The organism is Imperialibacter sp., from assembly GCF_048007035.1.
Classification (GTDB): domain Bacteria; phylum Bacteroidota; class Bacteroidia; order Cytophagales; family Cyclobacteriaceae; genus Imperialibacter.
In genome coordinates this window covers 1,700,687-1,816,029 of sequence record NZ_CP180355.1, presented here as the reverse complement: position 1 = coordinate 1,816,029, position 115,343 = coordinate 1,700,687, and the positions used below count along the sequence as shown (strand labels likewise).

At 46.5% G+C, this 115,343-nt stretch carries 85 protein-coding genes, 1 tRNA gene and 1 other RNA gene (2 of these 87 running past the window's edge); 45 read left to right on the top strand and 42 right to left on the bottom strand.

The annotated features are described in order from the left end of the window. The 5 genes from ACMVP2_RS08035 to ACMVP2_RS08015 form a co-directional block, all read right to left on the bottom strand. Positions 1 to 285, bottom strand: the 5' portion of a protein-coding gene (locus ACMVP2_RS08035; protein ID WP_416867330.1) for a mobile mystery protein A. Its footprint begins 174 nt before the window's first position; only the first 285 of its 459 coding nucleotides appear in the window; it begins with the start codon at positions 283 to 285; its stop codon lies beyond the left edge, outside the window. Positions 286 to 460: 175 nt separating this feature from the next. Further along, the gene (locus tag ACMVP2_RS08030; protein WP_416867329.1) at positions 461 to 1,210 is read right to left on the bottom strand and encodes a Type 1 glutamine amidotransferase-like domain-containing protein; all 750 of its coding nucleotides are present in this window, start codon (positions 1,208 to 1,210) and stop codon (positions 461 to 463) included. A 92-nt stretch (positions 1,211 to 1,302) separates the two neighbouring features. Beyond that, positions 1,303 to 1,638 carry a type II toxin-antitoxin system PemK/MazF family toxin gene (locus ACMVP2_RS08025; protein WP_416867328.1) on the bottom strand — a complete coding sequence of 112 codons (336 nt, stop codon included), beginning with the start codon at positions 1,636 to 1,638 and terminating at the stop codon, positions 1,303 to 1,305. Further along, positions 1,631 to 1,861, bottom strand: coding sequence for a hypothetical protein (locus ACMVP2_RS08020; protein ID WP_416867327.1), 231 nt, complete (start codon positions 1,859 to 1,861; stop codon positions 1,631 to 1,633). Before ACMVP2_RS08020 ends, ACMVP2_RS08025 begins: the two co-directional genes overlap by 8 nt. A 137-nt stretch (positions 1,862 to 1,998) precedes the next feature. Further along, positions 1,999 to 3,591 carry an amidohydrolase gene (locus tag ACMVP2_RS08015; protein ID WP_416867326.1) on the bottom strand — a complete coding sequence of 531 codons (1,593 nt, stop codon included), beginning with the start codon at positions 3,589 to 3,591 and terminating at the stop codon, positions 1,999 to 2,001. Positions 3,592 to 3,791: 200 nt separating this feature from the next. Here ACMVP2_RS08015 and ACMVP2_RS08010 point away from each other — a divergent pair, with 200 nt between their 5' ends. Continuing rightward, positions 3,792 to 4,721, top strand: coding sequence for a glutamate--tRNA ligase family protein (locus ACMVP2_RS08010; RefSeq protein ID WP_416867325.1), 930 nt, complete (start codon positions 3,792 to 3,794; stop codon positions 4,719 to 4,721). A 473-nt stretch (positions 4,722 to 5,194) separates the two neighbouring features. Further along, the gene (locus ACMVP2_RS08005; protein ID WP_416867324.1) at positions 5,195 to 7,579 is read left to right on the top strand and encodes an ABC transporter permease; all 2,385 of its coding nucleotides are present in this window, start codon (positions 5,195 to 5,197) and stop codon (positions 7,577 to 7,579) included. Positions 7,580 to 7,803: 224 nt separating this feature from the next. Here ACMVP2_RS08005 and ACMVP2_RS08000 read toward each other — a convergent pair whose 3' ends face one another. The 6 genes from ACMVP2_RS08000 to ACMVP2_RS07975 form a co-directional block, all read right to left on the bottom strand. Then, positions 7,804 to 8,181 carry a GxxExxY protein gene (locus ACMVP2_RS08000; RefSeq protein ID WP_350076204.1) on the bottom strand — a complete coding sequence of 126 codons (378 nt, stop codon included), beginning with the start codon at positions 8,179 to 8,181 and terminating at the stop codon, positions 7,804 to 7,806. Positions 8,182 to 8,434: 253 nt separating this feature from the next. Further along, complete coding sequence (locus ACMVP2_RS07995) at positions 8,435 to 9,028, bottom strand: precorrin-2 dehydrogenase/sirohydrochlorin ferrochelatase family protein (protein WP_416867323.1); 594 nt, start codon at positions 9,026 to 9,028, stop codon at positions 8,435 to 8,437. Further along, positions 9,025 to 9,807 carry a uroporphyrinogen-III C-methyltransferase gene (gene cobA / locus ACMVP2_RS07990; RefSeq protein WP_416867322.1) on the bottom strand — a complete coding sequence of 261 codons (783 nt, stop codon included), beginning with the start codon at positions 9,805 to 9,807 and terminating at the stop codon, positions 9,025 to 9,027. The genes ACMVP2_RS07995 and cobA overlap by 4 nt, the downstream gene beginning before the upstream one ends. A 21-nt stretch (positions 9,808 to 9,828) precedes the next feature. Continuing rightward, entirely contained in the window at positions 9,829 to 11,952 is a 2,124-nt protein-coding gene (locus ACMVP2_RS07985; protein ID WP_416867321.1) for a nitrite reductase, read from the bottom strand. A gap of 393 nt (positions 11,953 to 12,345) precedes the next feature. Next, positions 12,346 to 14,733 (bottom strand): ABC transporter permease, encoded by a 2,388-nt coding sequence (locus ACMVP2_RS07980; protein WP_416867320.1) that lies wholly within the window; start codon positions 14,731 to 14,733, stop codon positions 12,346 to 12,348. A 121-nt stretch (positions 14,734 to 14,854) separates the two neighbouring features. Next, positions 14,855 to 15,385: a helix-turn-helix transcriptional regulator gene (locus ACMVP2_RS07975; protein WP_151998212.1), complete on the bottom strand. Its 531-nt coding sequence runs from the start codon at positions 15,383 to 15,385 to the stop codon at positions 14,855 to 14,857. Positions 15,386 to 15,678: 293 nt separating this feature from the next. On the opposite strand from ACMVP2_RS07975, the gene ACMVP2_RS07970 reads away from it, so the two are divergent. From ACMVP2_RS07970 to ACMVP2_RS07945, 6 genes are all read left to right on the top strand, one after another. Then, positions 15,679 to 16,209, top strand: coding sequence for a DNA starvation/stationary phase protection protein (locus tag ACMVP2_RS07970; RefSeq protein ID WP_339787767.1), 531 nt, complete (start codon positions 15,679 to 15,681; stop codon positions 16,207 to 16,209). Further along, a complete protein-coding gene (locus ACMVP2_RS07965; RefSeq protein WP_339787764.1) occupies positions 16,206 to 16,598 on the top strand; it encodes a hypothetical protein in 393 nt (130 codons plus the stop codon). Before ACMVP2_RS07970 ends, ACMVP2_RS07965 begins: the two co-directional genes overlap by 4 nt. Positions 16,599 to 16,608: 10 nt before the next feature. Continuing rightward, complete coding sequence (locus ACMVP2_RS07960) at positions 16,609 to 17,469, top strand: universal stress protein (RefSeq protein ID WP_339787761.1); 861 nt, start codon at positions 16,609 to 16,611, stop codon at positions 17,467 to 17,469. 22 nt (positions 17,470 to 17,491) lie between these two features. After that, positions 17,492 to 18,943, top strand: a complete 1,452-nt coding sequence (locus ACMVP2_RS07955; RefSeq protein WP_339787759.1) for a sodium:solute symporter family protein — start codon at positions 17,492 to 17,494, stop codon at positions 18,941 to 18,943. Further along, positions 18,930 to 19,379 carry a GNAT family N-acetyltransferase gene (locus ACMVP2_RS07950; protein WP_416867319.1) on the top strand — a complete coding sequence of 150 codons (450 nt, stop codon included), beginning with the start codon at positions 18,930 to 18,932 and terminating at the stop codon, positions 19,377 to 19,379. Before ACMVP2_RS07955 ends, ACMVP2_RS07950 begins: the two co-directional genes overlap by 14 nt. A gap of 76 nt (positions 19,380 to 19,455) precedes the next feature. Next, complete coding sequence (locus tag ACMVP2_RS07945) at positions 19,456 to 20,529, top strand: alanine racemase (protein WP_416867318.1); 1,074 nt, start codon at positions 19,456 to 19,458, stop codon at positions 20,527 to 20,529. A gap of 5 nt (positions 20,530 to 20,534) precedes the next feature. Here ACMVP2_RS07945 and ACMVP2_RS07940 read toward each other — a convergent pair whose 3' ends face one another. Beyond that, entirely contained in the window at positions 20,535 to 21,281 is a 747-nt protein-coding gene (locus tag ACMVP2_RS07940) for a TIGR00730 family Rossman fold protein (RefSeq protein ID WP_339787754.1), read from the bottom strand. Positions 21,282 to 21,367: 86 nt separating this feature from the next. Between ACMVP2_RS07940 and ACMVP2_RS07935 the strand changes: the two genes are divergently transcribed. Continuing rightward, positions 21,368 to 22,753 (top strand): M20/M25/M40 family metallo-hydrolase, encoded by a 1,386-nt coding sequence (locus ACMVP2_RS07935; protein ID WP_416867317.1) that lies wholly within the window; start codon positions 21,368 to 21,370, stop codon positions 22,751 to 22,753. Here the strand turns inward: ACMVP2_RS07935 and nspC are convergent. The 3 genes from nspC to ACMVP2_RS07920 form a co-directional block, all read right to left on the bottom strand. Further along, complete coding sequence (gene nspC / locus ACMVP2_RS07930) at positions 22,745 to 23,884, bottom strand: carboxynorspermidine decarboxylase (RefSeq protein WP_416867316.1); 1,140 nt, start codon at positions 23,882 to 23,884, stop codon at positions 22,745 to 22,747. The two genes, ACMVP2_RS07935 and nspC, sit on opposite strands and share 9 nt — an antisense overlap. A gap of 75 nt (positions 23,885 to 23,959) precedes the next feature. Then, positions 23,960 to 25,165, bottom strand: coding sequence for a saccharopine dehydrogenase family protein (locus tag ACMVP2_RS07925; RefSeq protein WP_416867315.1), 1,206 nt, complete (start codon positions 25,163 to 25,165; stop codon positions 23,960 to 23,962). Between the two features lie 195 nt (positions 25,166 to 25,360). Next, entirely contained in the window at positions 25,361 to 25,819 is a 459-nt protein-coding gene (locus tag ACMVP2_RS07920; RefSeq protein WP_416867314.1) for a hypothetical protein, read from the bottom strand. Positions 25,820 to 26,273: 454 nt separating this feature from the next. On the opposite strand from ACMVP2_RS07920, the gene ACMVP2_RS07915 reads away from it, so the two are divergent. Beyond that, complete coding sequence (locus tag ACMVP2_RS07915) at positions 26,274 to 26,912, top strand: 2OG-Fe(II) oxygenase (RefSeq protein ID WP_339787742.1); 639 nt, start codon at positions 26,274 to 26,276, stop codon at positions 26,910 to 26,912. Here ACMVP2_RS07915 and ACMVP2_RS07910 read toward each other — a convergent pair. Further along, positions 26,909 to 27,391, bottom strand: coding sequence for a hypothetical protein (locus ACMVP2_RS07910; protein WP_416867313.1), 483 nt, complete (start codon positions 27,389 to 27,391; stop codon positions 26,909 to 26,911). The two genes, ACMVP2_RS07915 and ACMVP2_RS07910, sit on opposite strands and share 4 nt — an antisense overlap. A 321-nt stretch (positions 27,392 to 27,712) precedes the next feature. Between ACMVP2_RS07910 and ACMVP2_RS07905 the strand changes: the two genes are divergently transcribed. Together ACMVP2_RS07905 and ACMVP2_RS07900 are read left to right on the top strand one after the other, a co-directional pair. Then, the gene (locus ACMVP2_RS07905) at positions 27,713 to 29,029 is read left to right on the top strand and encodes a cytochrome ubiquinol oxidase subunit I (protein WP_416867312.1); all 1,317 of its coding nucleotides are present in this window, start codon (positions 27,713 to 27,715) and stop codon (positions 29,027 to 29,029) included. Next, positions 29,022 to 30,032, top strand: coding sequence for a cytochrome d ubiquinol oxidase subunit II (locus ACMVP2_RS07900; protein WP_416867311.1), 1,011 nt, complete (start codon positions 29,022 to 29,024; stop codon positions 30,030 to 30,032). The genes ACMVP2_RS07905 and ACMVP2_RS07900 overlap by 8 nt, the downstream gene beginning before the upstream one ends. 497 nt (positions 30,033 to 30,529) lie before the next feature. Here the strand turns inward: ACMVP2_RS07900 and ACMVP2_RS07895 are convergent, their stop codons facing one another. Next, complete coding sequence (locus ACMVP2_RS07895) at positions 30,530 to 34,039, bottom strand: DUF2341 domain-containing protein (RefSeq protein ID WP_416867310.1); 3,510 nt, start codon at positions 34,037 to 34,039, stop codon at positions 30,530 to 30,532. A 359-nt stretch (positions 34,040 to 34,398) separates the two neighbouring features. On the opposite strand from ACMVP2_RS07895, the gene ACMVP2_RS07890 reads away from it, so the two are divergent. The 7 genes from ACMVP2_RS07890 (at position 34,399) to ACMVP2_RS07860 (ending at position 47,941) form a co-directional block, all read left to right on the top strand. Continuing rightward, the gene (locus tag ACMVP2_RS07890) at positions 34,399 to 34,737 is read left to right on the top strand and encodes a PadR family transcriptional regulator (RefSeq protein ID WP_339787729.1); all 339 of its coding nucleotides are present in this window, start codon (positions 34,399 to 34,401) and stop codon (positions 34,735 to 34,737) included. Further along, on the top strand, positions 34,734 to 37,361 hold the full coding sequence (locus ACMVP2_RS07885) for an ABC transporter permease (protein ID WP_416867309.1): 2,628 nt from the start codon (positions 34,734 to 34,736) through the stop codon (positions 37,359 to 37,361). The genes ACMVP2_RS07890 and ACMVP2_RS07885 overlap by 4 nt, the downstream gene beginning before the upstream one ends. Before the next feature lie 197 nt (positions 37,362 to 37,558). Continuing rightward, a complete protein-coding gene (locus tag ACMVP2_RS07880) occupies positions 37,559 to 38,809 on the top strand; it encodes an ATP-binding protein (RefSeq protein ID WP_416867308.1) in 1,251 nt (416 codons plus the stop codon). A 109-nt stretch (positions 38,810 to 38,918) separates the two neighbouring features. Beyond that, a complete protein-coding gene (locus tag ACMVP2_RS07875) occupies positions 38,919 to 40,577 on the top strand; it encodes a M14 family metallopeptidase (RefSeq protein WP_416867307.1) in 1,659 nt (552 codons plus the stop codon). Between the two features lie 8 nt (positions 40,578 to 40,585). Continuing rightward, positions 40,586 to 42,322, top strand: a complete 1,737-nt coding sequence (locus ACMVP2_RS07870) for a M14 family metallopeptidase (protein ID WP_416867306.1) — start codon at positions 40,586 to 40,588, stop codon at positions 42,320 to 42,322. 282 nt (positions 42,323 to 42,604) lie between these two features. Beyond that, the gene (locus ACMVP2_RS07865; protein ID WP_416867305.1) at positions 42,605 to 47,101 is read left to right on the top strand and encodes a T9SS type A sorting domain-containing protein; all 4,497 of its coding nucleotides are present in this window, start codon (positions 42,605 to 42,607) and stop codon (positions 47,099 to 47,101) included. A gap of 117 nt (positions 47,102 to 47,218) precedes the next feature. After that, positions 47,219 to 47,941 carry a hypothetical protein gene (locus tag ACMVP2_RS07860; RefSeq protein WP_416867304.1) on the top strand — a complete coding sequence of 241 codons (723 nt, stop codon included), beginning with the start codon at positions 47,219 to 47,221 and terminating at the stop codon, positions 47,939 to 47,941. Positions 47,942 to 48,004: 63 nt separating this feature from the next. On the opposite strand, the gene ACMVP2_RS07855 is transcribed toward ACMVP2_RS07860, so the two are convergent. Beyond that, entirely contained in the window at positions 48,005 to 50,812 is a 2,808-nt protein-coding gene (locus ACMVP2_RS07855) for a carboxypeptidase-like regulatory domain-containing protein (RefSeq protein WP_416867303.1), read from the bottom strand. A 49-nt stretch (positions 50,813 to 50,861) separates the two neighbouring features. Beyond that, entirely contained in the window at positions 50,862 to 53,699 is a 2,838-nt protein-coding gene (locus ACMVP2_RS07850; RefSeq protein ID WP_416867302.1) for a carboxypeptidase-like regulatory domain-containing protein, read from the bottom strand. Positions 53,700 to 53,920: 221 nt separating this feature from the next. Here ACMVP2_RS07850 and ssrA point away from each other — a divergent pair. After that, positions 53,921 to 54,329: a transfer-messenger RNA gene (gene ssrA / locus ACMVP2_RS07845) on the top strand. Positions 54,330 to 54,683: 354 nt separating this feature from the next. Here ssrA and ACMVP2_RS07840 read toward each other — a convergent pair. Then, on the bottom strand, positions 54,684 to 55,694 hold the full coding sequence (locus tag ACMVP2_RS07840) for an alpha/beta hydrolase (protein WP_416867301.1): 1,011 nt from the start codon (positions 55,692 to 55,694) through the stop codon (positions 54,684 to 54,686). 98 nt (positions 55,695 to 55,792) lie between these two features. Between ACMVP2_RS07840 and ACMVP2_RS07835 the strand changes: the two genes are divergently transcribed. The 3 genes from ACMVP2_RS07835 (at position 55,793) to ACMVP2_RS07825 (ending at position 58,426) form a co-directional block, all read left to right on the top strand. Further along, entirely contained in the window at positions 55,793 to 56,518 is a 726-nt protein-coding gene (locus ACMVP2_RS07835; protein WP_416867300.1) for an NUDIX hydrolase, read from the top strand. Positions 56,519 to 56,741: 223 nt separating this feature from the next. Further along, on the top strand, positions 56,742 to 57,860 hold the full coding sequence (gene dnaX / locus ACMVP2_RS07830) for a DNA polymerase III subunit gamma/tau (protein ID WP_339788121.1): 1,119 nt from the start codon (positions 56,742 to 56,744) through the stop codon (positions 57,858 to 57,860). 137 nt (positions 57,861 to 57,997) lie between these two features. Then, positions 57,998 to 58,426: a hypothetical protein gene (locus ACMVP2_RS07825; protein ID WP_416867299.1), complete on the top strand. Its 429-nt coding sequence runs from the start codon at positions 57,998 to 58,000 to the stop codon at positions 58,424 to 58,426. On the opposite strand, the gene ACMVP2_RS07820 is transcribed toward ACMVP2_RS07825, so the two are convergent. From ACMVP2_RS07820 to ACMVP2_RS07805, 4 genes are all read right to left on the bottom strand, one after another. Beyond that, on the bottom strand, positions 58,423 to 58,848 hold the full coding sequence (locus ACMVP2_RS07820) for a response regulator (protein WP_416867298.1): 426 nt from the start codon (positions 58,846 to 58,848) through the stop codon (positions 58,423 to 58,425). The genes ACMVP2_RS07825 and ACMVP2_RS07820 overlap by 4 nt on opposite strands. Before the next feature lie 122 nt (positions 58,849 to 58,970). After that, positions 58,971 to 60,353, bottom strand: coding sequence for a LysM peptidoglycan-binding domain-containing protein (locus tag ACMVP2_RS07815; RefSeq protein WP_416867297.1), 1,383 nt, complete (start codon positions 60,351 to 60,353; stop codon positions 58,971 to 58,973). Between the two features lie 68 nt (positions 60,354 to 60,421). Beyond that, the gene (locus ACMVP2_RS07810) at positions 60,422 to 60,916 is read right to left on the bottom strand and encodes a transglycosylase SLT domain-containing protein (protein ID WP_416867296.1); all 495 of its coding nucleotides are present in this window, start codon (positions 60,914 to 60,916) and stop codon (positions 60,422 to 60,424) included. A gap of 155 nt (positions 60,917 to 61,071) precedes the next feature. Then, positions 61,072 to 61,716: an O-methyltransferase gene (locus ACMVP2_RS07805; RefSeq protein WP_339788111.1), complete on the bottom strand. Its 645-nt coding sequence runs from the start codon at positions 61,714 to 61,716 to the stop codon at positions 61,072 to 61,074. A gap of 627 nt (positions 61,717 to 62,343) precedes the next feature. Between ACMVP2_RS07805 and ACMVP2_RS07800 the strand changes: the two genes are divergently transcribed. From ACMVP2_RS07800 to ACMVP2_RS07785, 4 genes are all read left to right on the top strand, one after another. Next, positions 62,344 to 65,586, top strand: coding sequence for a SusC/RagA family TonB-linked outer membrane protein (locus ACMVP2_RS07800; RefSeq protein WP_416867295.1), 3,243 nt, complete (start codon positions 62,344 to 62,346; stop codon positions 65,584 to 65,586). Positions 65,587 to 65,652: 66 nt separating this feature from the next. Beyond that, entirely contained in the window at positions 65,653 to 67,398 is a 1,746-nt protein-coding gene (locus tag ACMVP2_RS07795; protein ID WP_339788105.1) for a RagB/SusD family nutrient uptake outer membrane protein, read from the top strand. Between the two features lie 187 nt (positions 67,399 to 67,585). Further along, positions 67,586 to 71,134 carry a VCBS repeat-containing protein gene (locus ACMVP2_RS07790; protein WP_416867294.1) on the top strand — a complete coding sequence of 1,183 codons (3,549 nt, stop codon included), beginning with the start codon at positions 67,586 to 67,588 and terminating at the stop codon, positions 71,132 to 71,134. A 60-nt stretch (positions 71,135 to 71,194) separates the two neighbouring features. Further along, positions 71,195 to 71,668: a hypothetical protein gene (locus tag ACMVP2_RS07785; RefSeq protein WP_416867293.1), complete on the top strand. Its 474-nt coding sequence runs from the start codon at positions 71,195 to 71,197 to the stop codon at positions 71,666 to 71,668. Between the two features lie 11 nt (positions 71,669 to 71,679). Here the strand turns inward: ACMVP2_RS07785 and ACMVP2_RS07780 are convergent, their stop codons facing one another. Both ACMVP2_RS07780 and ACMVP2_RS07775 read right to left on the bottom strand, forming a co-directional pair. Further along, positions 71,680 to 72,930: a M16 family metallopeptidase gene (locus tag ACMVP2_RS07780; RefSeq protein WP_416867292.1), complete on the bottom strand. Its 1,251-nt coding sequence runs from the start codon at positions 72,928 to 72,930 to the stop codon at positions 71,680 to 71,682. Positions 72,931 to 73,476: 546 nt separating this feature from the next. Next, entirely contained in the window at positions 73,477 to 74,352 is an 876-nt protein-coding gene (locus tag ACMVP2_RS07775; RefSeq protein ID WP_416867291.1) for a cytochrome c, read from the bottom strand. A gap of 91 nt (positions 74,353 to 74,443) precedes the next feature. On the opposite strand from ACMVP2_RS07775, the gene ACMVP2_RS07770 reads away from it, so the two are divergent. From ACMVP2_RS07770 to ACMVP2_RS07745, 6 genes are all read left to right on the top strand, one after another. Continuing rightward, entirely contained in the window at positions 74,444 to 75,421 is a 978-nt protein-coding gene (locus ACMVP2_RS07770) for a helix-turn-helix domain-containing protein (RefSeq protein ID WP_416867290.1), read from the top strand. 58 nt (positions 75,422 to 75,479) lie between these two features. Next, positions 75,480 to 76,298 (top strand): glycosyltransferase family 2 protein, encoded by an 819-nt coding sequence (locus ACMVP2_RS07765; protein WP_416867289.1) that lies wholly within the window; start codon positions 75,480 to 75,482, stop codon positions 76,296 to 76,298. Between the two features lie 56 nt (positions 76,299 to 76,354). Then, complete coding sequence (locus ACMVP2_RS07760; RefSeq protein ID WP_416867288.1) at positions 76,355 to 77,482, top strand: glycosyltransferase; 1,128 nt, start codon at positions 76,355 to 76,357, stop codon at positions 77,480 to 77,482. A gap of 130 nt (positions 77,483 to 77,612) precedes the next feature. Next, a complete protein-coding gene (locus ACMVP2_RS07755; RefSeq protein WP_416867287.1) occupies positions 77,613 to 78,179 on the top strand; it encodes a hypothetical protein in 567 nt (188 codons plus the stop codon). Next, complete coding sequence (locus tag ACMVP2_RS07750) at positions 78,176 to 78,991, top strand: glycosyltransferase (protein ID WP_416867286.1); 816 nt, start codon at positions 78,176 to 78,178, stop codon at positions 78,989 to 78,991. The genes ACMVP2_RS07755 and ACMVP2_RS07750 overlap by 4 nt, the downstream gene beginning before the upstream one ends. Positions 78,992 to 79,141: 150 nt before the next feature. Next, the gene (locus ACMVP2_RS07745; RefSeq protein WP_416867285.1) at positions 79,142 to 79,834 is read left to right on the top strand and encodes a class I SAM-dependent methyltransferase; all 693 of its coding nucleotides are present in this window, start codon (positions 79,142 to 79,144) and stop codon (positions 79,832 to 79,834) included. Between the two features lies 1 nt (position 79,835). On the opposite strand, the gene ACMVP2_RS07740 is transcribed toward ACMVP2_RS07745, so the two are convergent. After that, positions 79,836 to 81,314, bottom strand: a complete 1,479-nt coding sequence (locus ACMVP2_RS07740; RefSeq protein ID WP_416867284.1) for a S8 family serine peptidase — start codon at positions 81,312 to 81,314, stop codon at positions 79,836 to 79,838. A gap of 32 nt (positions 81,315 to 81,346) precedes the next feature. Between ACMVP2_RS07740 and ACMVP2_RS07735 the strand changes: the two genes are divergently transcribed. Together ACMVP2_RS07735 and ACMVP2_RS07730 are read left to right on the top strand one after the other, a co-directional pair. After that, the gene (locus tag ACMVP2_RS07735) at positions 81,347 to 82,639 is read left to right on the top strand and encodes an aminopeptidase P N-terminal domain-containing protein (RefSeq protein ID WP_416867283.1); all 1,293 of its coding nucleotides are present in this window, start codon (positions 81,347 to 81,349) and stop codon (positions 82,637 to 82,639) included. Continuing rightward, complete coding sequence (locus ACMVP2_RS07730) at positions 82,636 to 83,052, top strand: RidA family protein (protein ID WP_339788069.1); 417 nt, start codon at positions 82,636 to 82,638, stop codon at positions 83,050 to 83,052. Before ACMVP2_RS07735 ends, ACMVP2_RS07730 begins: the two co-directional genes overlap by 4 nt. 29 nt (positions 83,053 to 83,081) lie before the next feature. On the opposite strand, the gene ACMVP2_RS07725 is transcribed toward ACMVP2_RS07730, so the two are convergent. Together ACMVP2_RS07725 and ACMVP2_RS07720 are read right to left on the bottom strand one after the other, a co-directional pair. Beyond that, positions 83,082 to 83,156, bottom strand: a tRNA-Pro gene (locus tag ACMVP2_RS07725). Positions 83,157 to 83,163: 7 nt separating this feature from the next. Next, entirely contained in the window at positions 83,164 to 83,538 is a 375-nt protein-coding gene (locus tag ACMVP2_RS07720; RefSeq protein WP_416867282.1) for a GIY-YIG nuclease family protein, read from the bottom strand. Between the two features lie 180 nt (positions 83,539 to 83,718). Here ACMVP2_RS07720 and ACMVP2_RS07715 point away from each other — a divergent pair, with 180 nt between their 5' ends. From ACMVP2_RS07715 to ACMVP2_RS07705, 3 genes are read left to right on the top strand one after another with little or no spacing between them, the layout of a single operon-like run. Continuing rightward, complete coding sequence (locus ACMVP2_RS07715; protein WP_226940593.1) at positions 83,719 to 84,276, top strand: RNA polymerase sigma factor; 558 nt, start codon at positions 83,719 to 83,721, stop codon at positions 84,274 to 84,276. Beyond that, positions 84,269 to 85,654: a hypothetical protein gene (locus ACMVP2_RS07710; protein WP_416867281.1), complete on the top strand. Its 1,386-nt coding sequence runs from the start codon at positions 84,269 to 84,271 to the stop codon at positions 85,652 to 85,654. The genes ACMVP2_RS07715 and ACMVP2_RS07710 overlap by 8 nt, the downstream gene beginning before the upstream one ends. Positions 85,655 to 85,663: 9 nt before the next feature. After that, positions 85,664 to 86,449, top strand: a complete 786-nt coding sequence (locus ACMVP2_RS07705) for a hypothetical protein (protein ID WP_416867280.1) — start codon at positions 85,664 to 85,666, stop codon at positions 86,447 to 86,449. 100 nt (positions 86,450 to 86,549) lie between these two features. Here the strand turns inward: ACMVP2_RS07705 and ACMVP2_RS07700 are convergent, their stop codons facing one another. The 3 genes from ACMVP2_RS07700 to hemA form a co-directional block, all read right to left on the bottom strand. Beyond that, on the bottom strand, positions 86,550 to 87,560 hold the full coding sequence (locus tag ACMVP2_RS07700) for an SRPBCC family protein (protein WP_416867279.1): 1,011 nt from the start codon (positions 87,558 to 87,560) through the stop codon (positions 86,550 to 86,552). A 108-nt stretch (positions 87,561 to 87,668) separates the two neighbouring features. Further along, on the bottom strand, positions 87,669 to 89,915 hold the full coding sequence (locus ACMVP2_RS07695; RefSeq protein ID WP_416867278.1) for a WG repeat-containing protein: 2,247 nt from the start codon (positions 89,913 to 89,915) through the stop codon (positions 87,669 to 87,671). A gap of 66 nt (positions 89,916 to 89,981) precedes the next feature. Next, positions 89,982 to 91,256 (bottom strand): glutamyl-tRNA reductase, encoded by a 1,275-nt coding sequence (hemA, locus tag ACMVP2_RS07690; protein WP_416867277.1) that lies wholly within the window; start codon positions 91,254 to 91,256, stop codon positions 89,982 to 89,984. A 200-nt stretch (positions 91,257 to 91,456) separates the two neighbouring features. On the opposite strand from hemA, the gene ACMVP2_RS07685 reads away from it, so the two are divergent. Continuing rightward, positions 91,457 to 92,377, top strand: a complete 921-nt coding sequence (locus ACMVP2_RS07685) for a helix-hairpin-helix domain-containing protein (RefSeq protein ID WP_416867276.1) — start codon at positions 91,457 to 91,459, stop codon at positions 92,375 to 92,377. Between the two features lie 63 nt (positions 92,378 to 92,440). Then, the gene (locus ACMVP2_RS07680; protein WP_416867275.1) at positions 92,441 to 96,463 is read left to right on the top strand and encodes an AAA domain-containing protein; all 4,023 of its coding nucleotides are present in this window, start codon (positions 92,441 to 92,443) and stop codon (positions 96,461 to 96,463) included. Positions 96,464 to 96,467: 4 nt separating this feature from the next. Here the strand turns inward: ACMVP2_RS07680 and ACMVP2_RS07675 are convergent, their stop codons facing one another. The 4 genes from ACMVP2_RS07675 to recQ all read right to left on the bottom strand — a co-directional run bounded on the left by ACMVP2_RS07675 (position 96,468) and on the right by recQ (position 101,735). Then, positions 96,468 to 96,971 carry a gliding motility lipoprotein GldH gene (locus ACMVP2_RS07675; RefSeq protein WP_416867274.1) on the bottom strand — a complete coding sequence of 168 codons (504 nt, stop codon included), beginning with the start codon at positions 96,969 to 96,971 and terminating at the stop codon, positions 96,468 to 96,470. Further along, the gene (locus ACMVP2_RS07670; RefSeq protein WP_317488358.1) at positions 96,972 to 98,138 is read right to left on the bottom strand and encodes a regulatory iron-sulfur-containing complex subunit RicT; all 1,167 of its coding nucleotides are present in this window, start codon (positions 98,136 to 98,138) and stop codon (positions 96,972 to 96,974) included. It lies immediately after the preceding gene. Between the two features lie 74 nt (positions 98,139 to 98,212). Continuing rightward, positions 98,213 to 99,499, bottom strand: coding sequence for a phosphoribosylamine--glycine ligase (gene purD / locus ACMVP2_RS07665; protein ID WP_416867273.1), 1,287 nt, complete (start codon positions 99,497 to 99,499; stop codon positions 98,213 to 98,215). Positions 99,500 to 99,551: 52 nt separating this feature from the next. Beyond that, entirely contained in the window at positions 99,552 to 101,735 is a 2,184-nt protein-coding gene (recQ, locus tag ACMVP2_RS07660; protein WP_416867272.1) for a DNA helicase RecQ, read from the bottom strand. Positions 101,736 to 101,964: 229 nt separating this feature from the next. On the opposite strand from recQ, the gene ACMVP2_RS07655 reads away from it, so the two are divergent. Beyond that, positions 101,965 to 103,053 carry a mannose-1-phosphate guanylyltransferase gene (locus tag ACMVP2_RS07655; RefSeq protein ID WP_416867271.1) on the top strand — a complete coding sequence of 363 codons (1,089 nt, stop codon included), beginning with the start codon at positions 101,965 to 101,967 and terminating at the stop codon, positions 103,051 to 103,053. Between the two features lie 45 nt (positions 103,054 to 103,098). Here ACMVP2_RS07655 and rlmB read toward each other — a convergent pair whose 3' ends face one another. Continuing rightward, the gene (rlmB, locus tag ACMVP2_RS07650; RefSeq protein ID WP_339788036.1) at positions 103,099 to 103,875 is read right to left on the bottom strand and encodes a 23S rRNA (guanosine(2251)-2'-O)-methyltransferase RlmB; all 777 of its coding nucleotides are present in this window, start codon (positions 103,873 to 103,875) and stop codon (positions 103,099 to 103,101) included. A 43-nt stretch (positions 103,876 to 103,918) separates the two neighbouring features. Then, complete coding sequence (locus ACMVP2_RS07645) at positions 103,919 to 105,133, bottom strand: GWxTD domain-containing protein (protein WP_416867270.1); 1,215 nt, start codon at positions 105,131 to 105,133, stop codon at positions 103,919 to 103,921. A gap of 113 nt (positions 105,134 to 105,246) precedes the next feature. Between ACMVP2_RS07645 and ACMVP2_RS07640 the strand changes: the two genes are divergently transcribed. Continuing rightward, positions 105,247 to 106,020 (top strand): class I SAM-dependent methyltransferase, encoded by a 774-nt coding sequence (locus ACMVP2_RS07640; protein ID WP_339788030.1) that lies wholly within the window; start codon positions 105,247 to 105,249, stop codon positions 106,018 to 106,020. A 28-nt stretch (positions 106,021 to 106,048) separates the two neighbouring features. On the opposite strand, the gene ACMVP2_RS07635 is transcribed toward ACMVP2_RS07640, so the two are convergent. Both ACMVP2_RS07635 and ACMVP2_RS07630 read right to left on the bottom strand, forming a co-directional pair. Further along, a complete protein-coding gene (locus ACMVP2_RS07635) occupies positions 106,049 to 109,003 on the bottom strand; it encodes a DUF2723 domain-containing protein (RefSeq protein WP_416867269.1) in 2,955 nt (984 codons plus the stop codon). A gap of 141 nt (positions 109,004 to 109,144) precedes the next feature. Then, positions 109,145 to 112,096: a protein O-mannosyl-transferase family gene (locus ACMVP2_RS07630; RefSeq protein ID WP_416867268.1), complete on the bottom strand. Its 2,952-nt coding sequence runs from the start codon at positions 112,094 to 112,096 to the stop codon at positions 109,145 to 109,147. Between the two features lie 220 nt (positions 112,097 to 112,316). On the opposite strand from ACMVP2_RS07630, the gene ACMVP2_RS07625 reads away from it, so the two are divergent. Beyond that, on the top strand, positions 112,317 to 112,670 hold the full coding sequence (locus ACMVP2_RS07625) for a DUF4260 domain-containing protein (protein ID WP_416867267.1): 354 nt from the start codon (positions 112,317 to 112,319) through the stop codon (positions 112,668 to 112,670). Between the two features lie 6 nt (positions 112,671 to 112,676). Here the strand turns inward: ACMVP2_RS07625 and ACMVP2_RS07620 are convergent, their stop codons facing one another. Then, positions 112,677 to 113,324: a hypothetical protein gene (locus ACMVP2_RS07620; protein ID WP_416867266.1), complete on the bottom strand. Its 648-nt coding sequence runs from the start codon at positions 113,322 to 113,324 to the stop codon at positions 112,677 to 112,679. Between the two features lie 105 nt (positions 113,325 to 113,429). Here ACMVP2_RS07620 and ACMVP2_RS07615 point away from each other — a divergent pair, with 105 nt between their 5' ends. Together ACMVP2_RS07615 and ACMVP2_RS07610 are read left to right on the top strand one after the other, a co-directional pair. After that, positions 113,430 to 114,626: a tetratricopeptide repeat protein gene (locus ACMVP2_RS07615; RefSeq protein ID WP_416867265.1), complete on the top strand. Its 1,197-nt coding sequence runs from the start codon at positions 113,430 to 113,432 to the stop codon at positions 114,624 to 114,626. A gap of 25 nt (positions 114,627 to 114,651) precedes the next feature. Then, positions 114,652 to 115,230 carry a Uma2 family endonuclease gene (locus ACMVP2_RS07610; protein ID WP_416867264.1) on the top strand — a complete coding sequence of 193 codons (579 nt, stop codon included), beginning with the start codon at positions 114,652 to 114,654 and terminating at the stop codon, positions 115,228 to 115,230. Here the strand turns inward: ACMVP2_RS07610 and ACMVP2_RS07605 are convergent. Then, positions 115,216 to 115,343: the 3' end of a glycosyltransferase family 4 protein gene (locus ACMVP2_RS07605; protein WP_416867263.1), read on the bottom strand. 946 nt of this gene lie beyond the right edge of the window; 128 of the gene's 1,074 nt are visible here — the last part of the coding sequence; the start codon falls outside the window, past its right edge; the stop codon is at positions 115,216 to 115,218. The genes ACMVP2_RS07610 and ACMVP2_RS07605 overlap by 15 nt on opposite strands.

The window sequence follows — 115,343 nt, the reverse complement described above, 5'->3', positions numbered from 1 at the left end:
TGAGCCATCCTTTGGCACAAAACCATAAACCAAGTCCATATCCAGGGCATTAGCCGCTTCACGCAATGACTTGATGGTGATGCTCCCGTTTTTCTCCCTATTCTCTATTTCAAGGACGCTCTGCCTGGTTATGGAGAGTTTGGTAGCCAATTGCTGTAGCGAAATACCTAAGGCTAGTCGAACCGCTTTTATCCAACCTGTTGGGGGAATAGGTGTGCTTTTGATGCTCGAATATACCTTTAGTTTTCTTTCAAGTTGATCTAACTGTAGACTTCTAGCTCTCATTGTGTAAGGGTATAGACTGACTTTTATAATGTAAAAGTAAGGCTATACTTTTACAAAATCAAAAAAATTGTCAGCTAATAACCTGACAAAAAGATTGCGCCTGGTTATATCAAAGTACTAAGCGTGGGAATAGCTTGACTAACCACGAGATTTTTTGGAGCGAGATATGACTGGCTCACTCCAAAATCACCTTTTCCAGCTTTTCCTCCACTACTTTGCCATCTTTCATCGACACGAAGTAGCAATTGGCTTCGGGTTTCGTGGCCACCACTTTGAATGGTTTACCGTTTTTGAAAATAATGCCTGAGTAGTTGTCCATGGCATAGCCAGCTTTGAAGATGCCATCTTCGATATTTTTCATGTACAGCGGGCGGCGAAATTCTTCGGCGTCATAATGCGGGCTATGGCTATAAGGAAGGAATCCAAGACCTTCCACAACCGTCAGCTCGATGGGGCGGGAGTCGGTGGTGCCATTGTCGAACCAGCAGAGGGAGCCAGCACTGCCGCCAGCCAGGATAATGCCTTTCTCCAGCGCCTTTTTGAGGACAACGTCGATGCCTTGTGCCTTCCAGATAGCCATCATGTTGAGGGTATTCCCGCCGCCAACATAGATGGCATCTACATTGAGCAGCACCTCTTCAAAAGTCTGCTTCTGGTTGTAAGAGCTGATCCACACCTTTTGCACGGACGGCGCTACCGACAGGTCATGCACCAACTCGTAAAAGCGGATAATTCCTTGTTCGCTATCGCCAGAGGCAGTAGGCAGGTAGCAAATCTTCGGGCGCTCCTTGCCGGTGAGCTTGATAATTTCTTTGATGAACAATTTGTTTTGGCCTCCGCCAAATGGGAAGATGTACTGGTCTTGGGCAAGAGAGATGCCTGTTGCAGATAGAATGACGAGGCTGAGGAGGATTAGTTTTTTCATAGGTTGGTTTTGGTTTGGCATAAAAGACAATGTAACCAGCCTGTGGAATTTGAACAAGTGCTTTTCCATGACCTGCCCAAGTGATCACTTTTCTAGTGACCGTTACTCTCCGACAACTTACCGATTAGCTCTCTTGCCTTGTCTTTGTCCCTCCTATGAATTTCCCCCATTTTCAATTCGACCATGTCTTTGGTCAGCGTAGCTATTTTATGGATCCGTGCTATAGACGGGAGTTTTAGACCTGCATTTTCCCAGTTGGTTAAGACAATATCGAAAGAGCTTTGGTATAACCTGCTGGTGATTCGGCAAACGATAATGTCGCCGTCTTCAAAATCGTTGATGACTAGCGCAGGCCTTCTTTTTGATGCAGAATTATCGGTGAAGGGAAATTTCAGGAGGACAACGTCACCAAAACTTAGCCTACTCATCTATTTTGTAGGTATCGTAAATGGCATCAGCCTCATCGTAACCCTGAAGAAACTTTTCAACCACAATTTGCCCTAACACACCTTCATCACGAATGGGCGACTCTTCCAGTAAGATAATTACTCTCGCAGCTCCATCTTCGGACTGAGCAATTTCTTCTTGAAGCTTCGAGGGAATATCGATCTTATTCTTTTTAATCTTGGTTGTGAATTCAAATGCCTTCATACACCATGGTTTTCTCAAATATAACGAATAATGTGTTTTTTAGTGAGGGTGGTGGGCCAGGAGAAAGGGATTTTACTCTTAAAGCAAAAAAAAGGCCACTTCTCAGCAGCCCTTTTTCATTTTATAGTTGTTAGTTCTTACTGCTCACCCTTCACAGTCGGGTATTTGATGCCCAATTGCTCCAGGTAGGTGCCATACTTGCTTTCGTCGTAGTAAAACGGCTTTAGCTGAGGGCGGAACTCATCCTGAATTTCGGTATTCAAATGAGTGGCCGGCTTCTCATCGTCAGCAATCATGGGCTTGTACTCGGTGTCCATCATTTGCACATTGCGGTAGTAGTCCCACGCCTGTGTTACCAGCTCTGGCTTCAGCAGAAAATCCACTAACGTCATGGCTTCGGCTTTGGCACCCGCCACTACTCCTTTGTGGGCGATCGGCGTCGCCATGGCTACGGCATTGGCCCAATGGTGACCGGGCAGCCCGGGGATGTTGGAAGGAAAGCGCATAGTAACTGTTGGCAACTTCCAGCTGATGTCGCCAATATCATCAGAGCCACCGCTCACGAAATTACGTGTCGGTGGTTTCAACGTGTCAAGTGCCGTTGGTAGCCCCTCTTGCTTGGGATTGCCGAGCTCCTTTTGCAGTGCCTTAGCCAAAGTCTGGTCGTCATCACTCCAGGTAGGCAGACCAACCTTTTTGATGTTTTCGTACATGGTTTCTGCGATCACTTTGTTGAAATGGCGGGGCCAGGCACTGCCCAGCACCCTGCGGGTGACTGTGGTGCCTGTCATCATAGCGGCGCCATCGGCAATACGGTTGCCCTTTTCATACATCTCCATGATTTTGGGGTAGGTCACGTTGCGGTAGTAAAACCAGATGGAAGCCTTGGAAGGCACCACATTGGGCTGGTCACCTCCGTCTTTGATTACGTGGTGAGAACGCTGTAGCGGATCGAGGTGCTCCCGCTGGTACTGCCAGCCGATGGAAGTAAGCTCTACGGCATCCAAGGCACTTTTGCCTCTCCAGGGGGCTCCGGCTGCATGGGCGGCCTCTCCCTCAAAAGAGTATTCTACCGAGATCAGGCCGGTGCCTGAAGCCTGTCCGTAGGAGACGCCAAAGTTGTTGCCCACATGAGTAAAGATCGAAATGTCGACATCGTCAAAATAGCCATCACGGGTGTAGAACGCTTTGGTGCCTACCAGCTCTTCAGCCACACCAGGCCAAACGATCAGCGTGCCCGACATCTTTTCCCGCTCCATGATTTCCTTCACTGCCAACACGGCAGCAATGTTGAGCGGTGTGCCTGAGTTATGCCCTTCACCGTGGCCGGGAGCACCTTCCACAATCGGGTCGTGGTAGGCTACGCCGGGTTTTTGCGATGCCTTTGGGATACAGTCAAGGTCGGAGCCGATAGCAATGACTGGCTTGCCATTGCCCCATTTGGCAAACCACGCTGTAGGAATGCCTGAAATGCCTTGCTCGATGGTGAACCCATTTTCCTCAAGAATACCGGTGAGGTATTTCGACGTTTCCACTTCCTGGAAGCCGAGCTCCGAAAAGCTGAACACTTTGTCGACCATTACCTGGGCCAGTTTGGCGTTGGCCTCTACCTTGGCGGCCGCCTCTTTTTTCAGTGCTTCAATTTGTTTGGCACTGTACTTTTTGGCCTGGCCCATCAACAGTGCGGGGGCACACGCCAGCATAAAACAAACAGTAAGAATCCTTTTCATAGTAAACGGTTTAGTGTGAGAAGTCCTAGGAGGGAAGTCTACCCGTGGAGATCAGAGTCACCTTGAGGAGACTTCTCCCGCCTGGTGGCGGTTCGAAGTGACGTTCATTTATTAGATTTTGATTGTCAAATATTCATTGAAGTAATCTGGCTTTTTCGTTTTTACCAGCCGAACTTAGACGAACGGAAAAAACAACGTTTGTGAACCGTTTGCAAAAGTTACAGCTACCAGCGCCCATTACCCGATTTGCACCCACTCCCAGTGGTTTTTTACACGTCGGCAATGTCTATTCCTTTCTGATCACCTGGTTATTGGCTCGAAAAAACAATGGACAAATTTTACTCCGGATCGACGACCTGGATCAGGAAAGGGTGAGGCCGGAGTATGTGGAGAACATTTTTCGCACGCTGGAATGGCTGGGGCTGGATTGGGATTTAGGGCCTTTTTCTGTTGAGCAGTTTGAGAAAGAATACTCGCAGCTGCGGCGGATGGAGGTGTATGAGGCCGCTTTGCAAAAGCTGGAGGAGGCGGGGGCTGTTTTTGGTTGCGACTGCTCCCGAAAGCTGGTGAAAAAACTCATTGAAGAGCATAACTACGAGGGAATATGCCAGCATAAGGGCATTAACCTACATGCCCATAACATTAGTTGGCGATTAAAGACCGACGGCATGGATGAGGTAAAGATGAAGCATTATAGGAAATCATTGACTGCGGAGCAATTGCCCTACTCACAGTCTCACTTTGTAGTGAGAAGGAGGGACGGCATCCCGGCCTATCACCTGGCTTCTGTGATTGACGATGCACACTTTGGGGTGGATACTATTGTGAGAGGAGAAGACCTTTTTGAGAGCTCTGTAGCGCAACTGTATTTGGCTGAAAAGCTGGGGCTGAGCGCTTTTTCTCAGGCTGAATTTTTTCACCACCCTCTGATCCTGGACGGGGGAGTGAAGCTTTCCAAGTCTCAGCGGTCGTCGGCAGTGTTGGATGAGTTTTCGCAGGACAAACCACACCTGCTTAGAAAGCTTGGGGGCTGGTTGGGATTGCCACCGGAAGTGTGCGGGAGTTTGGAGGAGATGCTGAAGCAATTTTCTCACAGGAAGCTGCCTTTTAGCAACGAAACCTTTACCTGACCGTCTTTGCGAGACCTAACATTTTGGCAACCGCACAAATTGAGATGACGTGATTCGAAATGTTAAAAGAATGTGTCAGATTGAGCCTGTCGAAATCCACCCATTCTTTGGAAAGCTTAGTAACACGTCATCGGTAGGAGTAAACTACTGATCATCCATGCCACTAATTTCAATGCGACTAAGCAATCTGTTTATCGGCATTCAACTCGTTTTCTGGCAGACTGCCATGCTCGCATGATGCATTCTGTCAACTCCCCTAGCATGCTTGAAGCAAAAATCCCGACTTTTTTCACCCCAACCAACAGCCGAATTCTCCGTAACCATTCCGTGATTTACCGATCCACAACTTTTAGCAACCCATGCGTTAAAAATCGTTAAATTCCTTACTGCAACAACCAATACTGTTATATTGAAAGACTGAACCTTCTAAAATTCAGTAGATTACAAAAGGACAACTCAAAAAAGGACTAATTATGCTTATTGGAAACTACCTCAAACTTGCTTTCAGGCATCTCCTGAAAAGCAGGGAAACCTCTGTCATTAACCTGGGAGGCCTCATAGTGGGTTTCACCTGTGCATTGCTCATTTTTCTTTTTGCAAAAAACCAGCTCAGCTTCGACGACTGGAACACCCAAAAGGACAACATCTACCGTATGCTGACCATCGATGAAGCGCTGGGCGTCAGCAGCAACCTGGTAGGGATTACCATGCCTGCTATTGGCCCAGCCATGAAGACCGAGCTCAGTCAGGTGAAAGAAACTACCCGCATTAGCTACAGTGGTCGCAACCTGGTAGAGTACAACGATGTGCCGCTTTACACGGAGAACTGCGCCTATGTCGAAAACTCTATTTTCAATGTGTTTGACCTGGAGCTGCTGGCGGGTAACAAAGAAACGGTGCTACTCAATCCTAACACAGCGGTTTTGACAGAAAGCTTTGCCAAAAAGGTGTTTGGGGTAGAAGATCCCATGGGAAAGACCTTCGAGATCGACAATTCAACTAATATGCAGGTGGTGGGCATTGTAAAAGACCTGCCAAGAAACACACACCTGAGGTTCGATGTGTTGGCATCGCTGGTGCCTACTGAGGCGGACAGCTCTACCAGGCAGTTTCTGAGTACCTGGCGGTCGATTGCTATTACCACTTATGCGGTACTTGAGCCTGGTGCCAGCGAGGAAGCTACGGAAGCAGATATGGAAGCGCTGATTCGAAAGAATGATGTGGGTGAGAACTTTTCGGTCACGTTGCAACCCCTCAGCGACGTGCATCTGAGCTCAACAGGAATACTGTTTGACAATTTCAACTTTGAAAAAACCGATCTTAACTATGTGTACACCCTGCTGATGGTGGGCTTGTTTGTCATTCTGATCGCCACTTTCAACTTTATGAACCTCAGCACAGCCCGCTCGGCCAATCGAGCCAAGGAGGTGGGTATGCGCAAAGTATTGGGCGCCTACAAACCGCAGTTAGTGGTTCAGTTTTTAAGTGAAGCCATCCTGCTGTGCACAATCGCCATGCTCGTTTCTCTGCTGGCAGTTGGTCTCTTGTCTAGCTACCTCAATTTTGGTATCCCCGATAATCTGCTGGTTTACCTCCTTTCTGATGCTACCACAATAGTTGGCATTGTAGGTATTACACTGGGCATCGGGGTGCTGGCTGGCTTTTACCCAGCCTTTTTCTTGTCTGGCTTCCAGGCTCTCAAGGTGCTTCGTGGCAACTTTAAAACGGGAAAAAGTGGCGTTTGGCTGAGAAGATCGTTGGTGATTATCCAGTTCACAGCTTCGGTCACTATGATCATCGGAACGGTGGTGGTCGGCAGACAGCTCAACTATATCAAAAGTATCGACAAGGGCTTTTCGGAGGAGCAGATTATTACATTAAGCCTGAGCGACCAGACCGTTCAGCAAAAGGCTGAGGCGATGAAAAATGAGTTGCTACAGCAGAGGGGCGTTTTGTCGGCAGCATACTCTTCCAGTATGCCCGGGCGAGGCTTTGGACGCAGAGGTATCCGGCCGGAGGGAAGCGACCCGGATGACGTGTGGATCGTGAGCGTGATGTCAGTCAATGAGGACTACTTTCCGCTTATGGGCATGGAAATAGTAAAAGGGAGAAATTACTCAAAGGACTTTCCTGCCGACGAGCAGCAGAGCCTGATTATCAACGAAGCAGCAGCGGCAGCTTTGGGCTGGGACGAGCCGGTTGGAAAAAAGATTGGGTATGGGCCAGCTGAGAGAACTGTCGTGGGTGTGGTGAAAAACTTTCACTTTGCCAGTATGCGTCACAAGATTGAGCCCATCATCATTGCCTACAACCCCAATGCGACCTCAACGCTTTCTGTGAAAATTAATGCCACTCAGACCAAAGAAGTGCTGGCGGCTATGGAAAACACATGGAAAACGATGTTGCCAGCCCACCCGTATGAGTATACGTTTTTCGACGAAGAATTTGGTCGCCAGTACGAAAGTGACGAAGAGTTTGCAGGGTTAATTCAGAACTTTACCTGGCTGTCCATCTTTATTGCCTGCCTTGGGCTTTTTGGGCTGTCCACTTTTACCGCAGAGCAAAAAGTGAAGGAGATAGGTATCCGCAAAGTGTTGGGTGCCTCGGTGCAGGGTATTGTGTTTTTGCTGTCGCAGGAGTTTTTAAAGTTGGTGGTGGTTGCCTGCCTGATTGCCGTGCCCATTGCCTGGTACTCCATGGACGGCTGGCTAGACGGCTTTGCTTATAGGATCGAGTTAAAATGGTGGTTCTTCATCGCTGCAACGGGAGCTGCAGTGCTCATTTCAGTGCTGACGGTCAGCTATCAGTCGATCAAGGCAGCTATAAGAAACCCGGCTGGGTCACTGCGAACTGAGTAAGAGATTGCCGAATGATTTAAAGAAAGGATATCACGCAGAGACGTTTGGAGAAGAGAGAATTCTTTGTAGCCGAACCTCTTAGGCCTGCGCCTTTGCGTGATCACTTTTCTTTGTGAAATCACGCAAAGACGCCAAGGCGCAAAGATGAACTTTAATTTTTGTTCGGAATGCTTCGAAGTGCCTCTATGTGATTAATCAAATTAGCCAGCCTCTTGCGATAAAAACTACAGCCCATTAACAATTCTCTGAATCCCATTTTTGATAAGTTCTTCATTGAAATTGACAAGCAAACCCAACTTCATGTTTGTAAGTCTCAAGTAAGTCAGTAGTTGTTTTTGGTGAACTCTGCTTATTTCCTCTACTGACTTAAGCTCCAGAATTACTTTTCTCTCGACGATGATATCAGCTTTGAAGCCGATATCCATTTTCAGACTATCCCAATAAACTGGAATGCCTTTTTGTCTTTCGATGCTCAATCCGGCTTTTTTTAGCTCATAACAAAGGATCTCTTCGTAAACAGACTCAAAAAGCCCCGGGCCCATCCCACGGTGAACTGTAAAGCAGGTATTAACAATGATTTTTGATAGATCGTTTTCCGACATAGCTTTCTTAGTTAATAGTTGGAAAAATTTTTCTCAAAATATAGTACATAAAATGTCACTGGTGAAGCCATAGCCGAATGATTTACTAGACCTTTGCGGTCTGATTTATCAGACTTGCGCCTTTGCGTGACTATCTCCTTTCTACTTTTCAGAAATACCATAAAAAAGAAAAGGACTCACAGCAGGCGAGTCCTTTTTCTTTACCTATTCCTCCCTTCCAACTTTGAAGAGGTGTGTTAAGCGTGAAGGGTTCTTAATTGTCTTTTTTCTCTTTTTCGATCATAGAGGAGGTGAGGTCGTTCAGCACCTCCAATTTTGTTGAGAAGTCGCCTTTCAGTTTGTCCCGAAAGGTTTTCATGTTGTCCAGCAACGACTGCATGCTGTCGGGGATGGCCTCCTCCAGGTACTGGCGCATCCGTTTTGCCAGGGTAGGGGACTTGCCGTTCGTAGAGATGGCAATTTTCAGGTCTCCTTTGCGAACAATAGAGCCAAGGTAAAAATCACACAGCGCCGGAGTATCTGCCACATTGGTCAAAATGCCCAGCTCAGCTGTCTTTAGTTTGATTTCTTTGTGTAGTTCAAAATTATCTGTCGCTAGTATCACCAGCTGCTTGTTGTTCAGGTCGTCAAATTCAAATTTCCTGTAGGTCAGCACCACATTGGGGGAGCTTTTCGCCAGTTTTTCCGTTTCCTCCAGATAGCGATCAGCAACAACCGTTACATTGGCCAATGGGTTGTTGACCAGCAATGCAGTAAGCTTTTCGAGCCCCACATTGCCACCTCCCACAAGCAGCGTGTTAAAGTTCTCAAGCTTCAGGAAAACCGGAAAGAGCGTATTTTGGCTCATGCCTTCTTTTCCAGTTGTTCAAGTATCGTTGCCATGAATTCTTCTTTCTGCGCAACTTTTACCACTTCGCCAATAACGATAATGGCAGGGCTGCCGAGTCTTTTCTCCCGGGCAATAGAGGTAATGCTCGACACAGTGCCAATACCCATTTTTTGATTGGGAAGGCTGCCGTTTTGGATGATGGCGACAGGCGTTTCGTCTTTTTGAAACCTGGAAAAGATTCCCATAATTTCCTTCAGCTTGTTCATGCCCATCAGTATGATAACAGTGGCATTCGATTGGGCAGCATAGTAGAGATCGTTCGATACTTTGCCGCCGCTGGTGGTGCCGGTAATCACCCAAAAGCTGTCGCTCATGCCCCGGGCGGTCAATGGTATATTGTTAATGGCTGGAACAGCATGGGAGCTGCTGATGCCAGGAATTACTTCCACGTCAATCCCAAAGCTTTTCACGTAATCCATTTCTTCCTGTCCACGACCGAAAATGAAAGGATCGCCGCCTTTCAGGCGTACCACATGCCCGTAGTGATAGGCATGCTCCACAATCAGCTTATTGATTTCCTCCTGCCTGTAGCTATGTCTACCGGCTCTTTTGCCTACAAAAAGCCTGACGGCCGACGCAGGGGCATAGTCGAGCAGTTCCTCGTTAACCAGGGCGTCGTAAAGCACTGCATCAGCCGACTGCAAGGCCTTCACTGCTTTCAGCGTAATTAGCTCAGGGTCACCCGGGCCGGCGCCAACCAGGGAAACTTTTGGAAGTTTTTTTGCCTGAATATTCATTGTCAGTTGCTGGTTGAAAGATTAATTGGATGCAATGAGCTGCTTGGTACGGGTAGCTTTTACTTTCTCAATAAATGCTGCTGCTTCCTCCTTAAATGTGCTGGCGAACGCTTCCGTCGGTTCGTTACTGCTTATTTTGGTGATGTGGGCTTCGAAGCTGCCTTCCGGGAAGGAGAACTCACCTTTTTCAACAAAAATCCTGTCAAAATCTCTGATGATGGCTATCTGCGTATTGTTTTTAACATCTTCAGAAAGCAACAACGCCTTGGCCGAAGTCACAAACACATTGTAGCTATGATAAAGCGAGTCTGCCCAGCGGCCTTCGGCAAAGGCTTCCTTCGCCCAGTCCAGCTTTTCTTCCGAGTCGTAGAACAGCGTAGCCACCAGGTCAATGATCACCCCGGCGCACTCTCCAACAGCTGTTTCCACTTTGAAATTTTGTTCTTCGCCCCAGTCCACAAAATCAGAATCTGAGAGATCGTCCAGTGAAGTCAGTGGCTTCAGCAAAGTATAGAAGTACCTGTCGCCTTGTCGGGCGAAATAATCTTTGTAGTACTCACCTTCGTTACCATTTTCGTCATAGTCGGCAAGCAAGACTCTCAACGCTTCGGGACCTCTTTTGCTGGGGATTTTGATCACTTTGTTAGCAATACGGCCATTGCCGTCGGCGTCAACTCCGCCACCAAGAAGCACTTGCAGGGCAGGGAGAACCAGCCCGTCTTTTTTCTGAGAGCTGCCGTGGAAGCCTATGCCAGCAATGCCATGTTGCCCGCAAGAGTTGGGGCAGCCGCTGATTTTAATGCTGATGTCGCTGTTTTTAACCAGGTCGGGAAATTCTTCCGTCATCACTCTTTCCAACTCCACAGCGATACCATAGCTGCTGGAAATTCCCAGGTTACAAGTGTCGGTACCTGGGCAGGCAGCTACGTCAGCAGTCGATTCGAAACCGGGATTGGCCAGCCCCAGCTTGTCCAATGCCACGTAAAGACCCCGAAGCGCTTCTTCCCTCACAAACTTGAGCATATAGCCTTGAGTAACAGTAATTCTAAGTTCATCCGCTGCAAATTCCCTTACAACCTCTGCCAGCGCCCTTGCTTTGTCGGAACTCAGGTTGCCAAGTTGGGTTTTAAGCCCAATAGCGAAGAAGCCTTTTTGCTTTTGAGGAAAAACGTTGGTTTGCAGCCATAGCTGATACCGAGCTTCATTGTCGATGCTTACTTCTGGATATACCTTTCCCGCTGGCTGCGGTTCAGGCTGCTGCACTGATGTGGTATCAATACGAAACGTCTTGTGTTTGAGCGCCGGATATTCAGCTTTAGCCAGATCAAGTAAGCCCTGCAACCCTATTTCAGCCATCAAAAACTTCATGCGTGCTTTTTGACGACGAGCCCTTTCACCATATCTATCGAAAACCCGCAAGAGCGACTCGGTAAACGGAATGATTTGATCTTCCTCCATGAACTCATAGGCTACCTGGGCGAGCATCGGTTGTGCACCAAGGCCGCCTCCCACAACCACCTTAAAACCTCTAACCTCTTTTCCGTTAACCTGCTTCACTTTGGCAATGAACCCAATATCGTGTATGAAAGAGAAGGCGGAATCCTCATCTGAAGAGGAGAAAGAAATCTTAAACTTTCTGCCCATTTCCTGGCAAATAGGGTTGCGCAGAAAGTACTCAAATGTTGCCTGTGCGTAAGGTGTGATATCAAATGGCTCGTTGGGGTCAATGCCCGCTTTGGCAGATCCGGTTACATTTCTTACTGTGTTACCGCAGGCCTCCCTAAGTGTGATTTTTTCTTTTTCAAGCTTTGCCCAAAGTTCGGGTGTTCTGTCGAGGCTCACGTAGTGAATCTGAATGTCCTGCCGTGTAGTGGCGTGCAGGGTACTGCTGGCGAACTCATCCGACAAATTGGCTATATGCACCAGCTGCCGGGTAGTTACTTTACCATAGGGCAGCTTGATCCTGATCATTTGCACGCCAGGCTGTCGTTGACCGTACACTCCCCTTGCAAGGCGCACACTACGGAACTTGTCGTCATCGATTTGCAGGTTCCTGAATTTTGAAATTTTGTCTGCCAGGTCAATGATGTCTTTCTCAATGACCGGATTGTTGATGTCTTCTAACTCACTTCTGAAACTTTGCATGGCTGAATTTTCTTGGGATAAAAAACAAAAAAGCCTTTCCGCTTTGGTAGCTGGAAAGGCTTTCATTTATGTTTTGGATGGCGCTATTACTCGTTGTTTCGATTTGCTACCACACTAATTAAATGCCTTTCCGCTTCCGGACAACACCAGAACCAGCAAGCACACCTGTTTGAGGCGAACTCCTTTTCATTAATCAAAAATTGGGTAGCAGTCGTAATCACTTACTTTGTAATTTTATACAATGCTAAAGTTGGGATTTTATAAATCCAAAGATTGCGTCATAAATTTTACCCAATCCAAATAATCAGGCACTTTTCAGGCACTTTTTCAAAAGTTTCTTTGGCTTTTGGATATGCCTAACGTCAAGATAGTACACAACGGTGCCAGGATGTGCTACTCGTACCTAAGCACTCTAACGGGATTTCGCCTCGCTGCGTTCAAGCTTATTACAGAAACGGTCAGCACAATGACACTTGCAACCAGAAGCCCGGCTGCCCCAAACGACCACCAACTAATCCCCGCCTTGTAAGCGAATGCCGATAGCCAGGCATCGATGGCAGCAAAAGTGATAGGTGTGGCAACAAGAACCGACAACCCAAGTATCACCAACAGCCTTCTATTAAGCAAAACAAGGATGCCGGAAATGGAAGCACCAAGCACCTTACGGATGCCAATTTCTTTGGTGCGTTGTTGAACCATAAAGCTGGTAAGTCCATACAGGCCAATGCAGGCCACCAGAATGCTCAGTATCGAAAAGAAATTGATAGCACTGAGAAGTCGTTGCTCGTCGTTGTAAAAGCGGGCAAAATCTTCATCGAGAAAGGTGTAATTAAACGCTGCCTCTGATTCCATTCTTTCCCACTTTTCCCTGATGGCGTCAAGCGTAGCCGGGTAGTCGTTTCCGCTGAGCCGTGCGGCAATGTTCCAGCCGTTCATGCGGTTGAGAATACAGAGGGCGGGTTGCACTTGTTTGTGAAGCGATTGAAAATGAAAGTCTTTTAGTACACCAACAATATGAAGTGGCTGGCTGTCGTCTCCCCATATCTTAACGGTACGGCCCACGGGGTCGTCGTAGCCGAGGCCTTCTGCGAGGGTTTCGTTGATCACCACACCAGTGCTGTCGGACGCAAATTTGGTATCAAGAAACCTTCCCGAGGTCACGTCGATATTGTATACCTCGCTGAATTTGTCGTCGACTGTAAAGTAGGTGGACATCACACCGCTCTCATTAACACTGCCACCCTCGGGCACGGCGTAGTAGGAGTTGTTGGTGTAGCCATCGCCAAGGGCGTCCATGCCGGCGGAGGCTGTTACTACATTGGGCACGGTGGCCAGCTCCTGCAGAAATGCTTGCTGTTGTTTGAAAATCGCTGAGTTTTGACTCACCCGCATTACCACCACCTGCTCTTTGTCAAAGCCAAGGTCTTTGCTCAGCATGAACTGATTTTGTCGGTAAATGAGGAGTGAGCCTGCAATGAGACACACCGTTACTACAAACTGGAAAGAAATAAGCAGCTCCCTGAAAGTTCGGCTTCCTTTGCCCTTTAATAACTTGCCTTTTAGCGACTCCACCGGACTCCACGACGACATCACCAGCGACGGGTACAAGCCCGAGAACAGGGCTGTAAAGACAAACACTGAGACTAGCAGGATAATGCCACTTTGTTCCTGCCAAATGCTGATGTAGATGCTTCTACCCGTTAGCTCCGCAAAAAGAGGCTTGCCAATGTCGGAAAGGGTGGCGCCCATGCCCCACGCCAGTGCGACGATAATGACTGCCTCAAACAAGAACTGCCACCTTAGCTGGGCCGATGAAGCACCCATGCTTTTTCTGACGCCCACTTCTTTGGCTCTTTTCATCGATTGTGCTGTGGAGGCGTTGATAAAATTGATGCAGGCCATCAGAAGGGTCAACAGGCCAATTACCCCCAGTGTTTTTATGGTCGATGGGCTGCCAAACTGGAAGCCATCCATGAAATCGAAATTGCCTGCCTGGAGATAAATGTCAGCTACGGAGATTAGCTTTGGGTGATCCTTCACAAGCTCATAGTCGGCCTTGGCATATACAGCTTCAATTTGCTTTTCCAGCGTTCTTGTGTCGACAGGTAAGACACTTTTGATATAGGTATACACTGAGAGCTTGTACCATTGTGAAATGAGTTGACCGTCGGTGGTTTTGATTTCCCAGGGCACTATCGCACTGATTTTCATGTGGCTGTCGGGGTAATTCCTGATGATGCCAGTGACTTTCAATGGCACGTCAAAATCACCTGTCAGGCGGAGCGTTTGGCCAATGGGATCCGTGCTTCCAAAATACTTGCTGGCAAGCGTCTCTGTTAGAATGACGGACGATGGATCGTTGAGGGCTGTGGCGGGGTCGCCTTTGAGGAGCTCGAAATCAAAAAACTGAAAGAAGTGCTTCTCTGCCATAAGCACATCGCTGGAATACTTTTGGTCGCCCACTTGCACCGAAGACCGAATGTTGCGCACATTGATGACATCGCTGACCGAAGCAAGCTGGCCTTTGAGTAATTCAGCGTCTTGTTTGGTGGTCAGGCCCACGTTTCGGCTTCCCTCACCCTTTAAGTCTTCCTTCCAATGCAGCAAATAGGTATTGCTGGCCTCCTGCTGAAACGCATCAACTTTGAGCTCACCAATAATAAATGCCCCAATGGTGATGGCGGCTGTGATGCCAACAGCCAGTCCAATAATGTTTAGCAGTGAGAAAGTTTTATTTCTTACAAGGTTGCGGTAAGCAATCAAAAGGTAGTTCCTGATCATAGCTACTTTTTTTACTAAAATCCAGGGCCAAGGAAATGCCATTTTTATAAGTAGCTGCTAATCAATTAATTAATTCCAAGGAGGGTGTGTTGCTCTGTTTCAAAATGGAACAGCCCGTACATTATTTTGACTCGTCAAGGAATTTGATTAGCTCTTTATGTGATAGCAGCAGGGCGTCCATCACCTCCAGCAAGTTTTCATAGTCGTCGGCAATGTTTTTAACGTCACGGGAAATGTCGCTTGATTTCGACATTTTGAACTTGTGAAACTGTCTGAATCCCTCAAGTATTTTCTGCATGTCGTCCGATTGGCTCATAAAACGCTCCAGCCTTGCCCTGTTGTCGATGAGTTCTGCTTTCAGGTGAGCTGTTGCTTCCTCGGCCGGAATGGGGGCAGCTTCGTTCGGTAAGCCCATTTTTTCTAGTTCTTCCTGTATAGCCGCCGAGTTCGACAAGTCTTTTTCAAGGAGATCAGACAGCTCAATGTTAAATAATTTTACAATTTTGAGAACGTTCTCAAGTCGGGGCTCTGCTGTTCCTTTCTCGTAACTGGCAATATTACCCCTATTGAGGGCAATCCTTTCGCCGAGCTGCTCCTGGCTCAGACCAGCTTTCTTTCGTAAAAATTTCAGGTTATCAGCGAAAAACTTCATTTCTGTAAAAAATATTTACATTTTGACTTGCTGCTCGGTTGTTTTTCACAACAATTGTGTACTTTTGGGTAAATTTATGTAAAAAAATTAAACATTTTCTATTAACCCTCGTTAATATTAGTGTTATGAATTTTACAAAACATCAAATTAACAGATATATCAATCCTATTAACACTTCTTCTAGTCAATTTTTTCCTTAGCGGCATAGTCAGCCAGGAGCACCGTGTCGGGCATTCGATATGGATCAACCGGCAAAATGATTAAAATAATTTTCTGACTTAAAAGAAGACGACATGATTACCGCAGAGAAAACCAGGAATACTAATTCGAAAAAGAAAGACTTTAAGAAGCTAGGGTTTTCTGCCCTCGACACCATAGAGATCACCCAAGGTCTTAACCAGCTATTGGCTAATTACTCAGTGCATTATCAGAAGCTCAGGAACTTTCATTGGAATGTGAAAGGTAACGATTTTTTCAGGCTGCATGAGAAGTTTGAAGAGTTGTACGATGAGGCCAGAGGGCACATTGACGACATCGCCGAGCGGATACGGGTTTTTGGTCAAATGCCCATGAGTACGATGGGGGAGTATATCGAAAATGCCGAAATCAAAGAAATTAGAAAGGAGCTTCCAGCCAGGGAAATGGTAGTGGAAGTTTTGCTCGACATCAGAATCCTGCTTTCCGACATGCACAGTGTGGTGCACACGGCTCAGGAAAGTGATGACACCGGAACGGAAGATATGCTCACTAGCTATATTCAGGGGCTGGAAAAACACCATTGGATGCTTAGTGCATGGTTGAGCGAAAAATGGGAGGTTAAATGAGTAGCTTGCAAACGCACTCAAGAGTGGCCATTTTCATCTATAGCCGTGCAAAGGTGCGAGACCGGAAACTACTGGCAAGGGCAGAAGCGCTTAATGTCAAGCTAAAAAAAATAGACATTGATGCGGAAAAACTCACGTCGACTCATTTTGCAAGCCTTGCCTCTGATATGACGGTGGATGTTAGCGACCTTATCGACCCGAGGATTATTGAGGGGTACAAAATTTCTGACACGGAGGGTACATTAAAGTTGATCAACAAGAATCCGGAATTACTCAAGACGCCGATTGTGGTGACTTCTGAATGTGTCAAATATATCGAAGACTATGGCGACCTGGAGGCGATTGATCAGCTATTTTCACCGTCAGCAAAGAACCATTCTGTAACGTAAAAAACGATCCATGAAAAGAAAGGAAAATTATATAATGGTGCCGTTTGATTTTCAGCCGGAATCAAAAATGGCATTGAAAGCCGCCCTCAAGATTGGCAAAACATTGGGGATGCGAATAGAAGTAATACAATTCAAACCGATTGAAAATGCTGCTTTTTTGCCGAACGTTGGCTTGATGGGAGGCAATGGGGCTGCAATTCCCCAGCTGGTGAAAACTGAGCAGAAATTTGAGGGAATGGATGAGTTTCTGAGGGTGTTGGAAGAGATGAATGCCTTGCACAGAGATATTCATTTTCATCAGATTGAGGAGTCGCCTGAGGCAGGGATCAAGGAATTTATGCATGAAAACGATCCATCGTTGCTGGTGATACATAAAGAGGCTTTCAAGGGAAGCAATCCTTTGACCGGCTCAGTTGTTCAGCGAATTATCAGGCATACAGATATGCCAGTGCTGGCATTGGAGGGTTCGGTACTGCCTGAATCATTCAAAAATATTGTGCTGCCTACCGACGTCAGCAGGTTTCTTCCCACTGAGGCCGATTTCATCAGTCACTGGGTTGACTCATTTAACTCAACTGTGCACCTGCTCAACGTAGTGCACACTGATTTGATAGACGACGAGGAAATAAAGTCAAAAATGCAAAAGGTAGCACTTGAACTGGGCTTTGAGAAGTTCTTTGTCAATGCCACACACCATGATAAGGAGGTCGAAGCCATAGTTGAATTCAGCGAGCAGGTTGATGCTGACCTCATCATGATGAAGACCTACGATAAGACCGGCCTTGAACGCTTTTTATTTGGCAGCATCACAGAAGATGTTGTGAAAGCGCCGTCGCCAGCCGTGTTGGCTGTTAATGTATCTATGAACTAAACAAAGCGAGGGATTCTACTTAATGCATTGGCTGGACATACTCATTTTCTTTATTTACATGGTGATCATGCTGGGGATAGGTTTCTTCTTCCTCAGGCAAAACAAAAGTGACGACGACTATTACGTAGGAGGGCGATCCATGGGTAGCATGCACGTGGGCCTTAGTGTGGTGGCCACCGACGTTGGCGGTGGCTTTTCTATTGGCCTGGGCGGTCTTGGCTTCACAATGGGGATTTCAGGGTCGTGGATGTTGTTCACGGGCCTGATTGGTGCCTGGCTTTCGGCCGTGGTGCTTATTCCCAAGGTAAGCAAGATGTCGAAGCTTGAGGGGCTTTATACGTTTCCCCAGATTTTCGGGCTTTTCTACAACAAAAAGGTGGCTTTGCTGGCAGGAATCATTTCTGCCATAGGTTATCTAGGTTTTACGAGTTCCCAGATGCTGGCTGGTGCCAAACTCGCCTCGGCCACTTTTGTTGACCTGGATCTCATGACGGCACTGTTCGTTATGGGGGTGATAGCAGTGGTATACACTGTCATGGGCGGTTTGAAAGCAGTCATCTATACCGATACTGTTCAATGGATTATTCTCATGGCCGGTTTGATCTTCATCGGGATTCCGATGGGTTATCACGCCATTGGAGGGTATGACGCTATTGTTCAAACACTTCCACCCGAGTTCCTGCGCTGGGATAACCTTACCTGGCAAATGCTGGTGAACTGGGCTGTGACCATCATTCCCATTTGGTTTGTTGGAATGACTTTGTACCAGAGAATCTATGCTTGCAAAGGGCCGAAGGAAGCCCAAAAGGCCTGGTTTATTGCGGGCCTTTTCGAGTGGCCAATTATGGCAATCATGGGCGTTGTTTTGGGCCTTTTTGCCAGAGTAGCGGCGGAGCAAGGTATGTTTGATGCTGTGGGCTATGCCGGGGTGGGAACCATGGACGAAGAAATTGGGTTGCCATTACTCCTGCGAGATATTTTGCCGGTGGGTCTGCTTGGCTTGATGATGTCAGCTTATTTTTCGGCGATTCTGTCAACCGCTGACAGCTGCCTGATGGCTGCCTCTGGAAATATTGTTACCGACATCCTTGGGGTTAAATCGACCTCAGAGGCTACTTCGAAGTCAACGCTGCGGATGTCGCAGCTGATAACGCTGGGCGTGGGTGTTGCAGCGCTTATCCTTGCCAGTACTATGGAAAACGTACTTGAACTTATGTTGTACTCTTATGCGTTTTTAGTGTCAGGGTTACTGGTTCCGCTTGTGGCAGCGCTGTTCGGTGCCAGGGTATCCAGCACAGCAGCCTTTTGGTCGATGCTGGTCGGCGGCGCTACCACGGTTGGTTTGAGCATTGCACCTATTGACCTGCCCCTTCAGCTGGATCCGAATGTGTTCGGTATTTCGGCGTCAGCAGCCATTTTTGTTATATTAAATTCAGTTACTACTAAAAAAACCTACGCTCATGATAAGCTATGAACTTCTCACACCTGGCCTCACTGTTGGCATGAACCAGCGCATGTTAATTGCGGCATTTCTGCACAAGCACCTGGACGAATTTGGCGATGAAAAGGAAGATATTCTAAAATGCATTGACTACGCCCTTGACGATAACCTGAAGCCAGGCGGATTTGTGCTGGTGGCGCATGATAAGGAGAAAGATAGGATAGTGGGGGCTGTGGTGGTAAACCGAACTGGCATGGAAGGTTACATACCTGAGAACATCCTTGTATACATCGCCATGCACAAGGATTACCGTGGGCAGGGTATAGGCAAGCAGCTTATGCAGAAAGCCATTGATTCCGCCGACGGTAACATTGCCTTGCATGTGGAGCCCGAAAATCCAGCCGTACACTTGTACAAGAAGCTCGGCTTTACCAATAAATACCTGGAAATGAGGCTGGTGAAAAACTGACCTCCTCTTTTTTAAGTAAATTTGACCAACATCAACCCGTCTGCTGAGTTGTCCTCAGTGGATTTATCATTTTAAGATGGCTTATATTACGCTCAACAGAACCAAGCTCAAACACAACTACGACTTCCTCAATGCGAAGTTTGAACAGAATAATATTGAGTGGGGAGTTGTATCCAAGTTGCTCTGCGGCAACCGAACATTCATCGAAGAGCTGATTAAGCTGGGCACACGGGAAATCCATGATTCCAGAATAGGTAACCTGAAAGTGGTGAAGTCCATTAATCCTGATGTACAAACTGTTTATATAAAACCGCCTGCGAAAAAAAACATATTGAAGATTGTCAAATATGCCGACGTTAGCTTCAATACTGAGTACACTACCATGCAGCTGCTGTCCAAAGAGGCAATGCGGCAGGGTAAAGTGCATAAGGTGATTATCATGATTGAGATGGGCGACCTGAGAGAGGGCGTTGTGGGCGATCACCTGCTGGAATTTTATGAGCAGGTATTTGAGCTGCCTAACCTTGAGATTGTAGGATTGGGCACGAACCTTAACTGCCTGAATGGCGTAATGCCGTCTCCCGATAAGCTGGTTCAGCTAAGCTTGTACAAGGAGTTGGTGGAAACCAAGTTTAATAAGAAGATTCCCTGGGTATCAGGAGGCACCTCCGTCACTTTTCCTTTGCTACAACGAAACCTGCTGCCGAAAGGCGTTAACCACTTCAGAATTGGTGAAACGCTGTATTTTGGAGCCGATTTATTCACAGGCGGAACAGTGGAGGGCATGCAAACGGACGTTTTCAAGCTTTACACACAAATCATAGAACTCACACAAAAGCCAAAAACCCCCGAAGGTGAGCTGGCGGAGAATCCATCGGGCGAAGTCTTTGAAATTAAGCAGGAAGACATAGGCAAGACCTCTTACAGGGCCATAGTTGATATTGGCCTGCTGGAGATTGCACCTGATTTTCTTATTCCGGAAGAAAAGGGAGTTACGGTGATAGGAGCAAGTTCGGACATGCTGGTGCTTGATTTGGGCAACTCCGACAGGAACTATCAGGTGGGTGACATAGTGACCTTTCAGATGAAGTACATGGGTGTGTTGGGCGTGCTCAACTCCGACTACATTGAAAAATACGTAGTAGAGTAATCTTGCTAAGAACTCACCTTCTCTCCAAAAACCCAGCTTGGCTTAAGCATGATCCGCTTTAATCCAAACTTCTTGATCGACACTTTTTCGATATATTCAACGGCTTCCTCCACTGAATCAGTCACCAGAAACAGATCCAGGTCTTCGGGTGATACGGTCTTTTCCTTCACCATGTGATCCAACTGGCTAACCAGGTGGCTCCAATAGTCTTTGCCAAACAACACGAGCGGAAATCCCTTAATTTTCCCCGTTTGTATCAGCGTCAACGTTTCAAAAAGCTCATCCATTGTGCCTGCACCGCCCGGCATCACCACAAAACCATAGGAATACTTTAGCAAAAGCACCTTTCTCACAAAGAAGTAGTTGAAGTTGACTACAATGTCGAGATAGGGATTGGCGTGCTGCTCGTGTGGAAGCACAATATTGCAGCCAATCGTTTTACCACCAACTTCTTTAGCTCCCCTTGGTGCGGCCTCCATGATGCCCGGGCCACCGCCCGTCATTACCGTGAATCCTGCCAGCGCCAATTGCTGGCCGAGCTCCTGTGCGGCTTTGTAGGCGGGGTGATCCTCCTCAAACCTGGCAGAGCCAAAAACTGTGATGCATGGCCCCGTAAAGTGCAACGCCCTGAATCCACGAATAAACTCAAGTGCCACTTTTACGATATACTTAAATTCCCGCCATCGGGTACCGGGCCCCTCTAAAAACTTCTTTTCGTTATGGTTATTAGTATCGGTGTTGTTCTCCATCATTGATCAAATAAAATCGCCTTCAATCACATTTGTATTGGCTCTATTTCCAAATTCTCCGTCATTAGCCCATACACTCAACCGTGAATATGACTATAAAATTTCCCTCCAGACTTATATTTTCTGCTTTTTCACTTGCCTTGCTGGCCGGTTGCGGCGACAAAACAACGGATACTAGCGAAAATAAGCAAGACAGCACAGTCGCTGGCAGAGCACCAGTAGCCATGACGGCTCCGAAACTTGAAGATACCTTCAAAGCCGAAATCGATGCACTGTCGGCCCACCCGCAGGTAAAAGAGGCCTTCCAGTTCATTGAAGACTATGACGAGCAAACTATCAAAACACTTATCACTCTTACCGAGATTGAAGCGCCTCCATACAAAGAAAAGAACCGCAGTGATAAATATTTGTCGCTGCTGAAAGAAGCGGGTGCCGATTCAGTTTGGCAGGATGAAGTGTGGAATGCAATCGGCTTGGTTAAAGGAACAAAAAGAGGTAAGGTGCTGGCGTTTTGTGCTCACCTCGACACGGTTTTCCCGGAAGGCACCGATACCCGGGTGCAGCAATCGGGCGATACACTAAAGGCTCCGGGTATTTCGGATGACACCAGGGGGTTAGCCATCCTTATCACCATTATGAAGGCCATTCGAAAAGCTGGCATTCAGCCCGAAAATGATATTTTGTTTATTGGTAATGTAGGAGAAGAGGGGCAGGGCGATTTGCGTGGAGCTAAGTTTCTTTTTGGGCCTAATGGGCCTAAGATTGACGCCTTTATCTCAGTGGATGGCAGTGGACATGAGTCGGTTACCAACCAGGCACTTGGGTCGCACCGGTACCGGATTACTTTTCAGGGCCCCGGAGGGCATTCGTGGGGAGCCTTTGGTTTGGGCAACCCTCACCATGCACTGGGTAGAGCCATTACCTATTTTACGGATGAAGCTGACAAGTTTACTCGCAGCGGGCCAAAGACAAACTATAACGTAGGCGTCATTTCGGGTGGCACGTCGGTCAATTCTATCCCATTTGAATCCATCATGGAGGTGGACATGCGTTCCGAAAGCCCTGAAAGCCTTGTTAAGGTAGATACTATTCTTCAGCAGGCGGTTCGCAAGGCACTGGCCGATCAGAATAAGCTCAAAAGACATGGCCCCGATTTGACTGTCAAAATCGAGATGATCGGCGACCGCCCTTCTGGCGAACACCCGGAAAGCATGGCCATTGTCCAAAGAGGGATAGCTGCAACGCAGTTTGTTGGCGGACGCCCAACTTTAAGAAGAGGCAGCACCGATTCCAATATCCCGATTTCAAAAGGAATACCTGCCATCACGATTGGCGGCGGTGGCATGGGTAGAAATGCTCACTCTCTTGATGAATATTTCATCAACAAGGACGGTGTGCTGGGAATCAAGAGAGCCCTGCTGATTGTGTTGGCTGAAGTGGGTATTGATGACGAAATGAGGATTGAATCAAGATAGACGATTCTTGTAGTCCTCATAGCCAAACTCTCTTACGAGTTGGAATGAGTTGTCTTCTTTCCAAATACCAATAGATGGGTGGGGTACGCCGTTGAAGGTCGTGGTTTTCACCATTGTGTAGTGGATCATGTCTTCAAACACAATCAGGTCCCCAGGCTGTAGCTCCCTATCGAATGAGTATTCGCTCATATAGTCTCCGGCCAGGCAGCTCATGCCTCCCATGCGGTAGGTAGGTTTGCCTTTTTCCGGCTCCATTTTGGCCCCTCTAATTCTTGGCTTGTAGGGCATTTCCAGGCAATCGGGCATGTGGCAGGTAAAAGAAGCGTCCAGAATGGCAGTTTTTACACCGGAGTTTTCTACTACATCGAGAACAGTGGACACCAGGTCGCCGGTTTCCCAGGCCACGGCACTTCCAGGCTCCAGGATGACTTCTACACCCCATTTTTCTCTGAAGGCTTTCAGAATAGAAACGAGGTGGGCAGTATCATATCCCTTTTTGGTCATCAGGTGCCCGCCCCCCATATTCACCCACTTTACCTGTGGGATCAGGTGCCCAAACTTCTCTTCGAATGCTTTCAACGTATTTTCAAGCGTGAACGAGGTGGATTCACACAATACATGGAAATGCAGCCCCTCAATGCCCTCTGGCAGCTTGTCACCAAAGTGCGCAGCTGTCATGCCCAGGCGGGAAGTAGGCGACGACGGGTTGTACAAGTCTGTTGTTACCTCTGAGTACTCGGGGTTGACCCGAATCCCACATGAGATTTTTTCAGGGTAGGCTACAACCTTGTCTTTGAATCGCTCATACTGGCTCAGCGAATTAAAAGTGATGTGACTACTTAAGGCCATGATCTCATCAAACTCCTGATCACGATAGGCTACAGCATACGTGTGCGACTTTGTTTTCATCTCCTCAAAGCAAAGCCTGGCTTCAGAGAGTGAACTTGCTGTGGCTCCTTTCAGGTACTGCCTCACCAAAGGAAAGGCGCTCCACATGGCAAATCCTTTGAATGCAAGAATGATGCTGATACCGGCCCGCTCCTGCACGTCGTTCATTAGCTCAAGATTTCTGCGGAGCAGCGACTCTTCCAGCAAGTAGCAGGGCGAAGGTATTTTTGAGTAGTCAATCATGGTCACTTGGTCGTGTAAAACAGTAAAGGGCAAGCCTTGTGCCTTGCCCCTTTTATCTTTTAATAAAGCTAAAGCTTAGTCCATTTCAAGATCTACATCGTGCAGCTCATGCCATGGTAAGCCCTGCTTGTTCATTTCTTCCATGAAGGGATCAGGGTTGAACTGCTCGACGTTGAACACACCAGCGCCGCCCCACTTGCCTTCAAGCACAAGTTTAGCGCCAATCATAGCAGGCACACCAGTGGTGTAGGAAACGCCCTGAGCTTTGGTTTCACGGTATGCATCAGGGTGCTTGCAGTTATTGTAAACGTAATAGGTCTTTTCCGCACCATTTTTTAGCCCACGCACCCTGCAACCAATCGAGGTTTCACCTTTGTAGTTTTCTCCGAGATCTCCCGGGTCAGGCAATACGGCTTTTAAAAACTGAAGCGGCACAATTTCCATTCCGTTGTAGTTGATTGGCTCAATGCTGCCCATGCCTATGTTCAGAATCACTCTGAGGTGAGTCAGGTAATTGTCGCTGAAGGTCATCCAGAAGCGGGCCCTTTTCATCGTGGGGAAGTTTTTCACCAGCGACTCGAGTTCTTCATGGTAGATCAGATAAGATTTCATGGGCCCGATGTTCGGATAGTTGATATCCTTACCTATTTCATGTGGTTTTGTTATTTTCCACTTACCATCCTCAAAGAATTTCCCTTCCTGCGTTACTTCACGAATGTTTATTTCAGGATTGAAGTTGGTAGCAAAAGCCTTTCCATGGTCTCCGGCGTTACAATCAACAATATCGAGGTAGTGAATTTCATCAAAATAATGCTTGGCGGCGTAGGAAGTGAAAACACCTGTAGCGCCTGGGTCGAAACCGCAACCTAACACGGCTGTCAGGCCTGCAGCTTTGAATTTTTCCTGATATGCCCACTGCCAGCTGTACTCAAACTTGGCTTCTTCTTTGGGCTCGTAGTTCGCTGTGTCGAGGTAGTTTACTTTGGTTTCCAAACAAGCATCCATGATAGTAAGATCCTGATAAGGAAGTGCCACATTGATGACAATGTCAGGGCGGAAACTGTTAATTAACTTGACCAGCTCAGGCACTACATCGGCATCTACTTTAGCTGTTTGTATGCTTACACCCACGTCTTTTTTTATGTCAGCGGCAATGTCATCGCACTTGGATTTGGTTCTGCTGGCGAGCATGATTTCAGTAAACACACTTGAATTTTTGGCGCATTTGTAAGCCACCACACGACCGACTCCGCCGGCACCAATAATGAGTACTTTTCCCATCTTATATCTTATTACAGGTTAATTGCTTGAACTGCAAAAGTAGCACATGCGGAAATGTATTAAAAACACAGCGATTAATATTCTGACTCATGAGGATTTTACCAGAGAACAGGAGGCAAAGAAGTGGGGTAAAAACAAAAAAACCGGAGTGTAAACCCCGGTTTCCATAGCTGGTAGTTATATTATAATTGTCAATTAGTCCATCAAAGCGCCAACCTGAACTCTTGAGTGGGCGCTTACATAGTATCCGTCGTAAAGAAATTCAGACAAAAGCTCTGTTAGTTGTTTTTCTGAGGCATTTTTCTTGAATGTGGCAAAACAGTAGGAAGCCTCTATCCCCAGTACTTCCAGTTCTGGCATTTTTGCTTTTATCCGCACAATCTTTTGCTCCATGTAGGCAGCATTGGAGTTTTCAAGCAAAGGGAAGGCGATGTTAATTTTGTCGCCAGAATAGCTTACATTCAATTTGGCGGGGAAACGTACACCAAGCTTGGCTAGTTCATGGTCTATCACTCTTGTGCTTTCGCCGTTTTCCAAAAGGGCAGTTCTTTTTTCGAAAAGAGCATCAACCTTTGAGTGGTCACTTACAGTGCTTTGGGCCATAAGAATGCCATTGAAGGCAACAAGGCAAATGATTATCAGTACTTTTTTCATAGCGGTTGTGTTATAATGTTATTTATTGTAGTCGTGAAAATGCAATGGTGTAGGAAGCTCTTAAACAGTGCCATCACCAGCGAGCCATTTTTGGGCTGCGATTCGTTGATGACCAGATAGTTTTTTTCGTTAACCATGATCAAATGTACCAGGTGGATTTCCATTTTTAAAATCCGCTCATTTCGAAGCATAAAAATGCATGTGGCATTGAAAACCAGTATTCAGGATTTTACTAAAACGACAACTTTACACTGAAAACATTACATCATTTGTGACCCCATGGAGCACATAAAACCGCTTCAGCTACTTCAAATGAGGGGTATAGCTTGTTTTTGCTCATTTATTTCAACCATTTATTACCTGAACCAGAAACTTTCAAATAATACGTAAGCCGTAAAGGGCCGGATTGCGGAATTATTGCTTATTGAGTTACTTTTGCGCACCTGATTTCAACATGACTACACAAACCATCGAGGCCCGCTTCAATCAACTTGCCGATGATCTTTCTGAAAATGGATACGGCATCATCGAGTCTTTTCTCAGCGATGAGGAGGTAAAGGACATCTTGAGCGTTTTGGATGACTATCAGGAAGCTGGCGACTTAAAGAGAGCCGGCATAGGGCAGGCTGAAAACCATCAGGTTGATAGGTCGCAGCGGGGAGACTTGATCAGGTGGATAGAGCCTGAGAAAGCGAAGGATCCCACCCAGGTGTATTTGGATAGGATGCGGGAGCTGATGCAGTTTATCAATAGAACGTGCTTTCTAAGTCTGAAAGACTTTGAGTTTCATTACACGCTTTACCCGGTTGGCACTTTTTACAAACGGCATTTGGATCAGTTCAAGCAGGACGACCACCGGAAGCTGAGTGTCATTTGTTATCTAAACTTCGATTGGAGTGAGGGGGACGGCGGACAGTTGCGGATGTACAAACCTGTTGGCGCTGACGAGCAGATAGTGGACGTGTTGCCAGTGGCAGGAAGATTGATCTGCTTCAGAAGCGATTTGCTGGAGCACGAAGTACTGCCAACAGCAAGAGAGAGGAAAAGCCTGACCGGTTGGCTGCGTGATCAGTTGCTCGATGTGCCATTTTAATGAGAGACAAAAAAATAGGCGCCGGCTGTTTTTAAATTTCCGTCGTATAGCTTCGTCTCAAACCGTTCCTGTTTTTTGTTTTCGAGCGTTCGTGGATCTACATGCCTGACATTGATGGAAACATTTCCATCTTCATAAACCCTGACTTTCAAGTAGTTATACACATAACCGCTACCAACTGGGTTCTCAATCATTTTACTCTCAGAAAAAGTGATGAACGCCTTGCCGTTCTTTACAGCATTCCTGCCGAAGTACTCAAAAAAGTCAATGTTCATTCCTCCCACTATGTCGGGTGCACTTTCGACTTTCTTTTCATCCACATAAAAATCGCATTTGGCATAGTAGAAAGTGCCTTTCACGTCATATCCTCTCTTAAAGGTTTCCAAAAGCTCTTCAAAGGTTAGTAAAGGACTATTTTGAGCAAATGTGGGAGCAAAAAACGTGAAAAATACCAGAGAGATAAGCAGCAGCCTTTTCATAGATGGAGAATTTAGACTGTAAATTAAACTATTAATTGCACTTTTCAGATACAGACAAGAGGCTGGTTGCTGTTTAACGCTACTTATTTCGGAGGAAAAAGAAAAAGATCCGCCCCATGCCACAATGAAACATAAGATATGAAATGTGACTTGCCAGGATGATGAAGGGAGGGTGTAGGAGATGCCGAAAAGCGGCTGGTAATGAAGAGGTTCATTTAGCCAGGGCAGTTTTGGAGGGGATAAAAATTCCAAAAAAATAGAAAATTAGCGGAATCCCTTGCTCAGCAATTACGTTCTTCGAAATAGCTAATTCTTGTATTTATGACCGATCTTCTGGCTGCCCGCTCACAAATGGCAGTGTCCCTGGGTTTTCACATCATATTCTCCTGCATCGGGATGGTCATGCCATTTCTCATGGCTTTTGCCAACTACAAATGGCTCAAGACCGGCCAGGAGGACTACCACCGTTTAATGAAGGCCTGGGCCAGAGGTGTGGCTATTTTTTTTGCTGTAGGCGCAGTGTCGGGCACTGTGCTCAGTTTCGAGCTGGGGTTGCTTTGGCCGGGCTTTATGGAACACGCCGGGCCTATCATTGGTATGCCTTTTTCGCTTGAAGGAGCAGCGTTCTTTCTGGAGGCAGTAGCACTTGGCTTATTTCTATATGGTGAAAAGGTGTTGAAGCCCTGGGTGCATTTTACGTCGGGAGTTTTCGTTGGCATTTCCGGGGTGGCATCTGGCATTCTGGTGGTAGCGGCCAATGGCTGGATGAATAGCCCGTCAGGTTTCGACTGGGTAAACGGGCAGGCGTTGAACGTGGATCCTATAGCTGCTATGCTAAACGAGGCCTGGTTCACTCAGGCTTTGCATATGACGCTGGCCGCCTTTGTCGCCACTGGATTTGGCGTGGCTGGGGTGCATGCCTGGCAATATTTAAAAGACAGAAGCAAATTGCTCCATCTTCGGGCACTCAAAATAGCTCTTGTATTCGGGGCAGTGGCTGCTTTTTTACAGCCGTTCAGCGGTCACCTTTCGGCGGATGATGTGGCACACAGGCAGCCGGTGAAGCTGGCAGCAATGGAGAGTCATTTTGAGACGGAAAAAGGTGCTTCATTCGTTATTGGCGGGGTTCCCGATGAAGAAAAGGGAGAAGTGAACTATGCTATCAAGATTCCTTACCTGCTGAGCATACTGGCATTCACTGATCCGATGGCTGAAGTGAAAGGGCTTGATGCGTTTCCAAGAGACGAGTGGCCGCCTGTAGCCATAGTACATTTTGCTTTTCAGACTATGATAGCGATAGGGGTGCTGCTTATGCTTATCGGTGTGATTTTTCTCTTCGGCCAATGGAAGAGGCCGCTGCTGGTTCAAAGCACGTGGTTTCTCAAACTACTGGCATTCGCCACTCCATTAGGCTTTTTGGCTGTGGAGGCTGGCTGGGTGGTGACAGAGGTGGGAAGGCAGCCGTGGATTATTTATGGGATCATGAAAACAGCCGACGCCGTAACGCCCATGCCTGGCATAGCGTATTCATTTTATGTAACCACAGGTATTTATTTGGTACTGGCCATTTTAGTCTTTTGGTTGATGGGGCGGCAAATCACCGTGTTCAATGAGGAAAAGGAGGTAGCTCATGTTTGAGTGGGTTGTGCTGGTGCTGCTTATTTCGCTTTTACTCTATGTTCTGCTGGGCGGTGCCGACTTTGGTGCAGGCATTCTGGAGCTGTTCTCGCCGAAAGAAAAGTTTGATGAACTGAAAGCCACTACTTACCAGGCCATTGGGCCGGTATGGGAGGCTAATCACGTGTGGCTCATTATTATTATTGTTATTTTATTCAATGGCTTTCCGGCAGCCTTCAAAGTAATCTCCATTTACCTGCATATTCCGCTTTTGTTGATGCTTGTTGGCATTATTGTCAGGGGAACGGCTTTTGTGTTCCGGCATTATGATGCTGTTCAGGGTAGGTCTCAAAAGGTGTATTCCAGGATGTTTGCCTGGTCAAGCCTGGTTACACCCTTTTTTCTGGGAGTGATTGCAGGTGCCATAGTGCTGGGTAGAATGCCCGTTGACGTTGAAAACTTCCATCAGGCGTTCGTGGCACCATGGCTCAACTGGTTCACTGTGGCGGTAGGTATTTTCACATCATCACTCTTTGCTTTTTTGGCAGCTACGTTTCTCATACCTGAAATTGAGGATCGGGGCACCAAAGAGCTTTTTCGCAAGAATGCGTTGCTGACGAATATATTGGTGGTAGTAACGGGTGGATTAGTGTTTGTGGCAGGCCTGGTTGAAAAAATTGACTTTCCCAGGTTGTTCTTTTCCCACCCTTTCGGCCTTGTTAGTGTCATTCTTGCCACGGTAGGCCTTTTGGTGCTGGCTGTTACGCTGAGGAAGAAATGGGACCAGCTTTCGAGACTGCTGGCAGGGCTGCAGGGAAGTTTGATTGTGCTGGGCTGGCTGGCACTTCAGTACCCTAATCTGATTGTCTTCGTTGACGGGACGGTGATAACACTTGAAGAAGCTGCAGCCCCGGAGCTGGTGATATCAATTTTAGGCACGATGTTGGCTGTTGGTGTTGTGCTAATATTACCAGCATTGGGCTATTTGATATGGGTTTTTAAGTATCGCAAAGGTTTGCGGTAATTTTTTTCAACAAATCAGGCGTTCCGTTAAACTTTTTTCAATAAATTTACGTCTGTATTGAAACAGGAGAAATCAAGAAATTAACAATATGCTAATGAGTTCTTGATTCTGCGCATAAAAAAAGGGGCTAACTTTGCCCCTGATAGTAGAATCCTCTCATTAATAAAGAGTGTAGTTTAAGTAGGTATGTGTTCTGAGCACCTTCGGCTTTTGGCCCAAGGTGCTTTTTATTTGCTCCAATGTAACTGAGATTTTTTCATTTTCACAACTCTTTTTCTGAAATTTTATCAAAGCAATCGTTTGAAAAGTTAGTTATATAACTATTCTTCGAAATCCTATAAAAATTGCTTGCTGTGGTTGGGGCTTCGGATCAAGTGGAGATCCGGGGAGTATCGTGAGAGTGTATAATCATGCTGCGAGCAATACGTATTCGCTAAAGCAGGGCGTTAGACGGTAGACTGGTCGATGAGCTACATTTATTCCTTTTCGGCGGGTATTTATAACTTGACTAGTCTAAAGGACTGTAGAGAGCCATTTGTAGGGAAATGTAGAATATATACCCCTGAAGGATACGAAACCAAGTCAATCATGAGTTCGCCCGAAGCAACAGTTACCTTTGGTTTTATATGTTGGCCAGCGGTGTTGTAAATTTTCACGTGCGAAGGATTGAAATTGTGCGAGCCTTTTAACTTGAACCTGTTGCCTGATGGATTGGGGTAGATTGTCAGGTTGCTTGATAGCGTAAAGTCAACCTTTTCAATGTGGGAATATGAAATTGTGCCGTCAAAGTCCGTTTGCTTGAGTCTGTAGAACGATTTTCCCGGGTAGGGTTGATGATCAGCAGCACGATAGGTTCGCTTGTCAGACGTAGTGCCAGCTCCCTTCACCTGAAGAATCTCTTGCCAATTTTGGGCATCAAGTGAGCTTTCAACAACAAAGAAGTCATTGTTCAGCTCTGATCCTGTCACCCACTCGATAGTCACCATGGTGTTGGTTGGCTTTGCCGAGAAGCTCAATAATTCAACTGGCAGTGGCACTGATACATCGGTATTACCCAAACTGAACCTGTCCCCATCCTGAAAAGACACTCCGGAAAATACGGCGATTTTATTTGATACGGTTCCTGCTAGTGGAGTCACGTCATTTGTAGAAAAATCGCCATCCCGGTCAACAAGCAGTCTCAAATTGGAGCCAAGCGGACTTCCGCCCACTCCACTGAAGTCAAAAGAGATGGAAACGGTACCTACGTCACCTGCTTTAGTGACGATCCAGTTTCTTGAGAGCTTTTCTTCTATCTCGGTTCCGTCAACATCGGTACCAACTGCTTTGGTTGTTGAATTAATAGCTGCATTGTCATGTCCCCAAAACATGAATTCTCCATCGTCCAGATCACTGGGGTTCCATACACGGAGTATACCCGACCCACGGGCATCTGCGTGTACTGAACCGTCGGCAGCCCTTCCAATGCCAGCTACTTCAAAGTCATAGTCTCCATTTCCCGGATCATCCATTGTGTATACATCGTTTCCGGAGGCGGAAATATCGATATCGTATTTTGCGGACAAGTAATTGTCGATGATGATTCTTTGGGCAGTATTTACCTCGCCATCGTACATCGCTATTTCAGCAATCTCTCCGGTTAGGAGAAATCCAGTTGTTGTGGCCGTTCCACGTCGGGCGCCCACCAGCACGTCAGTGGTGGTCACGGTTCCTGTGCCTACTCCGCCTCCTGATACGTTGACAGCTTCATCAGACCAGGAGTTTTTTGCTGTCGTATTGTTGATGTGAGCTCCGATAGCCCAGGAATCGGCGGTATTGATTGTGCCGAGCCCATAGTTGCCACCGATGAAAGAGGTAAAGGTGTTGGCATCCATAGTATATTGATACTGCCTGGTGCCGGAAGTGGCTGTTGCCTTAGAAAAAATAGTACCGTTATTGCCCGAGGGGACATTGTAAACTGCAAAGAAGGACCAACTATCTGTGCCGGGAATTAAGTTGAGGCCGGCGGGGGTGCCAAGGTTTAAAAAGTCTCCTCCGTCGAAACTTACCGATGGGAGCGAAGTATTTACGGCGTTGGCATTGAATGTTGGCTCCTCAGCTGAAACGCCACTTGACGCAGCAGTCAACCCGTTTCCTGATGCATCTGGCCAGGCTGTAACAGCAACGCCGTCAGACAGGCTCAAATCATTTGCCCTAAGCCACAACTGGTTGTTGTTTTGGTCGCCAACTCCGCCTGGCCCGGCATTTCCTGTGATAAAATTCCCAGTGGGCGTGATTGGAAAAGCGCCACAATTACTGGAGCATGTGAGACTAAAATCGGCACATACCTGATCGAGGCTCCCACCATTAAAGAATTGGATGGTAGGGTCTGCACCCCCGTTGCCAAGGTTTACGATGCCGCTGCCACAAAGTGTAGCATCTGTCCAATCGATGTAAATATCATCTGCACCAAAAGATGTATTGTCGATGATAGCAACGCTGTTTCCCGACAGGATCAAGTCGTCAGTGTTGGTGAAATTAGCCGTTGATGCAAGTTCGAAGTAGCCAAGATTAACGATATCTTCTGTCACCGTGAAAGTGCCTCCATTTTCCACCAGCGTATAGCCTTCTATCATTACCTCTTCACTTGAGGTGAGCGTTCCTCCGTTGGCAACGACAATATCTCCCGTATGATAAAACATTTGATCTGTAGAGCCGGTAAAAGCGCCCACATTGGCTCTCGCCAGACCCGCCGGCGATTGAGAACACCCGCCATTGTCATCTACATTATCGATAGTGATAGAGTGTCCATTTTGTATAACGACATTGTCGGTTCTTTTCGGAAAGACGCCAGCGCCCACAGGGCCGCTGGAACCGTCAGGAGTAAAAGACCAGCTGGAATTGGACTCCCACGCTCCGGAAGCAAAAGAATAGAATGTGCGAGAAGCATTGAACTCCCCACTAGTGGTGTAAAATGTTGCGTCTTCACGTTGATTGTTGTACTCAGTTTCGATCCAGCTGGCGCTAAAAATTTCATTTGAAAGCCGGGCATGATCAAGGTCGCCATTCCAACCTTCATTGCGGGCCGCATTTGCCCGACCATCGTTACCAATGTCGAGATAGCTTTCCAGCGTGCCCAACCCATTATAAGCCTCCGTGTGCTCCAATTGACCATTTACGTACACTGAACACGTCGTGCCATTCCAGGTGAGAGCGATATAGTTCCATACATTGGGAGCTAAATTTATAATTCCCTGCTCCAGATTGTGATTGTTACCAAAACCCAAATCTAGCCCGCCCGCTCCATCGTCGGTATACAACTGGATCCTGTCGGCAAAGCCTGAGGGGTTTGACGTATGGCCATACATATACTGTTCTGTTCCTGTGAAAGTCGATGTATAGGCCCAAATTGAAACCGTGCCCTGCCCGGTAGCAATTGAAGATGAGGGGATTTGAACATAGTCATTTACACCAAAATTTTGCCCATCAGCAATTAAAGCTGGCGATGTGTCGGTGCTTCCGGTATTTGTTCCCGCAGTGCCACCAGTGGCGTCGTTGAAGTCGTCGTTGAGGAAATACACGGCGTCAAAATCTGAGTTCCACACGCTGGTAACGGAGGGGTCTGCTGACACTGAACAATTTCCATAGAAAATGTAAATATCCGTATCAGTAGAATTGCTCAACGTAGGAATTCTGACCCAGGCCACATACTCGCCTGTTGTGGGATCATACGACTCAATTTGATGATCCAGAAGGGTTACACCTGCCTGGTCGGCACCAAAAATGATGTCGTACCCGGTAGCATCTTCAACGTGTCCCCCATTACCTACGGATCTTAAATCCAAATCGGCGGTGGCACCCATGAACCTGATCATGACAGGGAAATCAGTTAGTGGACTTGCACCCATTACTTCAGATGCATCGATAGTAATTCGCTTGCCGTAGCCATACCCCTCGGTTTGGGAAAAAACTTCTGTTGAAAACGCAAGTATAAAAACGATAAAAAAAGCTCTACAGATATAAGACACTCGATGTATAAATTAGGTGATGTACCAAAAACTGAAACAACATCATTGCTGGCATTTTTCGACAAACTATTCACAATTGAATACAGTTCTAACTTTGAAAGTAACCTTTTTGACCGTAGACGTCAAATTTTTGCCGTTAATAATAATCCACACTCTCGGCTACTTAAATTGATTTGATGACTTTCTTTCTGTTTCCAAGGTGTAAGACCGAACTCCAGTTACCTTACACCGTGGCCAACGGCACAGTGCAACCCATTCGTTTTAAATCAGTCTATTTAATTTACAATTGTGAAACATAGCTATTAGTTTCACGTTAGTAGATCAAATAATTTTGTGAACAACCCTGAACCTCAATTTGTATGCAAAGAATCAACCTTGGCGAATTTGAAGAGCTGGTATTGCTCATAACGGCAGTGCTGCATGAAAACGCTTATGGAATCAGCGTACTACAGGAAATAGAAGCTCAAACCGGACGGCAGATCAATATCAGCGCCGTGCATTCGGCGCTCGACAGGCTCGAGCAAAAGGGATACCTGAAATCATACCTGGGTGGTGCTACGAATGAGAGAGGCGGCAGAAGAAAAAGGCTGTTTTCTGTTACAGCGAGTGGAGCAAAAGCGCTTTCGGACGTGAAGGAAATGCGCAACACCCTGTATGATCAAATTCCGAAGGTAACGCTGAAGTTAAATTTTGTATGACCGAACAGCACTTACCGGAGCCACCTGGCTGGGCCTTAAAGTTATTGCATTGGTATTGCAAACCGAGGTATCTGGAAGCTATCGAAGGTGACCTCTATGAGCTTTTTGACCTGCGTTGCCAAAGTGCAGGCGAAAAGGTTGCAAGAAGAGGGTTTGTCTGGGATGTGGTCAGGTTTTTCAGGTGGAAGTACATAAAAGGACTAGAAAACTCAAAACGACTAAATCAATTCGACATGTGGAAAAACTACTTTAAAATCTCACTGCGAAGCCTCTGGAGGCAAAAGTTTTACTCCGCCATCAATATAACGGGTCTTTCTGTCGGCATAGCATGTTGTTTGCTGATCATTATTTACATCAAGCACGAGCTGAGTTATGATAGGTTTTGGAAAGATGGTGACCGGATTTACAGGATTGCCATCAATGATCGTGGGCCATATACCCCCACCAGGCTTGGCTCATTTCTAAAGAGTGATTATCCAGAGGTGGAGTCGTACACAAGGCTGAATGGGCTTTATGATTTTTCTTTTGCCATTGGCGATAACGTCTTCTCAGAGCCCGGAGGTAGTTTGGCGGACTCCACAGTATTTGAGGTGTTCGACGTCAAGTTTATTGAGGGAACACCGCAAGGAGCACTCTCCGAACCCAACACAGTTGTTTTGACGAAAAGTGTAGCTGACAAGTATTTTCCTCATGAAACTGCTGTTGGCAAAATCATCAAATCTTCAGGTGACGCAGTGAAAATTACGGCGGTGGTGGAGGATCCGCCGGCCAATAGCCACATGCCGTTCAAATACCTGGTGGCCATGCCCCACGAGTATTGGGCCACCACCGGTTGGTGGACAGGTAACAACTTTTTCACATATGTGAAGCTTGCGGAAGGTGCTTCGGAAGAGGCCTTTGAGGCTAAAATACTCGATTTTATGCGCAAGCATATGGCCAAAGACCTGATGGAAACCTACCACTATGACAACTTTGATGACTATCTCGCATCGGATGATTCATACAGATTTACATTGGTGCCAATTCAGGAAATCCACCTCAATTATCCCAGGTTAACGCTGGCCGAAAGCGCTGGCGACATGGACAACATTTATATATTTTCGGCCGTTGCCTTCTTTATTTTGCTTATCGCCTGCATCAATTTTATCAACCTGAGTACGGCCCGATCGGGCAGCCGGTCGAAGGAAGTGGGGATACGGAAGGTGCTTGGGTCGGTCAGAGGTGAGTTGATCAGACAGTTCATGGTGGAGTCATTTCTCATCAGCATTTTTTCGCTCAGTTTGGCTATTTTACTATCGCTCGTAGTGCTGCCGTATTTCAACGACCTTTCCGGCAAGCAGTTCCAGTCAACAGATCTCATCACCGTGGATAATATGCTTTGGTTAACAATGCTGCTTACAGCCGTGGGTATCATTGCGGGCAGCTATCCTGCGTTGTATCTTTCTTCATTTAAGCCTGTGGCTGCTTTGAAAGGGGAGCTCAAGTCAGGTAAATCCGGGTCATTTTTGAGAAAGGCTTTAGTGAGCTTCCAGTTTGCGATATCCATTTTCCTTGTGATTGCCACCGTGATTGTGTACCAGCAGATCAACCACATGACCAATCAGAAGCTGGGCTTCAATTCGAGCAACACCATGGTGATCAAGGCTGGGTCAGCATTAAAAGACAGCGGCCCGTTTTTCAGATCAAAGCTACTTGAAAACCCAAATATCGGGAGCGTGGCGGCAAGCACTACCTACCCCTCACAATTTGTGGGGGACTGGGGTTATAGTACTGTGGGCGACGTGAAGGACAACTATAGTCTTTACACGATGTTCGCCGATAGTTATTATTTAGAAACCATGGGAGTGGAGCTGGCTCAGGGTAGGTTCTTCTCAAGAGAGCTGGCTAGTGACACTGCCTCCATTGTGCTGAATGAGGCTGCTGTAAGAGAGCTGGGCTGGGACGACCCGATCGGTCAGCGGCTGGAAAGATCGGAAGGGGTATTGACGGTGATTGGTGTAGTGAAGGACTTTAATTTCTCCTCTCTTAAAAGAAAAATAGGGAGCCTGGCTATCAGGTATGACCCTGAAATTCACAAGACCAAGTGGGGCTCTGCCTATTACCTGGCGAGGGTTAATGGTAACTACCAGGAAACTGTCAACTACGTGAATGAGCTTTGGGGCACCACTGCTCCCGAGGAGCCGTTCGACTATGACTTTGTTGATCAGGCATTTGCAAAGCTCTATGAGTCGGAGGCAAAGTTCGGAAAGATATTTACCGTTTTTTCAGCGCTAGCCATTCTTATTGCCTGCCTGGGGCTGTTTGCCATGGCGGCTTACACGCTTGAGAAAAGGTTTAAGGAGATTGCAATCAGAAAAGTGTTGGGGGCCAGCGTATTTTCGATTACCACTTTGGTGCTGTCTGACTTTACGAAGCTGATTCTCTTCGGCTCAATCATAGCTGTTCCCCTTGCGTTCTATGTGATGGACCAATGGCTGCAAGAGTTTGCTTACAGAATGGAATTGGGCATTGTAGTGTTTCTTATGCCTGTTTTGGCCGTGACGCTGTTGGCCTGGCTAACGGTAATTTACCAGTCGTTGAAAACTGCTACTGGCAACCCGGTAAATGCGCTGAAGCAGGAATAAGCTTTCTCAAAATTGAATGAAAAGGGGCCGGTTGGCTCCTTTTTTTGTTTTGTGGCAATTACAAAGAGCCGACGTTGCATCTTGCTGTTCGCTTCTTATTGTGTATTTTAAATCCAAACTATACCCGGCTTTCGTATGTTGTAGTGACACGTTACCGCCATCAACCTGTTAAGTATTTATCGAGTAATAAATAAAAAATGGTAACACCTCCAATTTCGAAGGATGAAAAGGCTCGTTTGGCCGATTTACTTTCCTACAACATTTTAGACACACCTGAAGAGGAAGAGCTGAATGAAATTGTTCAGCTAGCTTCAGAAATCTGCAATAAACCCATCTCAACAATTACCTTGATTGACGAGAAGAGGCAATGGCATAAGGCCAGAAAGGGAATTGAAGGCAGGGAAGGAGAGCGGGATTTCGCTTTCTGCGCCCATGCCATCCATGGCGACGATCTGATGATGGTGCCAGATGCCGAAAAAGACGAACGATTTCACGACAACCCGCTCGTGGAAGGAGCTCCTTACATAAGGTTCTACGCTGGTGTTCCTCTCAGGTCGGCAAAGGGATACAACCTCGGAACTTTGTGCGTTATTGGAACGGAACCGACCACACTCAGCGAGGTGCAACAACGGGCGCTAAAGATATTGGCTAAGCAGGTGGTGACCTATTTTGAGCTTCGGAAGAATAACCGTCACCTGACCGAAGTACTCAAAACCGTTGATAAACAAAAAGAAGAGCTTTCCTCCCACAATAAGACACTTACCAGGCTGTTGTCGATCATTGGCCACGATTTGAAGGGGCCTGTTGAGAACTTGAAACAGCTCTTCAGTCTTTTTGTGAGTGGGAAACTTTCTAAAGAAGAAATAGATAGCCTGGCAGCCGATTTGAATGAGCGCCTCGAAAGCACCTCCGATTTGCTCGGCAATCTGCTTAGCTGGGCGACCAGCCAGCTCAACGATGCATCTTTACATTCGGATAAGGTTGACTTGCACGATATTGCCGAGGAGCAGCTCCACAGGATTAAGTGCAGTGCTGTTGCGAAAGGAAATAGCTTACTGAATAAAGTAAAGAAAGGTTCCGTAATAACCGCTGATAGGGACATCATCAGGTTTGTGATAAGAAACCTGGTCACCAATGCGAACAAGTTTACCTCCGAAGGCGCTATTTCAGTAACCCTGGAGGAGAGTGTAGGCCTGAATAGAATTGTTGTGGCGGACACTGGCAAGGGAATGTCGCACGAGGCCATTAAAGCCCTTTTTAACTGGAACGACAGGCGCACCACCGCAGGAACCTCAGGAGAAAAGGGGTCTGGCCTGGGTTTGCTCATTGTCAGGCAGTTCGCCAGCCAGTACAATGGCCGCCTTATCATTGAAAGTGAAGTGGGTAAGGGTACCAAAGTTGCTTTCGAAATGGCAAAAGACATCAACACGGAACCATCATCGGATTAGCCATACATAACGCAACGGCCTCCCAAATGCCCTGAGTGCATCTTATAAAAATGTTATGTGCCGACTCAGTCGCTCTGCTTTACTTTACTCCTGATCAAATCAATCGATTATGTCTAAAAAAGCAGGGGCGAGGCTCCTAATAACAACACTTTTGGTAACGCTGACCTATGGGTTTTCGCAGGCCCAGGCTGACTACCGGTCGGGTCAGCAGATAACAACGCAGCTACAATCACTTTCACGGCAGTATTCCTCACTTGCAAAGCTGCAGTCCATTGGGAAGAGTGACGGAGGCAAAGACATTTGGGTGCTGACACTCGGCTCGGGAGACATCGACAATCATCCGGCCGTTGTGGTGGCTGGTGGGGTTGACGGGCGATATGTTGTAAGCACGGAGCTGGCACTCAAGTTTGCCGAGCAGCTGCTGGGTTCGTCGCAGACCGACTCGGTGAAGAATCTCCTGGCCACAACTACTTTCTACGTGCTGCCCAATGTAAATCCGGAAGCAACGGATCAGTTTTTTGCCTCACTCAGGTACGCCAGAACTGGCAACGGCCGGGCCACCGACGATGACCGTGACGGCCAAAATGGCGAGGACGGTTATGAAGACCTCAATGGAGACGGGCTTGTGACGATGATTCGGGTGGAAGATGCTACTGGCGAATGGAAGAAAAGCGAAGCCGACGACCGCATTATGGTAAAGGCTGCTGACGGCGAAACAGGTGGTTACCTCTATCTCACAGAAGGTACCGACAACGATAAAGATGGTGCATTCAATGAAGACGGTGCTGGTGGCATCAACTTCAACAATTCACTCACCTGGGACTTCCCCTATTTTCAGCCTGGTGCTGGCGATTTCCCTGTGGCCGACAAGGAAAACCGTGCAGTGCTCGATTTCCTTTTTGAGCGCTGGAATGTTTTCGCTCTGGTTACTTTTGGTTCGTCCGATAACCTGAATGCTCCGATAAAATATAATGCAGGCGAGGCGTCGAAAAGAGTGCTGAAAGGTGTGCTGAAGTCGGACGCTGACGCTAATGCATTGGTATCTAAAAGCTACGCAGACATCGTTGGCAAAAAAGAAGGAGCGCAGCCCGTAGTGCAGGGAGGTGGTTTCATGGAATGGGGTTATTTCCACTATGCCCGCTATTCGTTTGGTACACCAGCCTGGAGCTGGCCGGAGTTCAAAATGCCGGAGGATAGTGCTGCCAAGGCAAAATACAAGCCCAACAAAGACAAAAACAAAGAAGTGGATTACCTACGTTGGGCTGAAGCCAATAGCCACGATTTGTTTGTGGAGTGGAAGCCGGTAAACCATCCGGACTTTCCAGGCAAAAAAGTGGAGGTAGGCAGCTGGAAGCCTTTTGCTCCCTACAATCCGCCTTTCAGTTTGGTGGCGGACATCTCCGACAAACAGAATAAGTTTATTCTGAAGCTGGCCTCTATGAAGCCTCAGGTGAAAATAGAAAACCTCGTTGTGGAATCAGTTGGTAAGGGGATGACACGTATTACGGCTGATATTTTTAACGCAGGCACGCTGGCCACCATGACAGAATTAGCGCAGAAGACACGCTGGGTACGAATGACCAAGGTGGAAATGACATTGACGGGAAGTCAGCAGATCGTTTCCGGTGACAAAGTGAAGCTTATTTCCTCTATTGACGGGGGAGACAAAGTGACGATGTCGTGGCTTGTGAAAGGCTCAGGCAGCGTGAAGCTTTCTGCCGGCTCGGCACAGACGGGCATCGATACCAAAACCATCACCCTTAAATAAGAACAGTCATGAAGAGAATTATATACACTTTCATCATTCTTTTGGCGGGGTTGAGTGTTTCGGCCCAAACGCCAGATCAGATATTTAAAGCAGCGGGCAGCCCGCCAAACCCAAAGGTGCAGGTAAGCTGGAACAGGTACTACACCTCCGAAGGGCTGTGGGCTATTGCCAAAAAACTGGCCGAAGCACATCCTAATCTTGTGAAGGTGGAGACTATCGGCAAAACCTATGAGGGGCGTGACATGATTGCCCTGACCATCACAGATTTTTCCAAAGGCAATGTAGATCGCAAGCCAGGGATGTATGTAGATGGAAACATCCATTCCAATGAAATCCAGGGTGGTGAATTTGCCATGTATACAGCCTGGTATCTGGCAGAAAGCTGGTACTACAATGATTTCATCAAGGACCTACTGGCTGACAAGGTGTTCTACATTGTGCCTACTATTAACCCTGACGCCAGGAACGACTATATGAAAGGCGTTAACACTGCCAATACGCCCCGCTCAGGCATGATGCCGATCGATGACGACAGGGACGGGTTGGTTGACGAAGATGGCTACGACGACCTGAACGGCGACGGCGAAGTAACGATGATGCGCCGCAAAAACCCCAACGGACGCTACATCATCGACCCCACTGATCCACGGCAAATGATAGAGGTTGAAGCAGGGGAGCCCGGTGAATACGAAATGCTGGGCTATGAAGGTAAAGACAACGACGGCGACGGTGAAGTGAATGAAGACAGGGTGGGTGGCTACTACGATCCCAACCGTGACTGGGGCTGGAACTGGCAGCCGGAGTACATCCAAAGAGGGGCACATAAGTATCCGTTTTCTGTGCCCGAAAACAGGAACGTGATGGAGTTTGTGATGAAGCACCCCAATATTGGCGGCGCCCAAAGTTTCCACAACTCAGGCGGTATGATTCTCAGAGGTCCTGGGGCTGAAGAGGACAGAGGAACTTACAACTCTACCGACGACAAGGTGTACGACGCTATTGGCGAGCTGGGAGAAAGCATCATGCCTGGCTATACTTACATGGTCGTTTGGAGGGACTTGTACACAGCGTTCGGTGGTGAGCTCGACTGGTTCCATGGATGCCGTGGCATTTTCACTTTCACCAATGAGCTGTACCATCCTTACTTTATGTTTGGCAAAGACTACAAAGGTGGCAGACGTGGCGACGAAGTGCAGAAGGATATGTACAAGTTTGAGAAGAACTTGTTGATGACTGATGCCTTTGTGGATTGGAAGGAATTTGACCATCCCGAGCTTGGCAAGATCGAGATAGGGGGCTTTAGAAAGAATTTTGGTAGAGACAACCCGGGCTTCCTGCTGGAAAACGACGCCCATCGCAACATGGCGTTCCTGATCTTTCATGCTTACCACACGCCCAAGTTGGTGATAGAAAAAGTAGAAGAAAAAGACCTTGGCGGCGGATTGAAGCAGGTAACAGCGACCATTGCCAACAAAAGGCTGATCCCGACGCACTCCAGTCACGATACCAAGAACAAAATCATTCGCCCCGACTACGTTTCCCTCGAAGGAGCCAATGTGGTGGCTGGCATGGTCGTGACCGACGTGGATATGAACAAGACCACCGAGCAGAAGGTAGCTCCTGCCAAAATTGCTTTAGAAAACATACCGGGCATGGAAGCGGTAACCGTTCGCTGGATAGTGAGCGGCTCCGGCAAGTACACCGTGAAAGTGGATAGCGAAAAGGGTGGGGTGGTGACGAGGTAATCGACTAAAACCGATTTGCAATATAAAAGGTCGCCTTGTGCGGCCTTTTTTTGTTTCATAGCATACCTACAGCCTTTTAAGCCGTATTCCTTTGGTAGCAGTTATTTGGAGTCAAAATGATAAATTCCTGTTTTTTTTCACGATCGAATATTTTTTTATCCGATTGCCAGTCCTATTTTTCATATCGTATCAGCATCCGGAATTATCACAATCTATCGACTGTAGCAAGAAATGGATGGCACTGATAACTCAAAACGCTTACATGTAGATAAAATAATTGCGATGCATAAAAGAAAAATACTGTGTTGTCTGGCAATGGGTTTTTGCCTGTCTTTGATTTGGACGACTGACACATACGCTCAGAAGGTTTCAGCGGGCTTTAGCCATGCCTTGTTGATAAAGAAAGACGGAAGCCTTTGGGCCTGGGGCAGCAATGCCAATGGTCAAGTTGGAACTGACTCGAAGGACGATGAATCCACCCCAAGAAGAATTGGAAGTGATAACAACTGGTTCGAGATTGAAGCAGGCGAATCACATTCCCTGGCTATCAAAACGAACGGCACAATGTGGGCTTGGGGTAAGAACGAATTTGGCCGACTGGGGGATGGAACCACAGACGATAAGCTGACCCCAACTCAAATTGGGACAGATACAAATTGGAAGACGATAAGTGCCGGCAAAGAACATTCTCTTGCCATCAAAACCGATGGCACTTTGTGGGCATGGGGTAGAAATGAATTTGGCCAGCTCGGCGATGGTACAACAGAAGACAGAACGGTGCCGGTTCAAGTAGGAACGGATACAGACTGGGCGGAAGTGAGTGCTGGGTACTATCACTCAGCAGCATTAAAAAGTGACAGAACACTTTGGGTATGGGGAGACAATCGGTACAATTATCTGGGGGATGAAGCTACCGTGAATTGCACTACACAGTCACTTGCCAGCCCATCAGGTGATTATGTGATCAACTTCTTCGACTCTTACGGTGATGGCTGGAACAATGCGGCTATTACTGTTATTATTGACGGCGACGAAACCGACTACACGCTAGAAGCCGGATCTTCCGGTTCAGAAACAATCTCAGTACCCAACGGAGCGGCCACTCTTTCATTTGCATTTGTATCGGGAGAATGGGATTCAGAAGTGACGTTTACGATTGCGGATCCAAGCGGCAAGACAATTATATCAGAAGGGCCGAACCCTTTGGCCGGGCCAATTACTCTTTATTTGTGTGATGAAGGAAAGGTCGACAAGAAAACCACTCCGGTAAGGCTCAACCAGGATATCGACTGGTCTGTGGTAAGCGCAGGGAATTCAAATACGCTTGCGACTAAATCAGACGGGACTTTGTGGGCATGGGGAGCCAATCCCTATGGACAACTTGGCAATGGCACAACAGATGATATTATAATCCCAACAAAGGTTGGCAGCTCGACCGACTGGCGTGATGCCTCGGCGGGCGGGCTTCATTCTCTTGCAATAAAGACTGACGGGAGCCTGTGGGGCTGCGGATACAACGTTGATGGAGCTTTAGGAGACGGCACTGTGCAGGATAAGCCCGTGTTCAGCCAGGTCACGGAGGCAGGCCCATGGATGGGAGCCTCTTCAGGCTGGACTTATACTATTGCGGTACAAACTAACGGGACACTTTGGACGTGGGGGAGCAATAATTATAATGTTTTGGGAAACGGGGAGAATTGGAAAGCAAACATCCCCATGCAAATAGGGCCGAGCGAAGATTGGCGGTCGATTATTGCATCAAATACGCACTCGGTTGGACTACTCGAAGACGGTTCGCTTTGGGCTTGGGGAAGCAATTTTCGGGGCAAGCTTGGACATGGCGATTCTCAAAACAAATCAATCCCCGTTCAAGTGGGATCGGCAACGGACTGGGAGGTGGTATCCACAACAAGGGATCACAATCTAGCAATTAAAACAGATGGAACCTTGTGGGGTTGGGGCTCAAATGCTTTCGGAGAGTTGACCAATGCTCATAATACTTCAGAACCTAACCCTGTGCAGATTGGCTCAGATACGGATTGGAAACTGGCTTTAGCAGCGATGAGCAATTCATATGCAATAAAGTTGGATGGTACGCTTTGGGCCTGGGGGCACAATGGTTCCGGTCAGTTAGGAGATGCTACAAACATCTCACAACCTGCTCCAAAGCAGGTTGGAACAGATACCAATTGGAAGCTTGTTGGGGCCGGTTCGGCTTTCGTTGTAGCACTTAAGGATGACGGTACATTGTGGGCTTGGGGTGGAAACTCATATGGGCAGGTAGGAAATGGATCGACTCAAAATCAAAATACTCCGATGCAAATTGGGACTGATACCGACTGGGACTTCGTGGCCGCTACCACGTACAGATCTTTTGCCATCAAAACGGACGGTACCCTTTGGGGGTGGGGAGAGAATGGGAATGGTTACCTTGGCGATGGATCTAACACTAACATATTGTCACCCGTTCAAATAGGTACTGATGATAATTGGTTGAATGTCAGCCCTCAATGGTCTCAGACGTTGGCAATGAAGTCAGATGGTTCTCTGTGGGCTTGGGGAGACAATTCATTTGGGCAACTAGGTATCGGAATGTACGAAAGTCGAACTGCACCAGTGCGAGTAGGGACGGATGTTGATTGGATCCAGGTCAGTGCAGGCGGAGTACATTCCGTTGCATTAAAGGACAATGGTACATTGTGGACTTGGGGTTACAATTCACAAGGTAGACTTGGTGACGGTAACGCATGGAAAGAATCTCCCCAACTTGCGAAGACGACCATGGACATTCTCCTGTCAAACAGCGAACTTTCGACAGGCGAAGTAGCCACTGAAGTTGGCGCTTTTTCCATTATCAACGGCAGCGATGGTTATGCGCCGAGTTTGGGAATGGTCAGCGGAGCTGGAGATACTGACAATGCCAGCTTTACAATTCAGGGAGGTGCTCTGGTAACTGCAGCAACCCTTGATTTGCAGGCCAAAGCTGTTTATTCTGTGAGAATTCAGGCATCAGATGAGTTTGGTAATACCTTTGCCAAGGCCTTCACAATTAACAGGGTGAATAGTGCACCTACGGCGTTGGCGCTTGATGGTGCCGAAATCGCAGAGAACATGCCAGAAAACACCAAGATAGGCCTCCTTTCGTCAACAGATTCGGATGAAGGAGACACTTTTACCTACTCGCTGGTAGCAGGAGAGGGGAGCGAAGACAACGCCAGCTTCGTTATTGAAGGGAATGAGTTGCAAACTGCATTGGCACTTGACTTCGAAGCCAAAGCCAGCCTCAATGTGAGAATTCAGACAAAAGATGCGGTAGGTGCAGTATTCAGCGCAGCTTTCGTCATCACAATTACCGATGCCAATGACGCACCTACGGCCATATCACTGAGCGCCAGCGAATTTACCGAGAACCTCCCTATCGGCAGCGAACTGGCTTCCTTGACCGCAACCGATCAGGATGAAAACGACAGCCATACCTACACGCTGGTTACCGGCGAAGGTGACACCGACAACGCAAGCTTTACCATCAGTGGCAACAAACTACTGGCCAATACAATATTTGATTTTGAAACGAAGGCAGCCTACACCATTCGAATCCAAACAGAGGATAGCGGCGGAGAGGTGTTCAGCCAGGCTTTTGCACTGACTATTATCAATGCCAATGACCTCCCATCGGACATCCTTCTTTCATCCAGTGTAATTACCCAACAGATAGTTGGGGGTATTGAGGTTGGAGTGCTCAGCACTACAGATCAGGATGCCAGTGACACACACACGTATGAATTGGTCGCTGGCGACGGTAGTACCGACAATACCCTATTTAGCATTACTGATAACAAACTTCTAACGAATGATGCAATAGTCAACAACAAAAAGGAAGCCTACTCAGTCAGAATTCAATCAATGGATGCCTCAGAAGGGGTATTTAGTAAAGCGTTTTCTATTTCCACAGCCAATCTAAAGGCCGAGCAGGTGATTACCTTTGAGCTTCCAGCAAATCTATATCCTGATGAATCACCAGTTGCGCTTTCTGCGAGTTCAACCTCAGAGCTACCGGTCAGCTTTGTGCTTGTCAGTGGCCCGGCAACGTTGGATGGGAATCAATTGACACTGACAGGCTCCGGAGAGGTAGTTGTAATGGCTACTCAAGCCGGAAATGACGACTTTCTTCCCGCAGCAAATGTTACCCGGACATTGGTAGTAAAATCCTTTCTTAGCCTGGCTGTGACGGTCAATACATCTGAAGCTGTGGTTCTTGGCGCTGGAACGGCCACCCTATTGAGCAGTGAGGGCAGCATAATTAAAGAAGCTACAGTAGGTGATGGCAGTTTGCAAATGGATGGATTGAAAGCAGGAAACTACATCTTACAAATTAAACCGGGAGAAGAGGAATCTGAATTGGTCAATACAACCTATTACCCATCGGCGGTCAGTTTTGAAGAAGCCGAACTCATTTCCATTGTTGAGAATACAGCCCTGAGTATGACGATGGTGGCAAAGGAAGAAGTGGTGCAAGGACTGGAAAAACCGTCGGGCTCATTGCAACTTTATCCTAATCCGGCGAGTGACCAATTGGTAGTTTCGCTGAGCTTCGACGAGCTAAAGGCACTTGAGAGCATACGACTGTATTCGATGGATGGCCAATTTTTGAGGAACCTGTCAGTCGAGAAAGGGCAGGCCAGCCTTTACTTAGATGTTAAAACATTGGAACCCGGCGTTTATTTCTTGCGACTCACGTTTCAGGATGGAATTAGTACCGGGAAGTTTCTGAAGGAATAACCTGCCCTATTCAAACAAAAAAAAGGTCGCCCAGTGCGGCCTTTTTTTGTTTCACCCGGTCGGAAACGATAAATCTGGCATTGGAGTTGCTATGTCTTTTTCATTTTAAAACTCAATATGAAAAGACTAGCGTTTATTTTTTTAGCAGCAGTTTCATGCAAAACTGCTCAGGTATCACTTCAGCAAGACTTCGCCGCCAGGGCAGAGTCGTACGAGGTTCAGGGCAAAAATGGCTGGCAGGTCAACCAGGTCATTAAATTTGGCCCTTACGAAACGAGCAAGATTGACCGCAGCATGACCTTCAGTTATCATGTTCCCTTCCTTGTTGACTTTTCCGGCGGAAAGGAAAGCCTTGCTTTTAACATAGTAAACAAAGAGGCTGGCGCTGGGGTAAACTTTCTGGGAGACAGCCGCCTGAAAGATAACCACCTTTCCCTGGCCAAAGGGTATTTTCAGATTCCGCTCAAACAAAAGGATGTCTTTGCAGGCGCCATCTATTTTTCGCAGCCAGAGCTTCAGCGCTTCGACTTTCTTTTGCTCAACCCAAACAACCAGCAACCGACCGCCAAGTGTCAGGGAGTAGTTTTGGATGAAAAAGGCGATGACTACTTTACCATAAAAGGAATAACCAAACTGCAAGGGTCAAAAATCCCTCAAACACAGGTGTTTGGCTATGAATTCCTCCAGGGCGACAAAGTGGTAGGGGCCGTCGAAACCCTCAACAAAGGAAGGGTGTGGTTCGACACGTCGTTAAGTGAAAGAGACAGGCTATTGTTATCGAGCCTGGCAACCGGACTACTTGTGCGGAACAACTTGCAGGAAGAAGTAGAGAACCTGTAAAAGGACTTGAACAAGATAGAAAGCCCTTCATGCCGTATCGGATGAAGGGCTTTCTATTTCTGGCTATTTCCTCACTTCAATATACCTCACTTCCCTCACCGGCGTATTGTCCTCCGTCATGCCTTCCACCACTATCCTGTAAACCGTTGGAGAGTCTGCGGCATAGAAAGAAAACCCGGCTTTACCTGTTTCGCTATCGGTGGTGAGTGCAGGGTTCCAGTAAATGGTCGTGCGGGTGTCAGGCTCGTTGTGACTTTCCTTTGGTTGAGAATAGTCGGGTGCTTTGAATTCCCGGGCTGGGGCGTAGCCTTTTATTGTGTACAGGCTGAAGCCGTCTTTGTTGAAGACGGCGGGTTTTTCGTCTGCTTGTCTTTCTGTTCGTTTTGTTTCAATCATGATCACGCCGCCCGATCCTGTCATGCCAAAAATGGTTGCGCCGTAAGTGTACACATTGATGCTTTTGATCATGTCAACTGTTAGCGACTCCAGGTATTGCCATGGCGTTTCTCCGTAGATTCCACCATATCTCGATCCATCAATGATAACAAGAGGCGGTGCTGCCTTGATGCCCCAATTGTGCCGTTGGAAGCTAGTTCGTCCAGTGCCATTTCTTCCAAGGAATTCAAATACGGTGAGTTGGGAGTTTTTTTCAAAATCTTTTTCCGTAAAAGTCTTGTCGCCAGCGCCGTAGCCGTATTGACTTTCCGACATCGGTTCAATAGGTGTGTCCTCTACCACTATCTCCTGCAACAGCGTGTACTCATCTTCATCTGGCAAAACGAAAATGCGTTGAGGTATCGCAGTTTCTTTTATGTTCAGGTGTAGCACAGGCAGAGAGTCTGGTGCCCTAAGCGGGACTTTTTCATCGATTGTTACCGAGCCGAAAGGACGTCCCTTAGCATCTATTACCCCGAAGGCCACCTGAGCGCTATCTTCAAACTGCAGCCCGCTGGCCCAAAACCTTCCGGCGCTGTCTGTTTCAACAAGGCCATAGTCCTCATACTCTCCCTGCACAATGGTAACCGATGCCTGCTCCGGTAGTTTCTTTTTGTTTCTGAATTCTCCGCTCACACTTATGCCATATTCAATATTATGGTCGGGTGGGCTTTTGGGCTGAGCACTGGAGGCCTGATAGGTCCATTCATATGCATCCTCCAGGGTAGTGGAGGACGGCACTGAAGCCACGTGCAAGGTGTCAGTTACGGCAACCGACAAATTCGCCATCATTGGGACTCCATCAGAGTCGGCGACAACAACTTGCACAGCAATTTTTTCTCTCGGTTTGTAAACCTCCTTCTCTGTGCTTAAAGAGATCATTAGATCAGGGTTCTTTATTTTTGAAGGTCTTGCTTCAGTGTTTTGCACCTGTTCGTAAAGGTTGAGCACATGGATCGATCGATAAAAAATGTCCTTATCATCAAAATTCCGCATCCAGTTCGTATAGGATCGAAGGGTGTACTGGCCTGGAGTTAGATTACCGGGGAGTTGTAGTTGTCCATGACTAACCCCATCCTTGATCGGCAAGGCACTGCTTTGAATGATGGCTTTGTCTGAGTTCAACAGGTCGACGTAAACGACTCTGCTCAAAGTGTCGGTCATAAGGGGGTTTTGAAAAAGCATCTGGGTTTTGAACCAGATGGTTTCCCCCGGATAGTAGTAAGGTTTATCGGTTTGAACATATGGGCGTTCCCGCAGGGCATTGTATTTAATGCCCCTGACGGCAATCTCAGAAGGCTCGGGGTCGAATGACGTATAACTTTTATCGGGGGTGAAATTGTAAGGTAACATTCGGGCCACCCGGTCTCTGGCCATATAGCCCGCAATTATCAACTCACTTGGGTCATACGGCACACCTTTGATGCTTACTGCAACCGTCGAGTCTTTGAAAGTGAGCCAGCTTACAGGATAGTAGGCATCGGCATAGACAAAGTTGGGCCATATTTTTTTGAAATAATGAACTTCCAGAGGGGCTTGTGACCGAACCTTATAGTCTCCTATTCGGTCTCCGGGCTTAAGCATTTTGGACCTCGAAATGGTGTCGAGCATAAACTCCTTATCAACTTCCAGCCGCTTTGTTCTTACATGATGCTTGCCCTCTGGTTTCACAGTGTAAACCTCGAATCCTTCATGCTTTAACCGGTCGTTTATAAGTGCTTTGAACATATGCCTCACCGAGCCGAGGTATACCTCTTGCCTGTTAGTATCCCATGTCTTTGACATAGCGTCGGTGGAATCCATTTCTATAAATTGTATGGGCCCCTCATAGTTAAAACCACTTCTCGTTTGCTGAAAACCCTCCAGGTGATAGATGATTTTGTAACCCAGGCCTGTGTTTTCAATTTCGAGGGGTAGATAACAGGTAGCAGCGAGGTATCTTTGCCCGGCTTTCAGTTTACCCTCATCAAAATCCAGCACCCATGGATTTAGTATTTTTGTTTGCGAAGACAAAGGGTCGTTGTAGGAGCCAATAAAGACCTCTTCGAACCTTTTCAACTGCCTCTCCCACTTCTTGTCTCTTTTTGACTTGAGTTCTACTTCATTGAGTTGTTTTTCAAGAGGTTCGAGTGCAAAGGATATTTTTACATGCTGATTGCCGCTAACCATTACCTTCTCGTAACTGGTGACATAGCCGACAAAGGAAGCAACTACTTCAATGTATCCCGGGCCAGGAATGGGGATGCTAAACTCTCCCTCACCATTACTGACGGCACCGTTTGTGGTGTTGTTGATAAACACGTTGGCAAAAGGAAGGGGTTTATTGGTGGATTTGTCATAGACTGTTCCGTATATGACGAAGCTCTGGGCTACAGAATTTAATGCCAGAGCAAGCCCGAAAAGCAGAAACGGAGCTAATTTTGATAGGGTTTTCAAAAGTGATGAGGGTACCATTAATTACTGCTTCGAAGCATATTTTATGCCATTAGTTGCTGACTTGTAAGTACCTCACCTCCCTCACCGGCGTATTGTCTTCCGTCATGCCTTCCACCACTATCCTGTAAACTGTTGGAGAGTCGGCGGCATAAAAAGAAAACCCGGCTTTACCTGTTTCACTGTCTGTGATGAGTGAAGGATTCCAATAAATGGTGGTGCGGGTGTCAGGCTCGCTATGGCTTTCCTTTCGCTGAGAATAATTGGGTGCTCTGAATTCCTGTGCTGGAGTGTAACCTTTTATCGTGTAAAGACTGAAGCCGTCTTTATTGAAAATGGTGGGTTTTTCATTCTGTTTTCTTTCTCCTCCAAGGTTAGTTTCTACCATAATAACTCCGTCAAACCCAGCCATACCAAAGACTCCGGCGTTGTAGGTGTAGACTGTGATGCTTTTAATATCAGCAGGATTGAGCCGGTCTAAATAATCAACTCCTGTATTGCCTGGCTCCGGAGGTGCCTGTTCCTGAAATCGCTGACCATCGATAATGACCAACGGTGTAGGATAATAGTTTCCTCTGGCTGTTCCATAGTTTTTCCGATACATGCCATTTCTATTAAAACCAGGCATGCCTCTTTCAATAATAGACATCACTCCCTGCCCGGAAGATCTCTGAATATCCTCCTGGGTAAAAGTTTTATCGCCAGGGCCAAAGCCATAGTTCCTTTCTGCCAGAGGTTCAATCTTGGAGCTTTCCACCACCACTTCATTGAGCAATGTATAGTCGACATCGGTCGGGAGAGAAAAGATGGGCTGCGGCAACTCCTGTTCTTTAACAGTCAGGTTGAGGTTGGTAAGCTTTACTTTTATTTCTGGTACAGTTTGCTTTGCCAGCTTCACCGATCCGTATGGTCTGCCTTTTTCATTGATCGCAGCCATCGCAATGGCTGAGCTATCGTTGAACTGTAAACCACTTGCCCAAAACTTGCCGGTCGAGTCGGCTGCTACCACCCCATAGTCTTCGTATTCGCCTTGCACTACAGTAATATTGGCGGCTTCGGGTTCTCCTTTTTTGTTGAGAAACTGCCCACTCACGCTGATGCCATATTCGATTTGATGTTGCGGTTGGGTAAAGTAGGGGGTAGGCTTTCCGTTGAGCACCCAGTTATAGGCTTGCTGTAGTGTTGGGCTTGTTGGAACCGAGGCTACCCGAAGTGTGTCAGTAATCGACACAGTCAGATTGGAGGAGATAGCCCCTCCGTCAGTGTCCATTACGCTCAGAGACACTTGCACTTTGTCGCGGGGTCGGTAACGGTCTTTGTCAGTGCTGATCGAGATCAGTAAATCAGGATCGGTCATGTTAGCGCCGAGCACCGTTGTATTTACTACCGTCTCGTAAAGATTAATTATTGGCAGGGGCTGGTAAGTGATGTCGCTCGAAGGGAAGTTCTGCATCCATCGTGTGTAGGCCCTTAGGTTGTAATCGCCGGCTTGTATATATGACGGAAGAGTTAGTTGTCCGGTGACTTTACCATTCTCAATCGGAAATACCTCCGTTTTTACAATCTGGCGGAATGGGTTGATCACATCAACATAAAGCACCCGGCTCAGGGTGTCGGCCATCAGGGCGTTCTGGTACAGCATTTGGCCACTGAACCAAATGGTCTCGCCAGGGTAATAGTACGGCTTGTCCGTAATCAGATGGGGTTTCTCACGAAGGCTATTCTGCTTGTATTGCTGCTGGGCGATCATGATTTCCTCCGTCGAACTAAATGCCGACACTGTGTCGCCCGGGGTGTAATTGTGAGGGAGCAAATGAGCTACCCTGGCCCTGGCCATGTGTCCCGAGATGACAATATCTGAGGGATCGAGAGGCACGCCTTTGCTCGTCACTTCCGTGGAGCCCCCCTTAAGGGTAATCCAGCTAATGGGATGGTAAACGTCGTGATAATAGGTGTTTGGCCACGACATGCCAGTGTAGTGCACCTCCAAACGTTTGGAAGAAACGATCTTGAACTCGCCGATTTGCTGTCCTGGCCTGATGGCCCTGTCCAAAGAGAAAGCCTCAATGGAGTTGCCTCTTTCGTAGTCGAAACTATTGGTTCGGATATGTGTCAGCCCGAAACTTTTTGATTGATAAATATCAAAATGTTGTGCGCTGAGGTCGTTTCTTATCATCGACTTGAAGAGATGCCGCAATGAAGACTGATAGGCTTTTTGCCTGTTGTCCACCCATTTTTTTGACAGGTCTTCAAAGAGGGTGTCCATTTCAACAAACTGTACCGGGCCTTGATACAAGGTACCGTTTCGGGTTTGGTTGAATACGTTCAAATGATAAATCAGCTTGTAACCCAGCGCCATGTTTTCAATTTCCAAAGGCTGGTTGAAGGTGGCGGAAAAATAGCGCATCCCATCGCTGGACTTTCCTTCTTCGAAGTCAATGGCCCATGGATTGAGAATTTTGGTTTTATTTACCAGTGGGTCGTATCTGCTGCCGATAAAAACTTCTTCAAACCTTTCCAGTTGTTTTTCCCACTTTCTGTCCCTTCTTGAGGTAAGTTCTACCTCGTCGAGCTGTTTTTCCTGAGGAGCCAGGGAGAAGTCTTTCTGTAGTGGCTCTCCTTCTTTGAGGTCAATCGATACCGACTTGGTAATATAGCCAACGAAGGAAGCAGCTAAAGTCATTTTGCCCGGGCTGACTCCTTTCAAGACGTACTTGCCGTCGGCGTCGGTCACTGTACCAATAGTAGTGTTGTCGACAAATACATTCGCAAAGGGGAGGGGCTCGCCTGTAGTATTGTCAGTAACAAGACCATTAATTGCCTGGCCTTTTGAAACAAAAAAGCCAAACAGAAGCAACAGGATTAAAAGAGGGTGACTAAAATGTCTCAATCAGTGTGTTTTTAAGTAGGTATAAATTTTAAACAATAAGTGATCAATATACGCTTAAATTGGAAGTTACCAGCACCTTTTTTGTGTGAAAATTTGCTTGATGCTTAGTCTGCGCACAGTTGGCAGCGGTCGATTTATGGCCTAAACAATTCCCAACCTGTTCAGCTTTGCGAACTTTTAATGCGCTATATTTGTACCCTTATTTGCAAAATATGATTTCCGGGGCCGACTGGTTTTGACAGTAAGGACGGATTTTGTGCTTGCGTGCCGGGTGATGAGTGTACATCCGTGAGCAATTCACTCAAACAACAATTGGCGAATCTAATTACGCCATGGCTGCTTAATCTTAACTTAACGTTGAGGTAAAGGCTTAAAGGGTTGAGTCCGCCAGCTGGCGGATTCCCCAGCCACATCCACCAGTGCCTCGTTCTTCCGGTGCTGATTTTGGGTGTCGACATGGTTGAACTAGTGGGTGCGAGGCTACTAAGCACCTGCGAAATTAAGTGGCTAAGCTGTGCGTTGGTATGTTGCCTACCGGCAAGCAGTCGAAAATTCAATCGGTAACTATGCATGTAGACGGTACATTTTTCCCTTATCTGGACGAGGGTTCGACTCCCTCCGGCTCCACAAACAACCCGCTTTAGGCGGGTTTTTTTGTGGAGCCGGAGGGGCTCCCATGCAAGCTGGGGATCAAGCGGAAAATCTGGGGGATTGCCCTTTAAACCCAATATCCCAAGTGGTCATAAAAAAGCAAAAGGTCCAAGCGAGACGCATTGAACCAGCTTTGCTTTTTTATTTAGCCACAAACGAAACATTCGATCCCCCAGAAATACATATTGATCCCAGGCTGGCCCCTCGCTAAACTGCTTCACTGGAGTTTTTGTGCAATAAACTCTCTCCTGCGTCGCACGTGTTTGACAGGTAGGGAGCTAAATAAATCTCTTGCTGAGAAGCAAGTGTGGGAATGAAAAGGTTAGCAGCTTCTTATGGCACGGTCTGAGGTGCTAAATCAGCCAAAATTGCTTCCAGATGATTTCTAATAAGTGAAAAGTGTCCCTCTTTCTCGAGGATGTGCAGCTCGGAATCTTGCAGCGTCTCGTGATAGTAAATTCCTCTGTGCTTAGGGGTCATTTTATCATCTGTGCCATACCAGAGATTTATATTGTTGGCAACTTCCTCCAATGGAAAGCCCCAGTCCGCCACATATAGCTTCCATTCCTGTACGACGGCTTCAGTGCCTTGCCTAAAGGCCTCTCTGCTACCCTGAATAAATTCGACACCATAAGCAGGTGTACCCAGCAAGAGCTTTCGATCCGGCTTGGGCAGGAATCGTTGCAATTGGCGGAGCCTCTTTTCGGGATTTTCCAGAAGGGTTTCGTGTTCAGTGGAGATGAAGGCTCTTAAATTTTTGTCCGATTTGGCTGCGGCAAACCAATGGGCAAGCCGCACTGGAAACCACATGCCTTTGAGTTTGCCTTTATAGTTGTAAGGCCCAGTTCCTGAAACAATGCCTACGTTTACCACTCTGTTCCGAAGAACATAAGCACAGGCCAAAACGTGTGGTGCCCCGCCTGACAGCCCAAATATGGAAAAGTTGTTAAATCCCAAATGGTCAGCCAACGCCTTAACATCGTTGGCCCAATCGAGGAATTTTCTGTTCTCGTGAAAGGTCGAAAGCCCTATTCCCGGTCGATCAGGAGCTATTATTCGAACGTGGAGCTTAGTAGCTGTACTGTCCATAAATCTGCTGGACAGGCGACTTTCCTGGCCGCCATGAAAATAGAAAACAGGGAAGCCATTAGCATCACCATAGTCGGCATACCCAAGTGTTCTCCCATCGGGCAGCGTAATAACGTTTTCTGTCTCCATAGAATAGTTTTCTTCATTGAAGGCTCCAGCAGGAATAGGAGGTAGTGGTGCCATGCTACAATAAGCCATGATTCCCCCTGACAGAAAAAATGCTGCAATGGCCTTGATAAGGGAAGATCTTTTCATGTCGCTGGATATTTATCATTGTGACATTTTGCCACAATGTAAGATATATTTTATATCTTTACAAAAAATCAGAAGTCCTGGGTTTAACATTGCGCCGAATGTCGAAAAACGAGCAGTACATCAGCGCCCTGCTTGGTGAGGGCGAGAAACACTTTTTATCCAACATATCGATTGACACAGTGATTTTGGGATATGAAGAGAATAGCCTCAAAGTGTTGCTGTTGCGAGTAACCGAAGGAGGCTGGATGCTTCCCGGTGGTTATGTTTTCAAAAATGAATCGCTGGATGAGGCAGCCAGCAGGATTTTGGAAGAACGCATTGCTTTGCGGGATATTTTTCTAAAACAATTCCATGTTTTTGGGGAGCCTGATCGTTCTTTTTCGTCAGAGATTGCAGCGCTTTTCGGAAAGCTTGGGGCGCCATGGACTCAGAACCTCTGGATCAATCAGCGATTTATATCTGTCGGATACTATGCGTTAGTTGATATCGCTAGAGCTGCGCCCCGGCCCAATATATTCTCGAAAAGTTGTAGTTGGCACCCTGTAGAAGCCCTTCCGGCACTGTTGTTGGATCATAAAGAAATAATCGAAAAGGCGCTGCATGGATTTCAAAACGATTTACAGAATTATCCACTGGGATTTCACCTGCTACCCAGCATGTTCACGATGCCTGAGTTACACGGATTGTTCGAAACCGTCTACCGAAAAAGCCTGGATCGCAGCAGGTTCCAAAAAAAAATGTTGAGCTACGGGGTTTTTGAACGGCTCGAGAAGAAAAAAGGTGTTGCCCATCGAAGCCCCTTTTTATATCGGCACCGGGAGTAGGTAGTTAAAGTCTTGGCTATATCCAGCAATCGTCGGATTGTAGAGCTGGCCGAAAGTAGACTCATGACACAAATGGGGAAGGGTTGAGCGGCTACAAGATGCGATAGTATCTCAATCATCCCGCCGCTGTGGATAACTTTTCTCCTCCTCCCTCATATTAACTCCCCTTTCATTTCATTTAATTTCCGATTCAGGATAAATTGCCTGCTCGATTGAGCGTCCGATGGAAAGCTTCGTAGTATCAGCAAGAAAATATCGTCCACTTGGCTTTGACGAGGTAGTTGGTCAGGAACATATCACCACTACCCTCAAAAATGCCATTGACCAGAACCATCTGGCCCAGGCTTTGCTGTTTTGCGGGCCGAGGGGAGTAGGCAAGACTACCTGTGCACGAATAGTAGCCCGGATGATCAACGGATTCGATAATGCCAACCCGTTGGCCACCGGCAACAACCTGAACATTTATGAGCTGGATGCTGCGTCCAACAACTCGGTAGACGACATCAGGAACCTGATCGATCAGGTACGGTATCCACCCCAGCAAGGCAACTATAAGGTATATATCATTGATGAGGTGCACATGCTCTCCACCCAGGCCTTCAATGCGTTTTTGAAGACCCTGGAGGAGCCGCCTTCCTATGCCATTTTCATTTTGGCGACAACGGAAAAGCATAAAGTGATTCCAACGATCCTGTCTCGTTGTCAGATTTACGATTTTAACCGGATCGAGATTTCGGACATCACCACTCAACTGCAGAAAATTGCGACGAACGAAGGCATTGAAGCTGAAGAGGAGGCCTTGCACCTTATTTCGCAGAAGGCCGACGGGGCGCTAAGAGATGCGCTTTCTATTTTCGACCTGATTGTTACCTTTTCGTCTGGCAACAAAATCACCTATCAGGACACCATCAAGAACCTCCATATTCTTGACTACGACTATTATTTTAAAGTGGTAGATTTCTTTTTGGAAGAAAACCTGTCAGGCGTGCTGCTCATTTTTGATGAAATCATCAGAAGCGGCTTCGATGGGCACAACTTTATCAACGGACTCAGCGAACACCTTCGCAATTTGATGGTTTGCAAAGACAAGGAAACGATTTCTCTCTTGCAGGTGGCGCAGAGCATCAAAACAAAATATAGCGACCAATCTTCGAAAGCCTCTCTTTCTTTTCTTCTCTCGGGGCTGAACATTTTGAGCCAGTGCGACATACAATATAAGGCCAGCAAAAACCAGCGACTTCATGTGGAGCTGGCGCTTATGAAGCTGACACATTTGAATGCGGCCTTTTCTCTCGCCAGCTTGCCCGCCCCTGAAAATGGGGCAAAAAAAAAAGTGAGCTAACAGCTGAAAAGCCCAGTGAAACCAATGGTGCAATAGGAACAACTTCACCTCGTCCGGTTGTAACCAGCTACAAGAGCGGCACAGAGAAAAAAGAAACCCCGAGTATTTTTCCCGTCAAGGCGGAAAAGAAGGAGGTAGTGCTGGAAGCGAAGCCGGATGACACCCAGGAGGCTGTGGCCGTTAGTCAGCTTCCTTCGTCAGACTACACACAAGATCAGCTCACCGAAGCCTGGCAGAAATTTGCGGAGCAGAAATCAGCGGGCAAAATTTCCGACTCACTGAAGATGATTTTCAAGAAGCCATTGCTGAAGAGAGAGGAGTCGGTGGTTGAAATAGAGTTGTCTACAGACATAGAACGTAAATTTTTGAAAGTAGAGGAAACTGAGCTAGTTCAGTTTTTGAGAAGGGAGCTTTCGAACCCAACCGTGACACTGCGGATATCTATCAAAGAGGCAGAATTGAAGCAGAGACTCTATACCGACAAGGAGAAGTTCAACTACCTGGCCGAGAAGCAGCCCTTGCTGCTTAAACTGAAAGAAAAGCTTTATTTAGATACCGATTTTTAGGCCTCCGTGGCGGCAAGCTCCATCAGGGCTTTTTCACTCAATGGCTTGGAAATAAACTGGTGAACAAACCTGTTGTTCAAAAACTGGTTGATGTCCCTCTTGTTGTTGGAACTTGACAATACGACCACTTTGATTTTTTCGTGCAACTGGGGCGGAAAGTTTTCATATTCGTAGAGGAACACAAAGCCATCCACAATAGGCATGTTAATGTCCAGGAAAATAATATCGGGGATCTTATCGAGGTCGTTTTGGTTTTGATGTAAGTATTCAAGCGCACTTTTTCCCGTATTCTTTATCAGGATGCTTTCGGAAAAATTGACATGCTCCATTATCTTCTTACTAAGAAAATTGTCGGTATCATTGTCATCCACAAGCATGACAAGGCTCACTTTCGGGGTACTATTTAGTTGAAATTCTTCCACTTAATAAAAGCTCTAGGCTAAACTGTCAGGTTGAATGATAAAAAGAAACGGGTAACAAAATGAAAAAGCTGACTGACTGAGATTTTAACTTTAAATTTACGCTGTTAAGGGAAGAAAAAAAATCAATCAGTAACTTTTAGGTTTTCACCAATCGAAAGGACAAAATTTGATTTATCGTTCATTTTCATCAGTTTTTCTATAGCGATATCGTATTTTCTGGCAATGGAATACATTGTTTCGCCGGGTTGCACCACATGCACCGTCACTCTGTTGGCTGGCAGCACCGACGGATTTAAAACCTCCTTTACATCACTGGTGTCTCGCTTGATCAGCAGTAGCTCTTGTCCGATCGAAAGTATGCTGTTGTCGGAAAGGTCATTCCACTGCTGCAGCTCGGCTTTGGTAACGCCATAGCGTCGTGCAATGCCGTACAGGGTTTCTCCCTTGTTGACAACATGAATATCCCGGGCAGCCTCCCTGTTCGGAGTCAAAGCCGGCTCCTCTTGCTTTGCTTGCTCAGCAGTTGAAGTATTGACGATAGGTTCAGGCGCTTTTTGCTCTTCGAAAATGAGCTCTTCGGTGGCCAAAGCAGGCTCTTCATCGAAAGGTTTTACTACCTCTGCAACTTGTATTTCTTCCTCCCGCACCACTACTGCCGGCTCCCTTCGTGGGGGTGCTGCAGGCTCAGTTTTGACTATTGCCGGTAAATAGTCTTCACTGGTATCTTTTATCTCTATATCCACCGACGAGGGTCGCCTCTGCCTAAGCCAAAGCACCCGGCCCACCTCAGGTTTATCGATGGTGAACATTCTGTTTTTCCTTGCCAGTTGATTGAGCTTAATGCCATACTCCTGCGCTACGTCCCAGAGCGTTTCTCCTTGCTTAACGGTATGATAATAAATGTTCGACCTCCAATGTTTGTTTTTCAGGTAATAGACCTGCCCCTCTTCAAGGGCCTGGTTTGGTCGCAAGTCATTGAATTTCTCAAGCCTTTCCACGTCCACCCCCGATTTGGCGGCTAGCGTCTTCAGGTCATCGGATTTTGTAGCGATAATAGCCGGAATCCCATTTATTTCCACTATGAATGAAGCAATACGGCTGTCGATGGTTTTTTTCAGATCGGGGTACTTTTCCTGAATCAAGACGGCATTTTCGTCCGGTACCACTATTTCCTCGCTATCGGCAGAAGGTGAGGATGACGGGGTATGTTTTTGCTCATTTTTGGCAATAAGGTCCACTTTATCGCCTTTTTGTACAGGAATGATCACCGAGTACTCCTTTTCACTTGGCACGGGACCTCTCTTTAGCCATTTGTTGTACTGAAACACGAGTGCCTCGTCGGCGTTCAGCTCTTTCGATATCTTGTCGAGGGGTTTGTCGGCCCCCTTTGTATACTCTCTCAGCTCCAGACCAGACGAGGGGCGCCCGCCCAACTCATCCTGAAAGGCGATCATATGCGCCAGAAAAGTCTTGAAATACCAGTGCGTGTCCTTGTCAATGGTCATTTTACTCGCACCGAAGTTAGATTTATCTACATGCTTCTCAGCGCCAGTCTTCCCTGTATTGTGCGCTATTACGGAGTAAACCCAGTTATTAAAAAAGAAGTTATGGCGCTTAATATATTTGCAGGCCCCCCGGGTGGAGGAGACAATATTGAGCCGTTCGTCCACATATTTGTCAATGCGTAGGCCCACCTCCCGGCCGGCTCTTTGAACATCCAGAACCCAACCGCATTGGACGAAGAAACCGCATCAGAAACCAGGCCGCTCTCCTGTATCACCAGGTATTTGATGTCGTCGGGCAGGTTCTCTTCCTTCATTACTCTTTCAATAATGGGGAAGTACAGCAACACCAAATCGAGCCTTAAGCGGAAGTATCTGTCGGAAGCCCTCAGGGCGTCTACTTGCTGCTGGATATCAGACCGTGCTGCATCGGTAATTTTGAGCTTCATGCCAGCAAAGTCCATTTGAGATGGAACCCTTGGTGCGGCGGTATCGGCCAGCCCATCAATTGCCTGGAAGAAGATAATAATTAGGAGAAGGAATCGAAAATGGCACTTTGCCAGCATACACCAGTTGGGAAATATTCGAAACAAAGTTACAAATGAATAGCCAATTGCAAAGTAAGCTACTAGTATTCAGGCAGTTATCGTCAAATTACGAAGTATATCTTGCTGGACTCCAACTTATTACATTGTCCACAGCAAAGTAATAGTTAAAGCAACTATATCTTCCTGAGCATCATGAGGCCATCTCTGATTGGAAGCAATACATTTTGCACCCGGGGATCGTCGGCCACTTTTTTGTTAAATGCCAGAATAGTGAGCGTATCGGGGTCATCCTTTTTTCTGTTCTTCTCCAGTACTTTGCCGCTCCAGAGCACGTTGTCGGCCATAATATATCCGCCCGGCCTCACTTTATCAATCACCAGGTCAAAGTAGTTAGTATAGTTTGCTTTGTCAGCATCAATGAATACAAGGTCAAAAGTCGCATCCAGTTTTGGAACCTCTACCATGGCATCACCAATAACATACTTGATTTGCTCCCGGTAGGGCGAATCGCCTATGAATCTCCTTACAATGCTTTCAAGCTCTCCATTAATATCTATGGTGGTCAGCTTTCCATTTTGCTGTAGCCCCTCGGCAAGGCAAATGGCCGAATAGCCGGTGTAAGTGCCAATCTCAAGAATGGATGTTGGTTTGATCATATGCGAGAACATTGACAGCACTCGTCCCTGAAAGTGCCCCGAAAGCATTCGAGGCCTGAGCACATTAAGATGTGTATGCCTGTTCAGTCTGCCAAGCAGCTCTGGCTCGGGTTCAGTATGCGCTTCTATATAGCGAAAAAGGTCGGCATCTATGAAATCCATGATAAGGTTGTAAAATATTTACTCGTGTGAAAAGAAAATCAAAAATAGGCTTGAGAGATCGTTTTGCATGATTTTTTCAATAATAACGAAAGAGTTGGTTCTTCTTTTTAACAATGAAACTCAAGCCTTGAATAATTCACATTTTGGTTGCCAAGTAGTTATGTGAGATTTTTTTGGGAATATCGGAAAAGTATAAAATCTGTTTTATATTGATCCCCGAAATAAATCTGGGAGTGGATTTAAAGAATAATTACTAGAAAACGGTTACGCAAACGATTTAAACGGATTTCCCGCAATCGATTGCAAACAAATTTTCTTGGGGAAACTTGACACGTTAACAAATAATTTCTTAAATTCGACAATTGCTCAGAACAATACCTACTTAAATTATTTGTTTTATGGTTCTTAATTACAAGTGCCCCAAACGCTGTGCACCATTTCCGAGTGCACCTCCTGCTATAGTTCCGGCGTCAAGCTTTTCCATTTCATTTTCAGTTCCTCTTTATTCGTAACTGATTATTATTCTGTGTCAGACACCGCATGAGTGTCTGGCCCGAAATGGTTTGCCTGAATTCAACGAAGCCTTTTTCAAACAATTATATACAACTTCACTTAAACTACATTTTTATGAAAAAAGGATTACTGAAGTACATTTTTCCTTTGATCTGCCTGGCGCTGCTAGCAGCGGCTACCGATGCCGCTGCACAGAACAGGCAAGTGTCAGGAAAGATAACAGATTCCGAAACCGGGGAAGGTTTTCCTGGTGTTAGCGTATTGGAAGTAGGAACTTCCAATGGTACAGTGACTGACCTTAACGGAAATTACTCCCTTTCGGTTGGCTCTGGTGCAAGACTTTCTTTCTCTTTCATTGGGTATGTGACCCAGGAAGTGGAAGTAGGATCAAGAAGTGTGATTGATATTCCTTTAGCACTTGACGTAAAGCAGCTTCAGGAATTGGTTATCACTGGTTACACAGTTGATAATCGACGTGAAACTTCCGGCTCTATATCAACCGTGAAGCCAAAAGACATCGCTGTTATCCCAACGGGTAACGTAGAGCAGTCTTTGGCTGGTCGTATTGCCGGTGTAAACGTAATTACCAACGGTCAGCCTGGTTCAACCAGCCAGATCAGGGTAAGGGGTTTTGGCGCATTCGGTGGTAATGCTCCTCTTTACGTGGTTGACGGTGTGCCAGTTCAGGACACTAACTTCCTTAGCCCAGACGACATTGAGTCTACAACTGTACTGAAAGATGCGGCTGCTGCCTCTATATATGGAGCAAGAGCGGCTAACGGTGTAATCGTTTACACTACCAAAAAGGGCTCTAAGCAAGCCAAGAAGATCAGCATCGATTATAACAGTATGTTTGGATTTACAACACCTGGAAAGGGTATTGAAATGATGAATCCTGCTGACTTTGCTGAGTGGACATGGAATGCTGAGCGCAACCAGGCACGCATCGAAAACCGTGAGCCTGTATTCAGCCATCCTCAATTTGGCACTGGCACTACACCTCGGTTACCCGATTTCCTTAGTGTTGGCGGTGAATCCGGACGTGTTGGTACCTATACTGCGGCCGAAGCTGCTCTATACAATGTTGACCCTGCTGCTGGATCTGTATACCAAATCACCAGAGCGGCTACAGGCGCCGGAACCGATTGGTATGATGCTATTACAAATGTTGGGTCACTTCAGAGACAGACCCTTGGCTTACACGGCGGAACAGACAGAAGCCGTTTTTACTTCTCAACAAGTATTCAGGATCAGGCTGGTATAGTATTATATAATACTTTCAAGAGATACTCTTTCAGAGCGAACTCTGAATTTGATCTTCTTCCTAATTTGCGTTTTGGTGAGAACATGCAATTCACTTACCGTTCAGTACTTGGTCAGCAAGGTAACGAAGGTGGACAAGGTGTTGCTGATGACGAGAACGATATCTTGTCTGCATTCCGTATGCCTACCATCATCCCTGTGTATGACGAGTTTGGTGGCTATGCTGGTACCGCTTCGAAAGGTTTCAACAATCCACGTAACCCAGTTGCATCCCGTGATGGTCAAAAGAACAACAGGGGTTTTGAAGGAAGTGGTTTCGGTAATATCTATTTGGAATATGACCCAATCCCTGGTTTGACTTTGAGAACCAACGTTGGTGGTGCTTATGGAAGTAACTATAGCTGGGGCTATGGCCGTCGTCAGTATGAAAACTCAGAGAACAACTCTGCATTCAGCTACAGCGAAGGTTCAGGTTGGAATTTCCAGTGGAACTTTACGAATACCGCTAACTATAAGAAGACTTTCGGCATCCACAACATAGACCTTTTGGTGGGACAGGAAGCTTTGAATACTGGAAAAGGCCGTGGTATGAGCGCAAACGGATTGAACCCATTTTCTCAGGATCCGGACTTCGTAACCATTTCTACGCTGGGTTCAAGAAACCCACCCAACAGTTTCTATTACAAAGGTGTTAACTTCTCTTCCTATTTTGGTAGAGCGAATTATATCCTGAACGATAAGTATATCTTAAGTGCAGTTGTTCGTCGTGATGGTTCTTCTCGTTTCGGTGCTGAAAACAGATATGGTGTATTCCCTGCCTTTTCAGCTGCCTGGAGACTTTCATCTGAAAGCTTTATGTCATCACTTACGTTCATCGACGATTTGAAGATCAGAGGTGGATATGGTACTATGGGTAACTCTAACAACGTAGACCCTAATAACCAGTTCAGCTTGTACGGCGGCAGCATTGGCGCATCGTCTTACGATATCAATGGATCGAACAGTGGCGCAGTAGATGGTTTCTACAGAACACGTATTGGTAACTCAGGTGCCAAATGGGAAACTTCGGTTACTCAGAATATCGGTATCGACGGTACCTTGTTCGATGGCAAGTTCGACGTGATTGTTGACTTCTGGAGAAAAGATACTAAAGACTTATTGTTCTCGGTGCCAGTGCCAACACCACTCGGGCCAAATGCGTCAGCGCCTTCTGTGAACATTGGTGAAATGAGGAACCAGGGTATCGACGTGCAGTTGATCAACAGAGGCAACCTTACGTCTGAACTAACTTATGAAGTGAATGTGACTGGATCGCTTTTGAAGAACGAAATCGTTACCCTTGCTGGTGATCTTGAATTCTTTACTTCAGGTACTCAAACTTACAGGGGCATCGCTCCAATCCGTAACCAGCGTGGCTACTCTCTGTCATCTTTCTTCGGATACGACGTGCAGGGATTGTTCCAGAACGATGCAGAAGTTGCATCTGCTGCTACTCAGGCGGGTGCAGCTCCTGGTCACTTCCGTTACAGAGATGTTGACGGAGATGGCGAAATCACAGAAGATGACAGGGTATTCCTTGGAAGCCCGGTAGCTCCGTTTACAGGTGGTTTAACCTTCTCACTTGGGTATAAGAACTTCGACCTGGCTACTTATTTCTATACGTCTATTGGTAATGAAATCTGGAATCAGTCAAGATGGTTCACTGACTTCTATCCTTCATTTGCAGGTGCTTCTATCGCTGAGCGTGTGAAGAATAGCTGGACACCATCCAACACAAATACTGACCACCCTGTATTTGATAAGTCGTCTAACTTTAGCACCAACACGCAGGCTAACTCTTACTACGTTGAGAACGGGTCTTACCTGAGAATGCAGAATATTACGTTGGGTTACAAGATGCCTGCTGATCTTTTGTCAAGGTTAAAGATGACCAACTTGAGAGTATTCGTTTCTGCTAACAACTTGCTGACCATCACAGGTTATGAGGGACTTGATCCTTCAGTAGGTGGTAACGCTGACATCAACTTTGGTGTTGATGTTGGAAACTATCCGATCACAAGATCATTTACTGGTGGTTTACAGATCGGTTTCTAAAAACAATTTGATTAAACGATCAATTTAATTATTGATGTTTTTGAAAAATATAAAAGAATTATGACCATGAAAAAAAATATATTAAAAGGAGCCGCAGGCCTGTTTGTAGCCTTAACGGTTCTGGTGATCGGTTGTAAGGACGAGTTTCTTGAAATTGCCCCAACAGGCACATTGGCAAGGGCTCAGCTTACATCTGCGAAGGGCCTGAACGCTGCTCTTATTGCAGCATATTCGCAAGTGAACGGAAGAGGCGGCAGAATGTCGTCACCTTCAAACTGGGTGTGGGGTAGTATAAGAGGTGGAGAACACAACAAAGGTACTGACCCTGGTGACTTTTCCGACATCAATCCAATTCAGCGTTACGAATATCTCCCAACGCAGGGAGTCATCAATGGTGCGTACAGTGGTTGGTATGAAGGAGTAGCCAGGTGCAACAACGTTTTAGCACTTCTCTCCGATGCCGATGCTGATGTTTCTGAAGAAACTAAAACAGCAATTGAGGCACAAGCCAAGTTTTTAAGAGGCCATTATTATTTTGAGCTGAAAAAGAACTTTGGCAACACACCTTACATCGATGAAACGATTGACTACAGTACTGAAGTAAAAGTTTCTGAAGTAGGAAACGACAAGGACCTCTATCCTTTCATTGAGGCCGATCTTCAGTTTGCAATGGCTAACCTTCCTGAGACGCAGGGTCAGGTGGGGCGTGTAAACAAAACGGCAGCCAAAGCTTTGCTGGGTAAAGTTTACATTTACCAAAACAAGCATGCCCAGGCTTTGACTCTCTTTAATGAGGTAATATCTAGCGGGCAGACTAGCAATGGCAAGGCGGTTGGACTTGTTCCGTCGTTCCCTGATATTTTCAAGGCTTCTAACGATAATCACGAAGAGTCAATTTGGGCTTATCAGTCGGCAGCCAACACGGGTAGTGTAAACAATGCTAACCCTGAGTTTGACCTTAACTGGCCGTACAACACAGGTGCTGATGGCCCAGGAAACTGTTGCGGGTTCTTTGCCCCAACTTTTGAGTTAGCCAATCACTACAGAACGAATGCGAGCGGTCTTCCTTTGTTCGACAGAGCCTTTAATCTTCCTGCCAACGAGGTGGTGACTGATCAGGATCTTCAGTCGTCTGAGCCATTCACAGAAGATGCCGGTAACCTTGACCCAAGAATTGACTTCACGATTGGTCGCCGTGGTATTCCTTATCTTGACTGGAAGGAACACCCAGGTTTTGACTGGATTCGTAACCAGGCCAACGCTGGTCCTTATTCGCCTAAGAAGTATGTCTACTACAAAACTGATGTTGGTTCTTTTCAGGACAACAGCTCATGGACGCCAGGTTATGCTGCTATGAACGTAAACATCATCCGCTTCGCCGATGTGTTGCTGATGGCTGCTGAGTGCGAAATTGAGGTAGGTAGCATGGAGAAAGCCAGAGAATATGTGAACATGGTGAGAGAAAGAGCAGCGAATCAAGCTTCTTGGGTTAGAGAATATGATGATTCCGGTTTTGCTGCCAACTACGTCATCGGCACATATGATACACCATGGACCGATAAGACTACTGCACAGAAGGCTGTGAGAATGGAGCGCAAGCTGGAACTTGCCGGCGAAGGACAAAGGTTCTATGACCTGGTTCGCTGGGGTATAGCTGCTGAAGACCTTAACGCTTACATTGCCTACGAAAGCAAAATCCTTATCAACGCCATGGGTGGTGCTTCGTTTGATCCTAAAGACGTTTTGCTTCCTATCCCCCAGAATCAGATTGATTTAATGGGTGATGTGTTAACGCAGAATCCAGGATATTAATTGACACGAATTAAATAATTTGAATAGATGAAAAGAGGTGGCGGTTATCGTCACCTCTTTTTTTATGTAGCATTTCTAAATTTTTCAGGATATTTTTTGTGCTCGTCTCACACCTAAGTAACCTTGGAAAAATTACTCAAAATGACATTTAGCCCTAAATTTGTGGTCAAGCAAAAAGTTAACTGATATGTTTAGAGCATTAGTAGTGGCAGGCCTGATAGCCATTTTTTTGGCCTCGTGTGGAGACAGGCAAAGCACGCTCTTTAGAGAGCTGCCAGCATCCGATACTGGTATTGACTTTTCAAATACAATCATTGAATCGGACACCTTTAATATCCTGACCAACGAGTACATCTACAACGGAGGCGGAGTGGGGGCTGGTGATTTTAATAACGACGGCCTGACAGACCTTTTCTTTACGGGTAACCAAACCAGTAACAAGCTGTTTATTAATAAGGGTGGGCTCGAGTTCAATGATGTTTCTGCCGAAGCCGGAATTGAAGCACCAGACAAATGGAGTCAGGGCATCGCTTTAGTGGATATAAATGGCGATGGCTGGCTGGATATCTACGTGTGTGCCACCATGTATAGCGATTCTTTGAAGCGGGAGAACATGCTGTTTGTGAACCAGGGAGGCTCACCCGGAGGTGTTCCTACGTTTAAAGAAATGGCCAGACAATATGGTGTTAACGACAATGGCTGGAGCACAAACGCTGCTTTTTTGGACTATGACAAAGACGGAGACCTTGACCTATACGTGCTTACCAATGTGCAAAGCGGGCGAATTCCAACCAACTACAGGCCCAAAATAGTGGACGGAACAGCACCGAACACTGACAGGTTCTACAAGAACAACGGCGATGGCACCTTTTCCATAGCCAACAGGGAAGCGGGCATCCTTTACGAAGGATTTGGCCTCGGTATTGCTATTGCCGACGTAAACAATGACTCATGGCCTGACATCTATGTGTCGAACGACTTTTTGAGCAACGACCTGCTCTACATCAACAATGGCGATGGCACTTTTACCAATAAGCTGGGTGAATATGTCAGGCATTCAAGCCAGTTCTCCATGGGCAATGACATAGCCGATATCAACAACGATGGTTGGGTCGACATAGTGACGCTCGATATGCTGCCGGAGACCAACTTTCGTAAGAAGACGACTATTGGAAAGAACGTCTATCAGGTTTACATTAATAACGAAAAGTTTGACTATGAATATCAGCATGTGCGCAATATGCTGCAACTTAATAATGGTGCGGGCATTCCTTTCAGTGAGATAGGATTCATGTCCGAGATATTTGAAACCGACTGGAGCTGGTCGCCGCTGCTGGCTGATGTGGACAACGATGGCGACAGAGACCTCTTGATTACCAACGGCTTTCCCAAAGACATTACTGACAAAGATTTTGCCAGCTACCGGGCTGATGTGGGCAATGTAGCCGGGCCAGATATGTTGGTCGATTCCATCCCGGTTGTAAAAATTTCAAACTTTGCTTTTGAGAACAATGGGGACCTGACCTTCTCCGATGCAACGAGAAAATGGGGGCTTTATAAACCCACTTTCTCCAATGGTGCAGCGTTTGCCGATCTCGACAATGACGGAGACCTTGATTACGTTGTCAACACCATTGATGATGTGGCCCTTGTGTACGAAAATACACTGAACAGCAAAGCCAACACGAAACAGGATTCGATTCATTTTCTGCGGATCAGACTTAAGGGGAGTGGAGAGAATCGAGCCGGGTTTGGCAGTAAGATTAGTTTAAAGTATGGCAATGGACAAATGCAATACCATGACCATTCGGTCTATAGAGGCTTTCTGTCTTCTGTAGAAGATATCGCTCATTTTGGGATGGGGAAAACCACGTCGATCGACTCGGTTGTCGTCGATTGGTACGATGGCAAGTCCAGCGTCCTCACTAACGTGGCGGTCGACCAGGTGCTGACGGTAGATTACTCATCAGCTTCTGCAGGAGACAATCTTGCCAGGGAGATGCCGGCCTTAGGCGGTAAACCAACGGTACTTGCCGACGTGACAAAATCGCTACAGGTGGCTTTTACCCATAAAGAAGAAGATAAAATAGATTTTAACCTTCAAAGAACTCTGCCTCACAAGTTTACTCAATACGGGCCAGCGATTGCTGTAGGCGACATCAACGGGGACGGCCTTGAGGACTTTATTGCTGGCGGAACCGCTGACGAGGGCATACAATTCTTTCTTCAGCAGAACGACGGAACCTTCCAGGACAAAGTGGGTATTGAGAAGAAAGATGTGAAGCGAAATGAGTACATGGGTCTTCTGCTATTCGACATCGATACTGATGGTGACCTCGATTTGTATGCTGTTTCCGGTGGCGGTGAGTACGTTTTCCCGTCTGACAAGTATGCCGATCACCTCTACTTGAACGACGGAAGAGGCAATTTCAAGCTGCAAGTAGACGGAGTTTCGTCGGAACTTCAGTTCAGCGGGTCGGTTGCCCGGGCAGCCGACTTTGACAAAGACGGTGATCTGGATGTTTTTGTTGGTGGCCGGGTAGTGCCGGCATCGTATCCTTATCCTTCTCAAAGTGTGCTTTTGGAGAATCAGGGCGGACGACTTGTTGATGTTACGGCATCGAAGGTGCCTTTTCTTGCTGACGCAGGTATGATAACAGACATGCTCTGGACCGACTACAATGCAGACGGCCTGGTGGATATGGTGTTGGTTGGTGAGTTTATGCCAATCACTTTTGTGAAAAACGAGGGTGGTGCCTACAAAGTTGATCGGGGCACCGGGCTTCTTGAGAAAAAGGGTTGGTGGAACAGTATTGTGTCTGGCGACTTTGACAAAGACGGTGATACCGACTATGTGGCGGGCAACCTTGGGGAGAACAACTACTACCGGGCAACTATGGAGCAGCCATTGAGGGCCTATGCGAAAGACTTTGATGGCAACGCCAGTGTTGACTTGATCATGAGTTGCTATTTCAAAACCGATAATGGGGATATGAAAGAGTTTCCTCTCCATTTCTGGGATGAAATGAACTCGCAGAGCCCCATGTTCCGCAAAATGTTCTCCCGGTACAAGCAATTTGGTAAGATCACCATGGCTGAGCTGTTTACTAAGCAGCAATTGGAAGGAGCCCTGATATTGGAGGCGAACTACATGAAATCAAGCTATATTGAAAACCTGGGCAATGGCGCATTCAAAATGACGGCGCTACCTATCAGGGCTCAGATAGCCCCTATCAATGGTATGGTAGCAACCGATGTCAATAGCGATGGTCATCTGGATGTACTGATGGTTGGCAATGACTATGGCAACGAGGTGTTTCCCGGCCGCTACGATGCACTAACAGGCTTGCTGCTTTATGGAGATGGTAAAGGCAATTTCTCACCTGTGCTCTCTGCAAAGAGTGGTTTCCTGGTAGAAGGCGATGCAAAAGCGTTGGTACGACTGAGCTCTGTTGCAGGCAATGATATGTTTGTTGCCAGTCAAAACCGGGGCGACCTGAAGGTATTTGGCCTGCCGAATGACGCATTCAAAGGTACAGTTGTAAAAACGAACCCAACTGACTTTTATGCTTTGCTGAAGCACAGTGGTGGACAAACTGAGAGGGTCGAATTGACTTATGGGTCAGGGTTTCTGTCCCAGTCTTCACGGACTATCAGGGTACCTGAGGGAGTAACGCAAGTTGAAATATTTGATTTCAACGGCGATTCCAGGGTTATTTCATCACCTAATCAATAAATGCCGCTCAATGGGCATAATAATTGCATCGAATTGGCAATCCAATTCGATGCAATTATTATGAAAACTATAACAACTACGCTGCTTCTTGTTTCATTTGCTATTTCAGCTCACGCTCAGGGCGGACTGGCCTTTTTTTCCAGCGGAAGAGAGATAGCCGTAAGCACCAATTTCGAGAGGAGCGTTTGGGGCGAGTTTCGGTTAAGCACCAAGCCCTACTACACGCTTTTTGAGGATCCACGGGTGGCCGAGTATAAGGGAATACCACAGCTGATAGGAAATGCTAACATCATGCACAACGACCAGGTAGCCATGTCGTTGGGGCTCGGACTTGGCTACAGTCCCTGGGAAGGCGGCGAAGGCGGGCTTGGATTCGTTACTATTCCTTTAGGCATACGAACGGCGCCATTTAAGAATGCTCCTAATTTTTACCTGCTTGGGGAATTTTCGCCAAAAATTGTGCCTGATGGGGAGTGGTACTATGTGATACCAGCCGTGAGCTGGGGAATGAGGTATCAATTTCTCAAAGAGTAGGATAGTTGTTGCTAGTGGTTGACTTTACCATTTTCAGGCACAAACACCAGTGTGCTCATGTCATCGTCAACCAGCATTTCATTGGCAAGTTCTATGATATGCTCCCTGGTGATCTTTCGAATGTCCCGAAACACATTTTCCAGACTTGGAACAGAGCCCATATCCAGCAGACTTTTAGCCATCATCAGCATCATGCTGCCATTGTTCTCCTCGCTCATGGCCAGCTGACCCATGAGCTGCTCCCTGGCTTTGTGAAACTGCACCTCTCCAAGCTTTCGTTCTCTCAGCATGGCAAACTCTTTCCTGATTAGCTGGAAGCTTCTGGAAATATGCCTGGGGTCTGTGCCAAAGAATACTGAGAACAACCCTGTGTCCACATAAGGGTTATAGTTGGCGTCAATTGAATACACGTAGCCAAACTTTTCCCGGAGAGACATATTCAGTCTGGAATTCATCCCGGGTCCTCCCAGAATATTGGCCAGCATAAAAAACGGAATCCTTCGTTCGTCCGCTATTTTGTAGGCAGGCCGGCCTATGGCACATTGAGCCTGTGTGATGGGCTTCACTTCTGATAGAGACGATGGGCGATAAGGGCCAAACAACTTTCGCTGCTTTGAAGAGCTGAAGGTTGGCGAGTCGTTGAGGTGTTTTCGCACCAACCGCTCTATTTTTTGTAGCGAAAAATTGCCTACCGTGGAAACCACCATTCTTTCAGAATCGAGGTTTTCCTCTAAAAACCTTTTGAAATCACTTTGGCTGAAGCCCCCGACAGTTTCTTGCGTGCCCAATATATTATGCCCCAATGGATGCTTTGTAAAAACTACCTCATCAAAATCATCCATGATGGCGTCTTCCGGGTTGTCCTTATACATCGACATTTCCTCCAGGATCACATTGCGTTCTTTTTCGATCTGTTTTTCCGGAAAGGTGGAATTGAAAGTGATATCCGTAAGGAGCTCCAGTGCCTTTTCGAGATGAAGGTCGAGGACGCTGGCATAAAAGCAAATCTTTTCTTTGGTGGTGTAGGCGTTTAGTTCTCCGCCCAGGGAATCAAGCCTGTTAAGGATGTGGAAAGACTTCCTTTTTTTTGTGCCCTTAAAAGCCATGTGCTCCCAAAAGTGAGCAATCCCTAGTTGGTCGGGCGACTCATCTCTGCTCCCAACGTCCAGCATGATGCCAACGTGAGCAATTTTTGTGGAAGCTACCTGCTTGTGGACTAATCTAATACCGTTAGGTAAAGTAATAAGGTCGAATTCAGCCATTTACATTTGTCAGCCTGCAAAACTAATATTTTTAAGTGGTTAAGCCACCAATGGCCAAAACATTACCTTCCTGCTGAATGGTTCCGTTTGATTTGAAGCCACCGAAAAAGCGAATGGCCGGTCAGTATCCTGCCGGCCAAAAAAAAATCTATCGGGTTTGTTTATTTTAACCAACCTCAAAATAGCCCGATAGTTCGCAAAAAGTATCTTACAACCTGAGTTCGATATAAGAAGGTTATATAGCAACAATGACGGTCATCTTTGGGTTAACGGTAAATTAAACTCGAAGCAATAAACACCACATGACCGTCATTGCGATGAAGCCGACCAACGGCGATCTATGTGAACGGTTACTTTGCGACTGAAGCAATCTGTGTATTAGGACTACGCTCCGTAGTGAAAAGATTGCCGCAGCTGCCAACGAAATTGCCAACACAATAGACGATCACTAAGGCAGCTTCGCAATGACGACCTATTTTGAGTTAGCGTATGCTAAACTCGAAGCAATAAACATAAGCTGACGATATTCTTATATCGAACTCAGGTTTACAGTGATTTCAAGTAAGCATAAATCGCTTTAAGTTCTGTCTCAGTATACTTTGAGGTAGTGGGCCAGGGCATTTCTTTTGGATTCAGGCTTCTTCCTTCCGGCGTAACTCCGGTTCTCAAAGTATTCATGAACTGCTCTTCTGTCATTTGACCAACCCTACCTGTGGAAGTGATATCAGCAACCGGGGGCAATCCGGGAGCGATTGGCCCTCCGCCCTTGAGGTTCTCTCTGTGGCATCCGGTGCATACAGCTACCAGATACTTGCCAAAAGCAGCTGATACATTTTCCTCTACCTCTTTGGGCCAGCCCATGTTATGATCGATCATGTCGACGGGCAGCAACGGAACCTTATCAAAGTGGGTGAGTATTCTTCCGAGAAAGCGGATGTCGTGTGTCGGCAGGTCGCTATCCACAGGTGGAATTGTCTGGAGGTACGACAAAATAGCGACTATGTCCGCTTTGCTAAGCTGAACGATTTCGTGCGATGGCATAAACAATAAAGGTTTGCCCTCCTTGTTTACTGCGTGCCTAAGCGCTTTGAGCCAATCAACTACGCCGTAGTCCGACGGGCGACCGCCTTTACCGGATGTGAGGTTCGAGGAAACGATTCTCCCAAGTAACGGATCGTCAATGAACACCTTGCCAGCCAAATCGGGCCCATGGCAATCGTCGCATGCTTTGATCGCCACCAGGTGGGCTCCTCTGGTAAGTACAGCGGTGTCTGCAGACAATGTTACAGGATCTTCCCGGAACGAATACTTTTTATTGAACCTCGCCTCAGTGCTCAGATAGATATAAGCGTAAGCGATAATCAACAGCGAAAAAATACAGGCCAGAACAATGCCGACCCATTTGAATGTTTTCTTTAGCATAAAAAATTTGTTGTGACTAGCCGCTTAACGGGCAAACCTTTGCCATAGTGCTACGTAAAACGGAGGGTTTGCTACGCAAAAAGTAATTTTTATGCCGTCCAATGATTTTTTGAAATTGGCTTATGCGGATGTGTTTCCGTTTGCCCCAGGTGCTGACCCCAAAGCACAACCAAGCCTTGATGTAGAGTTTAAGTTGGCTACAAACCTTGGGAGACATTCTTGCATCAATCACTATTTTCAAGGGATTCAGGTGTGTTTTATGACAGCCGAATTTGCAAGCTCTCTGGAGATTACCTACGAAGAACCCAGACAGACCTTTAGCTTCTGTTTCAACTTTGACGGGTCGGTGGCTTCGCTGCACTGCGGGAAATACAATGAGCTGAGCAAGGGTTTTTATAACTTTTTTTATGACCCCGACCCCTCTAAAGCTCATTATTTTAACAAGGAATATTCCTACGACATCTTTCATATGACCGTGGAGGCAGACACCCTCCTTGCTCTTATAGGCCAGGATGACCTCCTCTATGAAAAGTTTTCCCACCACATTTCCAGGCAAACCGGTATTCCGGGTTTTAAGGCCAACCTTCCGCTGACTGCCCAGGTAAAATGGATCATACAGTCGATCAGGTTTTGCCCATTGAAAGGGGCTGCTAGAAGACTGTTTATTGAGTCAAAGGTCTATGAGCTATTGGCGCTACAGGTAGAAGTTTGGCAAAAGGAATATGATCCTCGGACCTTTTTCGAGCCAATGAGAAAAGATGCGGAGCTGATGCATGCAGTAAGGGAATACCTGCAGCTCCATTTTCAAGACGATCTGAGCCTGACAGCTATTTGCAAAGAATTTGGGATCAATGAATGTAAGCTGAAAGGCGGTTTTAAAGCAATGTTTGGAAAGACTGTCTTCGGATATATTCAGGAACTCAGAATGGAATTCGCCAGGCAACTGTTGTTTCAAAAAAGGATCTCTGTCGGGCTCGTAGCGGACAAGCTGGGCTACCGAAACGCCAATCACTTCTCCACGGCCTTTAAGAAATATTTTGGCGAAAGTCCGGGTAATGTGAGGAGTTAGTAATGTGACGTTGGTAAATTTGAGGCCTTTGTTACATTTTGCCATCAAAAGTGAAAGCATGAAGGCTTCGGTCATCTTCAGTACATACAACTCACCCGCCTGGCTTGAAAAGGTGCTATGGGGTTTTAGCGTGCAAACGACAAAAGACTTCGAAATAGTGATTGCCGACGATGGTTCGGAGCAGGAAACCAAAGAGTTGATTGAAAGGCTGCGCCCGGAAATGGGAGTGCCTGTCAAACATATTTGGCAGGAAGACGATGGCTTTCAGAAGTCACGGATTCTCAACAAGGCCATTGTGGCGGCTGAAGCCGACTATTTGATTTTCACAGATGGTGATTGCATTCCCAGAAAAGATTTTGTTGAGGTTCATTTAAAAAGGAGAAAGCAGGGTCATTTTTTGAGTGGGGGGTATTTTTTGCTTCCCATGGAAACGAGCATAGCGATTGCGAAGGAAGATATTTTGACTCAAAGGTGCTTTAAAGTACGTTGGCTTAAGGCGCATGGCCTGAAGGGAAGCATAAAAACGCTGAAGCTATCGGCAAAGGGACTTTTTAGATACCTGCTAAACGGGTTGACGAGAACCAAACCTACCTGGAATGGTCATAATTCGTCGGGCTGGAAGAGTAACATTCTGGAAGCCAATGGGTTCGACGAAAGGATGCAGTATGGCGGCCAGGACCGGGAGCTTGGAGAAAGGCTTGTAAACATGGGGATAAGTGGTATTCAGATAAGATACAGTGCGATTGTTGTCCACCTTGATCATAAAAGAGGCTATAGAACCCAGGAGTCGGTGTTGAAAAACAGAGCCATACGAAAGAATACCAGGGACTCTGGTAAGAAGAGGACTGAGTTTGGGATTGTCAGAGAAAATGTTTGACAAAACCTGTTAAATTGATAGCGACTGAAACAAAACCTTCCGCTTTAATTAAGAAAATGAGAATTTGTATTGCTCGCTCTCATAAGGATGTCTTAACCCAGACTTTCATTAGAAATCAGATCAAGGGACTGTCAGAGCGAGCTGAAGTATTTCCTATTTATTCGGGCAGACTTCCGCAGCGTTCCGACGATGGAAAGCTACTGTCGCCATATCCATTTTGGCTCATTCATCAGATCTACAAATGGATAACAGGGCGTCAAAACAATTACTTTGGAAACTACGGTATTTTGAGATTTCTCAAAAATAATAAAGTTGAAGTGCTGCTGGTCAATTTTGGGACAACGGCTTCATACTTTGTTCCAATATGTAATCAGGCAAACGTTCCTTTGGTCGCCCACTTTCACGGGAGAGACGCCTCAAAAAGCAATGTGTTCAAGCGCTATATCCATGGATATCAGGAGCTATTCAAATATGCCGCCGCTATTGTCGCTGTCTCCAGCGAGATGAAGAACAAGTTGATAGAGGTGGGGGCCAGTGCTGATAAAATTCACATCATACCCTATGGCGTTGATTTGTCAATTTTCAAACCATCGGACATACCCAAAACTGATCAGCCTGTATTCTTAACTGTTGGGAGGTTTGTTGAAAAAAAATCCCCCCAGTCCACAATCAAAGCCTTTGCCATCGTACTTAGATCAGTGCCAGCGTGTCGATTGATAATGGTGGGAGATAAATCGGGAGAATTTGACCAATGCGTTCAGCTGGTTAATGAGCTCGGCATTCAGCAATCAGTAGAATTTGCCGGGGGCTTGCCTCACGCCGAAATCATCGATTTCATGAACAGAGCAACGGTGTTTGTCCAACATTCCGTCCGATCCCGAGATGGAGACATGGAAGGTACACCAAACAGTATTCTTGAGGCCGGAGCCTGTGGACTTCCGGTGGTTAGCACTTTGCATGGGGGGATTAAGGACGCAATAGTTGAAGGTGAGACAGGCTATCTGGTGGCAGAGCATGATATTGAGGGAATGGCCAGGCAAATGTTGCGGCTCGCACAAGACTCAGGGCTGGCAGTTGAGATGGGGAGAAAAGCCCGTCTGCGGATAGAACGGGAGTACAATATTCATACTCAGGCTGATAAGCTTTTTCATCTCCTGCAGACTGTGGCAGGAAAATCCAATTAGGTTTACGTCTACTCTTTTTCCACCGCCTTCAGGAAATATTTTGGGGAAAGTCCGGGTAATGTAAGGAGTTAGTAGTGCGAGGTTGGTAAATTTGAGGCCTTTGTTACATTTTGCCAACAAAAGGGAAAGCATGAAGGCTTCAGTCATCTTCAGCACATACGACTCAACGTCCTGGCTTAAAAAGGCACCATTGGGTTTTAGCGTGCAAACGACGAAAGACTTCGAAATAGTCATTGCAGGCGATGGCTTTCAGAAGTCAAGAATCCTCAACAAGGCTATTTTGATTCAGAAATGTTTCAAAGGATATTGGCATAAGGCACATGACCTGAAGGGGGGCATCAAAACGCTGAAGCTATCGGCAAAGGGAGTTTTTCTATACCAGCTAAACGGGCTAACAATGACTAAATCTATGTGGAATGGTCATAATTCGTCGGACTGGAAGAATAATAATTTGGAAGCCGATGGATTTGACAAAAGGACACAGTACGGTGGTCAGGGCCCGGAGCTTGGAGAAAGGCTTGTGAACATGGGGATAAGTGGCATTCAGGCAAGGTTCCGTGCGACTGTGCTTTACCCTGATCCTAAAAGAGGCTACAGAACCCAGGAGTTGAAAAACAGGGCCATACGAAAGAATACCAGAGACTTTGGCAAGAGGTGGGCTGAGTTTGAAGTAGAAAAAAACAATCAGTTGGCATGAAATCGTCCTTGATTATTTCGGTATATAAAAATACTGCGGACCTAAAAGTGGTGCTCGATGGTCTTTCTTTTCAAACTGATCAGGGTTTTGAAATAATTGTTTCTGAGGATGGAGAGTGCCCGGAAATGAGTGAATTTGTGGCCAGCTATCCTTTTAAAAATGACTATCAGCATTTGACGCAGCCAGATGTTGGATGGAGAAAAAACCAGGCATTGAATAATGCAGTTAGGAAGGCCAAATCTGACTACCTGATATTTATTGACGGCGACTGTGTGCTCCACCATAAGTTTATTGAGAATCACCACAGGTATGCATCGAAAGAAAGGATCCTTGCCGGTAAACGGGTGAAGTTGGGGCCAGGGTATTCAGCTATTCTGCGTCAGAACACCGCTCATCTGCCAGGCTTCGAAAAGCAAGTGCAGGGCGAACTTTCGAAGGCGAAAAAGGATGGAGCAAAGTTTACCGAGGAGGCTTATTATATCAACCCGGATGGCCTGTTGGGTTTCGTGCCGAAAATTCGAAAGATGCACCAACTTAAGGGGTGCAACATGTCTTTTTTTAAAGAAGAGATAGAGAAGATCAACGGTTTTGACGAAGACTATATTTTGCCTGCCATTGGTGAGGATATTGATTTGACGTGGCGGTTTTTGGGAATGGGGTTCAAACTGTATTCGTTGCGAAACCTGGCCGTGCAGTATCATTTGTATCATAAGGAGAACTGGACGGATCAGTCGGAAAATGAAGGACTGATGAAAATAAAGCAACAGCAAAAGCAATTTGTTTGTCGAAATGGGCTTGAAAAGATGGAATAGCTAACTGTTATTGATTTAAATGCAGGGGACGATTTTAGATTCGTTTCTTAATAACGGCAAGAAAACCCAAACGATAATGTAGTCCTATCTTATCCGAAAGAATTTAGAGAATACTCGCTAGCTTTACAGTGATAATTAGAGACTTCAAGGATGAATAGAAAGGAAATAATCAATCGTATTAATAGTGCATGGGGAGTTGAAACCTACCTGGAAATTGGCGTGCAAACCGGAAAAAACTTTCTGAAGGTGTCTGCTCCCAAAAAAATAGCGGTAGATCCAGAATTCAAGATAAAACTGAAGCGCAAAATTTGGTATTTTTTAAGCTATATTAAATCCAGATTTTTTGAAATGACGAGTGACGATTTTTTCACGAATCATGCTCCAACTATTTTTAAGGAACACCCGCTAGACGTCGCATTTATAGATGGATTGCATACATATGAGCAGTCGTTCAGAGATTTTGAGAACTGCTTCAGGCATCTTTCTAAGAATGGGATAATCATGTTCCACGACTGTAATCCAGACAGCTTTGAGGCCGCTGCCCCCGCTTTTTCACCTCAGGATATGAAAGAGAAATTTCCAAAAAAGGAAACATATGAGTGGAACGGAGATGTTTGGAAATCAATAGTGAGATTGAGATCACTCCATCCGGAACTTGAGGTTTTCACCCTTGACTGCGATTATGGGATCGGGGTGGTTCGACGAGGAAAGCCCCACGATATGTTGTCTTATACCCTGGAAGAGATCGACAACCTGACCTACGCTGACCTGAAAGCAGATAGAAAACGTTTCTTGAACTTGAAGAATGCTGCCTATCTCAATGAGTTTGTTCAGACACTATAACTCAGTCCCACTCCACCTCCATTACTAATTCGTGATCAACCACTACTGTGGTGAACTTTGCGTTTTCAAACTGCTTCACCTGCAGGCTGTTTGTCTCGCTGCTGAAAAACTCCTGTTTTATCACACTGAACCTATCTTTTTTATGAAAAAGGACGACGTTCTTTTTGCCCTCACCCTCAAGCGTGATAGACTTCTTCTTATTGGCTGATTGCGGAGCTACGGACGTCGGCACAGGAATCTCCACCAGGTCTTGCGTGATTCTGGAGAGCAGCCATTTTGCGCTTGGCACACCGTGACCCATATAATTGTTTGGTGCCCCTGCCAGGTGACCAGACTGCAAGATGAGTGCTTTCAGGTCGGTGTTTGAGAGTGCCGGAGATTTTTCCCAAAGGCAGGCCGCAAGTCCGGTTATTACCGGAGCAGAAAACGAAGTGCCAGATGAGGCAAAGCAGCTAATGTCGGGCTTTAAAAACGGGGTAAAGCCGGTGCCCGTTGAGCTGAAGGGCATTTTTCTCCAAAACTTTAAATCAGTTGAGCCCACGGTCAGCACGCCGGGGGCGTCAGCCGGAACGTCAATTACCTTCCAGTCGTTGTCGCCGTCGTTTCCCGCTGCCACAACAATGAGCATCCCTTTTTCTTCGGTGGCCTTTTGGCAGGCAAGGCTAGCCAATGCGGTTTTTCCGTCCATCATTGCAGGCGTGTAGTTTTCTGCCGGGTTGTCGTAGTCGGTGTTATAGCCCAGCGAAATATTAACCAGCTTTACTTCCAGGCTGTCCATCCACTCCAGGGCTGCGATGAGAAAATCTTCTTCCTGCCGCTGCTCCCTGGCTCCGTGGTCTGTTCGGGCCAGGTAGTAGTCGGCACCGGTGGCCAGACCAAATTGAATTCGTTTTTGAGCATTGTATCCGCCAGTTAGCTCCCACACTTCAGTGCCATGCTGATCGTCCAAATTTCGGAAGCCACCGAACGGATCAGTGTCTGACGGCTGTAGAAAGTTGCGAAATGCTACGAGCCGGTCGTCTGCAATAATCGGTGCCAGCGACGCTGTCTGGTCGGCACCCAAAAAACCACCATCGATGATGCCTATTTTCACTCCTTTCCCGGTAAGCCCCTCATTAGTAAGGATTTTGGCATCCATCTGCTCCAGGGCAAAGCCCAATGTGGACTCTTTAAATAAGGTGCGCTGAAGTTTCAGGGGAGTCACCTTCCTGGCGCTGTCTATGCCATCGATCTCGTTGTCAAGGTTTCCGTGGGCCGACCAGGCATGAAACCATTTGCTCCAGGTCACGGGTTCCAGTTGTCTGCTCTCAAGTATTTTTTGGCTTTCTGTTTTAGAAATACCTTCGCTAAAGAAATACCAATACTTGTCCTGTGCACGAGCAGACAGGAATTGGAGCGACAATAGGCAGATAAACGAGACTTTTAACAGACCGTACCTACTTCTGAAATGTTTCCGATGTGCTATCTTTGAGTCAGACATTGTCCAATTATGAATTAAATCTAACTAATAGAATGAGATATCGCCCGGCAGGAAAGGAGCTTTTTACTCACAACAGAGAAAAGCTGCAGAAAAGATTGAAGCCCAATAGTGTGGCCATTGTGAGAGCCAACGATATTATGCCAACCAATGCTGATGGTACCATGGGCTTCAGACAAAATGCTGATCTCTTCTATCTTACCGGAATCGATCAGGAGGACACCATCGTGCTGCTTGCGCCTGATTTCCCTGATGAAAGTCTGCGAGAAGTTCTTTTTCTAAGGGAGACAAGTGAAGAGATAGCCATTTGGGAAGGGCACAAGTTTACAAAAGAGGAAGGCCGTGAGATTAGCGGTATCACAACGGTGAAATGGTCGCATGAATTTCACAAAGTGTTGTACACCATTCTGGCGGAGAGCACCAACATCTACCTGGAATCGAATGAGCATATAAGAGCAGCTTCAGATGTGACCACCAGCAATCAGCGCTTTGTAAAATGGTGCATGGAGCATTATCCCTTGTACAACTACGAGCGGCTTGCTCCGATACTGTATGACCTGCGATGCATAAAATCAGAGAAAGAGATTGAAATCATCAAGCATGCCTGTGACATCACGGCCAACACTTTTCGAAAGATGCTGGGGCTGATCAAGCCTGGTGTTTGGGAGTACGAAGTGGAGGCGGAATATATATATGAGTTTATTCTGCATCGCTCCAGAGGCTTTGCCTATACACCTATTATAGGTGGGGGCGCCAATTCATGTGTGCTGCACTACATCGAGAACAACCAGCAACTTAAATCCGGTGATGTGCTGCTGATGGACGTTGGCGCTGAGTACGGCAACTACAACGCCGATCTTACCCGCACTGTGCCTGTAAATGGTAAATTTACTAAACGACAAAGGGCGGTGTATGATGCGGTGCTGCGTGTCAAGAACGATGCCATTGACATGCTGACGCCCGGTGGTGTGATACCTGAGTACCATAAGGAGGTTGGGAAAATCATGGAAAGCGAACTTTTGGGGCTTGGTTTGCTCGACAAGACTGATATTAAGAAGCAGAACCCTGAGTGGCCTGCCTATAAGAAATACTTTATGCATGGGACAAGCCACCACCTGGGTATTGATGTACACGACGTAGCCAGTATTTATAAGGTATTTGAACCGGGAATGGTTTTCACAGTTGAGCCGGGAATTTATATCCGTGAGGAAGGGCTTGGAATCAGAATTGAAGACAATATTGTGATCACCAAAGAGGGCCATGTCAACCTGCTGGCGGGTGCTCCCTGCCATGCTGAGGAAATCGAGGATTTGATGAACAGGTCGTGAAAAATGCTTTCAACGCAGAAGGAGCTCCCGAGCCGGTAGGGCTTTATCCGCATGCCCGCAAGGTAGGAAACTTACTTTTTCTCTCTGGTGTGGGGCCCAGGAAAAAGGGAACGAAGGAAATTCCGGGTGTTGAATTGGACGAGGCCGGACATATAGTTTCCTACGACATAGAAGCGCAGAGCCGTTCCGTTTTCAACAATGTAAAACTGATTCTTGAGGCATCGGGTAGCAAGTGGGAAAACCTGGTGGATGTGACCGTGTTTCTCACCAACATGAAAGACGACTTTGCTGCCTATAACCGTCTTTATGCAGAGTATTTCAAAGACAACCAGCCCTGCCGGACGACGGTGGAAGTAACTGCTTTGCCCACGCCCATTGCCATTGAACTAAAGTGTGTGGCTACAATCGAATAAAAAAAGCCAACATTTCTGCTGGCCTTTTGTCGAGGTGAGAAGATTCGAACTTCCGACCCCCACGTCCCTAACGTGGTGCGCTAACCGGGCTGCGCTACACCTCGAAAATCACTATCGAAGAAAGAACTCTTTATACTCTCTTTGGATAAACTCTTTGTTCCGAGTTTTTTTCAACAACTTTTCAAACCTAAGACCTTCTGTCTTCGTTTCAAAATCCCTTTGGAATATGAGCTCCCAGGGGCCTTTGAAGCGAGTGTAGAGTGACCGATTACTGTTATGTTCTTTCAGTCGTTGTACTACATCATCAGAGGAGCCGTAATACCAACGACCACTTTTCGATTCAATGATGTAGACACTATACACATCAATTTTTTTTTTTTGGAGGCAATTGCCAGACCCTCCCGACTCGTCGGGATGCGCTAACCGGGCTGCGCTACACCTCGATTCCCCAAAAGGGATTGCAATATTAGTAAAACACCCGTACATTCTAAAAGTCGACTCTCATTAAATTAGAGAAGAGGTGACAATTTTTCTCCCGGTATTGTATGAAATTCTCCGGTGAGGCAACACTTCTGTTGTTTTGATTTCAAGAAGTATAGTTTTTTTAGCAGGCAACCTTTTCAACTACTTATCATGTATTGTTTGTAAAGACCTCAACCACCGTCATTGAAAGATTCTGATCATAGCGAGCTGAAGCGAATTATTAAAGGCTGCATGAATGGAAGAAGGGCTCAGCAAAAAGAGCTCTATCAGTCATTCTACAGCTATGCTATGAATATTTGTGTGCTCTACGCAGAAAGCAGGGAAGATGCGGTGGAGATTATGAACGACGGCTTTATGAAAATATTTAAGTACATCGGCAAGTTCGACCTTTCCAGGCCGTTCGTCCCCTGGCTGCGGAGGATCATGATCAATGCAGCCATCGACCGCACACGGAAGGATCTTCGATTTAATGAGATGAAGGACCTCGAAGAAGCAGAGTCGGCGGAAAGCGCCGACACGGTAATATCAGGTATTTCGCACGAAGAGATACTTGGGATATTGAAAAACCTCTCACCAGCGTATCGGACGGTGTTTAATTTATATGCCATTGAGGGCTACAAGCATGAGGAAATAGCCAGGCAGCTGGGGATATCCGTTGGTACCTCAAAATCTAACTATGCTAAAGCCAGAAAAAGACTTCAGGAGCAATTGAAAAACTTCTTTGAATCGGAAAATGTCTGACAAAGAGCAAAATATCGAAAACTTTTTCAAGAAGAGACTTGGCCAAAAGGACTTTCCTTTCAGGGAAGAAGACTGGTTGCTAATGGAGGCTCGACTTGATGCATCTGTTGTTTCTACCGGACGTAGAGGGAGCTCTTTTGTAGGGCTGAAGGCTGTTGCGGTCGTAACAGTGCTTACCATTGTTGCTTTCTTGTCAGGGTGGTTTCTTAACGAGCATTTTGATAACCAAGTGGACAAAAATGGGGAGGTCGTAACAGTTACCCGACCCAAAGATAGTGACCCATCAACTCTTCAAATGGACAGCCATGCAACAGAGGAAAGCGAAAGCAAGCCGAAAATTCAAAGCCAGACTCAATCAGCGGAAAGCAGCGACAAATTGCCTGGCAGAGAGGGCCTGTCAGATAGAAACGGAGAACCTTCAACATCAAACACAGCGGGCATTGGTGGGGAAGGTGGGGCGGAGCAAAGAGAGCCCTCGTCGCAGCAAGGAAGGGCAAATGCGGCAGCCAAAGCCAGCTTTGATGCCGACGAATCAAAAGCATCAATTGGAAACAAAGAGGTGCCCCAAACACAGCAATCAGCTGGTCACCTGGGTGTGGAACCCGTAAATGACTTTTCAGAAGCAGGTTTCGAAGATGAAGGGCGTCCAGAGGTAATCACACATCTGAGCAACAAACAATTGCCACATTCCCCGCTGATCGGTTACAAGGCAGCCCTTAACCTGGCACCGCCGTATACGGCCAATCCACCAGAGGCAATTCCTGACGAAGGTTTTTACCGGTTTGCGGTTGGACTGGCCGCCTCTCCGGATGTAAGCAGTATCGGCTTTCACCCTAGTTTGAAAGAAATAGGCAAGGGGTTTGGGTTTTTAGCTGAGTTCAGTCCTGGCAGGCGCTGGAAGCTGTCAGGTGGTGTGTATAAGTTCGACAAGGTATATGCTGCCGGTGCAGGCGACTACAACCCGCCGTTTGGGTCTGGCTGGCCTGGTGGGATAGAACCGATCCGCACAGACGCTTCGTGTAGTGTGCTGGATGTACCTATTACTGTCAGCTTGCAAGTGGTTAATATTGGCAGAACCCGGATTTGGGTTAGCGCAGGCATGTCATCTTACTGGATGCTATCAGAAAACTATAGCTACGTCTACGAAGAAGGTGTGGAGGGGCGGTACAAAGGTTGGTCCGGGCAAAATTGGAGTAACCATCCACTCAGTGTGGTTTCGGCTTCGTTCAGTGTTGAAACCTACTTATCAAGACATTTTTCAGTTCAGCTAGAGCCTTTTGTGAAAGCGCCGCTGGGAGGAGTTGGCTATGGTGATGTGCGTTTGTTTACCACAGGAACCCTGGTCACAGCCAAATATCATTTTTTGAAAAAACCATAAACTAAGACTATGAGAAGAAATTTACTTTTACTAACAGGACTCGCCGTATTTCTTTCCTCTTGCGGGGGAGACGACGAAGATGCCACACCGGACTGCACTGTCAGCGACCTTGTTGTATCCATTGCAGAATCGTCGAACGATGTTTGCGGGCAAGGAATAGGGGAAATAGAAGCAACGGCAACTGATGGAGCCGGGAGCTATGAGTTTTCTATCGACGGGCAATCATTTCAAAGCAATGGACTTTTCACGGGCTTAGAGGCAGGCACCTATACAGTAACCGTGAGGGACGCCAATGACTGCATGAAAACTGTGGCTGCAAGTCTTTCTGACGAAGACGGCCTTACCATCGAAGCTACTTCCACTTCCTCGACCTGTGGGGCGTCGACTGGTGCAATTGCTGTTGAAACCACGGGTGATGGTGGCAATTTCCAATACAGGCTGGATGATGGTGCCTTCGGCAGTGCAAGTGAGTTCACCGGGGTTTCAAGCGGACTTCACATTGTCACAGTTAAGGATGAGATTGGTTGTGAAGAAGACAAAGAGGTTTTGGTATTGTCAGGCGTGAGTTTCAAAGATCAGGTCTCTTCAATTATCACCAACAATTGCGCCGTGGCAACCTGCCACAACGGAACCGCCGGCATACCGAACTTCACTTCGTTCGGAGCTATTCAGGAAAATGCTGCCACTATCAAGGTGACAACAGGTAACAAAACGATGCCAAAGGTGGGTTCATTAACTGATTTGGAAATTCAAACGATAGCTTGCTGGGTCGACGACGGTGCCAAAGACAATTGAAATGGTGTTTTGCATTTTGATTTGCGACTGAAGCGTGTGTATTACTAAAAAAGGGGCCATTTGGCCCCCTTTTTTCTTCCATACTTTTCAGTGGGCAGCACTACTTTAATATATAGTACACATTAGTCAGCCATTTACTGGTGTCTGCCTCGGTAGTTGGATCAGTTACATACTCTTCAATCACCATGATGTCCTCGGTCATTTCAAGCCCCTTCGCTGTGAAGTAGTCGTCCATGGCGTAATGTGCCTCGCCGCTGCCCTCATAAGCACCGTAGTAGGCAATTTTGTAGCCACTGCCGCCTGCTGGGAATGCCTCAAACCCCTTGAGAGTGTACTCGCCCTCGACAGGAATGGCTGCTGCCATAACGGTCTGTTCGTTGGCTTCATCCCAAACAAAGTAGATGCTGCTGGGAGCTCCTGCCATCGGGGCTTTTTTCTTCGTCAACTCGCCGTAGGCAGCACCAAAACTGCTGGCCATAAATCCCTGCATGTCGGCCCATTTCACAGTATCTTTTCTGCCAATATATGTTCGTGGAGAAAGCTCCATCTTTTCCACTTTTAGGCCTCTGAAAGTGTCGTTGCTGGCAATTGCCTCAGTCATTTTTTTAAGCTCTGCGAGGCCAGCTTCATAGTCTTTGCCAATAAAGCCGTCCATCATTGGTACCATCAGGTTCATGGGTCTTGGGTTACTTCCCTGCATGCCCCACGTAACTTTTGTTCCGCCGTCAACCTCTTCCAAAGTGATGTAAGTAGAGGCCTCTGACTCATAAGGCGCCAGAAAGACTAGTTTTTCGTCAACACGAGAGTCTGTTATGGCCGTAATTTCCATTGAGCCTTTCCCCACGTCGTCATTTCCTTCCCAGGAATACTTAGCGCCCACCTCTCCATCAGTTCCTGTGATGGTTTTGGTCATATTTGGATCAAGCTTTCCCCATGGATTCCATTTGGCGAAGTTTTCGAACCTGCCGACCTGTTGCATTACCAGCTTCTTCGGAGCGTTGACAGTGGTGCTTCGCTCCACATTATACTCCGTAGGAATCATAAATATCGCCGCCGCCACAACCAACACAAGGGCAAGGACAATGTAAAGGATAATCTTAAGTGCTTTCATAGGATGATAAGTTTGGTAAACCATAAAATTAGGAATTCCATAACTTAAGAAGTTGGTATTTAGGTAATTAATTTATCACCACCATTTTTTGGAGTCAGCAAGGAACCCTTAACGGATCAAAAATGTCTCCGTTTTCCCGTCTTCTTTGCAGAGGTAAAAGGCGTTGTAGAGGTCATAGTGAATGTCGTCGTAGACGGAAGGGATCACATCAACCCCCTTTTCATTGATCAGGCCTTTCTGCCCTCTTTTTTCGACCACAAAGAGCCCGTTGGGCAGTAGTTCAAGCTGGTTGAAACGAGGAAGCATGACGTAGGCTGACTTTCGGTGGTAAAAGCCATATTGATTTCCCTGCCTTAAAATATAGGTGTTCTTATCAACAGACTTGATCTCGTCAAAGTCCAGCCCAACCACTTCATTGCCACTCCTGTCAATGATACCAGACTTACCATTTCTAGAAACAACCGAGATACCATTGGAAAAAGGAGTAACTGAGTCGTAAATGGGCTGAACAACCAGCCGTTCTATTTTGTCAATAAACCCCCAGTGTCCCCGGAGTTTTATCGCCGCCATTCCTTCCTGGAAAAAAGCCGCACTGTCGTATCTGTTCGCAATTCGCAGTTTATTGTCCAGGTCAACGAAGCCGAATTTGTCGTCTTTCACGATACCAAAAAATGCTTCGCTCAGTCCGGATACTCCCTGATATTTACTTGTACCGTCACTAATCTTATTACCGTCTTTGCCATAAGACCACCAGTAATCTCCCTGCCTCAGAAATACGACCGAATCCATATCGGGAATCATCACTTCGTCAAACTCAGGCGCTGTCACTTTTTGCCCTTTCGAGGTCAGCAAACCAAAGCTTCCGGATTCAGTTTCTTCGATCAGCCACGATTTTTCAGCGTATATCGAATGATTGCTCGTGTGTAGCCATCCACGACCAGGCGTCACAAGGTCTGTCGACTCACCATTTTTGATCAGAATCACGGCTTCATTAATCACCTCACAATAGTCGTGCTTGGGTTCGAGCACCCAATTGCCGTTGATGTCTATAACGCCCCATTTTCCTACATACTCAACTGCCGACATGCCTTCAACAAAGCTGTGAGCCCGTTCAAATTTGTGGTCGATGACCATTCCGCCGTTGAAGTCAAGGAACCCCCAGTAGGCATCCCGCCTGGCCATGATCAATTTGGATCCTTCGGGCTTTATCTGGTCGTAAGAATGCCTTGTAACTCTCCGGCCGTAAGTGTTATATACATCCCACAGCTCTTTGTTGTTTTTTACTATCTGCGTGTAAAAATACTTTCCATCAAAATAGAGCGAATCGTAGTATTGCTCAAGAAAGGGTTCACCCGACTTGTTGTACACCCTGAATTTGTTTTGCTCCTTGCTCACAACAAAATTCTCGTCAGTGCGCACAACACTCCAATTACTTTTGTTGCTAAGTTGTTCTCCGGAAATATTGATGATGGCTTCGCCCTGATAAGTCTGAACCCTGTACAAACTTGGCCCGATAGTTTCGATGTCGTCGAACGAGAATGTTTTCAGCCTTTTGTTCTTTCCATCAGTCAGGTGCCACGACGGATAGGTGGTCAGGCGCAGCACCGAGTCGTTTTCAGGGACAATTTCTTTGTAAAACGGCTCCAGTATCATACTGCCATCATTGCGCATGGCACCCAGCTTGCCCTCCTTAGAAATGATGAGGAGGTTGGAGTTGACACGGAACATGCTATCGAGATTTTCCACCGGCAATTTCAACCCGCCCACGGTCCACACCGATAGCTTGTCTCTTGCATCAACAGCCTGGTAGATACCGTTGCCAGCATACTTGATAGCTTTGTATTGGAAGGGGATTAGGGTAGCCTCAAGACCTGAAATAAGGCCGTAGGAAATCTTTTGGGTTTCATAACGGGACGCTATGTAGTTGTCTCCAGATGGGATAATGTCGTAGTACTGGAAGCCTACCAGGGCCATGCCTTTAGTGTCAAGCACGCCGAAGTAAAGAAAATGTTCGAAGCTGTCGGTTCGGGACGCCTTTAGGAAGCCGTTACTCATGGGGGAGAGGTCACGGTAAACAGCTTTGGTAATCTGCTGATCATTTAGCGAGCTCAAACCCCAAAACCCATTCGATTTATAGCCGATAGTGGACGACAGTGGGTCGACACTCCCATTGCTCCATCCGATGTCCTCATATTTGGCCGGGATAAGGATTTTGCCCTGGTCATCCTTCAGTCCCTTTCGGTTATTTAGCTCGAAAACTTCTAATACCCGTTCACTGGCTTTTTTGCCATACGAGAGAATTGGCGCTAAAACAAGCACCAATGAGAACAGGAACCTAACTACAGAAAGCTTCATACGCCGCTAAATTAAGCAAACAGTTAGGAAAAGCGGCAATAAATTAAATGATCGGGGATTGTATGCTTATGAATTGGTCGTTTCCGACTGCTTTTCGAGGTCAAACAGGTCGTTCAACACGTCGATAAGCGTTTCAGCCTCACCTCTTTTGCAGGCGGCCTTCAGCTGAAGCACAGGCAGCTTAATGATTTTCTGCATCATGCTCCTCGTTACCTTCTCCACTAATTTGCTATCATCCATGCTAGCTCCCTTGAGATACCTGGCAACTTCCTCCTGCCTGATCTGCTCAAGGGCGTTCTTCAGCTTGTTGATGGTGGGCGAAACTTCCATTTCCTTCGACCAGTCGAGCAGTTCAGCCATTGATCCGGAAATGATGGCCTTTACCTGTGGTATTGCAGCCAGCCTTTTTTCCAGTGCCTCACTTGTTTTGCTATGGATGTCGTCAATGTTGTAAAGCAGGGTTCCGTGCACTTCTTCTACTTCTTTTTCAATACTTCTTGGTACCGAAAGGTCAAGCATGTATTTGAAGGAAAGCGATTCACCGTTTTGAAGGTGCTCTTTTCTGATCAGAGGCTCTTTATTGGCGACAGACGAAATAACAACATCAGCCTCCTTCATGGCTGCATAAACTGTGTCGAACGGTATGGCCTGAAAACCACACTCAAGAGCTATTGTCTCAGCTTTCTCAAACGTTCTGTTGGCAATGAAAACCTCTTTGCTTTTGATGTACTCAAGATTGCGACAAACATCTTCTCCTATTTCACCCAGCCCAACGATCAAAATTTTTGGTGTGGGGATGGCGGCAGTAAGCTCGCCAATCAACTCAACGGCCGCATAGCTCACAGAGGCTGCGCCGTCTCTGAAAGAGGTTTCCTGAACTACCTTTTTATTGGTGAAGAAAATCGTGTGCATCAGTCGGTGCAAAAATGGGCCCGCCATGTCCTCATCAGCCGACCACTGGTACGACCGCTTGACCTGATTGGCTATTTGCAAATCACCAACTACCTGCGCCTCCAATCCCATGCTCACATCGAAAAGGTGCTGAAGGGCGTCTTTGTGGTCGTTAATCACCACGAAGAAATCTTTGTAGTCGCCAATATCACTGATTGACCTTTCGAGGGCAATCAGTTTGATGATGTCTTCGGAAAGGTCTGTTTCTGACGAATAATAGACCTCAGTCCTGTTGCAAGTGGAAAGCACTAGTGCCTCATTGATGGGCGTAAATTCTTTGAAATACTTGAGCAAACGCTTGCAGGCCTCCTCATCGAAGGATACAAGCTCTCTGATATTGAGCGGGGCGCTTTTGTATGATAGACTTACTGCTTTGAAAAACTTATGCATTTTCCACTTTAATTCGGGTTCAAAAATAGCTCCGTATTGATTTTAAAGGAAATGACATTTGTCAGATAACTCAATTTAGAATGAGTTTAAATTACAGACAAATGCCCGGTACTGGTAGATGAACAGTTTTTTGCCTTGAAATTGTTTACTGGAAGCCAAAAATATCTAACTTAATATTCAACAAATGCTTCTTACGGTCTATGAGCCAACTAAACAAATGGCTAAGAGAGAATTTTGGCTACAGTAAAAAAGAAATTAATGGTAGCATCATTCTTCTCTTTATCATTAGTGTACTATTCCTTGGAGTCTATGCACTTGACTACTACAGGTATGCTAGTAACGAGTATTCGTCTGAAAAAGATTTGGAACTTTTAGACAAATGGGCAGCGGAGCTTCAATGGGCTGAAGACATCGAAGAGGATAAGGAAAACCCCCGGCAAATGTTAGCCCTTAGCAATTTGGAGAGATTTGATCCCAACCAGGTTTCGGAGGCGCAACTGCGACAAATGAATATACCACCCTACCTGGCATCCAATTGGAGTAAGTATACGAGCCGGGGAGGTAGGTTTTATGATAGCAAAGACTTGCTTAAACTCTATGGAATGGATTCCTCTATTTTTGAACAGCTCGCTCCATATTTATCAATAGCGAAAACAAAGTCCAATTCCGACAATGCCAGGCAAATAGCTGAAGGAAAGTCAACGGTCGTCAAGGAAACAGCCAGGTTAATCGATATTAATATGGCAACAGCAGAGGAGTTGCAAGCGGTACGAGGCATAGGCCCGGCTTATGCTGCCAGGATCATCAAATACCGGAATGCGCTTGGTGGGTTTCACGACCGTGGGCAGCTGGCGGAAGTATATGGCCTCAAACAAGAAACGGTATCCGCCTTGTGGGAGAAGTTTGATCTCAATCCTGCTAATTGCTGTGTAAAGCTGTCGGTCAACACCATCCATTTGGATTCGTTAAAAAGGCAACCCTATATTAACTACAACCAGGCAAGAGCTTTGGTCGCCTACCGGGATCAGCATGGCAGATTTGCCAGCTGGAACGACGTGGCAGAAATAAAAATCATTCCAGATTCAACCATCCAAAAGTTAAAGCCGTATTTTGAATTCTAGTGAATAATGAACAATTAGGTTTATCGTTTACCTGATAGTTATCGAAAGGCCGCAAGCCGTCTTATGCGAAAAATTCTGCAATCCTACCTTCGTAAGCTTACCAATCTCACTGCCAATAATAGGTCGCTGCTTTTGTTGCGCCTGGCTTCCGATCAGTTTCTCGATTTGCATGATTTTGACTTCACTCTTGGGCAGCCCTCGTTTCATGTCATCAACGACCTGATAGCGCAAAAGACTAAGATTCCACTGTGCCAGATCATGGACAGCAGGGACTATAATAACAACAACCTAAGCGTTGGCCTGAAAAAACTGCACAGGCTTGATCAGTTTGTTTTTCAGGAGAGGGGCGGTAGGGATTTGTATGTGGGCTGGCCGTTTGTACATGGCAAATTTAGTGATGGCACGCTGGTGCGGTGTCCTCTGCTTTTTTTTCCAGTGTCTCTCGAAATGGATCAGAAAAACTGGGTGATGGTGCCCCGAAAGGATGTCAACGTTACCCTGAATAAGACATTTCTGCTGGGGTACGCTTACTATAACAAGATTTCGCTCGACGAGGACTTGATAGAGCGGGTTTTCGACGATTTTGACAAGGACAGTCGGGTCTTTCGCACAGCACTTTACGAGCTTCTTAGGGATAGCAAAGTAGAAGTCAATTTCAATCCCGAAAATTTTACTGATCAGCTGACTGGTTTCACCCCTTTTCTCAAAGACAAGTTTGAGCTCGGGCACGACACAGGGAAGCTGAAGCTGATGACTGAAGCAGTGCTGGGCATCTTCCCTCAAAATGGATCCTACATGGTGCCTGACTATCTTAAACTCATTGAGGAAAACACGCTGGAAAGCCTGGAAGACTTCTTCGTTGGTAAAACCAACCTGGAAGATGTGGTGGACAAAGTAGAGTACTCCTATGTCAGCAAGATAAAAGAAGAACAGACTTTTACGCCATTTGCCATCGATGCTTTCCAGGAAAATGCTTTAAAAACGGTAAAGAATGGCCATTCACTTGTGATCCAGGGGCCTCCTGGCACAGGCAAGTCGCAGCTTATCTGTAACCTCGTTTCGGACTTTATTGCCCGGGGCAAAAAGGTGCTGGTGGTTTGCCAAAAGAGGGCGGCGCTTGACGTGGTGCACCAGCGGTTGAGCGAGAAAGAACTTGGGGCGTTTGTAGCGCTGGTGCACGACTTCAAAAATGACCGAAAGGAAATTTACGAGCAGCTAGCCTCCCAGATCGACCGACTTGATGAGTATAAGGTGAAAAACAACTCTCTGGATGCTATCCAGCTGGAAAGAGAGTTTACCCAGGTTAGCAGAAAAATAGATCAGATTTCGGAAGAGCTCAACGAGTTTAAGCAGGCGCTGTTTGACGATAAAGAGTCAGGCAAGTCTGTGAAAGAACTTTATCTCTCATCTGATCTCAAAGGGAGAACCATTACCCTCAAGCAGGAATACAAATATTTCACTTACGAGAAACTGGAGGCCTTCCAGCGCAAGATTAGTTATTATGTTAAGTATTCTTCAGTCTTCCGTACGGAGGAGCACCCCTGGGTAGACCGGGTTTCATTTAGTCACTTTGGTGTGGCAGAGCTCGGGAGGGTGAAGGAGCTGGTGGCAGAAATTCTGAAGTTCAATCAAGCCTTGGCAACAAGGTCTAAAGAGGCCCTGGGTGAGGCATTGAGCTTCGATGAGTGCCAGGACATGCTGGAGCGCCGGGGGCAGGTAAAAGAGATGTTTTCTCTCATCAACGACAAGACTGTGTACGAAACTTTTGTGCACATGTCGGCTTACCCCGATAGCGAAACAGATGCTCTTTGGCTGGCCAATAATGAGCGGATATTGATGGAGTGCTACAAGGGGCTGGGCCCTGAGTTGTCAACTCCAGGCAATGAATTAGGAAGGTTGCAGGAGGTTCTGGAAAGAGGGCGTAAGGCAAGAAAGGGGCTTTTTAGCTGGTTCAGGTGGAAGTTCTTTTCCAAAGACAAAGTGTTTATTTCACGGGTGCTGGTGGCCAATAATTTGGAGAGCAATAAAAAGGGGTTTGAGGAGTTGATGATCATGGTGGACAGCCGCCTGAACCTGGAACACAACCTCACCAAGCTAAGAACCAGCGAGTGGATACTGAATCCTCCGAATGCCATGTCGAAGATTGACCTGCAAAACTGGTTTTTCTTTGTGAGAAGGGCGATCAACGCAAAGATGATCTTCAGTTCGCTGAGACCCGTAGCAAAGGTGGTCAACCCAAAAAACTATTCTTTTGAAGAGTTAAAAGAGCTTACTGACCGATCATTTGAAGCCCTGGAGGAGATTCCCTTGAAATGGGAGCAGTGGCAGGGGTACTTCACGCCCAAGCAGATCAAAATGATCATTGGAAAGAAAGGGTACGCAGAGGAGTTGCTCAAGCGGCTGGACAAGGACTTCGACAGCCTTGTTGAATACGATAAACTGCTGGATAGCGTGCTACCCTACGAAAACCAGATTTTTGAGAAGCTTGAGGAAATTTCGCCCGACTGGGATGAAAAGGAGTGGAATGAGATTTTTGAGAATAGCCTAAATCTTCAATGGATCGACCATATTGAAACAAAATACCCCATTTTGAGAGCGGTGTCTTCTCTGAAATTGGATACTTTGACAAAGGAGCTTCAGGAGGCGGTGCTGAAGAAGAACCAGCTGAGTGGCGATATACTTTTATTGAGAATTAGGGAAAAGACATACAGTGAAGTGGAGTATAATCGGCTCAACAACCCGATTACCTACCGTGACCTGCAGCACCAGGTCACCAAAAAGAAGAGAGTTTGGCCTATCAGGAGACTTTTGGCTCACATGTCTGCCGAGGCGTTCAGATTGGTGCCCTGCTGGCTTACCTCTCCCGAGGCAGCTTCTGCTATTTTTCAGCTGGATGAGATATTTGACCTTGTCATTTTTGATGAAGCTTCCCAGTGTTTTGTGGAAAATGGTCTGGCTGCCATGTACAGGGGCAAGCAGGTGGTAGTGTCAGGCGATGACAAGCAGTTGCAGCCCAATGATCTGTATAAAATCCGGTGGGAGCAAAGTGAAGAGGAGGAAGAGATGGCGCTGGAGGCTGACTCCCTGCTGACACTGGCAAGGCAGCACCTGAGTCAGGTTTCTTTGCAGGGGCACTATCGAAGCCGTTCGCTCGACCTGATCGACTTCAGCAACCACTATTTTTACAAAGGCAAGCTGCAGCTGGTGCCTCACTTCGAAGTAATCAACGAGGCAAAACCTGCTATTTCCTACGAAAAGGTAGATGGCATATGGGAAAGCAGCCGAAACGACGAAGAGGCTGCCAGGGTTGTGGATTTGATTGTTAGTTGTCTTAAAAAGTCGCCGGACAAAAGTATTGGCGTGGTTACTTTCAACGCCGCTCAACAGTCGCATATTTTAGACTTGCTGGATACGTATCAGGCGGATCATAAAAAGCTGCTGCCTGATTCGCTGTTTGTAAAGAATATTGAAAATGTGCAAGGCGACGAAAGAGACATTATTATTTTCACTATTGGCTATGCGCCCGATGCCAAGGGGAAACTTCAGATGAAGTTTGGCTCGCTCAACCTTGAGGGTGGCGAAAACCGCCTGAATGTGGCCGTGACCAGGGCCAAGGAACAGATTTTTGTGGTTAGCAGCATTTTGCCTCATCAGCTAAACGTTGATGGTTTGAGGAATGAGGGGCCGAAGATGCTGAGAAAGTACCTGGAGTACGCTTTTACTGTTTCGAACGGGGAGTTCAGGCCTTATGCGCCTAAAGAGCCTACCTTCTCGCAGCATTGGTACCTCAAATCAAGAATGACAAAGTGGTTGGAGACAGTGCCTCAAATGCGAAGTATTTCCATGACAGAGGACCTGAATTTTGCTGACCTCACAGTCAAGAAAAGGGAAGAATTTCTGGGTCTTGTTTTTACTGATGACGACACGTATTTCAACAGCATTTCAGCAAAGGACGCCTATGTTTACCGATACACCTTGCTGATGGATAAAAAATGGAGGTCTACTCAGTTTTATTCCAGAGAGTTTTGGATTGATCCCGAAGGTGCCGAAGAGCGACTCTACAAGTTTATCGGACAAATCGAGTAAATAGCTATTCTTGCCCGACTCTTTCAACTTTCAATCCAAGCGACTGAATGCCTGCCAGGCTTTCCACTCTCATGTATTGCCGAACTGAAAAGGTGAACTTCCCTGGGTAAGGAAATGTGAAGTTATCGATGGCAGGAAACTCATGAGAAAACAAACCTCCAAGCCCACTGCCATAGGGCTTCCCGGTTTTAGGGTCGAACAGAATTACCTCCTGCATCTGGCTTTCGATCCCTTGATGAAGGGAGTCTTCAAGAGTGAACTTGAGATAGAGGTTGTAGTATGAGTAGTCTGCAGTGTTTCTTACCAGATAAGAAAGCCGAAACGGGTCTTCCGTCGTATCGACAGTAAAAGTGAATTTCTCCGTAGAATCCATGTGCCACACGTTTTCATCAAAGTCGTGGTATTCATCATAAATCCTTGAATCACTGCATGATGATAAGAGAAATACCAAACCTGCTGACAAACAAATGAGGCCGCCAAGCTTGCTTCCCAATAATGGTGTCCTCATCTATTGCTTTGGTTGATTGTTTTGACCCCGGTTACGATTCTTGAATCGTTTTTTGTTCTTTTTCTTCTTTTTGCCGCTGCCCTGTCCGCCAAATTTCTTGTCCAGGTTCACCAGGTCACTGTTGAGAGCCTGGTTGGCATCTCTTCCGTTATCTTCTTTGTCTATAGCCAGGGTATCAGGTTTTTGGCCTTTCTTGTTCATTTCAAGAATGACTTTTACCCGCTCAACGTCCAATGGATACCAGGTATTTTCGTCCCTGTAGCCGAACCACATGGTTTTTCGGAAGATGTCAGTCTTTTGCAGCGACGCCTCACCACGTGCCGTGAGCAGAGGAGCTTCCAGCTCGGGAATTCCCTCCAGTGCATCCATGTAAGTGTCGAGTTCGTAATTAAGGCAGCACTTGAGTCTGCCGCATTGCCCGGAAAGCTTACTTGGATTCAGCGACAGGTTTTGGTACCTGGCTGCGGAAGTGGACACGCTCTTGAATTCAGAGAGCCAGGTGGAGCAGCACAATTCTCTGCCGCATACGCCTATTCCACCGAGTCGGCCTGCTTCCTGCCTCAAGCTAATCTGGCGCATTTCTACCCGAATTTTAAACTCTGCAGCCAGTAGCTTTATCAACTCACGAAAGTCAACTCTGTCGTCAGCAGAGTAATAGAATGTGGCTTTGGTGTTATCGGCTTGAAATTCGATGTCGGTCAGCTTCATGTCCAGTTTGAGCTCTCTGATGATCTCTCTTGTGCGAAAGAGGGTTGGGAGATCTCTTGCCTGAACCTGTTCAAATTTTTCCAGGTCTTTTTGGGTGGCTATTCTGTAGATATTCTTGACCTCACTGTCATTAGCCACTTTTTTCTTCTGCATTTGAAGCCGAACAAGCTCTCCCTGAAGAGACACGTAGCCAATATGGTGGCCGTTCGGAACATCTACTACAACGGCATCGCCGGTGACGATAGGCAGGTGTTCGCTATTGCGAAAAAAGTCCTTTCGGCCGTTCTTAAACCTTACTTCAACTACATCAAATTTATCTACAGCTGGCATGTCCATGTTGGAAAGCCAGTCAAAAACGTTCATTTTATTGCAACCACCTGTCGAGCAGCCACCATTGCTTTTGCAACCAGCCACTTTACCATCTGCGGTAGTTACACTACTGCATGTGCTACATCCCATCTCTAAGCAATTTTATGTTAGCTCTTCTCAAATATAAAAATAATTTCAAAACCATCAGGTGCTAACAATGCCTGCTATCCATTGTACTTTACCAGATCCTGGCCGATGTCCTTTCTGAAATTGGCCTGATCCCACGTAATACTATCTATTGTTTTATAACTCTTGCTGACGGCTTCCTGAATCGAGCTCCCAAAGCTGGTAATGGCCAACACCCTGCCGCCATTGGTGACAACGTCGTCGCCGGAGACTTTTGTGCCTGCGTGGAACACCTCTGAATCGTATTTGCCGCCCAGACCGGTTATCGGCTTTCCTTTCTCATAGCCTGAAGGATAACCTCCTGCCACCATCACCACGGTCGTTGCAAAATCAGGCCTTACTTCAAACGACTGACCTTTTAGCTTGCCCTGTGCTGTGGCCAGGAGCAAGTTAACAAGGTCTGATTTGATCCGGGGAATAACAACCTGCGTCTCCGGATCACCCATCCTCACATTGTATTCGATCACATAGGGTTCACCGCCTACGTTCATCAAACCAATGAAAATAAAGCCTTTGTAGTCAATATTGTCTTTCTTCAGCCCGTCAACTGTTGGCTTTACGACTTTTTCCTCTACCTTCTTCAGAAATTCGCCCGGAGCAAACGGCACTGGCGAGACAGCTCCCATGCCACCTGTGTTTGGTCCGGTATCGTCATCGCCGATTCTTTTATAGTCCTTAGCCTCAGGCAGAATGATATAGTCTTTCCCGTCAGTTAGCACGAAAACGGAAAGCTCGATGCCATCCAGAAACTCTTCTATGAGCACTTTTCTGCTAGCTTCCCCAAATTCGGCCTCTTCAATCATGAACCTGAGCCTGTCTTTAGCCTCCGCAAGATTGCCTGTGATGATTACACCTTTGCCGGCGGCCAGTCCGTCTGCTTTTAGCACGTAGGGAGGTTGAAGAGAGTCGAGAAATTGAAAGCCCTCGGAAAGGTTGCCGGCAATGATGGTTTTCGCTCTGGCGGTGGGAATGCCGTGTTTCAGCATAAACTGCTTGGAGACGTCCTTGCTGCCTTCAAGTGCTGCACCGGCGGCTCCGGGCCCTACAATGGCTATGTGAGCGAGGTCTTTTCTTGTTTCGAAGTAATCCCGGAAGCCTTTTACGAGAGGTTCTTCAGGCCCAACAATGATCAGTGCTATTTTTTCCTTCAGGGCCCATTCGGCTATCGTTGGAAAGTCGGTAGTGGAAAGCGAGACATTGGTGCCAACCGATGAAGTGCCGGCGTTGCCTGGTACGATAAAGAGATTATCACACTTCGGACTTTGAGAAATTTTCCATGAAAGTGCGTGTTCTCTTCCTCCTGAACCAATGACGGCTATATTCATAGTGATGAATTGTTTAGCCGACAAACTTAAGAAGGAGGAGGCTATGCACCAATTAATTGGCGTATTCTGACAGGAATTTTATACGGACAAGTCTTAGCTCTTCCTCCGAATAGTCGTCACCCAGCTCTTCCAGTGCAACTGCAATGCTGTCTGTTTCAGCATTCATGAAATAGTCGATGATTTCATCTTGCCTGTCTTCGTCCAGCACCTGATCAATATAGTATTCAAGGTTGAGCTTGGTACCTGAGTAGCAGATGTGTTCAATTTCGTTAATGATCTCCTCCATGGCCATGCTTTTGGCTTCGGCAATCTCCTCCAAATCCACCTTGCGGTCAATTTGCTGTATGATGAAGATCTTGATTTTCGACTTCTGTCCAGCCGACTTAACCACTACATCAGAGGCAGTTTCAATGTCATTTTCCTCAACGTATTTGGCAATAGTCTCGAGAAAAGGCTTGCCAAATTTTGCCACCTTGCCCATGCCGACGCCGTTGATCTGGGCAAGCTCGTCTTTGGTGGTGGGGTAGATGGTGGCCATTTCCTCAAGGGAAGGATCCTGAAAAACGACATATGGTGGCAGGTCCATTTGCTTCGCAACCTTCTTCCGAAGATTTCTAAGCATTTCGAAGAGCGCCTCGTCGTAGGCCTTGGTCGTGGTAGGTACTTTTTCTGCGTCCTCTTCTTCCTCGGTTACTTCCACGTCATATTCGTGGTCTTTTGAGAGCTTGATAGCAAAAGGATCCACAATAAAGTCCTTGCCTTTAGCGGTTACTTTCAACACGCCAATATTTTCAATGTCTTTCTCAAGAAACTCCAGCAACAGAGACTGCCGAACTACCGACTTGATGAGACTTTCTTCCAGCTCTTTTCCTTTGCCAAAAATCGACAAAGCATCATGCCCATAACTTTTTACATATTGCGAGGGTGTGCCTTTCACCACATCTACGAGGTGTGCCAGGTTAAACCTTTCGCCCGTTTCCATTGCAGCTCTAAGCACCCATTGAACGTACTCCTCGCCTTCGAACTTTTCCCTTGGCTTCAGGCAGTTGTCACAGAAGTTGCAATCATGATCATAGCTTTCGCCAAAGTAGTGAAGCAGTTGCTTTCTTCTACAAAGTGATGACTCAGCATAGGACACCATTTCATCAAGCAGCACTCTGGCGTTGTCTCTCTCAGTAACAGTTTTGTCCTTATTGAATTTTTCAAGCTTGATGATGTCGTTGTAACTGTAGAACATGATGCAGTTACCCTCCAGACCATCTCTTCCGGCACGACCAGTTTCCTGATAGTATCCTTCCAATGATTTTGGAGTGTCGTAATGCACAACAAAGCGAACATCTGGCTTATCGATGCCCATACCGAAAGCAATGGTTGCCACAATGACATCCACTTCTTCGTTCAGGAAGTCGTCCTGATTCTTTATTCGTACCGCAGCATCAAGGCCGGCGTGATAGGGAGCAGCTTTCACATCATTTACTTGCAGCAAGTTGGCTATTTCCTCAACTTTCTTTCGGCTCAGGCAGTACACGATTCCAGATTTGCCTTTCTGCGACTTTACAAACTTTACCAGTTGCTTTTTGGTGTGCTGCTTGGGGCGAACCTCGTAGTATAGATTTTCTCTGTTGAAAGAAGACTTAAAAATGTCGGCCTCTTCCATTTGCAGGTTCTTCTGAATATCAATTTGCACCTTCGGAGTAGCAGTGGCAGTCAGCGCAATTACGGGCATGTTGCTGATTTGAGCCAGAATCTGCTTGATTCTCCGGTACTCAGGCCTGAAGTCATGGCCCCACTCCGAGATACAATGAGCCTCGTCAATTGCGGCAAAAGAAATGTTTGCTTTTTTGAGGAACTCAATATTTTCTTCTTTGGTAAGAGATTCAGGTGCCACATAAAGTAGTTGCACCTCTCCGCTCAGGGTCTCTCTCTTTACCCTGTTCATTTCCGTCTTGGTCAACGTAGAGTTGAGGAACTGGGCATTGACACCCACCGCATTCAACTGATCGACCTGATTTTTCATCAGGGCAATAAGAGGTGAGATAACAATGGCCGCACCATCAAGTATCAGGGCTGGCAGCTGGTAACAAAGCGACTTGCCCGCACCGGTTGGCATGATGACGAAGGTGTTCCGTCCGTCAAGTATATTTTTGATGATCGCTTCCTGGGTGCCTCGAAAGCTGCTGTACCCAAAAACTTCTTTTAACTTATCTTTTAATTGTTCCTCCAGGCTCGCAATCATATGGCTCTGCAATTTCTTTTTCAGCTTTTACACACAGTTAGCTGAGCAATTGAATATACTAATTTTAATTCAAATGACACGCTCACTTTTCAAATATCAGTGATAAGGAGTGATGGACGTCATTCATAGTCGTTTTATAACAGCGTCATCATGCTCTTTAATGATTCCACGACCTTTGCTGACCGTATTTAAAGCCTATATTTGCAACGAAATACGTTTTAGCTAAGCAATGGACAGAAAAAGCAGTCAAACTTTTGTAATAATTATGGCCGGTGGTGTAGGGAGTAGGTTTTGGCCCTATAGCAGAAACAAGCGCCCAAAACAATTTCTTGACATATTTGGTACTGGTCAGTCACTTTTACAAATGACCTACAACCGGTTCCTGCAAACGGCGGGCAAAGATAACATATTGATCGTCACTAATCAACAATACGCTGAATTAGTAAAGGAACAATTACCTGACCTTCAGCAGGATCAAATACTGCTTGAGCCAGCCCGGAGAAATACCGCTCCGTGCGTGGCCTATGCGTGCTACAAAATTCACAAAAAGAACCCTGACGCCACGGTGGTAATCACCCCGGCAGATCATGCCATTTTTAATGAGGACAAATTCATTGCTACGGTTGAGGAGGGCATATTCGCAGCGCAGAAGGAAGGCAACCTGGTTACGATAGGCATTAAGCCAACAAAGCCAGAAACCGGCTATGGCTATATTCAGTATTCTGAAGAAAAGTTTGGCGCAGCCAGGAAGGTTAAAACATTCACGGAAAAACCTGAGCTGGAATGGGCCAAGAAGTTTCTGGAAAGTGGGGATTTTGTCTGGAATGCGGGGATCTTTATTTGGAAGACTTCTACGATCATCAAGGAATATGAAAATAGCCTGCCCGAAATGGCTGAGGCCTTCGATGATGGAATGGAGCATTATTACACTGACACCGAGCAGCAGTATATTGACAAGGCCTATACGCAGTGTAGAAATATATCTATTGACTACGGTATTATGGAAAAGGCAAACGATGTTTATGTCGTGCTGGGCGATTTTGCCTGGTCGGATTTGGGCTCGTGGGGCTCACTCTACGATAACCTGAAAAAGGAGGAAAACGAGAACATCGTTATGGGTGCAGAGTTACTTCCTTACGATAGTCACAGCAACATTATCAAAACAGATAAGGACAAGCTGGTTATTCTACAAGACCTCGAAGGCTACCTCGTTGCAGATTTTGAGGATGTATTAATGATAGTAAAAAAAGACCAGGAAGCGAAGTTCAGGGAGTTTGTGAACGACGTGAAAAACAAGAAGGGTGAGGAGCTCCTCTGAGCGCTCAGCCAACGCAGTTTTTTGTAAACTTTTTGGAATGGCAGTCTACTTCAAGGCTGCCATTCTTTGTCTTACCACCTCGAAAAGAAAAATACCGGCTGCCACGGAAACATTCAGCGATTCAATTTTGCCCTGCATAGGGATTTTCACCTTCGTATCAGCCATTTCAAGCACGCTGTCAGAAATGCCATCTTCTTCAGAACCCATAATGAGCGCCACAGGCCCGGTAAGGTCAGCATCTGAATACAGCTGGTCTGTCTTCTCGGTGCAGGCCACCACGTGGAAGCCTGACTCTTTGAGGTACTTGACCGACTCTTCGAAGTCATTCACTTTGCAAATGGGAAGATGGTTAAGAGCCCCGGCCGATGTTTTCACAGCATCGCTGCCAATTTGAGCGCTGCCTTTGGATGGGATAACGATCGTGTCGGCCCCGGCCGATTCGGCGGTTCGCACAATGGCACCAAAGTTTCTTACGTCTGTTACCCGGTCAATCAGCACTATGAGGCCGTCCTTGCCCTGGTCGAAGATGAAGGATACAACCCTGTGCAGGTCGGCAAACTCAATGGGGGAGACAAAGGCGATGACTCCCTGGTGGTTTTTGCCAGTTAGGCGGTCAAGCTTTTCTCCTGGCACGTTCTGGAAAACGATGCCATTTTCAATCAGTAGCTTGATGAGCTCATTGGTGAGCTCATTTTTAACATTTTTCTGGATGAAAATTTTGTCTATTTGTTTGTCGGCCTTGATGGCTTCTATCACCGCCCTGGTGCCATAAATCATATCGGAAGGGTTCGGCCTTCGCTGTTGAGGGTATTTTCTTATCACCTGATGCTTGTTGGTTCTGCGACCCGGCAGGCCGAAGAACAGTTTAAATTCTTCCTTTGCGCCACAAATCTACGAAGCGAAACCAATATCTGTCATAATCGTCCTTACGAATTAGCGTAAGGTAGCCAGGGGTGAAAATATTTTTGACCCTCATAAACTCAAATTTAAGGTCAGATTTGTCCTCCATTTTGAGGTAGGTCCAAACTTCTCCCACATCGTTTCTTTCGACCACATCCGGATGGCCAAAAATGATGTAGATCATACCCGCATCAGTTTTCCAGCCTTCTTTGAACCCGGTAAACAACAAGTTCGCCTCAGCCACTCGGGTGAAATAGTTCTGCATGATCCGTTTTGCCCGGTCCTGGCTGCCCGAAATGTCCAGCAGGAAATTGTCCAGCGCTTTCTTTCTGGTTTTGGACGACACCAGCTTATTATACTCTTCTTTGGAACTGATGTAGCGAAGGGTGCCAATGATTTCGTCTACTGAAACGAACTTGGGATAGTAAAAAGGCGCCAGGCGCATGGCAAGCGCTGAGCCCGAACTTGAATCCGTTTGAAACAGGTAGAGACCCGGCTTGGTTGCAGAGAAGTAACCCGCTCTCTTCATGAATGAGCTATCAATTTCCATTGTTTTGCCTCCGGAAATAGTGTCGATAACCATGGGTGGCCTGGCTTCTTCAAAATCCATATTGTAGTAAAATCCGTAAAGCTGAGCCGTATCGTCGGCTGTCAAAGAGATCGAATCTCTTGGGCTGAAAAAAGACCTCAAGATGGGAGTACCATTTTTATCAACAGGGGTTATCCCATCGGGAGTAAACATGTTGTCGCCCTCCAGCGCTACATCGAAAAAGAAAGATTTTTGCGTGCTCGGTCTTTTGACGTGAAAGACAATAATATTTTGACCTTCTGAGGGCATGAAAGCCAGCTTTCCTGCAAGCTGTGGATAGGCTGAAACGTCGGTGAGATCAGCCCAATCGTGGGTTGTCTCATTGAAAGCAGAGGAGTCCGAATATGAGCTTCGGTAAAAAGTGTTCAACTCGTAATTGCCAATGGTGTCGTAGGCAGGAAGATTCAGTTGAAAGTAAACTTTGTAGCCCGGGTCGGACTTAACCAAACGATATTTGAATTGAATTGGCCCGGAAGGGTTGTAGGTATAAGAAAGGTTAAAACTATTGATTGACTGACTGCGTACATCAGTCCCTGCGAACGAAAAGGCGATGAAAAATAAACAGAATAGGGCACTTTGAACCTTGTTCATACTGAAATGCATGGGAATGTTTAGCATATAACAACCAAGTAACTAAAAAACTTGAACCGAAAGTATAATTTTATCTTACTTTGAAGCCTAAAAGCAATCCGAACTGAATCTTCATGGCAGTTTATACTACGGAAATTACCTCAGCAGAGATACTTTCAGACAATCCGATACACCAGCGACTTTTGAAACCCTACATAGTGGCGAAAGACTATGTGAAGGGGAATATGCTGGAGCTCGGGTGCGGCGAAGGACGTGGGGTGAAAGAGCTCATGCCCCTTGTTGAGAAATATACTGCCCTCGACAAAATCGGGGAGATTGTAGAAAAACTTCAAAAAGAGAACCCCAAGGGTGATTTCAGGCAAGCTGTATTTCCTCCATTTAGCGGCCTTGAAGACAATGCATTCGACAGCATCGTTACCTTTCAGGTAATAGAACATATTAAGGATGACGAGCTGTTTCTGAAAGAAATGGCCAGGGTGCTAAAGCCCGGGGGCGTTGCGTTGCTCACTACGCCCAACATCAAGCTGACACTGACCAGAAATCCATGGCATATTCGGGAGTACACAGCACAGGAATTAACCGATAAAGCAAAAAAATACTTTCCTGATGTGGAAATGAAAGGAATTGCCGGAAGCGAAAAAGTGATGGACTATCACGAGAAAAACAGAGCTTCCGTGAAAAGGATCACAAGGTTTGATGTGCTCAATTTACAGTATCGATTGCCTGCCTGGATGCTTCGGATTCCCTATGATCTGCTGAACAGGCTTAACCGGAATAACCTGCAAAAGGCATCCGACAGTCTTGTGTCGTCAATTTCTCACGATGACTACCTGGTTTCGGATGACGCCGATACGTCCCTTGATTTATTCCTGATTTTGAGGAAATAAAAAAAGCCCCATATTCCGGGGCTTTTCATTAGTTATTCATCATTCCGTAGTGTTTTCGGAAGAGCTCCTCGTAGGTTTTTCCCAGCTCCGGATCTTCATAGGCCCGGAACACCCTGGCTAGCTCATTGAGTACGATCAGGTTCTTTTGCACCGTAAAGGAATCGGCGATCAAATTATCGAACATGTAAGTGAGCATTTCATCGGCTCTTACACTCATTGTAGCCGCTATCTCTTTGGCTTTTTCTTCCTCGCCTACTTCCATCAACAGGCTCACCATTCTCACAGTAAAGTGATCATAGGGAACCACCGAGTCAGGCATTACCTCAAGAGATTTGAGAAGCGCATTTTTTGCTCTTTCAGTGTCATCAGCCATCAGGAGAGATTCAGCCAGTGTGTTGAAGCTTGCTCTGTGGTTAAGAACAAAATTCCTGTAATCTTCAGTGTAGTAAATGCTCGGATCCTGCAAGCCTCTCCAGTAGAAGTTGTTCATCATGTTGTCGTACATGATGTCTACATCTACGAAAGTTTCCTGGTTGTCAGGGTTTTCCACAGGGAGCAATCGGTAAGCGTTACCCTCTTGAACTGCATAACGCCTGATGTCGATATTGACACTGGCCAATGACGTGTTATTGAAATAAATAGGGCGCTCCCATTTATTGGTCAAAATGATATCCAGAATAGCCAGGTCTTTCTTTTCCAGTACCCTGTCTTTGATGTTGAACACCATCCTGGGCACCATATAATCTTCTAGTGTGGAAGGTATGATTCCTTTTGAAAGCACGCTAGTGGTGTCAACATTCAGGTAGACGCTCTTGGAAGGGATAGAGTTGTAGGCACTTATCGAAGTCGCCACTCTGAGAGCAGGATTGCCTTCACGCACCAGCTTCATGTACTGCTCAAGGCTAATAGCGCCTTTGATATTCTCTCTTTCCATTACCACCACGAAGTCATTCAACCCGCCCTGGCGGTAGTCTTTGCTGGTCAGTGAGAATGGGAATGGCTCAGATTCATACGCCTGTCGCATCATTTGATCGATGTACCAGTCGGTGTTGAAATAGCTCAACACCACCACCCGCACGTCGGTACGGAACCCTTCCACCTCCTGCACATACCAAAGCGGGAAGGTGTCGTTATCGCCACCTGTGAAGAGGATGGCATTGGGGGCGCAGCTCGCCAGGAAGTTTCTGGCGGTGTCAACAGAGAAATAGCGATCCGACCTGTCATGATCATCCCAGTTTTCGCTGGCCATTATGGCCGGACAACTTAGGCAGATGATCAGAGACGTGGAAATGGCTGCTTTTTTATTGGCAATGAACCTTTGGAACAAATCGTACATGGCCAATACGGCAAAGCCTATCCAGATCGAGAACACATAGAACGACCCGACGTAGATATAGTCCCGTTCTCTTGGCTCCGAGGGTGGAGAGTTGAGGTAAAGCACCAGGGCCGCTCCTGTTAAGAAGAACAGCAAAAGCATCACGCTAAAGTTCTTTGGATCCCTATTTAATTGAAAGAACAGTCCTATCAACCCAAGAATAATAGGGATAAATAGATAGTTATTCCGCCCCTTATTGTTTTCAAGCTCCCAGGGAACTTTTTCAAAGGCTTCCCAAGGCCAAGACCAGTCAGCATCTTGTATATCGCTTTCACGGCCGGCAAAATTCCACATGAAATACCTCATGTACATGTGACCAAGCTGGTGTCTAACCATAAATAACAGATTGTGGCCAAAGTTGGGTTTTTGTCCTGCCCTGAGACCGGTAATTTCTCTGTAGCGTTTGGCATGTTCTGCTGTGGAACTGTACATCCTTGGCAGAATGGTCATGCCACTCTTGTCATAAATAGCCTCTACTTTGTAGTCAATAATATCGTATTCCGTTTCGCCTTTAGCGTACACAGGCGCTCCTTTCTTCTGCTCCTGAAGCTCGGTGGTAAAGTACTGCCCATAAAAAAGCGGGCGATCACCATATTGCTCTCTTTTGAGGTAGGAAACAAAGGTGTTTACGTTTTCAGGGTTGTTCTCGTCGATAGGAGGATTGTAATTCGACCTGATAAGAACGACCGTGTAGGAAGAATAGCCAATCAGAATGAAAGCAAAAGCCAGCAGCGAGGTGTTCAGAATGACCTTCTCTTTTTTCTCGGAATAAATGATGCCGTAAATAAGGGCACCGAGGAAAAGAAGGACGAAAACGATGATGCCAGACTTAAATGGCAAGCCAAGCGAGTTCACAAAGAAAAGCTCGAAAGAGAAGGCGAGGCTTGGCAAGCCTGGGATAACGCCCGCCATGATGATAAGGATAATCGCACCACTAACTGCCAGGGTTGTCAATACACCCTTTGTTGTCACCTCCTTGTAATACTTGAAGTACACGATAAGGCCAAGGGCTGGAATGGCCACAAGGTTGAGAAGGTGAATGCCGATAGATAGACCAACGGTGTAAGCAAGTAGCAGGAACCAACGATTTCTGTGCCTGTCGTCATCAATTTGCTCCCACTTCAGTATGGCCCACACAACAAAGGCGGTAAAGAAGGATGAAATGGCATAAACCTCGGCTTCAACAGCCGAAAACCAGAAGGAGTCCGAAAAGGTGTACGCAAGACTGCCTACAAGTCCGGCTGCAATTATCGACCAGTTTTGATCGTCGGAGCCCTGGCCAGGCTTCAATCCCATTAGCTTGTTGGCGAGGGCTGTGATAGTCCAAAAAAGAAACAAAATGGAAAACCCGCTACTCAGTACACTTGAGATATTGATCCAATAGGCCACTCTTTCTACATCGCCGAGAGCAAACAGACTAAAGAACCGTCCGATCAACAAGAAGAGAGGCGCTCCCGGGGGATGAGGCACTTCGAGTTTATATGAAACTGCTATAAATTCTCCACAGTCCCAGAAGCTGGCGGTGGGCTCAACAGTTAGCCAATAAACGAGGGTGGCAATGGCAAAAACGAACCAACCGGTAAGGTTATTCACCTTTATATAATTCATTCTATTAATTTTTTATTCGGGCGAAAATAGTAATTAATAAGCTATCTGCCTTACGGATACCTATAATATTGAGGGGGAGAAGAAAAGGCTTGCCACCCAAACAAAAAGGGGAGCAAGCCTCTAAATCAAATTGGGAGATTGTTATCCCTCGAAATGCGAGTAATGCTTTCTGAAAATGCCTTCGGTTTTTAATGCATCTTCATTAAAACCATAGGCTTTAAGTATCCGCTGGAGCCTGTCGAGCACAAACAGGTTCTTTCTGACCTCAAAAGCATCTTGCTTCACGGCGGAAGAATAATAGCTGAGCTCTTTGTCCGCTCTTTCGATCAGTGCTTTCCCAATGGCTATCGCAGTGTCACTATCGTTGAGTGCCAGGAGCAGACCGGTTGTTTCTAAGGCTGAAATATCGTAAGGAATGGTGTCGTCAGGAATGGCGCTAAGGCTCTTATGAAGTGCTTCAAGCGCCTGGTCATTTTTGCCTTCCAGCATGAGCGCTTCGGCCAGTGAGTTGAAGCCCAGGCGGGGGTTCATTAGCTGCTTTTCGTAGTACGACGAATAATTGACATCAGGATTGTTGAGGTTTCTCCAGGAGTAATTCTCCGTCATGTTCGCAAACATTACCCGGCTATTGACCAAATGGCTATCGATCTCAGGGTTTTCGACCGGGAGCAATTTGTAGGTCATCCCTTCTTGCACAACGTATTTATTGAGATCAAATGGCAGCAAACTCAGGGCGGTATGAGTGAAGTAAATGGGCCGCTCCCAGTTGTTGGATGCGATCAGGTCGAGCAGCATGATTTCACTTTTTTGAAGGCCATTCCCAGTAACTTCAAAAGTGATAAAATCAGGAATATACTGGGTCATCGTGTCGGGCACCAGGTGCCTGGCCATCACGTCTTCTTTATTAACAGGCAGCCGTATCACCTTTGAGGGTAAGGAGGCGAGGCTTGACCCCGTCCTTGTTTCCACCATAATCGCCGGGTGCTTTTTCTTCAGCAGATTGAGGTATTGAGTAAGGTTAATGGCTTCGCCCTTCAGGTTAGGGTTTTCCACTACAGGCACGTAGTCGATTGGGCCACCCTGCTTATAAAGGGTTTTATCAATAGAAAAAGGGAGGGGCTCTGATTCGTAGGCTTTCCTTTTCATCATGTCAATGTTCCAGTCGGCACTAAAGAGCGTGCCAACAATTACCCGCATATCGGTTCTTACGCCTTCCACCTCCTGGGCATACCACAGTGGGTAAGTATCGTTGTCGCCTCCGGTAAAAAGGATGCCATTTGACTCACACCCAGTCAGGTAATTTTTTGCCATGTCAACAGAGTAGTACCTGGCGGACCGATCGTGGTCATCCCAGCCCTGCATAACCATGATGCCGGGCACCATGAGTGTAGCAAACCAGGCCATGGCAAGAGCCAGTTTGCGTTCGGCAAAAAACTGTTGCGACTGGCGGAGAAATGCGAATGCCCCAAGACCAATCCAAATGCAGAAGGCAAAGAATGATGCTACGTAGATGTAGTCCCTCTCTCTTGGCTCGTCGGGTGGTGAGTTGAGATAGAGCACCAAGCCTGCTCCTGTAATGAAGAAAAGAACACCTATTACTGAAAAAGACTGCAGGTTTTTTTTGTAGTTGAAAAAAAGACCGACTAAGCCGAGTACCAGTGGCAGCATTAAAAAGCTGTTTCTGGCATGGTTCCCTTCCATTGAAGGAGCCACAGAAGATGTCAGAGCAACGAAGCCAGCATCTTGCTGATCACTTTCTCTGCCGGCAAAATTCCACATAAAGTACCTCATGTACATGTGGCCCAGCTGGTAAGTAAACAGGTACTTGAGGTTGTCTGCGAAATTGGGTTTTTGCCCCGGCTGTAGGCCTAAAATTCGTTGATAGGCCTCGGGGTGACGATCTCTTTGGCTCCAAAGCCTCGGTAGAACTGTCGTTCTTGCAGGGTCGTAGGTCAACTCATAGTCAAAACCTTCGATTTCGTACGACGTTGCCCCTTTTTGATAAACCGGATCGCCAGGTTGCTGATCAATCAGGTTTGCGTCATAGTAGTTGCCGTACAATAAAGGCCTGGTTCCGTACTGCTTCATGTCCAAGTAACCCACAAAATTGGGCAGGTTCTCGGGGTTCCACATGTCGATCAGTGGGTTTTTTGACGAACGAATAGTAAGTATCCCAAAAGAAGAATAGCCGATAATGAGAAAGCTAATGCAAAGTGCAAGTGTGTTGAGCCCCACCAGTCCCTTTTTTTGTGTAAAATAAACTGCCAGCAGAATGCTCGCTGTAATAATGACCATGCCGAAGGCGGCGCCACTGCCAAAGCCAAGTTTGAGGGAATTGACGAAGAATATTTCGAATTTGGTGAGGAGGCTCATCACGCTGACCCGGAATCCAAACATGACGAACAGAATCCCTACCCCGCTCGAAACAATTGTAACGGCAAGCCCTTTCCAGGAGAAAGTGTAATTCTTAAAGTAGTAGATGAGTGCCAAAGATGGAATCGTGAGCAGGTTCATTGGGTGCACCCCAATGGAAAGGCCCATCAGGTAGGCAATGAATAGTAGCCACTTGTTGGAAAGCGATGCGTTTTCCAGTGCGTCCCACCTGAGAATAGCCCAGAACGCTACTGCTGTAAAGAACATAGACATGGCGTACACCTCCGCTTCCACTGCCGAAAACCAAAAGGTGTCGGAGAAGGCGAAAGCGAGCGACCCGGTTACCCCTGAGCCCATTAACACAAGTGCATCTTTAGCCTGAAGGTCAATATGCTCAGCCTTGAGGATCTTGGAGGCAAGGAGCACGATGCTCCAGTAAAGAAACATTACTGCCAGAGCGCTGCTCACTGCGCTCATCATGTTCACCCAGAATGCGATCTGTTCTGTGTTGCCTAACGCCAAAAAAGTAAAAAAGCGGCCAAGCAGCAGAAAAAAGGGTGGCCCCGGAGGGTGTGGAATCTGCAACTTGTAGCTGGCAGCTATAAATTCCCCACAGTCCCAGAAACTGGCCGTCGGTTCTAATGTGAGGGCATAAACTGTGAGCGCAACAAAAAATACCGCCCAACCGGTCAGGTTGTTGATCAGTTTAAAGTTCTTCATGCTCAAAAAGCTGGTTTTACATATAAGCTTAAGACTCTGTTTATGAACGCAGGGTTGTCTCTAATTTGTATCTTTTCATATTATTTCAACCCTTGACAAAATGTTTCCCGTAACGAACTGTCTTTTGCGTTTTATATAATTTTTGTACCAAAAACCCTGCTCTTTACTAATGCGTATGTGGCGTAAAGTAACCGGTATTAGATTTAAACAACTGTGAAGCATGAAATCACTACTTAACCTTGAGGAAGCTGCGATGTTTATTGCTGCTTTTTTCGGCACAATTTATCTGGACTACGCCTGGTGGCTATTCTTTGCCTGGCTGCTGGCGCCAGATGTTAGTATGATAGGCTATTTGTTCAACACTAAAATTGGTGCAGTGTTTTACAACTTAGCACATCATAAAGGGGTAGCGGTGGCTTGTTTTGTAGCAGGCTTTGTCATTTCATCGCCAGAATGGATGTTCGCCGGGCTTCTTTTATTTGGCCACAGCGCCATGGACAGGGTTTTTGGCTATGGCCTAAAGTATGCTGACGATTTCAAACATACCCATCTTGGGTGGATAGGTAAAAAATAGTTCCGACTACTTATAGATAATCAGGTAGAAGCCAATCCAAAGAAAAAACCAAAGCACATACGATGTTGCCACTATGATGATACTGTTTTTTCTCTGCTTCCCAGAGATGAGATAAACACCGGCGGCCAACGCAATCCAATAGAAAACTTCAAACAGATTGAGTGCCTTGAGAGGATAATGCCAGCGGGGCGCCAACGACTCGAAGTCGAACAGGTTCATCATGGAGAGCGGATAGAAGGCGCCAATTTCCTGATAGGTAGGATCGGTGTTTACTACCAGAAACCAGGCGATTTTGATAAGCTCTGGAATAAAAAAGACAAGTTCTGCCGCTAAAGCCAGCCGCCACATGTCTTTGAAAGTAAGCTTGTAGCCAAACATAAAGCCGCCCACATAGAGGATAAATGCAGTGACGGTAAACTTCCAGGCATAAACGATCGGAACGGTGAGGTACTGCACTGCACTTAAGGCGTGGAAAAAGCCCATTTCACCACGTTCTTGCAAAATCTCGAATGCAGCTAACTCTCCCTCGATGAAACTTTTTTTGATAAAAAGCAGTATCAACGTGACAACACAGATGACAGCAAATAGTTGTCCCGTGCCAAATGAAAACCATTCGTCGAGAAGTTCTTGTCGTCTTTCTTTGGAAAGTTGCATATCAATGGAAAAATTTACAATTCACAGAACGGGTTTGCCGTTGATTCGTTGTTATCTTAAATATTCAATTTGAAAATTGGCAGACTTTTGGCACTCCACCAAACTATGAGGTTTATCATTATCACTTTATTGTTGTTAGTTGGCATTGCTGACTTTTCATTTTCTCAGAGCATAAATGTGGGAGAAGTGAAGGCGGATACTGTGGACGTGGCCAGTAAACTGCTGATTAACGACATCAAGGTGCAGCTTGACGCCACCGAAGCCCTCAACAATATGTACAACTTTCATTTTGCTACAGCCGAAAAGCAATTCAGGTGGCTGAAGCAAAAATATGGTTGGCATCCGCTGCCTTATTTTTTGATGGGGCTGTCCGAATGGTGGAAAATTGTGCCCAATATTGAAAATGAGCAATACGATAAAAAGTTTTATGCTTATATGGATACCGCTCTGGTCCTCTCCGAACGGCTTTATAAGGAAGTGAATAAGGTCGAAGGCGCTTTTTTTCTGTCTGCTACTTATTCGTTTCAGGGCCGATTGCTTTCCGAGAGAAAAAAATGGACTAAGGCCGCTGTAGCAGGTAAGAATGCGTTGGCTTATCTGGAGGAATGTCGTGGGCAGGAGGATTTAAGCCCCGAAATACTTTTTGGTGACGCCTTGTATAACTATTACTCTGTTTGGGTGCCCGAGAACTATCCTTTGCTGAAGCCCATCATGTTGTTTTTCGATAAGGGAGATAAAGATGACGGGATTAAACAGCTGAAAGAAGTGGCGAGGAACGCTTTTTATACCAGAACTGAGGCCCAGTATTTCCTTATGCGGATTTTATCCAGCGAAGGAAAAAACATGTACGAAGCTTTGCAGGTGGCTGAATACTTGCATCAGACGTTTCCTGACAACCCCTATTTCCATCGCTACTATTCACGGCTCTTGTATGGCACTGGCGACTATCAGCTTTGCGAGAAAACCTCACTGGAGATCATCGATAAGTATTATCAGAGATATGATGGCTACGAGGAAAACAGTGGCCGGTATGCAGCTTTCTTTCTCGGTCAGATATATCAAACGAGAAAAGACTATACGAATGCCAAAAAGTTCTACAAAGAAGCGGTAAGGTTTAGTTCCAAGAATGAAACCCAGCAAATGGGTTATAACCTGTATTCACTGTTGGCCCTAGGAGAGATAGCCGAAAAAGAAAACAATCAAAAAGAGGCGAAGGAATACTACAAAGAAGTCAAACGCCTTGCGGGCAGAAAAGACCGTGCATGGGAAGTGGCCAAAAAGAATTTGAAGGAGATGGATTAGCTAACAAAATGAGGTAGATTAAGTCATGGCCGTCTCCATCAATAAGAATAAAAAAGTCACTTATGCTGATTACCTCACCTGGCCCGACAGTGAAAGGTGGGAGATTATTTATGGTTTGCCTTATAATATGAGCCCTGCTCCGAGCAGAAGGCATCAGGATTTTCTAACTGCCCTTGCCGGCCACTTTGTTAGTTTTTTTAAAGGGAAAGAGTGCAAAGTGTATTTTGCTCCATTCGATGTTCGCCTGTCCGACGACTATTCTCAAGAAGAGCTGGTTGAAAATGTTGTTCAACCCGACCTGTCTGTTTTTTGCGACAAAAACAAGCTTGATGAGAAGGGCGCTATTGGAGCACCTGATCTGGTGGTGGAGATTCTTTCTCCTTCCACTTCAAAAAAGGACATGTCAGAAAAATTACTCCTTTATCAGAAATTTGAAGTGAAGGAGTATTGGGTAGTTGATCCTGAAGGTGAGGATGTTCGTGTGTTTGTGCTGGACAAAAATGGGAGATTTTACCTGTTGACCATCCTTAAGAAGGAGGAAACTTTGAAAAGTAAGTTGTTCTCAGGTTTAACGATTCCGCTGGAAGAACTATTTGCCGAATAGTTCAAGAAAATTCTTAGTGTTTGCCTTTACCGAGTAGGTGTTTTCAACCGTTCGTCTCCCTTCCTCACTCAGTTGTGTTCTTAGTGCGGTGCTTTTGATCAGTTTTTTTAGTG

What these genes read in the sequence shown, in the direction of transcription:
- ACMVP2_RS07625 (WP_416867267.1), top strand. Translation starts at nt 112,317, where the DNA reads ATGAAATCACTACTTAACCTTGAGGAAGCTGCGATGTTTATTGCTGCT.
- recQ (WP_416867272.1), bottom strand. Translation starts at nt 101,735, where the DNA reads ATGATTGCGAGCCTGGAGGAACAATTAAAAGATAAGTTAAAAGAAGTT.
- ACMVP2_RS07965 (WP_339787764.1), top strand. Translation starts at nt 16,206, where the DNA reads ATGAGTAGCTTGCAAACGCACTCAAGAGTGGCCATTTTCATCTATAGC.
- ACMVP2_RS07975 (WP_151998212.1), bottom strand. Translation starts at nt 15,385, where the DNA reads ATGAAGTTTTTCGCTGATAACCTGAAATTTTTACGAAAGAAAGCTGGT.
- ACMVP2_RS07925 (WP_416867315.1), bottom strand. Translation starts at nt 25,165, where the DNA reads ATGGGAAAAGTACTCATTATTGGTGCCGGCGGAGTCGGTCGTGTGGTG.
- ACMVP2_RS07745 (WP_416867285.1), top strand. Translation starts at nt 79,142, where the DNA reads ATGAATAGAAAGGAAATAATCAATCGTATTAATAGTGCATGGGGAGTT.
- ACMVP2_RS07795 (WP_339788105.1), top strand. Translation starts at nt 65,653, where the DNA reads ATGAAAAAAAATATATTAAAAGGAGCCGCAGGCCTGTTTGTAGCCTTA.
- ACMVP2_RS07640 (WP_339788030.1), top strand. Translation starts at nt 105,247, where the DNA reads ATGGCAGTTTATACTACGGAAATTACCTCAGCAGAGATACTTTCAGAC.
- ACMVP2_RS07630 (WP_416867268.1), bottom strand. Translation starts at nt 112,096, where the DNA reads ATGAAGAACTTTAAACTGATCAACAACCTGACCGGTTGGGCGGTATTT.
- ACMVP2_RS07815 (WP_416867297.1), bottom strand. Translation starts at nt 60,353, where the DNA reads ATGACCATTGACAAGGACACGCACTGGTATTTCAAGACTTTTCTGGCG.
- ACMVP2_RS07870 (WP_416867306.1), top strand. Translation starts at nt 40,586, where the DNA reads ATGAAGAGAATTATATACACTTTCATCATTCTTTTGGCGGGGTTGAGT.
- ACMVP2_RS07860 (WP_416867304.1), top strand. Translation starts at nt 47,219, where the DNA reads ATGAAAAGACTAGCGTTTATTTTTTTAGCAGCAGTTTCATGCAAAACT.
- dnaX (WP_339788121.1), top strand. Translation starts at nt 56,742, where the DNA reads ATGGAAAGCTTCGTAGTATCAGCAAGAAAATATCGTCCACTTGGCTTT.
- ACMVP2_RS07645 (WP_416867270.1), bottom strand. Translation starts at nt 105,133, where the DNA reads ATGAACAAGGTTCAAAGTGCCCTATTCTGTTTATTTTTCATCGCCTTT.
- nspC (WP_416867316.1), bottom strand. Translation starts at nt 23,884, where the DNA reads ATGATTGACTACTCAAAAATACCTTCGCCCTGCTACTTGCTGGAAGAG.
- ACMVP2_RS07980 (WP_416867320.1), bottom strand. Translation starts at nt 14,733, where the DNA reads ATGATCAGGAACTACCTTTTGATTGCTTACCGCAACCTTGTAAGAAAT.
- ACMVP2_RS07735 (WP_416867283.1), top strand. Translation starts at nt 81,347, where the DNA reads ATGAGATATCGCCCGGCAGGAAAGGAGCTTTTTACTCACAACAGAGAA.
- hemA (WP_416867277.1), bottom strand. Translation starts at nt 91,256, where the DNA reads ATGCATAAGTTTTTCAAAGCAGTAAGTCTATCATACAAAAGCGCCCCG.
- ACMVP2_RS08030 (WP_416867329.1), bottom strand. Translation starts at nt 1,210, where the DNA reads ATGAAAAAACTAATCCTCCTCAGCCTCGTCATTCTATCTGCAACAGGC.
- ACMVP2_RS07810 (WP_416867296.1), bottom strand. Translation starts at nt 60,916, where the DNA reads ATGCTGGCAAAGTGCCATTTTCGATTCCTTCTCCTAATTATTATCTTC.
- ACMVP2_RS07790 (WP_416867294.1), top strand. Translation starts at nt 67,586, where the DNA reads ATGTTTAGAGCATTAGTAGTGGCAGGCCTGATAGCCATTTTTTTGGCC.
- ACMVP2_RS07900 (WP_416867311.1), top strand. Translation starts at nt 29,022, where the DNA reads ATGTTTGAGTGGGTTGTGCTGGTGCTGCTTATTTCGCTTTTACTCTAT.
- ACMVP2_RS07750 (WP_416867286.1), top strand. Translation starts at nt 78,176, where the DNA reads ATGAAATCGTCCTTGATTATTTCGGTATATAAAAATACTGCGGACCTA.
- ACMVP2_RS07770 (WP_416867290.1), top strand. Translation starts at nt 74,444, where the DNA reads ATGCCGTCCAATGATTTTTTGAAATTGGCTTATGCGGATGTGTTTCCG.
- ACMVP2_RS07680 (WP_416867275.1), top strand. Translation starts at nt 92,441, where the DNA reads ATGCGAAAAATTCTGCAATCCTACCTTCGTAAGCTTACCAATCTCACT.
- purD (WP_416867273.1), bottom strand. Translation starts at nt 99,499, where the DNA reads ATGAATATAGCCGTCATTGGTTCAGGAGGAAGAGAACACGCACTTTCA.
- ACMVP2_RS07960 (WP_339787761.1), top strand. Translation starts at nt 16,609, where the DNA reads ATGAAAAGAAAGGAAAATTATATAATGGTGCCGTTTGATTTTCAGCCG.
- ACMVP2_RS07880 (WP_416867308.1), top strand. Translation starts at nt 37,559, where the DNA reads ATGGTAACACCTCCAATTTCGAAGGATGAAAAGGCTCGTTTGGCCGAT.
- ACMVP2_RS07765 (WP_416867289.1), top strand. Translation starts at nt 75,480, where the DNA reads ATGAAGGCTTCGGTCATCTTCAGTACATACAACTCACCCGCCTGGCTT.
- ACMVP2_RS07865 (WP_416867305.1), top strand. Translation starts at nt 42,605, where the DNA reads ATGCATAAAAGAAAAATACTGTGTTGTCTGGCAATGGGTTTTTGCCTG.
- ACMVP2_RS07920 (WP_416867314.1), bottom strand. Translation starts at nt 25,819, where the DNA reads ATGAAAAAAGTACTGATAATCATTTGCCTTGTTGCCTTCAATGGCATT.
- ACMVP2_RS07635 (WP_416867269.1), bottom strand. Translation starts at nt 109,003, where the DNA reads ATGAATTATATAAAGGTGAATAACCTTACCGGTTGGTTCGTTTTTGCC.
- ACMVP2_RS07940 (WP_339787754.1), bottom strand. Translation starts at nt 21,281, where the DNA reads ATGATGGAGAACAACACCGATACTAATAACCATAACGAAAAGAAGTTT.
- ACMVP2_RS08000 (WP_350076204.1), bottom strand. Translation starts at nt 8,181, where the DNA reads ATGTCGGAAAACGATCTATCAAAAATCATTGTTAATACCTGCTTTACA.
- ACMVP2_RS07755 (WP_416867287.1), top strand. Translation starts at nt 77,613, where the DNA reads ATGAAGGCTTCAGTCATCTTCAGCACATACGACTCAACGTCCTGGCTT.
- ACMVP2_RS07905 (WP_416867312.1), top strand. Translation starts at nt 27,713, where the DNA reads ATGACCGATCTTCTGGCTGCCCGCTCACAAATGGCAGTGTCCCTGGGT.
- cobA (WP_416867322.1), bottom strand. Translation starts at nt 9,807, where the DNA reads ATGAATATTCAGGCAAAAAAACTTCCAAAAGTTTCCCTGGTTGGCGCC.
- ACMVP2_RS07620 (WP_416867266.1), bottom strand. Translation starts at nt 113,324, where the DNA reads ATGCAACTTTCCAAAGAAAGACGACAAGAACTTCTCGACGAATGGTTT.
- ACMVP2_RS07915 (WP_339787742.1), top strand. Translation starts at nt 26,274, where the DNA reads ATGACTACACAAACCATCGAGGCCCGCTTCAATCAACTTGCCGATGAT.
- ACMVP2_RS07615 (WP_416867265.1), top strand. Translation starts at nt 113,430, where the DNA reads ATGAGGTTTATCATTATCACTTTATTGTTGTTAGTTGGCATTGCTGAC.
- ACMVP2_RS07705 (WP_416867280.1), top strand. Translation starts at nt 85,664, where the DNA reads ATGAGAAGAAATTTACTTTTACTAACAGGACTCGCCGTATTTCTTTCC.
- ACMVP2_RS07610 (WP_416867264.1), top strand. Translation starts at nt 114,652, where the DNA reads ATGGCCGTCTCCATCAATAAGAATAAAAAAGTCACTTATGCTGATTAC.
- ACMVP2_RS07910 (WP_416867313.1), bottom strand. Translation starts at nt 27,391, where the DNA reads ATGAAAAGGCTGCTGCTTATCTCTCTGGTATTTTTCACGTTTTTTGCT.
- ACMVP2_RS07655 (WP_416867271.1), top strand. Translation starts at nt 101,965, where the DNA reads ATGGACAGAAAAAGCAGTCAAACTTTTGTAATAATTATGGCCGGTGGT.
- ACMVP2_RS07890 (WP_339787729.1), top strand. Translation starts at nt 34,399, where the DNA reads ATGCAAAGAATCAACCTTGGCGAATTTGAAGAGCTGGTATTGCTCATA.
- ACMVP2_RS07700 (WP_416867279.1), bottom strand. Translation starts at nt 87,560, where the DNA reads ATGAAAGCACTTAAGATTATCCTTTACATTGTCCTTGCCCTTGTGTTG.
- ACMVP2_RS08020 (WP_416867327.1), bottom strand. Translation starts at nt 1,861, where the DNA reads ATGAAGGCATTTGAATTCACAACCAAGATTAAAAAGAATAAGATCGAT.
- ACMVP2_RS07875 (WP_416867307.1), top strand. Translation starts at nt 38,919, where the DNA reads ATGTCTAAAAAAGCAGGGGCGAGGCTCCTAATAACAACACTTTTGGTA.
- ACMVP2_RS07800 (WP_416867295.1), top strand. Translation starts at nt 62,344, where the DNA reads ATGAAAAAAGGATTACTGAAGTACATTTTTCCTTTGATCTGCCTGGCG.
- ACMVP2_RS07950 (WP_416867319.1), top strand. Translation starts at nt 18,930, where the DNA reads ATGATAAGCTATGAACTTCTCACACCTGGCCTCACTGTTGGCATGAAC.
- ACMVP2_RS07760 (WP_416867288.1), top strand. Translation starts at nt 76,355, where the DNA reads ATGAGAATTTGTATTGCTCGCTCTCATAAGGATGTCTTAACCCAGACT.
- ACMVP2_RS07670 (WP_317488358.1), bottom strand. Translation starts at nt 98,138, where the DNA reads ATGGGATGTAGCACATGCAGTAGTGTAACTACCGCAGATGGTAAAGTG.
- ACMVP2_RS07945 (WP_416867318.1), top strand. Translation starts at nt 19,456, where the DNA reads ATGGCTTATATTACGCTCAACAGAACCAAGCTCAAACACAACTACGAC.
- ACMVP2_RS07780 (WP_416867292.1), bottom strand. Translation starts at nt 72,930, where the DNA reads ATGGCTGAATTCGACCTTATTACTTTACCTAACGGTATTAGATTAGTC.
- ACMVP2_RS07985 (WP_416867321.1), bottom strand. Translation starts at nt 11,952, where the DNA reads ATGCAAAGTTTCAGAAGTGAGTTAGAAGACATCAACAATCCGGTCATT.
- ACMVP2_RS08025 (WP_416867328.1), bottom strand. Translation starts at nt 1,638, where the DNA reads ATGAGTAGGCTAAGTTTTGGTGACGTTGTCCTCCTGAAATTTCCCTTC.
- ACMVP2_RS07885 (WP_416867309.1), top strand. Translation starts at nt 34,734, where the DNA reads ATGACCGAACAGCACTTACCGGAGCCACCTGGCTGGGCCTTAAAGTTA.
- ACMVP2_RS07995 (WP_416867323.1), bottom strand. Translation starts at nt 9,028, where the DNA reads ATGAGCCAAAATACGCTCTTTCCGGTTTTCCTGAAGCTTGAGAACTTT.
- ACMVP2_RS07695 (WP_416867278.1), bottom strand. Translation starts at nt 89,915, where the DNA reads ATGAAGCTTTCTGTAGTTAGGTTCCTGTTCTCATTGGTGCTTGTTTTA.
- ACMVP2_RS07675 (WP_416867274.1), bottom strand. Translation starts at nt 96,971, where the DNA reads ATGAGGACACCATTATTGGGAAGCAAGCTTGGCGGCCTCATTTGTTTG.
- ACMVP2_RS07970 (WP_339787767.1), top strand. Translation starts at nt 15,679, where the DNA reads ATGATTACCGCAGAGAAAACCAGGAATACTAATTCGAAAAAGAAAGAC.
- ACMVP2_RS07785 (WP_416867293.1), top strand. Translation starts at nt 71,195, where the DNA reads ATGAAAACTATAACAACTACGCTGCTTCTTGTTTCATTTGCTATTTCA.
- ACMVP2_RS08015 (WP_416867326.1), bottom strand. Translation starts at nt 3,591, where the DNA reads ATGAAAAGGATTCTTACTGTTTGTTTTATGCTGGCGTGTGCCCCCGCA.
- ACMVP2_RS08005 (WP_416867324.1), top strand. Translation starts at nt 5,195, where the DNA reads ATGCTTATTGGAAACTACCTCAAACTTGCTTTCAGGCATCTCCTGAAA.
- ACMVP2_RS07935 (WP_416867317.1), top strand. Translation starts at nt 21,368, where the DNA reads ATGACTATAAAATTTCCCTCCAGACTTATATTTTCTGCTTTTTCACTT.
- ACMVP2_RS07840 (WP_416867301.1), bottom strand. Translation starts at nt 55,694, where the DNA reads ATGAAAAGATCTTCCCTTATCAAGGCCATTGCAGCATTTTTTCTGTCA.
- ACMVP2_RS07775 (WP_416867291.1), bottom strand. Translation starts at nt 74,352, where the DNA reads ATGCTAAAGAAAACATTCAAATGGGTCGGCATTGTTCTGGCCTGTATT.
- ACMVP2_RS07740 (WP_416867284.1), bottom strand. Translation starts at nt 81,314, where the DNA reads ATGTCTGACTCAAAGATAGCACATCGGAAACATTTCAGAAGTAGGTAC.
- ACMVP2_RS07955 (WP_339787759.1), top strand. Translation starts at nt 17,492, where the DNA reads ATGCATTGGCTGGACATACTCATTTTCTTTATTTACATGGTGATCATG.
- ACMVP2_RS07685 (WP_416867276.1), top strand. Translation starts at nt 91,457, where the DNA reads ATGAGCCAACTAAACAAATGGCTAAGAGAGAATTTTGGCTACAGTAAA.
- ACMVP2_RS07805 (WP_339788111.1), bottom strand. Translation starts at nt 61,716, where the DNA reads ATGGATTTCATAGATGCCGACCTTTTTCGCTATATAGAAGCGCATACT.
- ACMVP2_RS07710 (WP_416867281.1), top strand. Translation starts at nt 84,269, where the DNA reads ATGTCTGACAAAGAGCAAAATATCGAAAACTTTTTCAAGAAGAGACTT.
- ACMVP2_RS07720 (WP_416867282.1), bottom strand. Translation starts at nt 83,538, where the DNA reads ATGTACGGGTGTTTTACTAATATTGCAATCCCTTTTGGGGAATCGAGG.
- ACMVP2_RS07835 (WP_416867300.1), top strand. Translation starts at nt 55,793, where the DNA reads ATGTCGAAAAACGAGCAGTACATCAGCGCCCTGCTTGGTGAGGGCGAG.